Origin of the sequence: Pseudomonas sp. NBRC 111143 (assembly GCF_001320965.1) — a bacterium.
Classification (GTDB): domain Bacteria; phylum Pseudomonadota; class Gammaproteobacteria; order Pseudomonadales; family Pseudomonadaceae; genus Aquipseudomonas; species Aquipseudomonas machongensis.
This window is the reverse complement of record NZ_BCBT01000018.1, coordinates 1-104,350: the sequence shown is the minus strand read 5'-3', so window position 1 is coordinate 104,350 and position 104,350 is coordinate 1. Positions and strand designations below refer to the sequence as shown.

Sequence of the window (104,350 nt, the reverse complement as noted above, 5' to 3'; positions counted from 1 at the left end):
TTAAGGCGTTCTATAGCAAGGTTCGAGAAGTGATCGACTCTCACAAGACGGTGAGGCAGGGCGACTTGATCCGAATGCTAAACCCAATGCTGAGAGGGTGGGCTCTGTACCACCAGCCAGTAGTTGCTAAACAAGCGTACAGCCGTATGGACAACAGAGTGTTTATCAAACTCTGGCGGTGGGCAAAGAGGCGGCACCCAAACAAGTCCCTCGACTGGGTCAGGAAGAAGTATTTTCGGGCCTCAGGGGACAGGAAATGGGTGTTCGCGACCACAGTGTTGGAGGAAAATGGGACGAAACGGGAGTTCGAGTTGTACTCGCTTGCGAGTACTCCGATCGAGCGGCACAAAAAGGTGAGTGGGGAATACAATCCCTACGATCCAGCCATGGAGGCCATGGGCGAAAAACTCCGGATGGACCGGATGCTGAATAAGCTGAAATACCGGAAACAAATCGGAAATCTATTCGCCAGCCAGAACGGCCTGTGTCTGCTTTGCAAACAACCGATCACCAAGGAAACAGGGTGGCACGACCACCACATCATCCACCGGGCCGTTGACGGTGGTGACGCTTTGGCCAATCGGGTACTCTTGCATCCTAATTGTCACAACCAGCTCCACACGCGTGGTCTGCACGTGAGCAAACCGGCTTCCATTGGAAGCTTAGTGAAGGCTTGAGCCGTATGCGCTGAAAGGCGCACGTACGGTTCTTAGGGGGGAGCTGGCCAGCAATGGCCGGTTCCCACCCGACTTTTCAACCAAACGCACAGTGACTGCCTGACCCTATGGCCATCTTGAACATCCTCGAATTCCCCGACCCGCGCCTGCGCACCCTCGCCAAACCGGTAACGGAGTTCGACGACGCCCTGCAGCAGCTGATCGACGACATGTTTGAAACCATGTACGAAGCGCCCGGCATCGGCCTGGCCGCGACCCAGGTCAACGTGCACAAGCAGGTCGTGGTGATGGATCTTTCCGAAGATCGCAGCGAACCGCGAGTGTTCATCAACCCCAGCGTCGAAGAGCTGACCCACGACATGGGGCAGTACCAGGAAGGCTGCCTGTCGGTGCCAGGCTTCTATGAGAACGTCGACCGCCCGCTGCGCGTGCGGGTCAAGGCCCAGGATCGCGACGGCAAGCCCTACGAGCTCGAGGCCGAGGGCCTGCTGGCGGTGTGCGTGCAGCACGAGTTCGATCACCTCAACGGCAAGCTGTTCGTCGACTACCTGTCTCAGCTCAAACGCGACCGGATCAAGAAGAAGCTGGAAAAGCAGCACCGCCAGCAAGCCTGATCCCCACCTTCCAGAAGGCTTGCTCCGGCAAGCCTTTTTCTTTTTTGAAGCGAGAACTCCATGCGCATCGTCTTCGCAGGCACCCCAGAGTTTGCCGCCGAACACCTCAAGGCCCTGCTCGACAGCCCTTACGAAATCGTGGCTGTCTACACCCAGCCCGACCGTCCCGCCGGCCGGGGCCAGAAGCTCATGCCGAGCGCGGTCAAAGCCCTCGCATTGGCCCATGACATACCGGTGTACCAGCCACAGACCCTGCGCAATGCCGACGCGCAGGCTGAACTCGCCGCACTGAAACCGGACCTGATGGTGGTGGTCGCCTACGGCCTGATCCTGCCGCAGGCGGTGCTGGATATCCCGCGCCTTGGCTGCATCAACAGCCACGCCTCCCTGCTGCCACGCTGGCGCGGCGCGGCGCCGATCCAGCGCGCCGTCGAGGCCGGTGATGCCGAGAGCGGCGTAACCGTGATGCGCATGGAAGCGGGCCTGGACACCGGCCCCATGCTGCTCAAGGTCACCACGCCGATCAGCGACGACGACACCGGCGGCAGCCTGCACGACCGCCTCGCCCAGCTGGGCCCTGGCGCTGTGGTGCAAGCCATCGCCGGCCTTGCCGACGGCAGCCTGCAGGGCGAGGTGCAGGACGACGCCCTGGCCACCTATGCACACAAGCTGAACAAGGATGAGGCACGTCTGGACTGGAGCCGCCCGGCCGTGGAGCTGGAACGCCTGATCCGCGCCTTCAACCCGTGGCCGGTATGCCACAGCACCCTCGACGGCGAAACCTTGAAGGTGCTGGGCGCGAACTTGTCCACAGGCAAAGGTGAGCCAGGCGAGATCCTCAGTGCCAGCAAGGACGGCCTGGTGGTCGCCTGCGCTGACGGCGCCCTGAGCCTGACCCGCCTGCAACTGCCCGGTGGCAAGGCCCTGGCCTTCAGCGACCTGTTCAACAGCCGCCGCGAGAAGTTCGCAAGCGGCAAGGTGCTCGGCCAATGAACCCACGCCTGGCTGCCGCCCGCGCCCTGGCTGCCGTGCTCAGCGGCAAGGCCTCGCTCAACAGCTCGCTGCCCGCGCAACTGGACAAGGTCGAGGAGCGCGACCGCGGCCTGACTCAGGACCTGGCCTTTGGCACCGCCCGCTGGCAGCCGCGCCTGGACCTGCTTGCCGCACAACTGCTGCAAAAGCCGTTCAAGGCCGCTGACGCCGATGTACAGGCGCTGCTGCTGGTCGGCCTGTACCAGCTGTTCTACACACGTATTCCGGCACACGCCGCCATCGGCGAAACCGTCGGCTGCGCCGACAAGCTCAAGAAGCCCTGGGCCAAGGGCCTGCTCAACGCCGTGCTGCGCCGCGCCCAACGCGAGGGCGAGGAACTGCTCACCGGCATGGAGCGCGACCCCGTGGTCCGCACCGCCCACCCGCGCTGGCTGCAGAAGTCGCTCAAGGCGTTCTGGCCAGAGCAATGGGAAGCCATCTGCGCCGCCAACAACGCCCACCCGCCGATGATCCTGCGGGTCAACCGCCGTCATCACAGCCGTGATGCGTATCTGGCGCTGCTGGCCGAGGCTGGCATCGGCGCCAGCGCCTGCACGTTCAGCCGTGACGGCATCCTGCTGGCCGAGGCCTGCGACGTGCGCGGCCTGCCGGGCTTCGCCGACGGCTGGATCAGCGTGCAGGACGAAGCCGCACAACTGTCGGCCGACCTGCTGGAACTGGCCCCCGGCCAACGCGTGCTCGATGCCTGCTGCGCCCCTGGCGGCAAGACCTGCCATCTGCTCGAAGCCGAGCCGGGCCTGGCGCAGATGGTCGCCATCGACCTGGAGGCCAAGCGCCTGGCGCGGGTGCGCGAAAACCTCGACCGGCTGAAGCTCGATGCCGAGCTGATCGCCTGTGATGCGCGCGATACCGCCAGTTGGTGGGACGGCAAGCCGTTCCAGCGCATCCTGCTCGACGCCCCATGCTCGGCGACCGGCGTGATCCGCCGCCACCCGGACATCAAGCTGACCCGTCAGGCCGAGGACATCCCGGCCCTGGCCGCACTCCAGGGTGAGCTGCTCGATGCGCTGTGGCCGACACTCGAAGTCGGCGGCATGCTGCTCTACGCCACCTGCTCGAGCCTGCCGACCGAGAACACCGAAGTGATCGACGCCTTCCTCGCCCGCACCCCCGGTGCCCGTGAGCTCGACCTGGCAACCGAGGCCGGTCTGCGCCAGCCCCACGGCCGCCAGTTACTGGCCCAGGAAGGCGGCCACGACGGCTTCTACTATGCCAAGCTGATCAAGATCGCCGCCTCGCGCGGATAAGAACGAAAGGTAGGGAGTAGCGGATGAAGATCATCATCCTCGGCGCAGGCCAGGTAGGCGGTACGCTGGCAGAACACCTGGCGAGCGAAGCCAACGACATCACGGTGGTCGACACCGATGGCGAGCGCTTGCGTGACCTGGGCGACCGCCTCGACATCCGCACCGTGCAGGGCCGCGCCTCGCTGCCCACGGTACTGCGCCAGGCCGGCGCCGATGACGCCGACATGCTGGTGGCGGTGACCAACAGCGACGAGACCAACATGGTCGCCTGCCAGGTGGCCTATTCGCTGTTCCACACCCCGACCAAGATCGCCCGGGTGCGCGAGTCGTCCTACCTCAGCCGCGAGGAACTGTTCGACAACGACCACATTCCGGTGGACGTGCTGATCAGCCCCGAGCAGGTGGTGACCAACTACATCAAGCGCCTGATCGAACACCCCGGCGCCCTGCAGGTGATCGACTTCGCCGAGGGCAAAGCCCAATTGGTGGCGGTCAAGGCCTACTACGGCGGCCCGCTGGTGGGTCAGCAACTGCGCCAGATCCGCGCGCACATGCCCAATGTCGATACCCGCGTGGCCGCGATCTTCCGCCGCGACCGGCCGATCAAGCCCCATGGCGACACAGTGATCGAGGCTGACGACGAAGTGTTCTTCATCGCCGCGAAGAAGGATATCCGTGCGGTGATGGGCGAGCTGCGGCGTATCGACGAGACCAACAAGCGGGTGGTCATCGCCGGCGGCGGGCAGATCGGCGAGCGTCTGGCCGAAGCCATCGAAAGCCGCTATCAGGTGAAGATCATCGAGATGAGCCCGGCACGCTGCCGGCATCTTTCGGACAACCTCGAAAGCACCGTGGTGCTGCAGGGCAGCGCGTCGGACAAAGACCTGATGCTCGAAGAAAACATCGCCGAAGCCGATATCTTCCTGGCCCTGACCAACGACGACGAGGCCAACATCATGTCGTCGCTGCTGGCCAAGCGCCTGGGCGCACGCAAGGTGATGACGCTGATCAACAACCCGGCCTACGTCGACCTGGTGCAGGGTGGCGACATCGACATCGCCATCAGCCCGCAGCTGGCGACCATCGGCACGCTGCTGGCCCATGTGCGCCGTGGCGATATCGTCAGCGTGCATTCGCTGCGGCGCGGTGCAGCGGAAGCCATCGAGGCAGTCGCCCATGGCGATTCGAAATCGAGCAAGGTGATCGGCAAGGCCATCGAAGACATCGCCTTGCCACCTGGCACCACCATCGGGGCGATCATCCGCGACGAGGGGGTGCTGATCGCCCACGACGACACGGTGATCGAGGCGGGTGACCATGTGATCCTGTTCGTTGTGGATAAAAAGCACATTCGCGATGTGGAGAAGCTGTTCCACGTCGGCTTGAGTTTCTTCTAGGGAGAAGACGGCATGCGCGAATCGCTGGAAAAGATGCTGGCCAAGGGTGTGGATAACCCGCTGCTGAGGTTCGGCCTGGGCAAGGCATGGCTGGATGAAGGCAAGGGCGCCGAAGCGGCGGTGCACCTGGCGAGTTGCGTAGAGCAGGACCCGAAGTACTCGGCGGCGTGGAAGCTGCTGGGCAAGGCGTATCAGCTTGAAGGCGACATCGCTGCGGCGCGCAAGGCCTGGGAAGAGGGGATCGTCGCGGCGCAGACGCATGGCGACAAGCAGGCCGAGAAAGAAATGACCGTGTTCCTGAAGAAACTCAACAAGGCCTGACAGACGTCGCGGTCCTTGTAGGAGCGGCGGTTCGCCGCTGCGACTTGTCCCGCGATCGGGCGCGAAGCGGCCGTAAAACCAGACGCCGAGATCTATCAGGAAAATCTCGGTTGCCGAGTTTGCGGCCGCTTCGCGCCCGATCGCGGGACAAGCCCGCTCCTACAGAGCGTGGATAACTCAGTACCAGCGCGGCTCGCCGGCCGGGCGCTTCTTGAAGCGCTTCATGCTCCACATGTACTGGCTCGGGTACTCGCGCACATAGCGCTCGACCACACGGCTCATGGCCGCCGCAGCCACAGCCACATCCGCGCTGTACATCTCTTCGGGCGCCGCCTCAAGGAACACCTTGAAGCCGGAGCCATCCGGCAGACGCAGGGCATGCAGGAACACACCCACCGCCTTGCCGCCAGCGAGCATGTTGGGCACGAACTTGCTGGTCAGCGCCTGGGTGCCGAGGAAGGGCACGAACACTCCCGCCGACTCGGCCGGCTCAGGGTCGGCAGGAATGCCCACCTGCCCGCCGCGACGCACTTCCTTGATCACGCTGAGAATGCCTTCCTTGGTCGAAGGCGCCACGCGGTTGCCCATCTGCACGCGCTGCTCGCGCAGCAGGTCATCCACCGCCTTCAGCTTGGGCGGACGGTAGAAGATGATCGGCTTGCACTGGTTGCAATAGAAGTGGTTGAGCACCTCCCAGTTGCCCAGGTGGCTGGTGATGCCGACCACCCCTTTGCCAGTGGCCAGGGCTTGCTCGAGCACTTCCAGGCCGTGCACTTCCTTGACCAGCTCCAGCGACTGCTGAGGCGGGCGGATCCAGGCCCAGGCGCTTTCGACGAAAGACTTGCCGATATCCTTCAGCGCACGCCCCACCAACTGCTCACGCTCGGCAGGGTTCATCTCGGGGAAGCACTTGGCGAGGTTGATCCGCACTACGTTGCGCGAACCGTTGGGGATTTTCCACATCAGCCAGCCGATACCGGCACCGACGCGCTGCACCGCGCCCCAGGGCAGTTTGGCGAACAGGCGCAGCACCCCGACCATCAGGGCGCCCTTGAACTTTTCCACAGGCCAATTCCTTATTTCTGCAAGGCGCGCATTGTAACGCCTCAGCGCACCAGCGCGGCGTAGCGATCGCAATCGGTGGTGTGGTCCATGACCATGCCGGTGGCCTGCATGAAGGCGTAGCAAATGGTCGGGCCGACGAAGGTGAAGCCCTTTTTCTGCAGGGCCTTGCTCATCGCCTTGGCTTCGTCGGTGATCGCCGGGATGTCGGCGCGCCCCTGGTAATGGTTGATCTTCGGCTCGCCGCCGACGAACGACCACAGCCACTCGCCGGGGTTTTCCAGCGCCAGCCAGGCGCGCGCGTTGCGGCGCACGGCATTGAGCTTGAGGCGGTTGCGGATGATCCCGGGATCGAGCATCAGCTCTTCTATGCGCTCGTCGCTCATCTCGGCCAGTTGCACCGGGTCGAAGCCTTGCAACACCTGGCGATAGCGCTCGCGTTTCTTCAGCACGGTGATCCACGAAAGGCCCGCCTGGAACCCTTCGAGCAAAAGCATCTCGAAGAGCAACGCCGGGTCGCGCTGTGGGGTTCCCCATTCCTGGTCATGGTAGGCCTGATACAAGGGATCGTCGGTACACCAAAAGCAGCGTGGCATAAGGCTCCAATTACGTAGAGGGCGAGGCGAATCGGGTTATACTCCCGCTCTTTACATCCGCATCCCCAGATACAGGTGAATTTCGTGAGCCAGCCTACGCCAGCCGTGCGTACCTTCCAAGACCTGATCCTCGCCCTGCAGAACTACTGGGCCGAGCAAGGTTGTGTGGTACTTCAGCCCTACGATATGGAAGTAGGCGCCGGCACTTTCCACACCGCCACCTTCCTGCGCGCCGTCGGCCCGGAGACCTGGAACGCTGCCTACGTGCAGCCTAGCCGTCGCCCTGCCGACGGACGGTATGGCGAAAACCCCAACCGCCTGCAGCACTACTACCAGTTCCAGGTGGTGCTCAAGCCGAACCCGGCCAACTTCCAGGAGCTGTACCTGGGTTCGCTGAAAGCCATCGGCCTGGACCCGCTGGTCCATGACATCCGCTTCGTCGAAGACAACTGGGAATCGCCGACCCTGGGTGCCTGGGGCCTGGGTTGGGAAATCTGGCTGAACGGCATGGAAGTCACCCAGTTCACCTACTTCCAGCAGGTTGGCGGTATCGAGTGCTACCCGGTCACCGGCGAGATCACCTATGGCCTGGAGCGTCTGGCCATGTATATCCAGGGTGTCGATTCGGTGTACGACCTGGTCTGGGCCGACGGCCCGTTCGGCAAGGTCACCTATGGCGATGTGTTCCACCAGAACGAAGTGGAGCAGTCGACCTACAACTTCGAGCACGCCAACGTCGAGAAACTGTTCGAGCTGTTCGACTTCTACGAAAGCGAAGCCAACCGCCTGATCAAGCTGGACCTGCCGCTGCCGACCTACGAAATGGTCCTGAAGGCTTCGCACACCTTCAACCTGCTCGACGCCCGCCGCGCCATCTCGGTGACCGAGCGCCAGCGCTACATCCTGCGCGTGCGCACCCTGGCCCGCGACGTGGCGCAAAGCTATCTGCAAGCCCGCGCACGCCTGGGCTTCCCGATGGCCACCCCCGAACTGCGTGATGAAGTACTGGCCAAGCTGGAGGCTGCACAATGAGTGCGCAAGATTTCCTGGTTGAACTGGGCACCGAAGAGCTGCCCCCCAAAGCCCTGGCCTCGCTGGGCGATGCATTCCTGGCCGGCATCGAGAAAGGCCTGCAGGCCGCTGGCCTGAACTACACCGGCAAGTCGGTCTATGCCGCGCCGCGTCGCCTGGCCGTGCTGATCCGCCAACTGGACGTGCAACAGCCTGATCGCAGCATCAACATCGACGGCCCGCCCCGCCAGGCTGCCTTCGACGCCGATGGCAACCCGACCCAGGCTGCACTGGGCTTCGCCAAGAAGTGTGGCGTGGAGCTGTCGGACATCGACCAGAGCGGCGCCAAGCTGCGCTTCTCACAGCACATTCCGGGCAAGGCCACCATCAGCCTGCTGCCAACCATCGTCGAGGACTCGCTCAACGACCTGCCGATCCCCAAGCGCATGCGCTGGGCCGCCAGCCGTGAAGAGTTCGTGCGCCCCACCCAGTGGCTGGTGATGTTGCTGGGCGACCAGGTCGTCGACTGCACCATCCTCTCGCAGAAAGCCGGCCGCGAATCGCGCGGCCACCGCTTCCACCACCCGGAAAACGTGCTGATCACCACCCCGGCCAACTATGTCGAAGACCTGCGCAAGGCCCATGTACTGGCCGACTTCGCCGAGCGCCGCGAGCTGATCGCCAAGCGCACCGCAGAGCTGGCCCTGCAGCAGGAAGGCAGCGCCATCGTGCCGCCGGCGCTGCTGGATGAAGTGACCGCGCTGGTCGAATGGCCGGTGCCGCTGGTGTGCTCGTTCGAGGAGCGCTTCCTGGAAGTGCCGCAGGAAGCCCTGATCACCACCATGCAGGACAACCAGAAGTACTTCTGCCTGCTCGACAGCGAAGGCAAGTTGCTGCCGCGCTTCATCACTGTCGCCAACGTCGAGAGCCGCGATCCGAAGCAGATCGTCGAGGGTAACGAGAAGGTCGTGCGTCCGCGCCTGACCGACGCCGAGTTCTTCTTCAAGCAAGACAAGAAGCAGCCTCTGGAAACCTTCAACGAACGCCTGAAGAACGTGGTGTTCCAGGCCCAGCTGGGTACGGTGTTCGACAAGGCCGAGCGTGTCTCCAGGCTGGCCGCCTACATTGCCCCGTTCATCGGCGGCAGTGCAGCCAACGCCGGCCGCGCCGGCCTGCTGTCCAAATGCGACCTGGCCACCGAAATGGTCGGCGAATTCCCTGAAATGCAGGGCATCGCTGGCTACTACTACGCCGTCAACGATGGCGAGCCACAAGATGTCGCACTGGCACTGAACGAGCAGTACATGCCGCGCGGTGCTGGCGCTGAGTTGCCGGAAACCCTCACCGGCGCCGCCGTGGCCATCGCCGACAAGCTCGACACCCTGGTCGGCATCTTCGGCATCGGCATGCTGCCGACCGGTAGCAAGGACCCGTACGCACTGCGCCGCGCCGCTCTCGGCGTGTTGCGCATCCTGATCGAGAAGCAGCTGGACCTGGACCTGACCGCTGCGGTCGAGTTCGCGGTCAAGCAGTACGGCGCCAAGGTCAAGGCTGCTGGCCTGGCTGACCAGGTGCTGGAGTTCATCTTCGATCGCCTGCGTGCACGCTATGAAGACGAAGGCGTCGACGTGGCCACCTACCTGTCGGTACGTGCCCTGAAGCCGGCTTCGGCCCTGGACTTCGATCAGCGCGTGCAGGCCGTGCAGGCCTTCCGCAAGCTGCCGGAAGCCGAGGCCCTGGCGGCGGTGAACAAGCGTGTTTCGAACCTGCTGAGCAAGGCCGAAGGCGCCATCGCCGACCAGGTCGAGCCGAAGTACTTCGACAATGCCAACGAGTTCTCCCTGTACTCGGCGATCCAGCAGGCCGACCAGGCCGTGCAGCCAATGGCTGCCGCACGCCAGTACAGCGAATCGCTGGCACGCCTGGCTGCCCTGCGCGATCCGGTCGACGCCTTCTTCGAGGCAGTCATGGTGAACGCCGAAGACGCCAAGGTACGCGCCAACCGTTATGCCCTGCTCAGCCGCCTGCGCGGTCTGTTCCTGGGCGTGGCCGACATCTCGCTGCTGGGGTAAGTCTTGAAACTGCTGATTCTCGATCGAGACGGAGTGATCAATCACGACTCCGACGCCTACATCAAGTCGCTGGAAGAGTGGATCCCCATTCCCGGCTCGATCGAGGCCATTGCGCAGTTGAGCAAGGCGGGCTGGACGGTGGCCGTGGCCACCAACCAGTCCGGCATTGCCCGCGGCTACTACCCCCTGTCCACGCTCGAAGCCATGCACGCGCGTCTGCGCGAGCTGGTCGCCGAGCAGGGTGGCGAGGTCGGGCATATCGTCTATTGCCCGCATGGCCCGGACGAAGGCTGCGAGTGCCGCAAGCCCAAGCCCGGTATGCTGCGGGCAATCGCCGAGTATTACCAAGTCGACCTGCGCGGTGTATGGTTCGTCGGCGACAGCACAGGTGACCTGGAGGCCGCCCTGGCCGTCGGAGCACAACCCGTGCTGGTGAAAACCGGTAAGGGGGAGAAGACCCTTAAAAAGGGCATCCCTGAAAAAACCTTGATTTTCGACGATCTGGCAGCCATCGCCAGAGAACTTATTTAAAGAGTGCGCCTGTTTGGCGCACTTCCTCAGGCGGGCGCGCCCCGCAACGGTACATGCCACTATGTCGATCCTGCAGGCGATCAGAATCTTTCTTTTTTACCTGCTGTTGGGCACCAGTTCGCTGCTGTGGTGCTCACTGAGCTTCTTTGTCGCGCCTTTCCTGCCATTTCCCAAGCGCTACAAATTCATCAACGTGTACTGGTGCCGCTGCGCGGTGTTCCTGAGCCGCACCATCCTGGGCATCGACTACAAGATCACCGGTGCCGAGAACGTACCCAAAGAGCCCTGCGTGATCCTGTCCAACCACCAGAGCACCTGGGAGACTTTCTTCCTCTCGGCGTACTTCTCGCCACTGAGCCAGGTGCTCAAGCGTGAGCTGTTGTACGTGCCGTTCTTCGGCTGGGCAATGGCGATGCTTCGGCCGATTGCCATCGACCGCAACAACCCCAAGGAAGCCCTGCGCCACGTGGCGAGCAAGGGCGACGAATTGCTCAAGCAGGGCGTCTGGGTGCTGATTTTCCCCGAGGGTACCCGCGTGCCCTATGGTCAGGTCGGCAAGTTCTCCCGCGGCGGTACCGCCCTGGCGGTGAACGCCGGCCTGCCGGTGCTGCCGATCGCGCACAACGCTGGCAAGTTCTGGCCAAAGGCTGGCTGGGGCAAGCGTTCGGGCACCATCGAGGTGGTGATCGGCGAGCCGATGTACGCCAACGGCACCGGGCCACGTGCCATCGCCGAACTCAACGATCGCGCTCAGGCGTGGAACGAAGCGACGCAGCGGACCATGGGGTCGTTGCCACCAGCAGAAGAAAACGTCACCGAGCCAATCGCCTGACGATCTGTGGATAACGTGTTAGCAATTTTTGGATTAATGCTTTCAGATCGTAGATAAGCTATTGAATTAACTATTTATTTCTCTGTATGACGTTTTTTCGAAAATCGTGCATAAGTTTTTTCGAGGCATAAAAAAACCGGCTTTTACGCCGGTTTTTTCATGCCTGGGCAACGGAGGTGTCTGCGTCGCGGGTTAACCCGCTGCTACACCTTGTCGATATCCACATCCTTGGTCTCTTTAAGGCAGAAGATCCCCACCACCAGGCTGATGCCGGTGATCAATACCGGGTACCACAGCCCATAGAAGATATCCCCGGTGTACACCACCAGCGCGAACGATACCGTCGGCAGGAAGCCACCGAACCAGCCGTTGCCGATGTGATAGGGCAGCGACATCGAGGTGTAGCGGATGCGTGTGGGGAACAGCTCGACCATTACCGCTGCCAGTGGCCCGTAGGTCATGGTCGCGATCAGGATCATCGCCACGATCAGCACCACCACCATCACCTGGTTCACATGGGCAGGGTCGGCCTTGGCTGGATAGCCCGCCTGCTCGATAGCCGTGCGCATTGCGACTTCATCGAAACCGTTGATGGTCTTGTCGCCAATGCTCACCGAAACATCGCTGCCCGTTGTGGCAACCGAGCTGTAGGGCAGGCCCTGCTTGACCAGGAACGTCTTGACCTTGTCGCAGGGGCTGTCGAAACGTGCCTTGCCCACCGGATCGAACTGGAAGGTGCAGCCTTGCGGGTCGGCACTGACCACGATCGGCGACTGCCGGCTGGCGGCGTCGATCTGCGGATTGGCGTAGTGGCTGAGCGCCTTGAACATCGGGAAGTAGCACACGGTCGCCAGCAGCAGGCCGATCATCAGGATCGGCTTGCGTCCCACACGGTCCGACAGCCAACCAAAGAACACGAAGAACGGCGCACCGATCACCACGCTGATAATCAGCAGGGTATTGGCCTGAGCCGGGTCCATCTTGAGCATCTGGGTCATGAAGAACAGCACGTAGAACTGTGCGGTGTAGAAGGTCACGGCCTGGCCGGCGTTGATGCTGAACAGGGCGGTGAGCACCACCTTGAGGTTGGGCCAGGAGGTGAACGACTCGCGGATCGGCGACTTGCTGATCTTGCCCTGGGCCTTCATTTTCACGAAGGCTGGCGACTCGTGCATGCTCATGCGAATCCAGGTGGAGATACCCAGCAGCACGATCGACAGCAGGAACGGCAGGCGCCAGCCCCAGGTCTCGAACTGGTCGCCACTGATGTAACGGCTGCCCAGCACAACAATCAGTGACAGCAGCAAGCCGAGGGTGGCAGTGGACTGAATGAAGCCGGTGTGGAACCCGCGCTTGCCAGGCGGGGCATGCTCGGCCACGTAAGTGGCCGCACCGCCGTATTCGCCGCCCAGGGCCAGGCCTTGGAGCATGCGCAGGATCACCAGGATGATCGGTGCGGCGATGCCGATGCTGGCGTAGGTAGGCAACAGGCCGACCGCGAAGGTCGACAGGCCCATCAGCACGATGGTCACCAGGAAGGTGTACTTGCGCCCGATCATGTCGCCCAGGCGCCCGAATACCAAGGCACCGAAAGGCCGCACGAGGAAGCCTGCGGCAAAGGCCATCAAGGCAAAGATGAAAGCGGTGGTGTCGTTGACCCCGGCAAAGAACTGCTTGCTGATCACCGCCGCCAGCGCGCCATAGAGAAAGAAGTCATACCACTCGAACACCGTCCCGAGGGATGACGCGAAAATGATCTTGCGTTCCTCACGCCGGCTGCCGCTGGTGGCTGCCGCGCCCTGCTCTTGGATGTAATCCGACATCGTTGCTGTCCTCGGCCCGCAGGCCACAGTGATTATTTTTCTTGTTCCACTGTCGGCAGCCATCGACCGCAAGCTGCCGGTGTTGCACGCACCCGGTCAGGGCGTCGGTATCGCGCTGGTGTCGCTGAGGTTGCTGTGGCTTGGGGCCCCCTTGAGAATCAGTTGTGCCGCCTTCTCGGCGATCATCAATGTGGGTGAACAGGTATTGCCGGAGACGATCTGCGGCATGATCGAGGCATCGGCGATGCGCAGGCCAGGTATGCCATGGACGCGCAGCTGGTTATCCACAACGTCCAGCGGCCCATTGCCCATGCGGCAAGTGCCGACCGGGTGGAAGATGGTGGTGCCGATCTTGCCGGCGGCCTCGTGCAGTTGTTGCTCGGTCTGCAGCGAAGGGCCCGGCAGGTACTCCTTGGGATCGAACGCAGCCAGGGCAGGGGCCTGGACGATGCGCCGGGTGATGCGAATCGCATCGGCGGCGACCTGCAGGTCCTGAGGGTCGCTGAGGTAGTTGGGGTCGATCAGCGGCGCTGCATTCATGTCTGCCGAGCGGATGTCGATACGCCCGCGGCTGGCTGGGCGCAGGTTGCACACCGAAGCCGTGAAGGCAGGGAAGCGGTGCAACGGCTCGCCGAAACGCTCGAGCGACAACGGCTGCACGTGATACTGCAGGTTGGCGGTGGCCTGCTCCGGGCTCGAGCGCACGAATGCGCCCAACTGGCTCGGCGCCATGGCCAGCGGCCCGCTGCGGTCGTAGAGGTAGCGCAGCCCCATGCCCAGCTTGCCCCACAGACTGTTGGCCATCTGGTTGAGCGTACGGGTGTTCTGGATCTGGTAAATCAGGCGCAATTGCAGGTGGTCCTGCAAGTTTCCGCCCACGCCTGGCAATTCGTGACGCACCGTTATCCCCAGGTCTTCGAGCAGCTTGCGCGGGCCGATGCCCGAACGCTGCAGGATGCCAGGCGAACCGACGGAACCTGCGCACAGGACGATCTCGCGCCGGGCACGAAACTCATGCCAGGCCCCTTGCCAGCGCGCCTTCACAGCAGTGGCGCGGGCGTTGTCGAGCACGACCTGGTCAACCTGAACATCGGTGAGCACAGTGAGGTTCGGGCGAGACTGGATAGGCCGCAAGAAAGCCTTCGAGGCATTCCAGCGCACACCACTGCGCTGGTTGACCTGAAAGTATCCACAGCCCTGGTTGTCGCCGGTATTGAAGTCACCGACCTTGCCGATACCGCTCTGTTCGGCAGCATCGCGGAAGGCGTCGAGGATCGGCCAGCTGTAGCGCTGCTGCTCGACCCGCCATTCGCCGTCGGCACCATGGCTCTCGCTGGCGCCAGCGAAGTGGCTTTCACTGGCCTTGAACAACGGCAGCACATCGTTCCAGCTCCAGCCGTCGTTGCCCTGCTCGGCCCAGCGGTCATAGTCCGCAGCCTGGCCACGCATGTAGATCATGCCGTTGATGGAGGAACAACCGCCCAGCACCTTCCCTCGCGGATAGCCGAGGCTGCGACCGTCCAGCCCAGGCTGGGCTTCGGTCTTGAAGCACCAGTCGGTGCGGGGATTGCCGATGCAGTAGAGGTAACCGACGGGGACGTGAATCCAGGGGTAGTTGTCGCGCCCGCCCGCCTCGATCAGCAGGACGCGGCAGGCAGGGTCTGCAGACAATCGATTGGCCAGCAGGCACCCGGCGGGACCGGCCCCTACGACCACGTAGTCGAAGACAGAATCGGCAGATGGCATATGAAACCTCGCGCCTGATTATTATTCTTGTCCCTACCCATCTTATTGATTAATTTCGCGGTGGAAACACGAGATTTTGCGCAGCCGTTGTGCGTTTTTTCACAACGATAAGTCTTTATCCGCCGCCTGTGGGAACGGGCTTGCCCGCGAACAGGCCGCCAGAACAACCGAAAGGATCAGCATGTTCGACTGGAACGATCTGCGGTTTTTCCTCGAGTTGCAGCGCAGCGGCCGCCTGCTCACAGCGGCCAAGCGCCTCAATACCACCCACAGCACCGTTGCCCGCCATATCGAGAATATCGAGAAAAGCCTGGGCACCGCGCTGTTCGTCCAGCATGCCCAAGGGTACGAGCTCACACCCTCGGGCCAGGCACTGCTCAAGCACGCCGAGGCCATGGAAAACGTCGCCCTGCTGGCGCAGGAGGAAATCACCCAGGCCATCACGCCGCTGGGCAAGATACGCCTGGGCGTTACCGAAGGCATCGGCATCATGTTCTTCACCCCGCGCCTGGGGGCCCTGTTCGAGCGCTATCCGGGGCTTGAAGTCGAACTGGTGGCGGTGCCGCGCTTCGTCAGCATTCTCAACCGCGAAGCCGAAATCAGCATTCACCTGGAACGCCCCAATGCCGACCTGCTGATCACCCGCAAGCTCACCGACTACCGCCTGGCCCTCTACGCCAGCCAGGACTATCTCGACCGAGCACCGCCTCTGCGCAACCGTGACGACCTGGCCCGGCACAATTGGATCGGTTACGTGGACGACCTGATCTTCAGCCAGAAACTGTTGTTCCTCAACAGCTTCTGCCGGGCGCCGAACGTGATATTCCGCAGCACCAGCGTGATCGCCCAGCAGCAGGCCGCGCGCGCCGGCCTGGGCATCGCCGTGTTGCCCAACTATATGGGTCGCCACGACCCAGGCCTGGTGCGCGTGCTGCCCAGCGAGACCATCCAGCGCAGCTACTGGATCTGCACACGTCGCGAGCTGCACAAGTCGGTACGCCTGCGGGTGGTCTGGGATTACCTGCTCAAGCTCTGTGCCGAACAGCAGCACGAGTTGCTAGCCGAGTAGCGCCTTGGCCGCCAGCGAGAGCGCAGCCCCGATCCCCACTACCACGAACAGCTGCTGCAGACGCGGCCCTGCCAACTTGCCGGCCAGCGGGCGAGTTGCCAGCAACCCGAGCACCGCGCCGAAGGCGAACGGCGCACCAACCTGCCAGTGCATCACCCCGCCCAGGCTCGCACTCACCACACTGCCGGTGGAGACCAACGCGATCACCGCCAGCGAAGTGGCGACGATGCTTTTCATGTCCAGGTTGGTGTAGCGGTTCAAGGCCGGGATGATGACGAATCCGCCACCGACCCCCAATAGGCCGGACAGCAGCCCGGACAACATGCCGGTGAACGCCAGCGCGCGGGCGCAGGGGAGGGTCCAGCGCAGGCGGCCCTGCAAGGGGTTGAGCACGCAAGGCATGATCTGCCGCTCACCGCATGGCGATTCGCCGCGTAGCTCGCGGGCCGCCTTGCGCCAGATGCGCAGGCAGGCATACACCAGCACGCAGGCGAAGACCAACGCCAGCGGTGTATTCGGTAAACGGTGCGCCAGCATCAGACCGAAAGGTGCACAGACGATACCGATTGCCGCAATGAACAACGCTGCGCGATAACGCACCAGCCCTTGCCGCAGGCCCAACCCGGCACCCACGGCCGCCGCCAGGCCGACCGCCAGCAAACCGATCGGCGCCGCCTCGACCATCGACAGCCCCAGGCCGAAGACCAGAAGCGGCACCGCCAGGATCCCACCTCCAGCCCCGGTCAGCGCCAGCACCGCACCAATGATCGCGCCCAGCCCGGCGCCGAGAAACTGATGCTCGATCACTTCGACGTCTCAGCGGCTAGAGGCTGAGGCCGCGCCAGCCACTCCCGGCCCTTGAGCATCGCCTGCCAGTAAAGCGGCGGCAGCACCCGTGCCTTGAGCAGCCAGGCCAGCCGTGTAGGCTTGCGTCCATCAAGCAACCAACGTGGAAAACTCGGTGCCAGCTTGCCGCCATAGGTGAACTCGGCCAGCACGATCTTGCCGCGTTCCACGGTCAACGGGCAGGAGCCATAGCCGTCGTAGGCGACCGGTGTCGGCAAGCGCCCAAGTGCCACCAGCACATTATTGGCCACCACCGGTGCCTGCTTGCGTGCGGCCGCTGCGGTCTTGGCATTGCTGGTATTGATCACGTCACCCAGGGCATGAACGTTGGCGAACTGGCGGTGACGCAAGCTGTGCGGATCGACATCCACCCATCCGGAAGCATCAGCCAATGGGCTTTGCCGGATGAAATCCGGAGCGACCTGAGGCGGCACCACGTGCAGCATGTCGAACGCTTCGGTACAGGTTTCGCTGCCGCCGTCGGCGAGGGTTCGCACGAAGGTCGCCTGTTGATTCGAACCATCGACAGCCACCAGGCGCTGGCCATAGTTGAGGTCGACACCGTACTTGTCGATGTAGCTCATCAGTGCCGGCACGTAGTCGGCAACACCGAACAGCACGGCTCCGGCGTTGAAGAATGCGGGCTTGATGGCGCCCAGCCGGCCCGCGCGCAGCCAGTGATCACAGGACAGGTACAAGGCCTTCTGTGGGGCACCGGCACACTTGATCGGCATCGGCGGCTGGCTGAACAGCGCGCGGCCCTGCTTGAGCGTCTGCACCAGCTCCCAGGTGTAGGGGGCCAGGTCGTAGCGGTAGTTGGAGGTCACACCGTTGCGCCCAAGGGTCTCCTCCAGGCCGTCGATGGCCGCCCAGTCGAGTTTGAGGCCAGGGCAGACCACCAATTGTTCGTAACTGACGGCTCGCCCATCCTCCAGCATGACCGTTTGCGCCTGTGGATCGAAGCCCACCACTCGTGCCTTTATCCACTGCACACCCCGTGGCAGGGTTGCCGCCGTGGTTCGAGCGGTGGACGACGCAGCGAACACACCGGCTCCCACCATGGTCCAGCCAGGCTGGTAGTAATGAACCTCTGATGGATCGATCAGGACGATGTCCAGCGACGGATCGCGTTTGATCAGGCTCGACGCCGTTGCGATACCGGCGGCTCCGGCGCCCACGATCAACACCTTGTGGTGTTCGGTACCGGGCGCAACGGCAGGGGACAGCAAGGCAGACATGGTATTTCCTTTGAATATTGGCCAGAGAGCCGAATAGCTCAGAACAGGTTCAGCGGGATCTTCAGGTAACGCACGCCGTTGTCTTCCGGCTCGGGCAATTGGCCGCTGCGCATGTTGACCTGCACCGACGGCAGGATCAGCACCGGCATGTCGAGGGTCTTGTCTCGGGCTTCGCGCATCTCGACAAAGCTGTCTTCACTGATGCCCTGGTGAATGTGGATATTGCTGGCGCGCTGCTCGGCAACCGTGGTCACGTAACGCAGTTCGCGGCCACCGGGGAGGTAGTCATGGCACATGAACAAATGGGTCTGGTCAGGGAAGGCCAGCAAGCGACGGATCGAGCGATACAGTGTGCGGGCGCTGGCGCCGGGAAAATCGCAACGGGCAGTGCCGTAGTCAGGCATGAACAGCGTGTCGCCGACAAACACGGCAGTCTCGCCCGCATCCTCGATCATGTAGCTCATGCACGCGGGGGTGTGCCCGGGCGTGTGCAGGGCTCGGGCATGCAGGTTGCCGATGCGAAACCCTTCCTCATCCTCGAACAACACGTCGAACTGGCTACCGTCACGGGCAAAACCAGGCTCGGCGTTGAACAGCGAACCGAAGGTTTTCTGTACCTGGGTGATGTGGGCGCCAATGGCAATCTGGCCGCCCAGCCGTTGCTTGAGGTAGGCCGCTGCCGAAAGGTGGTCCGCATGCACGTGGGTTTCAAGAATCCACTGCACCTTGGCACCCAACGCCTCGACCTGTGAGATCAACCTGTCGGCAGATGCGTGGCTGGTACGGCCTGACTTCGGATCGTAATCCAGCACGCTGTCGATCAATGCGCAGTGCCGTGTTTCACGGTCCATGAGCAGGTAGCTGATGGTCGAAGTCGCCGGGTCGAACAGGGCTTCCACATGAAGGTTGTTGCCAATGATCATCACAGTCTCCATAACGCTGCCGCAGCTTGAACAGAGGCATCGGCAGGAACATACGCTTTATCAAGATGCATGCCAGGCCATTTCTGGCGGATAAGTCCCGCATTTGCGGGCGTTGTACCAACACAATAGTTAAAGACTGCCAGGAAGATTGGCAGTCATCTGACAGCTGCTGGCAGTGATTGGCAGTCCTTGTTAACCTCGCCGGGTAGTTTTTGCCGGTGCCCCCATGTCCGAGCTTCCCGCTGCAAACCATCCTGCCATCCTCGCGCTGGTGTCCTACCTCGAACACGATGTGCTGCCCGCCATCGTGCTCGATACCGACTACAACATTCTTGCCGCCAACGCGGCGTATCGACGCCAGTTCGCCACACAGGATCGCGCCCCCCTGGGGGAGAAGTGCCACAGGGTTTCGCACCATTACGCCGTGCCCTGCGATCAGGCAGGGGAGCATTGTCCGCTGCGCAAGGCATGGGACAGCAAGGTTCCGGAGCGCGTGCTGCACATTCATCACACCCCGCGCGGACCGGAGCATGTAGACGTCGAACTGCGCCCGATCCTCGACGAGCAGGGCAGGGTGGTGGCATTCGTCGAACGGCTGACCAGCATCACCCTGGCCTCCGCACAACCTCAGCAGCAGGGGCTGGTCGGGCAGTCTCCGGCTTTCAAGTCAGCACTCGCCAGCCTTCGACGGGCCGCTCCGGCTCAAATTCCGGTGCTGCTCCAAGGTGAGTCAGGAACGGGCAAGGAGCTGTTCGCCCGCGCCCTGCACCTGGGTAGCCCACGCGCCAACGGCCCGCTGGTGGTCGTCGATTGCACCGGTCTCACCGAGTCGCTGTTCGAGAGTGAGCTGTTTGGTTACGAGAAAGGCGCGTTCACCGGCGCGACCCAACGCAAGGTCGGTCTGGCCGAGGCGGCGCATGGCGGCACCCTGTTCCTGGACGAGATCGGTGAAGTGCCGCTGGCCATGCAGGTCAAACTGCTGCGCTTGATCGAGACCGGTAGTTTTCGCCCGGTGGGCAGCCTGCGCACCGTACACTCGGATTTCCGCCTGGTGTCGGCGACACACAAGCCGCTCAAGGCAATGGTCGCGCAGAGCGCCTTCCGTGAGGACCTGTATTACCGCATCAGCGGATTTCCGATTCGTCTGCCGGCACTGCGTGAGCGTGTCGAAGACTTGCCGCTGCTGGTTGAAAGTCTGTTGCAGCGCATCGCGGGCAACGGCGCACCTCGAATCAGCCATGAAGCACTCGAGCGCCTCAACCTGCATCCGTTTCCGGGAAATATCCGTGAGCTGCGTAACATGCTGGAGCGGGCCTGGTTGTTCGCCGATGATGGTTTGATTCGCAGTGAGCATCTGCTCGAAGACACTGGGGCTGATTCACCGGCGAAACATCAGTCACGCGAGTTGCATGAATTGAGGGCGCTGGCGCAAGCGTTGGACAGCTTTCAGGGGTCGCGCCGCGAGCTGGCCAAACAGCTGGGGATGAGTGAACGCACCTTGTACCGAAGGCTCAAGGACCTTGAAGCCTGACGCCATTCGAACAGTGTTTCACGTGGAACATTTGTGTTTCGCGCCTCTGAAAACGAAAAAGCCAAGGCGACAGGCCTTGGCTTTTTCGTAGCTGAAGCGCGTAATCAGAAGTCCAGATTGGACACCGACAACGCGTTGCTTTCGATGAAGTCACGACGAGGTTCCACCGCGTCACCCATCAAGGTATTGAACAGCTGGTCGGCCGCAATCGCATCCTCGATGGTGACCTTGAGCATGCGGCGCACGGTCGGGTCCATGGTGGTTTCCCACAGCTGATCCGGGTTCATCTCACCCAGCCCTTTGTATCGCTGGATGGTGTGGCGCTTGGTGGTTTCGTTCATCAGCCAATCGAGGGCTTCTTTGAACTCGGTGACTGCCTTGCGACGCTCACCACGCTGAACATAGGCACCCTCGCCAAGCAAGGTCGCCAACTTGGCGCCCAGCACGACTACCGAACGATAGTCGTTGCTGCCGAAGAACTCGCGGTTGAAGGTCACGTAGCTGGCCAGGCCGTGGGAGGTAACTTCGACTTCCGGCAGCCAGATGTTGCGTTCCTTGTCTTCACGCAGGCTGGCCTGGTAGGTGAGACCGGACTTCTGGCTGTTGTTCAGGCGCTCCTGGAATTTGCCCAACCACGCTTGCATGGTCGCGTGATCGGCCAACTGCGCCTGAGTGACTTCCGGCAGGTAGATGAAGTGCTCGGTCAGCTCCTCCGGGTACAGGCGTGACAGACGCTTGAGCGTCTTCATCACTCCGCGGAACTCGTTGACCAGTGACTCGAGTTGAACACCCGAAACGGCTGGCGCCGATTCGTCGAGGTGCAGGCTGGCATCTTCCAGGGCCGACTGGGTCATGTATTCTTCCATGGCCTCGTCGTCCTTGATGTACTGCTCCTGCTTGCCTTTCTTCACCTTGTACAGCGGTGGCTGGGCAATGTAGATGTAACCGCGCTCGACCAGCTCCGGCAACTGACGGAAGAAGAAGGTCAACAGCAGGGTACGGATGTGCGAACCGTCAACGTCAGCATCGGTCATGATGATGATGTTGTGATAGCGCAGCTTGTCGATGTTGTACTCTTCACGGCCAATGCCGCAGCCCAAGGCGGTAATCAGCGTGCCGACGTCCTGGGACGAGATCATCTTGTCGAAGCGGGCCTTCTCGACGTTGAGGATCTTGCCTTTCAACGGCAAGATTGCCTGGGTGCGGCGGTTACGACCTTGCTTGGCCGAACCACCTGCGGAGTCACCCTCTACCAGGTACAGTTCGGACAGGGCAGGGTCCTTTTCCTGGCAGTCGGCAAGCTTGCCCGGCAGACCAGCGATATCCAGCGCACCTTTGCGGCGGGTCATTTCCCGCGCCTTGCGCGCTGCTTCACGGGCACGCGCCGCGTCGATCATCTTGCCAACGACCGCCTTGGCTTCGTTGGGGTTTTCCAACAGGAAGTCGGCGAAGTACTTGTTCATCTCCTGTTCCACGGCGGTCTTCACCTCCGAGGAAACCAGCTTGTCCTTGGTCTGCGAGCTGAACTTTGGATCCGGCACCTTCACCGAGATGATCGCGGTCAGGCCTTCACGGGCATCGTCACCTGTGGTCGCGACCTTGTTCTTCTTGGCCAGGCCTTCCTGCTCGATATAGCTGTTCAGGCTGCGGGTCAGCGAGGAACGGAAGCCCACCAAGTGAGTCCCCCCGTCGCGCTGCGGAATGTTGTTGGTGAAGCACAGCAGATTTTCGTTGAAGCTGTCGTTCCATTGCAGGGCGACTTCGACACCCACGCCATCGTCACGTTGGACGTTGAAGTGGAAGACCTGGGAGTTCACCGGGGTCTTGTTGGTGTTCAGGTATTCAACGAAAGCGCGCAGGCCACCTTCGTATTTGAAGAACTCTTCCTTGCCGGAGCGCTCGTCCTTCAGCAGGATACCGACGCCCGAGTTGAGGAACGACAGCTCACGAATTCGCTTGGCCAGGATGTCCCAGCTGAAGTGAATATTCTTGAAGGTCTCCGCCGAAGGCTTGAAGTGGATGTGGGTACCGGTGGTTTCACTTTCGCCGACCACTGCCATCGGAGCTTGCGGCACACCGTGGACGTAGGTCTGTTCCCAGATCTTTCCGCTACGGCGAACGGTCAGGACCAGCTTCTCGGAGAGGGCGTTCACCACCGAAACACCTACACCGTGCAGACCGCCGGACACCTTGTAGGAGTTGTCATCGAACTTACCGCCGGCGTGCAGTACGGTCATGATGACCTCGGCGGCGGAAACGCCTTCCTCTTTATGCACGTCGACGGGAATGCCACGACCGTTGTCGCGAACACTGATGGATTCGTCCGGATGGATGATGACCGTAATGTCATCGCAATGACCGGCGAGCGCTTCGTCGATCGAGTTGTCGACCACTTCGAAGACCATGTGGTGCAGGCCGCTACCATCATCGGTGTCGCCAATGTACATGCCGGGACGCTTGCGCACGGCATCCAGCCCTTTCAGCACCTTGATGCTGGAGGAGTCGTACGTTTGATTTTCGCTCATGCCTTCACTCCCGATGGTCGTGGGTCTGGGTGATACGGCCTTGTTCCACGTGGAACAAAGCAACTGGCGTATCCGTCTGCCAGCCTTCCCTCAGTAATTCGTGATCTACACAGGTGATAAAAACCTGGCAGTGTAATTCTTCAAGCAAGCGACACAGCGCGCGGCGATGCTGATCGTCCAATTCGGACGGCAAGTCATCCACCAGATAAATACACTGACCGCGACGAACCTGGCTGACGAGGTGCCCTTGGGCAATCCGCAGGGCACAAACGACCAGCTTTTGCTGACCACGAGACAGGATATCGGCCGCGTTATTAGCGCCCAATCTCAGGCGTAGGTCAGCACGCTGCGGACCGGCCTGGGTATGGCCCATCTGCTGATCGCGAAGGAGAGAGGTTGCGAGGACTTCACTGAGGTCCCGATCCTTGTCCCAGCCCCGATAGTAGCTAAGGGTCAATCCGTCCAGCTCGACCAGTTCGCTCAGGGTCCGCTCGAAGACAGGCTTCAAGGCCTTGATATAGTTGCGACGGTATTCATCTATTTCCGCGCTGGCGAGACACAGTTCCCGGTCCCAGGCGGCTTGCGAAGCAGCGTCAAGTGTACCATGTCGCAGCCATGAGTTCCGCTGCCGCAGGGCCTTCTGCAAGCGCTGCCAGGTCGCCATGAATCGAGGTTCCACGTGGAACACTCCCCAATCCAGGAACTGTCGACGCACCTTGGGAGCACCTTCGAGCAGGCGGAAGCTGTCCGGGTTGATCAACTGCAACGGCAGCATTTCAGCCAGTTGTGCGGCACTGCGCGCATTCTGGCCGTCGATGCGAATGGTGAAATCCCCTTGTCGCTCGCGCGAAACGCCAAGATTGCTCGTCGCACCATCGGTGATTTCAACCTGGCCGAACACAGTACAGGTCGGCTGTTCGTACTGGATGACAGGGTTCAATCGGGTACTACGAAATGAGCGTGCCAGCCCCAAAAGGTGCACGGCCTCGAGCACACTGGTCTTTCCGCTGCCATTGGCGCCGTAGAGGATGTTGATGCGAGGAGAGGGGGAGAGGGTCACCGGGTGCAGATTGCGCACCGCGGTGACCGAAAGACGTCGAAGGGACATTTGGCCTGCTACAGGTTACAGACGCATCGGCATGACAACGTAGGAGGAGTCGTCATTACCGGCTTCCTGCAGCAGGGCGCTGCTGTTGGAGTCGGCGAGAATCAGACGAACCTGCTCAGTGGTCATGACTCCGAGGACGTCCAGCAGATAGCTGACGTTGAAGCCGATCTCCAACGAACCGCCTTCGTAGTCGACGCTGATCTCTTCTTCAGCCTCTTCCTGCTCGGGGTTGTTGGCCTGAATCTTCAGCTGGCCGGAGGCCAGTTGCAGGCGAATGCCGCGGTACTTCTCGTTGGACAGGATCGCGGTACGGCTGAAGGCTTCACGCAGCGCCTGGCGATCACCGATCACCAGCTTGTCACCGCCTTTGGGCAGTACACGCTCGTAATCAGGGAACTTGCCGTCCACCAGTTTCGAGGTAAAGGTGAACTCACCGGTGGTCGCACGAATGTGGTGCTGGCCCAGGACAATACTGACCATGCCCTCCGGATCGGTCAGCAGACGCGCCAGCTCCAGAATACCTTTGCGCGGCACGATGACCTGGTGACGCTCGGCCTGGCCGATGGGTGCCTGCATGGCGCACAGTGCCAGACGGTGACCGTCAGTGGCGACAGCGCGCAGCGTGTCGGTGGAAACCTCCAGCAGCATGCCATTGAGGTAGTAGCGAACGTCCTGCTGGGCCATGGCGAAGCTGGTGCGCTCGATCAGGCGACGCAGTTTGCTCTGCTCCAGGTTGCAGGTGAGCGAACCCGGGCCTTCTTCCACGGTGGGGAAGTCGTTGGCCGGCAGGGTCGACAGGGTGAAACGGCTGCGGCCAGCCTTGACCAGCAGCTTCTGCTCATCGACCTTGATATCGATCAGCGCATCGCTGGGCAGGCTCTTGCAGATATCCATCAGCTTACGCGCCGGGACGGTGATCTCGCCGGGCTCAGCCGGCTCTTCCAGCTGCACGCGGCCAACCAGTTCGACTTCCAGGTCGGTACCGGTCAACGACAACTGCTGGCCTTGCACGACCAGCAGCACGTTGGACAGGACCGGCAAGGTCTGGCGGCGCTCGACGACGCCTGCGACCAGTTGCAGGGGTTTCAACAGGGCTTCGCGTTGAATGGTGAAATGCATGGTCTAGTCCCTTGCCTTCAAAGAGCTGCGCCGACACCCATCAGGTGGTCAGCGTGCGCAGCAGGTTCTTGTAGTCCTCGCGGATGTCCGCGTCGGATTCCTTCAGTTCGTTGATCTTGCGGCATGCGTGCAGCACGGTGGTGTGATCCCGACCGCCGAACATGTCGCCGATCTCCGGCAGACTGTGGTTGGTCAGCTCCTTGGACAACGCCATGGCCACCTGTCGCGGGCGCGCGACAGAGCGCGAGCGGCGCTTGGACAACAGATCGGAGATCTTGATCTTGTAGTACTCGGCGACCGTGCGCTGGATGTTATCCACACTGACCAGCTTGTCTTGCAGTGCCAGCAGATCCTTGAGCGATTCGCGAATCAACTCGATGGTGATGTCTCGCCCCATGAAGTGCGAGTGAGCGATCACCCGCTTCAATGCGCCTTCCAATTCGCGCACGTTGGAGCGGATGCGCTGGGCGATGAAGAACGCAGCATCGTGCGGCAGTTCGACCTTGGCCTGGTCGGCCTTCTTCATCAGGATCGCTACACGGGTTTCCAGTTCCGGTGGCTCGACAGCCACGGTCAGGCCCCAACCAAAGCGCGACTTCAGGCGCTCTTCCAGGCCTTCGATCTCTTTAGGGTAGCGGTCACTGGTGAGAATGACCTGCTGTCCACCCTCGAGCAGGGCATTGAAGGTGTGGAAGAACTCTTCCTGGGAACGCTCCTTGCGCGCGAAGAACTGGATATCGTCGATCAACAGCGCGTCCACCGAACGGTAGAAGCGCTTGAATTCGTTGATGGCGTTCAGCTGCAACGCCTTGACCATGTCGGCGACGAAACGCTCCGAGTGCAAGTAGACGACCTTGGCATTCGGGTTCTTCTTCAGCAGGTGGTTACCCACAGCATGCATCAAGTGCGTCTTACCCAAGCCCACGCCTCCATAAAGGAAGAGTGGGTTGTAGCCGTGCTTGGGGTTGTCGGCAACCTGCCAGGCCGCAGCGCGTGCCAGCTGGTTGGACTTACCCTCCACGAAGGTCTCGAAGGTGAAGGTTCGGTTCAGGTAGCTGGTGTGCTTGAGCGCCCCTTCGACCTGAACTGTCCGTTGCTCGGTGCGCGCGGTCGCCGCAGGCGCAGGCGTCGAATCGCCCATCCCGTCGAAACCATCCTGGGAGGCTGCAGATTCCTCCACCTCACTGACCAACGCAGGTTCGGGCGCCGTGACCGGTGCGCTGGCAACCGCCGGCGGCTGGACGGCCGGCTTGGCCTGGCTCTGGGCCAGCGATGCAGCAACCGCGGCACTGACCGGCGCGTTAGGTGCCGCCCGTGGTGCGGAGCTGCGGCGACTGCCTATTAATAAGGAGAGGGCAGGTGCAAGGCCGTTGCCTTGTTCACCCAGCAGTTCGAGCAGGCGGCCGAGGTACTTTTCATTGACCCAATCGAGAACGAAACGGTTAGGCGCATAGACGCGCAACTCGTCGCCTTCGGCTTCGACCTGTAGCGGACGGATCCAGGTGTTGAATTGCTGGGCAGGCAGTTCGTCGCGCAGAAGCTCCACGCACTGCTGCCAAAGTTCCACTGACACGGATATCCCCTGAGTTGAAAGCCGGATGAGGCAAAAACAAACCGCCATTGTACCGGGCGAGCATTCACTTATCCACATGTCGTGGTGTGTTGAGCTGTGCCAAATCAGTCATTTAGCGGCAAAAACGACCCTGCAAGCAGAAAATAAGCCCTGTGGATAACGACACATGAGGCCTATGCACAACCCAGGGCTCAACCCTGTGGATAATTCATCTGTGGATAAACACCGCTTCCATCCACAGCTTTTCCGCGGTTCCGGCACAGCCAAAGCACCTGTTACCGACATACTTATGATTCTCTGTACAGTAGATTGCTTGTGGCCTGCAGCATGTTATCCACAGATACTTATCCACTTAAGATCTATAAGTTCTTCAGAAAAGCTTTCTATATGTCTCTCTTTTTTTTCATGTTGAGCATCTGTTCGGTGTGAATCAACTGCTCTCTCGACCAGCCAGAAGGAAAGGCCGCCTACAAGGAATGCTGGTTGGAAATTGACCTATCGCCTTGCTTTCTCTAGAATCGCCGGTCTCTTAAAAAGGGGGCCATCCCGGCCCGTTGTCGACAACCCAGGTAACACGCCATGAAACGTACTTTCCAACCAAGCACCATCAAGCGCGCGCGCACCCACGGTTTCCGTGCCCGTATGGCCACCAAGAACGGCCGCGCTGTTCTGTCGCGTCGTCGTGCCAAAGGCCGTAAGCGTCTGGCAATTTGATTTTTCGGCACAGGTGGTGAGTCAGGACTTCAGTCGGGATAAGCGACTGCTTACACCCCGGCATTTCAAAGCAGTCTTCGACTCCCCAACCGGCAAGGTTCCAGGGAAAAGCCTGCTCATCCTTGCCCGCGAGAACGGCCTCGATCATCCACGCCTCGGCCTGGTGATCGGCAAGAAGAGCGTCAAGCTCGCCGTTCAACGCAACCGCCTCAAACGCCTGATGCGCGACTCTTTCCGTCTTAACCAGCAAAGTCTGGCTGGACTGGATATCGTGATCGTCGCGCGCAAGGGGCTGGGTGAGATAGAAAACCCAGAATTGCACCAACACTTTGGCAAACTCTGGAAGCGCCTGGCCCGCAGTAGGCCCTCTCCAGCGGTACTTGCCGATTCCGCACGGGTAGACAGTCACGATGCGTAAACTGGCCCTCGTTCCGATCCAGTTCTACCGTTACGCCATTAGTCCTCTGATGGCCAGTCACTGTCGTTTCTACCCCAGTTGCTCCTGTTACGCGTACGAAGCCATAGAAAACCATGGCCTCTTGCGTGGCGGGTGGCTTGCCGTTCGTCGCCTGGGTCGTTGTCATCCGTGGAATGATGGCGGTTTCGATCCCGTCCCGCCTGCTCCTTCCTCCCGAACTTCTTCGATAGCCGAGTAATCATGGATATTAAACGCACGATCCTGATCGTCGCCCTGGCAATCGTGTCCTACGTTCTGGTCCTCAAGTGGAACCAGGACTATGGTCAGGCAGCCCTGCCGACTCAGCATACTGCTGCCAGCAACGCTGCACCGGCACTGCCGGACACCGTGCCGGCAAGCAATAACGGCGCCAGCGCCGATGTGCCGAGCGCCAATGCCGAAGCCAGCCCCGCTGAAATCGCGCCAGTCGCGCTCAGCAAGGACCTGATCCGGGTCAAGACCGATGTCCTGGACCTGGCTATCGACCCGGTCGGCGGTGACATCGTCCAGCTGACCCTGCCCAAGTACCCACGCCGTCAGGATCATCCGGACATCGCCTTCCAGTTGTTCGACAACGGTGGCGAGCGTGTCTATCTCGCACAAAGCGGCCTGACCGGCACGAATGGCCCGGATGCCCGTTCGAGCGGTCGCCCGCTGTACGCTGCCGAGCAGAAGAGCTTCCAGCTGACCGACGGTCAGGACCAACTGGTGGTCGACCTCAAGTTCAGCGAGAACGGCGTCAACTACATCAAGCGCTTCAGCTTCAAGCGCGGTGAGTACGACCTGACCGTCAGCTACCTGATCGACAACCAGAGCGGCGCGGCCTGGACCGGCAACATGTTTGCCCAGCTCAAGCGTGACGCAAGCTCCGATCCTTCCTCGAGCACCGCGACCGGTACCGCGACTTACCTGGGCGCCGCCCTGTGGACAAGTGCGGAGCCGTACAAGAAGGTGTCGATGAAGGACATCGACAAAGGAAGTTTGAAAGAAAATGTGTCTGGCGGCTGGGTAGCATGGCTGCAGCACTACTTCGTGACCGCGTGGATTCCGGCCAAGTCGGACAACAACGTGGTACAGACCCGCAAGGACAGCCAGGGCAACTACATCATCGGCTACACCGGCCCGGCGCTGAACGTGCCTGCCGGCGGCAAGGTCGAGACCAGCGCCATGTTGTATGCCGGTCCGAAGATCCAGTCCAAGCTCAAGGAATTGTCCCCAGGCCTGGAATTGACCGTCGACTACGGCTTCCTGTGGTTCATTGCCCAGCCGATCTTCTGGCTGCTGCAACATATCCACAGCCTGCTGGGCAACTGGGGCTGGTCGATCATCGTCCTGACCATGCTCATCAAGGGCCTGTTCTTCCCGCTGTCGGCTGCCAGCTACCGTTCGATGGCGCGCATGCGTGCCGTGGCGCCAAAACTGGCCCAGCTCAAGGAACGCTTCGGCGATGATCGCCAGAAGATGTCCCAGGCGATGATGGAGCTGTACAAGAAAGAGAAGATCAACCCGCTGGGTGGCTGCCTGCCGATCCTGGTGCAGATGCCAGTGTTCCTGGCCTTGTACTGGGTACTGCTGGAAAGCGTCGAGATGCGCCAGGCCCCTTGGATGCTGTGGATTACCGACCTGTCGATCAAGGATCCGTTCTTCATCCTGCCGATCATCATGGGCGCCACCATGTTCATCCAGCAGCGTCTGAACCCGACGCCACCGGATCCGATGCAGGCGAAGGTCATGAAAATGATGCCAATCATCTTCACCTTCTTCTTCCTGTGGTTCCCGGCTGGTCTGGTGCTGTACTGGGTTGTGAACAACTGCCTGTCGATCACCCAGCAGTGGTACATCACCCGTCGCATCGAAGCAGCAACCAAAAAAGCTGCTGCTTGACAGGCCGATCCATTAGCCTGTGAATAAAAACGCCCCCTCGTGGGGCGTTTTTGCTATCCGTCGTTTTGTCGTAGAGGCTTTCGAGCATGAATACCGTGCGTGAAACCATTGCCGCCATCGCCACTGCCCAGGGCCGTGGTGGGGTCGGTATCGTTCGTTTGTCCGGGCCATTGGCGAGCCAGGCCGGTCAGGCCATCACCGGCCGTACACTGACCCCGCGCCATGCCCACTACGGGCCCTTCCGTGGTGACGATGGCCTGGTCCTGGATGAAGGTATCGCGCTGTTCTTCCCTGGCCCCAACTCGTTCACCGGTGAAGACGTTCTGGAACTGCAGGGGCATGGAGGGCCGGTTGTGCTCGACATGCTGCTGCAGCGCTGTGTCGAATTGGGCTGCCGCCTTGCCCGTCCTGGCGAGTTCAGCGAGCGAGCGTTCCTCAACGACAAGCTCGACCTGGCCCAGGCTGAAGCGATCGCCGATCTGATCGAAGCCAGTTCCACCCAAGCCGCACGCAATGCCCTGCGTTCACTGCAAGGTGCCTTCTCCAAGCGTGTCCATGCATTGACCGAGGCGTTGATCGCACTGCGGATCTATGTCGAGGCAGCTATCGATTTTCCCGAAGAAGAAATCGACTTCCTGGCCGACGGGCACGTGCTGAAGATGCTTGAAGCAGTCAGGAACGACTTATCCACAGTGCAGCGCGAGGCTGGCCAAGGCGCGCTCCTGCGCGATGGCATGACCGTGGTGATCGCCGGCCGTCCGAATGCCGGCAAGTCCAGCCTGCTCAACCAGTTGGCTGGTCGCGAAGCGGCAATCGTCACAGACATCGCCGGCACCACCCGGGACATTCTGCGCGAACATATCCACATCGATGGCATGCCGCTGCACGTGGTCGATACCGCAGGACTGCGCGATACCGACGATCATGTGGAAAAGATCGGTGTGGAGCGTGCCCTCAAGGCCATTGGCGAAGCTGACCGGGTGCTGCTGGTGGTGGATTCCACTGCGCCTGAGGCCAACGATCCGTTCGCACTGTGGCCCGAGTTCCTCGATCAACGGCCGGACCCCGTCAAGGTCACGCTGATTCGCAACAAGGCCGACCTGAGTGGCGAGCGTGCAGGCATCGAGCAGAGTGACGATGGCCACGTGACGATCACCCTCAGCGCGAAGGGCGATGCCACGGGGCTGGATCTGCTGCGTGACCACCTCAAAGCCTGCATGGGTTATGAACAGACTGCGGAAAGCAGCTTCAGCGCACGCAGGCGGCATCTGGATGCGCTGCGCCAGGCCAGTGCACACCTTGATCATGGTCATGCCCAACTGACACTCGCTGGCGCCGGTGAGTTGCTGGCAGAGGACCTGCGCCAGGCTCAGCAAGCCTTGGGAGAGATCACCGGTGCGTTCAGCTCGGATGACCTGCTCGGAAGGATCTTCTCGAGCTTCTGCATCGGTAAGTAACGCACAGCCCGGCAATACCAAGGCCGCTCCAGTGAGGAGCGGCTTTTTTTTGCCTGCCGGAAACCCGGAAGCGGGCTTCTCTTGATTCGATCACCCGCATGTAAATCTCATCCACAGGTCTAAAACGATCATCAGGAGCCCTGTGGAAAACTGGCCTTCAGGTCCGTTGATAACCAGGCTTTTTTTCTGAGGACAAACCCACCTGTGGGTAACAAGAACTTTAATCCACAGGTTAAACGCTGTTATCCAGAACCCTCAGCCCACCTTCGACACAGGGTTATGATTCTCTACAGGCATCATGGATACTGGCCTCAAATCACTTATCCACATGTGGATAGCCGCCTAAGAATAAACATAAAAACAAAGCTTTTATAAATTTTTCCTTTTTGATTTCTATTGCCGCCATTCATCCACAGATTGGTCAAAATTTGCTCAGACGGTTTCACTAGAGCGAGTGATGTCCCTATACTTGTCGGCTTACCTTCTCTATTCGCAAAAACAGGCACGAGGTGCGTGGTGGATTTCCCTTCCCGTTTTGAAGTGATCGTCATCGGCGGCGGCCATGCCGGTACCGAGGCTGCGCTTACGTCCGCACGCATGGGTGTGAAAACCCTGCTGCTGACCCATAACGTGGAAACCCTCGGTCACATGAGTTGCAACCCGGCCATCGGTGGCATCGGCAAGAGCCACCTGGTCAAGGAAATCGATGCGCTCGGCGGCGCCATGGCGCTGGCTACCGACAAGAGCGGCATCCAGTTCCGCATCCTGAACAACCGCAAGGGGCCGGCGGTACGCGCCACCCGTGCACAGGCCGACCGCGCCATCTACAAGGCCGTAGTCCGCGAGATCCTGGAAAACCAGCCGAACCTGTGGATATTCCAGCAGTCCTGCGATGACCTGATCGTCGAGCAGGACCAGGTCAAGGGTGTGGTGACACAGATGGGCCTGCGCTTCTTCGCCGACTCTGTGGTGCTGACCACCGGCACCTTCCTTGGTGGACTTATCCACATCGGACTGCAGAATTACTCTGGTGGCCGCGCGGGTGATCCTCCCGCCATTGCCCTGGCTCATCGTCTGCGTGAGCTGCCGCTACGCGTCGGCCGTTTGAAAACCGGTACGCCGCCGCGTATCGATGGCCGCTCGGTAGATTTCTCGGTGATGGGCGAACAGCCAGGCGATACCCCGATCCCGGTGATGTCGTTCATGGGCAATGCCCAGATGCATCCGCGGCAGGTCAGTTGCTGGATCACCCACACCAACGCCCGTACCCACGAGATCATCGCCTCGAACCTCGACCGTTCACCGATGTATTCCGGTGTGATCGAAGGCATAGGCCCGCGCTACTGCCCGTCGATCGAGGACAAGATCCATCGCTTCGCCGACAAGGAAAGCCATCAGGTATTCATCGAGCCGGAAGGCTTGAACACCCATGAGCTGTATCCCAACGGCATCTCGACCTCGCTGCCGTTCGATGTGCAACTGCAGATCGTTCGTTCGATCCGTGGCATGGAGAACGCGCACATCGTGCGTCCGGGTTACGCCATCGAGTACGACTACTTCGATCCGCGTGATCTCAAGTACAGCCTCGAGACCAAGGTCATCGGCGGCCTGTTCTTCGCAGGTCAGATCAACGGCACCACCGGCTACGAAGAAGCCGGCGCCCAGGGCCTGCTGGCCGGTACCAACGCCGCGCTGCGCGCGCAGGGCCGTGAAAGCTGGTGCCCGCGCCGTGACGAGGCGTACATCGGCGTGCTGGTCGACGACCTGATTACCCTGGGGACCCAGGAGCCTTACCGCATGTTCACTTCGCGTGCCGAATACCGGCTGATCCTGCGCGAAGACAATGCTGACCTGCGTCTGACCGAGAAAGGCCGCGAACTGGGGTTGGTCGACGATGAGCGCTGGGCCGCCTTCACCGCCAAGCGCGAAGGCATCGAGCGTGAAGAACAGCGCATGAAGAGCACCTGGATCCGCCCGGGTACGCCGCAAGGCCAGGCCGTTGTGGATAAGTTCGGTACTCCGTTGGCCCACGAGTACAACCTGCTCAACCTGCTGGCCCGTCCCGAGATCGACTACGCCGGGCTGATCGAAGCCACAGGCGGCGATGTAATCGATCCACAGGTGGCCGAACAGGTCGAGATCAAGACCAAGTACGCTGGCTACATCGATCGCCAGCAGGACGAGATCGCCCGGCTGCGCGCCAGCGAAGACACTCGCCTGCCTGTGGATATCGACTACGCTGGCATTTCCGGGTTGTCCAAGGAAATCCAGAGCAAGCTCGGCCAAACCCGTCCGGAAACCCTCGGCCAGGCTTCGCGTATTCCCGGCGTTACCCCGGCGGCAATTTCTCTGTTGCTGATTCACCTGAAAAAACGCGGCGCTGGCCGCGAATTGGAGCAAAGCGCTTGAGTTCCCTGGTCACCCTGCAACATGCCGAAGAGTTGTCCACAGGTGCGCGTCAGCTCGGAGTCGAGCTGAGTGCGCAGCAGCACGAACTGTTGCTGGGGTACCTGGCCCTGTTGATCAAATGGAACAAGGCCTACAACCTGACCGCAGTGCGCGATCCGGACGAGATGGTGTCGCGCCATCTGCTCGACAGCCTCAGCGTCATGCCGCTTATCCACAATGACACCCAGCGCTGGCTGGATGTCGGCAGCGGCGGCGGCATGCCTGGTATCCCGCTGGCTATCCTGCATCCGCTCAAGCAAGTGACGGTGCTGGACAGCAACGGCAAGAAGACCCGCTTCCTGACGCAGGTGAAGATGGAGCTGAAACTCGACAACCTGACGGTTATCCACAGCCGCGTGGAAGAGGTCCAGCCCGAGCAGCCTTTCTGCGGCATCATCTCTCGCGCCTTCAGCAGCATGGAGAATTTCACCAACTGGACCCGCCACCTGGGTGACGCCCGAACGCAATGGCTTGCAATGAAGGGGCTGCATCCTGCCGATGAACTGGTAGCATTGCCCGCAGACTTCACAGTGGAAAGCGAGCAGGCCCTGACCGTTCCAGGTTGCCAGGGCCAGCGCCATCTGCTGATACTGCGCCGCAAGGCTTGACTGGGAACACACGCAACAATGGCTAAGGTATTCGCAATCGCGAACCAGAAAGGTGGTGTCGGCAAGACCACTACCTGCATCAATCTCGCCGCATCGCTGGCCGCGACCAAGCGTCGCGTGCTGCTGATCGACCTCGATCCACAGGGCAACGCCACCATGGGCAGCGGTGTCGACAAGCACGAGCTCGAGCACTCGGTGTACGACCTGTTGATCGGGGAATGCGACCTGGCCCAGGCCATGCAGTACTCCGAGTACGGCGGCTTCCAGCTGTTGCCCGCCAACCGTGACCTCACCGCGGCAGAGGTGGTGCTGCTGGAAATGCAGATGAAGGAGAGCCGCCTGCGTAACGCGCTGGCGCCTATCCGCGACAACTACGACTACATCCTCATCGACTGCCCACCGTCGTTGTCGATGCTGACGCTGAACGCCCTGGTCGCATCCGACGGCGTGATCATCCCCATGCAGTGCGAGTACTACGCGCTGGAAGGTCTGAGCGACCTTGTGGATAACATCAAGCGCATCGCTGCCCGGTTGAACCCGGAGCTGAAGATCGAAGGCCTGCTGAGGACCATGTACGACCCGCGCCTGAGCCTGAACAACGATGTTTCGGCCCAGCTCAAGGAGCATTTCGGCGATCAGCTCTACGACACCGTGATTCCGCGAAACATTCGCCTGGCTGAGGCTCCGAGCTTCGGTATGCCTGCGCTGGCCTACGACAAGCAGTCACGTGGTGCGCTCGCCTACCTGGCCCTGGCTGGGGAACTGGTGCGCCGTCAGCGCCGTCAATCCCGCACTGCACAAACAACTTAAGGAATCCGCATGGCCATCAAGAAACGCGGTCTCGGACGTGGGTTGGATGCACTGCTCAGTGGTCCTTCCGTCAGCGCGCTCGAAGAGCAGGCTGTCACGGTCGACCAGAAGGAACTGCAGCGCCTGCCGGTCGAATTGATCCAGCGTGGCAAGTACCAACCTCGCCGTGACATGGACCCGGAGGCGCTGGAAGAGCTGGCGCATTCGATCCGCAACCATGGTGTGATGCAGCCGATCGTGGTCCGCCCGATCGGCGAAGGCCGCTACGAGATCATCGCCGGTGAGCGTCGCTGGCGCGCCACCCAGCAGGCTGGTCTGGACACTATTCCGGCCATGGTCCGTGAAGTGCCTGACGAGGCAGCCATCGCGATGGCGCTGATCGAAAACATCCAGCGCGAGGATCTCAACCCGCTGGAAGAAGCCCTTGCCCTGCAGCGGCTGCAGCAGGAGTTCGAGCTGACCCAGCAACAAGTGGCCGATGCCGTGGGCAAGTCGCGCGTCACCGTGGCCAACCTGCTGCGCCTGATCAGCCTCCCTGAGGCGATCAAGACCATGCTCGCTCACGGCGACCTGGAAATGGGCCATGCGCGCGCATTGCTGGGGCTTGAGGAAAGCAGGCAGGAAGAAGGGGCGCGACATGTTGTCGCACGAGGCCTCACCGTGCGCCAAACCGAGGCACTGGTGCGTCAGTGGCTCAACGGCAAGCCTGAGCCGGTGGAATCGAGCAAACCTGATCCGGATATTGCCCGGCTGGAACAGCGGCTGGCAGAGCGCCTGGGCTCTTCGGTGCAGATTCGCCATGGCGACAAGGGCAAGGGCCAGTTGGTCATTCGCTACAACTCCCTCGACGAGCTTCAGGGTGTACTTGCTCACATCCGCTGAAACAATTCCCGTTGTAGCGCGCAGTCGGAAATCACTACCCAAGAGTTGAATAGGGGTTAATCCACCCCTATACTCTGCGCGCATTTTGTCGGCACAAATTATGCCAAGTCATAGCTGACTGGGCAGTCGACTTTCGAGGAGCAGTTTTGATGGAAATCCGCACGCCAAACCGCCTGCCTTTCCATCGCTGGGCGGTTTTCCCGGTACTGCTGGCTCAATTTGGGGTGTTATTGCTGGCAACGTTGGTGTTGTGGCAGTGGCAGGGCAAGGTCAGCGGTTATTCGGGCCTCTGTGGAGGTTTGATCGGCTGGCTGCCCAACGTGTATTTCGCCTGGAAGGCTTTTCGCTTCAGCGGAGCCCGGGCGGCGCAGGCCATCGTCAAGTCGTTCTACGCAGGCGAGGCAGGCAAATTGATTTTGACGGCAGTGCTGTTCGCACTGACCTTTGCAGGAGTGAAGCCACTGGCGCCGTTAGCAGTTTTCGGCGTCTTCCTGCTGACTCTCACGGTCAGCTGGTTCGCGCCACTGCTGATGAATAAAAGACTTTCGAGACCTTAGGGCGTTTGAGGCAACCATGGCAGCAGAAACCGCTTCGGGCTATATCCAGCACCACTTGCAGAACCTGACCTACGGTCAACTACCAGACGGCAGTTGGGGCCTGGCCCATTCGGCTGCCGAAGCCAAGGCAATGGGCTTCTGGGCATTCCACCTGGACACCCTGGGCTGGTCCGTTGCACTGGGTCTGATCTTCCTGTTCATCTTCCGCATGGCGGCCAAGAAGGCGACCTCCGGTCAGCCTGGTGCCCTGCAGAACTTCGTCGAAGTACTGGTCGACTTCGTTCACGGCAGCGTGAAGGACTCGTTCCACGGTCGTAGCCCGGTCATCGCACCGCTGGCCCTGACCATCTTCGTCTGGGTGTTCCTGATGAACGCCATCGACCTGGTACCGGTCGACTGGATTCCGCAGCTGGCGATCCTGATCTCGGGCGATCCGCACATTCCGTTCCGTGCCGTATCGACCACCGACCCGAACGCCACCCTGGGCATGGCCCTGAGCGTGTTCGCGCTGATCATCTTCTACAGCATCAAGGTCAAGGGCATCGGCGGCTTCATCGGCGAGCTCACGCTCCACCCGTTCGGTAGCAAGAACATCTTCGTGCAGATCCTGCTGATCCCGGTGAACTTCCTGCTGGAATTCGTCACCCTGATCGCCAAACCGATCTCCCTGGCACTGCGTCTGTTCGGCAACATGTATGCCGGCGAGCTGGTGTTCATCCTGATCGCCGTGATGTTCGGCACCGGCATCCTCTGGCTCAGCGGCCTGGGTGTGGTGCTGCAGTGGGCGTGGGCAGTGTTCCACATCCTGATCATCACGCTGCAAGCATTCATCTTCATGATGCTCACCATCGTCTACCTGTCGATGGCGCACGAAGATAACCATTAAGACCGCCTGGCGTGTCTGATAGTCTTCCCCGCCTGTTCGGGGGGAAGACTGAAAAAGTCCGCAAGGGCAGTTGTTTCAAACGATTTGTTTTACCGCTTCAATTAAAAAACCTAACCAATACGACGTAAAAGTCGGGAGGAAAGATGGAAACTGTAGTTGGTCTGACCGCTATCGCTGTTGCTCTGCTGATCGGCCTGGGTGCTCTGGGTACCGCCATTGGTTTCGGCCTGCTGGGCGGCAAGTTCCTGGAAGGCGCTGCTCGTCAGCCTGAGATGGTTCCGATGCTGCAGGTCAAAATGTTCATCGTTGCCGGTCTGCTCGACGCCGTAACCATGATCGGTGTTGGTATCGCTCTGTTCTTCACCTTCGCGAATCCCTTCGTTGGTCAGATCGCCGGCTAATCACTCGTTCCTACGAGTTGATTGGTGTGATGGACAAAGACCGAGCGAGGTGTTGGCGTGAACATTAATGCAACCCTGATTGGCCAATCCGTTGCTTTTCTGATTTTTGTGCTGTTCTGCATGAAGTATGTATGGCCTCCGGTCATCACTGCTCTGCACGAGCGCCAAAAGAAGATTGCCGACGGCTTGGACGCTGCCAACCGCGCAGCTCGCGACCTGGAGCTGGCCCAAGAGAAAGCGGGTCAGCAACTGCGTGAAGCAAAAGCACAGGCAGCCGAAATCATTGAGCAAAGCAAGAAACGCGCTGCTCAGCTTGTCGAGGAAGCCCGTGATCAGGCTCGCGTCGAAGCTGACCGTGTGAAGGCTCAGGCTCAAGCCGAGATCGAACAGGAACTGAACAGCATCAAAGACGCCCTGCGTGCCCAAGTGGGTGCCCTGGCCGTTGGCGGCGCTGAAAAGATCCTTGGCGCCACAATCGATCAAAACGCGCATGCGGAGCTGGTTAACAAACTGGCCGCTGAAATTTAAGCGAGGGCGATCATGGCAGAACTGACCACGTTGGCCCGACCTTACGCTAAGGCAGCTTTCGAGCACGCCCAGGCCCAGCAGCAACTGGCCAATTGGTCAGCCATGCTCGGCCTGGCTGCTGCGGTGTCGGAAGACGGCACCATGCAGCGCCTGCTCAAGGCCCCGCAACTGACTAGCGCAGAAAAGGCCGCCGCATTCATTGAAGTGTGCGGTGACAAGTTCGATGTACAGGCACAGAATTTCATTCATGTTGCCGCGGAAAACGACCGTCTCCTGCTTCTGCCGGAGATCGCCGCTCTGTTCGACCTGTACAAGGCCGAGCAAGAGAAATCCGTGGACGTGGAAGTCACCAGTGCTTTTGCGTTGAACCAAGAACAGCAAGACAAACTCGCCAAGGTTCTCAGTGCACGGCTCAGCCGGGAAGTGCGCCTGCACGCGTCGGAGGATGCCAGCCTGATCGGCGGCGTCGTCATCCGCGCCGGCGACCTGGTAATCGATGGCTCGGTTCGCGGCAAGATCGCGAAACTGGCCGAAGCATTGAAATCTTGAGTTTGAAGGGGCAGCAGAGCAATGCAGCAACTCAATCCTTCCGAAATTAGTGAAATCATCAAGGGTCGCATCGAGAAACTCGATGTCGGCTCCCAAGCCCGTAACGAAGGTACCGTTGTTTCGGTATCCGACGGTATCGTGCGGATCCACGGTCTGGCCGACGTCATGTACGGCGAAATGATCGAGTTCCCTGGCAGCGTGTTCGGCATGGCACTGAACCTGGAGCAAGACTCCGTAGGTGCAGTGATCCTGGGTGCCTATGACACGCTCGCCGAAGGCATGAGCGCCAAGTGCACCGGCCGCATCCTGGAAGTTCCGGTTGGTAAGGAACTGCTGGGTCGCGTCGTTGACGCACTGGGCAACCCGATCGACGGCAAAGGTCCTCTGGGCAACACCCAGACCGACGCGGTCGAGAAAGTGGCCCCAGGCGTGATCTGGCGTAAGTCGGTAGACCAGCCTGTACAGACTGGCTACAAGTCCGTCGACGCCATGATCCCAGTCGGCCGTGGCCAGCGCGAGCTGATCATCGGTGACCGCCAGATCGGCAAGACCGCCATGGCCATCGACGCCATCATCAACCAGAAAGACTCCGGTATTTTCTGTGTTTATGTAGCTGTCGGCCAAAAGCGTTCGACCGTTGCCAACATCGTTCGCAAGCTCGAAGAAGCCGGCGCCCTGGCCAACACCATCGTGGTCGTTGCCAGTGCTTCGGAATCCGCCGCACTGCAGTTCCTGGCGCCATACGCCGGCTGCACCATGGGCGAGTTCTTCCGTGACCGCGGTGAAGACGCCCTGATCGTCTACGATGACCTGTCCAAGCAGGCTGTTGCCTACCGTCAGATCTCCCTGCTGCTGCGCCGTCCACCAGGACGTGAAGCGTACCCAGGCGACGTGTTCTATCTCCACTCCCGTCTGCTGGAGCGTGCATCGCGCGTTTCGGAAGAGTACGTCGAGAAGTTCACCAACGGCGCAGTGACTGGCAAGACCGGTTCCCTAACCGCCCTGCCGATCATCGAAACCCAGGCTGGCGACGTTTCCGCGTTCGTTCCGACCAACGTGATCTCGATCACCGACGGTCAGATCTTCCTGGAATCGGCCATGTTCAACTCGGGCATCCGCCCAGCAGTGAACGCCGGTGTTTCGGTATCCCGTGTAGGTGGTGCCGCTCAGACCAAGATCATCAAGAAACTGTCCGGCGGTATCCGTACCGCACTGGCTCAGTACCGTGAACTGGCTGCATTCGCCCAGTTCGCTTCGGATCTGGACGAGGCTACCCGCAAGCAGCTGGAGCATGGTCAGCGCGTTACCGAGCTGATGAAGCAGAAGCAGTACGCGCCAATGTCGATCGCCGACATGGCCCTGTCGCTGTACGCCGCTGAGCGTGGTTTCCTGACTGACGTAGAAGTCTCCAAGGTCGGCAGCTTCGAGCAAGCGCTGATCGCCTACTTCCACCGCGATCACGCCGAGCTGTTGGCCAAGATCAACGTGAAAGGTGACTTCAACGACGAAATCGACGCTGGCATGAAAGCCGGTATCGAGAAGTTCAAGGCCACCCAGACCTGGTAAGCCGCAGCGGGGGCTCCGGCCCCCGCTTGCTAACCTGATAGGTGATACATGGCAGGCGCAAAAGAGATTCGCAGTAAGATTGCGAGCATCAAAAGCACGCAAAAAATTACCAGCGCCATGGAGAAAGTGGCGGTCAGCAAAATGCGCAAAGCACAAATGCGCATGGCTGCTAGCCGTCCTTACGCGGAGCGTATCCGCCAGGTGATCGGTCATCTGGCCAACGCCAACCCGGAATACCGCCACCCGTTCATGATCGAGCGCCCTGTAAAGCGCGCCGGTTATATCGTGGTGAGCAGTGACCGTGGTCTGTGCGGTGGCTTGAATACCAACCTGTTCAAGGCCCTGGTCAAGGACATGAGCGTAAACCGCGAACAGGGCGTGGAAATCGACCTGTGCGTGATCGGCAGCAAGGGTGCGACTTTCTTCCGCATCTTTGGCGGCAACGTCGTAGCCGCGATCAGCCACCTGGGCGAAGAGCCATCGATCAACGATCTGATCGGCTCCGTCAAAGTGATGCTGGACGCCTACCTCGATGGCCGTATCGATCGCCTCTCGGTGGTTTCGAACAAGTTCATCAACACCATGACCCAAAAACCGACGGTCGAGCAATTGGTACCGTTGGTGGCAACCCCGGATCAGGATCTCAAGCATCACTGGGATTACCTGTACGAACCCGACGCAAAAGAGCTGCTGGACGGCTTGATGGTGCGTTACGTGGAGTCGCAGGTATACCAGGCGGTGGTCGAGAACAACGCTGCTGAACAAGCGGCCCGGATGATCGCCATGAAGAACGCCACAGACAACGCCGGTGATTTGATCAAAGAGCTGCAATTGATCTACAACAAGGCGCGTCAGGCTGCGATCACCCAGGAGATCTCGGAAATCGTCGGCGGCGCTGCCGCGGTTTAACGGTTCAAAAATTCAGAGGATCCAGCTATGAGTAGCGGACGTATCGTTCAAATCATCGGCGCCGTCATCGACGTGGAATTCCCACGTGACGTCGTGCCGAGTGTTTACAACGCGCTGAAAGTACAAGGCGCGGAAACCACCCTGGAAGTTCAGCAGCAGCTGGGTGACGGCGTGGTTCGTACCATTGCGATGGGCTCGACCGAAGGCCTGAAGCGCGGTCTGGACGTCGTCGATACCGGCGCGGCCATCTCCGTTCCAGTGGGTAAGGCCACTCTGGGCCGTATCATGGACGTCCTCGGCAACCCGATCGACGAAGCCGGCCCGATCGGCGAAGAAGAGCGTCGTGGTATCCACCAGCCAGCGCCTTCGTTCGCTGACCAGGCAGGCGGCAACGACCTGCTGGAAACCGGCATCAAGGTTATCGACCTGGTTTGCCCGTTCGCCAAGGGTGGTAAGGTTGGTCTGTTCGGTGGTGCCGGTGTCGGCAAGACCGTAAACATGATGGAACTGATCCGTAACATCGCCATGGAACACAGCGGTTACTCCGTGTTCGCTGGTGTGGGTGAGCGTACTCGTGAGGGTAACGACTTCTACCACGAGATGAAGGACTCCAACGTTCTCGACAAGGTAGCGCTGGTCTACGGTCAGATGAACGAGCCACCAGGAAACCGTCTGCGCGTTGCGCTGACCGGCCTGACCATGGCTGAGAAGTTCCGTGACGAAGGTAACGACGTTCTGCTGTTCGTCGACAACATCTATCGTTACACCCTGGCCGGTACCGAAGTATCCGCACTGCTGGGCCGTATGCCTTCGGCAGTAGGTTACCAGCCGACCCTGGCTGAAGAGATGGGCGTTCTGCAAGAGCGCATCACTTCGACCAAAGAAGGTTCGATCACCTCCGTTCAGGCCGTATACGTACCTGCGGACGACCTGACCGACCCGTCGCCAGCGACCACCTTCGCCCACTTGGACGCCACCGTCGTTCTGTCCCGTGACATCGCCTCCCTGGGTATCTACCCAGCGGTCGACCCACTGGACTCGACTTCGCGCCAGCTGGACCCGAACGTGATCGGCACCGAGCACTACGAGACCGCTCGTGGCGTTCAGTATGTTCTGCAGCGCTACAAAGAGCTGAAGGACATCATCGCGATCCTGGGTATGGACGAACTGTCCGAAGCCGACAAGCAACTGGTTGCCCGCGCTCGTAAGATCCAGCGCTTCCTGTCGCAGCCGTTCTTCGTGGCCGAAGTCTTCACCGGCTCGCCAGGCAAGTACGTTTCGCTCAAGGACACTATCGCTGGCTTCAGCGGCATCCTCAAAGGTGACTACGACCACCTGCCAGAACAAGCGTTCTACATGGTCGGCAGCATCGACGAAGCGATCGAGAAAGCCAAGAAACTGTAATCCCGGCGCCCCGAAAGGGGCGCTAATCAGGTTGAGGCAAGCAGATGGCTATGACAGTCCATTGCGACATCGTCAGCGCAGAGGGAGAGATCTTCTCCGGCCTGGTCGAGATGGTAGTAGCGCACGGCAACCTGGGCGATCTGGGTATCGCTCCAGGCCACGCGCCGCTGATCACCAATCTCAAGCCGGGTCCGATCACGCTGACCAAGCAGGGTGGCACTCAAGAGGTGTTCTACATCTCCGGTGGCTTCCTCGAAGTGCAGCCGAACATGGTCAAGGTTCTTGCCGACACCGTGCAACGTGCTGCCGACCTGGACGAAGCTCAGGCTCAGGAAGCCCTCAAGGCTGCCGAGAACGCGCTGAACACTAAGGGCTCGGACTTCGACTACGGCGCTGCTGCCGCACGTCTGGCCGAGGCTGCAGCTCAGCTGCGTACTGTCCAGCAATTGCGCAAGGGCAAGTGATCCGGTCCTACCGGTAACCTGCGTTGCGATTGAGTTAAAGGGTAGCCTCGGCTACCCTTTTTCTTTCCCGAATTTTCCCCTTCGGTCACATCCCTGACCGCCCAGGATTGGTAGCCAGTCAATGTCACTCGATATCGTTATTCTCGCCGCAGGCCAAGGCACCCGCATGCGCTCTTCGCTGCCCAAGGTACTGCATCCGGTCGCCGGTAACTCCATGCTTGGCCATGTTATCCACAGCGCGCGACAGTTGCAGCCGAAGGGTATCCATGTGGTCATCGGCCATGGTGCAGAGCTGGTACGTGAACGCCTGGCGGCTGACGATCTGAATTTCGTCATGCAGGACAAGCAGCTTGGCACCGGCCATGCCGTCGCCCAGGCACTGCCGGCGATCACTGCCGATACTGTGCTGGTGCTCTATGGCGACGTGCCGTTGATCGAGGTGGGGACGCTCGAGCGGCTTCTGGCCAAGGTCAATGAACAGCAACTCGGCCTGCTGACCGTCACCCTGCAGGATCCAACCGGTTACGGCCGCATCGTGCGTGATGCCCAAGGCCGGGTAGCGGCCATCGTCGAGCACAAGGACGCCAGTGAAGCACAGCGGGCGATCAATGAAGGCAACACGGGCATCCTCGCGATGCCGGCCGCGCGGCTGGCAGACTGGATGGGGCGTCTGTCCAACAACAACGCCCAGGGCGAGTACTACCTCACCGACGTGATTGCCATGGCAGTGGCCGATGGCCTGGTGGTTGCCACCGAGCAGCCGCATGACGCCATGGAAGTGCAGGGCGCCAACGACCGCCTGCAATTGTCAGAGCTCGAGCGTCACTACCAGTTGCGCGAGGGACGCCGACTGATGGCCCAGGGCGTGACTCTGCGTGATCCCGCGCGTTTCGATGTGCGTGGCGAGGTGATCGTAGGGCGCGATGTGCTGATCGACATCAACGTCATCCTCGAAGGCAAGGTGATCATCGAAGACGATGTGCAGATCGGCCCTAACTGCGTGATCAAGAACAGCACCCTGCGCAAGGGCGCGGTGGTCAAGGCCAACAGCCATCTCGAAGGTGCGGTGATGGGCGAGGGCAGCGATGCCGGCCCGTTCGCTCGTCTGCGCCCAGGCAGCGTATTGGAGGCCAAGGCCCATGTGGGTAACTTCGTCGAGCTGAAGAACGCCCATCTGGGCGAGGGCGCCAAGGCCGGTCACCTGACGTATCTGGGCGACGCCGAGATCGGTGCGCGCACCAACATTGGCGCGGGTACCATCACCTGCAACTACGATGGCGCGAACAAGTTCAAGACCGTGCTGGGCGAAGATGTGTTCATCGGTTCGAACAACTCGCTGGTCGCACCTGTGGAAATCAAGGGCGGCGCTACCACGGCTGCTGGCTCGACCATCAATCAGTCTGTCGAAGCTGGCCAGCTGGCCGTTGCTCGCGCACGCCAACGCAATATCGATGGCTGGAAACGGCCGGAGAAGATCAAGAAGAGCTGAGTTATCCACAGATGTTTCGATCGAAAGCCGACTTATGTGAATAAGTCGGCTTTTTTATTGCCGGACAAGCCCGCTACACAGGGAACAGCGTTCTCAGTAAATCTATCCGCCGCTTGACGAATCCTTCATCTTAGGTTTTGATTGCAACCATTATCTTTCGAATCGAAACTTATCTGCACATGTCGAAACGAAACACCCCCCAACGTCGCCACAATATTCTGGCCTTGCTCGCCGAGCAGGGCGAGGTAAGCGTGGACGCCCTGGCCAAGCGTTTCGAAACCTCGGAAGTGACCATTCGCAAGGATCTCGCCGCGCTTGAAGCCAATGGCTTGTTATTGCGTCGTTACGGCGGTGCGGTACCGGTGCCGCAGGAGATGCTGGGTGAGGCCGCTCAGCCGGTTTCCAGCTACAAGAAAGCCATCGCCCGCGCAGCTGTCGGACGCATCCGCGAACATGCACGCATCATCATCGACAGCGGCAGTACCACAGCAGCGATGATCCCTGAGCTCGGGCGCCAGCCCGGCTTGGTCGTGATGACCAACTCCTTGAACGTAGCCCGAGCCATCAGCGAGCTCGAGCACGAGCCGGTGCTGCTGATGACCGGCGGTACCTGGGACCCGCACTCCGAGTCGTTCCAGGGTCAGGTCGCCGAGCAGGTACTACGCTCATACGATTTCGACCAGTTGTTCATTGGTGCCGACGGCATCGACCTGAATCGCGGCACCACCACCTTCAACGAACTGCTCGGCCTGAGCCGGGTGATGGCGGAAGTGGCCCGCGAAGTGATCGTGATGGTCGAGTCGGACAAGGTCGGGCGCAAGATCCCCAACCTCGAGCTGCCCTGGAGCAGCGTTACCACCCTTATTACAGATGATCGCCTGCCCAAAGCGGCACGCGAACAGATTCAAGCCCGCGGCATCAACCTGATCTGCGCCGCGATCAGCCAGGAGCAATGACCATGTGTGGAATCGTCGGTGCAGTCGCCGAGCGCAACATCACCTCCATCCTTATCGAAGGCCTCAAGCGCCTGGAGTACCGTGGCTACGACAGCGCGGGCCTGGCGGTAGTCACCCAGCAGGGCGAGCTCGATCGTCGTCGCCGCATCGGCAAGGTGAGCGAGCTGGAAGCCGCAGTGGCTGCCGAGCCGCTCAACGGTCACCTGGGCATCGCCCACACCCGTTGGGCCACCCACGGCGCGCCGACCGAGCACAATGCCCACCCGCACTTCTCCGGCCAGGAAGTGGCCGTGGTGCACAACGGCATCATCGAGAACCACGAAGAACTGCGTGAAGAGCTCAAGGGCCTGGGCTACGTATTCACCTCGCAGACCGACACCGAGGTGATCGTCCACCTGATCCACCACACCCTCAAGAGCATTCCCGACCTGACCGACGCGTTCAAGGCGGTGGTCAAGCGCCTGCATGGTGCCTACGGTCTGTCGGTGATCAGCGTCAAGCAGCCGGACCGTCTGGTTGCTGCGCGCAGCGGCAGCCCGCTGGTGATCGGTCTGGGTCATGGCGAGAACTTCCTGGCCTCCGACCAGCTCGCGCTGCGTCAGGTCACCGACCGCTTCATGTACCTTGAGGAAGGCGATATCGCCGAAATCCGCCGCGACCAGGTGAACATCTGGGATCAGGCCGGCAGCAAGGTCCAGCGCGAAACCGTGCAGTACCACGAAGGCGCCGAGGCTGCCGACAAGGGCACCTATCGCCACTTCATGCTCAAGGAAATCCACGAGCAGCCTTCCGTGGTACAGCGCACCCTCGAAGGTCGCCTGGCCGGCGACCACGTCATGGTCCAGGCCTTCGGCCCGCAAGCAGCGGATCTGTTCGCCAAGGTGCGCAATGTACAGATCGTCGCCTGCGGCACCAGCTATCACGCCGGCATGGTCGCGCGTTACTGGCTGGAAAGCCTGGCCGGCATCCCCTGCCAGGTCGAGGTCGCCAGCGAATTCCGCTACCGCAAGGTGGTGGTGCAGCCAGACACCCTGTTCGTATCCATCTCCCAGTCCGGTGAAACCGCCGACACCCTGGCCGCGCTGCGTAACGCCAAGGAGCTGGGCTTCCTGGGCAGCCTGGCGATCTGCAACGTTGGCATCAGCTCGCTGGTACGTGAATCCGACCTGACCCTGCTGACGCTGGCCGGCCCGGAAATCGGCGTTGCTTCGACCAAGGCCTTCACCACCCAGCTGGTCTCGCTGATGCTGCTGACCCTGGCCCTGGGCCAGGTACGCGGCAGCCTCGAAGCGGGCGTCGAAGCCGAGCTGGTCGAAGAACTGCGCCGTCTGCCCGCGCGTCTGGGCGAAGCCCTGGCGATGGACAGCGTGGTCGAGAAGACCGCCGAACTGTTCGCCGACAAACACCACACCCTGTTCCTCGGCCGTGGTGCCCAGTATCCGGTGGCGATGGAAGGCGCGCTCAAGCTCAAGGAGATTTCCTACATTCACGCCGAAGCCTATCCGGCAGGTGAGCTCAAGCACGGCCCGCTGGCGCTGGTCGATGCCGACATGCCGGTGGTTACCGTCGCGCCGAACAACGAGCTGCTGGAAAAGCTCAAGTCGAACCTGCAGGAGGTCCGTGCCCGTGGCGGCGAGCTGGTGGTGTTCGCCGACGAGAACGCCGGCATGAGCAATGGTGAAGGCACCCATGTGATCAAGGTGCCGCACATCATCGATGCCCTGGCGCCGATCCTGTACACCATTCCGCTGCAGCTGCTGTCGTACTACGTGGCCGTGCTCAAGGGCACTGACGTTGACCAACCGCGTAACCTGGCGAAGTCGGTGACGGTGGAGTAAACGGCTGCGCTGAGCAGACGGGTGGTTTCGCGACTTAAAACTGTCGCTGATGAAGGGAGCCTTAACCGGCTCCCTTTTTCGTTGCACTTTTCCTTTCAGCTGTGCGCCCACAGCAACCCTGTGTCGATACTCATCCATGCCTCCCCAAATCCAACCTGATGAGTCGCTCGCCTCGTACCTCAGGCATAACCTGAACCTCTAAAGGCTTGCGAGTAACATGGGGCCTTCGAGAGGCTTCAAATATTGTCACAGACGTCGCGAATTCAGGCTTTGCTGCTGCGTGCGGTAGATCGCGATGCAAGCCCGCTCCCACAACGGTGGATGATCGTACTTTTCGTACAAAACCTAAGGCAACTATGAATCGACTTCCTGATTTAGAAGCGTGGGCAATATTTGCAAAGGTCGCGGAAACTGGCTCGTTTGCCCGTGCGGCGCTTGACCTGTCGTTGTCGCAGGCAACGGTATCGAAAGCTGTTTCTCGGCTGGAAGCGCGCACCAAAACTACTCTGTTCCATCGCACCTCGCGACGCATCTCTCTGACGGAGAGCGGCTCATCCGCCCTGGAAACTGCCGCTCGCATTCTGGAGGAGGGGAAAGCGCTCGAAGCATTGGTGATGGAGAAGTCCACCACCCTGCAAGGGCGCATCCGAGTGGCGGCGCCGATGTCTTTCGGGATTCCGCGCTTGGCGCCGATGTTGCCTGAGTTTATGGCGGCTCACCCTGACGTCACGCTGGATGTGCAGTTCGATGATCAGAAGGTTGATTTGATTGAAGGGCGCTTTGACCTGGCGATCCGTATCTCGAGCATGGAGAGTTCAAGCCTGCTGGCGCGTCGCATCTGCCAGGTACGGGTCCTGCTCGTGGGGGCCCCGAGCTATTTTGAGCGTTATGGTCGCCCCCAGCATCCCCATGACCTGGCAAATCATCGAGCGTTGCAGTACAGCAATTCGAGAAACGGTGAGAGCTGGCGTTTCCGACACGATCAACAGGGTGAATACACCCAGCAGGTGCGTGCTCAACTCCACGCCAATAACGCAGAGGCATTGTCGCCCGCATTGTTGGCAGGCCAGGGCTTGGCATTGCAGGCGGAGTTTCTGGTGTGGAATGAGTTGCAGTCAGGTCAGCTTGAGGTGGCGATGCCGGAATGGCGGGTCGATCCCATTGAATTGCACATCGTGACACCCCCAGGGCGCAGGCGGCCGGCGCGCGTGCAGGCGCTGATCAGCTACTTCGCCGAGCGCATGGCAAGGGAACCCTGGGTGCATGGTGCCGGGGGGATGGAGCCGTCTTTCGACAGTTGATGGTTCGAGCAAAGGCGGGCAGTCGATGGCCTCCTGGCACACAGGAGGTGTTTGAGATATCAAAATCAGAAAGGATGAGATTCCATAATTTCTATTTTAAATCCAATAGAGCGATTTTAAACTTTCGGCATCAGAGTTCAGTGCCATCTTCTTGCGGCTTCGTGAACTTTTGATAGACCGTCTTTCGACGGCTCAAAATACGCGCGATGCGTGATTGATCTTTCTTATTGGAGATTAAAATGAAGTTACGGCAATTATTGGCTGCCCTGGTGATGGGGGCGGCTTCGGTTTCTGCGATGGCGTCTGGACCTGGTTCGAAACTGCTGACGCCGGAAAACTCGGCCATCATTCTGATCGACCATCAACCGCAGATGTATTTCGGCGTTGAGAGTGAAAGCCGAAATGAAGTAATGAATAGTGTCGCTGCTCTGGCTGAAACAGCCAGTGCTTTCAAGGTGCCCACTGTACTGACGTCGATCTCGGCCTCGACGTTTGCGGGGCCTCTTGATCCGAACATCACTGCTGTCTTCCCGGATACCCCTATCATTGACCGCACCATCATGAACGCATGGGAAGACCAGGACCTGGTGAATGCGGTGAAGAAAACGGGCCGTAAAAAGCTGGTAATGGCCGGCCTTTGGACTGAAGTATGCCTGACCCTGCCGGTGCTGAGTGCGCTGGAAGAAGGTTACGAAGTGTACATCGTGGTAGATGCTTCGGGGGGCTCGAGCAAGCAGGCACATGACGCCGCTGTTCAGCGTATGGTGCAGGCAGGGGCTCAGCCTGTGACGTGGATGCAAGTGTTGTATGAATACCAGCGCGATTGGTCGCGTCAGGGCACTTACGAAGCGGTGACCAACATTGCACAAAAACACGGTGGTGCACATGGCCTGGGTATCTTCTATGCCAAGTCCATGTTCAAAGCTCAGGAAGGCAAGAAGAAGTAACATCTTCTGAAATTTGAGCCTGATGTGAACTATAGAATGTCGGAGGCAAGTTTGGTTGCCTCCGATTTCTATTTATTTAAAAGTTAAGTGTTCGATTCAAGTCCGCGCCAGCTCCCGCACTTCGCCACCCCGGCGCTTGCGCACCATGAAGTACGCCGCCACGATCACCAGCAAGGTCACCAGCACCAGCCAGAATTGAAAACGCGTCGCGGGGTCGATCGCCTGTGTTGCCAGCACCGACACCAGCGCCAGCAGCGCAATGACGTTGGTCAGCGGGAAGCCCCAGGCCCTGAATGACGTTGGGTCCACCACCTCATGCCGGGTTTTCAGGCGCATGCCGACGTGGGCGAAAATGATGAAGATCCAGACGAAGATGATGAACGCGCCGGTACTCCTGGCCAGGGTCAGGAAGAGATCGCCGCCGCTGATGAAGTGCAAGGTCAGAATCGTCACGCAAATGCAGAACGCCAGCGCCAGTGCATTGATCGGAACGCCCTTGGCGTTAGTCCGGGCGAACAGCGCTGGTGCATGTCCGCGCTGGCTGAGCGAGAACAGCATGCGCGAGTTGGAGAACATGAACGAGTTCATCACCGACATGAACGACACGAACAACACCAGTTTCATTGCCACCGCCGCGCCCTTGAAACCGGCGAGGGTGAACAGCGCGACGTAGGGCGAGGCGAGGTTGGCCTTGTCGATCCAGGGCAGGCAGAGCACCAGGATCGACACGGAACCGACATAGAACAGCATCACCCGCACGATCACGCTCTTGATCGCGCGGATCACGTTCCGGCGCGGGTTCTCCGATTCACCGGCAGCTACAGCGGCAATTTCGCTGCCGCCCAGCGAGAAGATCGCCACGATCACCCCGGCCATCACTGGCGACAGGCCGTTGGGCATGAAGCCGCCATGGTCGGTGAGGTTGACCAGGCCGGGAGCGGGGATGTTTTCCTGCCAGCCCAGCAGGATGGAGGCGCCGAGCAGCATGAAGATAAGGATGGTGACCACCTTCAGCGCCGCCAGCCAGTACTCCACTTCGGCGAACGAACGCACCGAGTAGGCGTTGCTGGCGATCAGCGTCACCAGCATGATGAAGGCGCCGATCCAGATCGGCAGCCAGGGCATGAAATCGTTGAGGATCGCGCCCAGCAACACGGCTTCAAGGGTGATGGTCATCATCGACTTGAGCCAGTACAGCCAGCCCACGGTGAAGCCCGCCCAGTTGCCGAGGTAGGTGTTGGCGTAGGTCGAGAAGGAGCCGGCGTCAGGATTGCGCGAGGCCATCTCGCCGAGCATGAACATCACCAGGGTGACGATGATGCCGCCGATCACGTAGGACAGAATCGCGGCTGGGCCGGCCGAGGCGATCAGGCTGCCGGAGCCGACGAACAACCCGGCGCCGATCACACCGCCAAGCGCGATCATGGTGATATGCCGCTGCTTGAGGCTTTGCTTCAATCCGTTGTCTTGCATGTCCAGACTTCTCTTATTATTGGAAGAAACCGGCGCGTCCTGCGAGCGGCAAGTGCTCGCGGATCTACCTGCACGGGCGGCGCCATCAATCGAGGTCTTGCTTCAGGCAATGCCTATCCGAGCCGACACCTTGGGCAAAGCGGCGCGTCATCTCAAACGAATTCTGCGCACAACATCCTGCGGATTTTTCCTGAGGTCAGTTTCGACGCCGATGCGCTTGAGACGATCAATGAATAACTTGTGCTACCCGGAAGCGTCGTGGCGAAGGGGTTTGCATAGCATGTTCCTCAAAGGCATGGGTGGCTAACCTGGGCGATGCGCAGTATGGATTTCCCTACCTCGACGGGTACTGCATCAGAAAAAATCAGGTCATACGCTGACAAAATCCTAGGAAGCTTCCTTCAATTCCTACGGCTTAGGTCAATATCTCCTCACAGTGCTTTGGCGTACCGTCGAGTCCTCTTCAAACAAGGACGAAGCCCATGCAATCACTGGAGCGAGTGCTCGACATACAGCCTGTCGTGCAGGCTGACATCACCTTTCAGATCAATGGCCAGACGGTGCAGGCCGCACAAGGCGAGACGGTACTCAGCGTGCTCAATGCCGTTGGCCTGCGTCAGCTGGCGCGCAACGACCACGGTCAGCCAGCTGGCGCCTTCTGTGGTATGGGCGTTTGCCATTGCTGCCTGGTGGCGATAGACGGGCGGCCCAAGCGCCGAGCCTGCCAGACCGTGGTTCGGCAGGGGATGCGGGTGGAGACCGAGGTCAATCGCCTGGCCCTGGAGGTGCAGTCATGAGTCTGCGACCGGTGATAGTGGGAGGCGGCTCGGCGGGCATGGCGGCGGCGATCGAGTTGGCCGAGCATGGCGTCGACTGCCTGCTGTTCGACGAAGCCTCGCGGCCGGGTGGCGTGGTCTATCGCGGGCCGCTGCGTGCCGGTGTCGACCTCGGTTACCTCGGCGCACGCTACAGCAAGGCCCTGCACACGCTGCACGAAGACTTCGCCAGCAGCGCCGAACACATCGACTTGCGCCTGAACAGCCGTGTGGTTGGCGGCGATCATGAGCGCCTGATGGTGCTGGATGCCGACGAGCAACTGCATGAGATCGACTATTCCCATCTGCTGTTGTCGGCCGGCTGCCACGAGCGCAATGTGCCATTCCCCGGCTGGACACTGCCTGGCGTGATGCTGCTGGGCGGGCTGCAGTTGCAGGTCAAGAGCGGTGTGGTCAAGCCGCTGGGCAGCACCTTGATCGCAGGTACTGGCCCGCTGCTGCCACTGGTGGCCTGCCAACTGCATGCGGCTGGCGCCAAGGTTGCCGGCGTCTACGAGGCCTGCGCCTTCAACCGTATCGCCAAGGAAAGCCTGGCGCTGCTGAACAAACCGCAGCTGTTTCTCGACGGCCTCAGCATGCTGGCGTACATGAAGCTCAACGGTATTGCGATGCACTATGGCTGGGGTGTGGTCAGCGCCAGTGGTGAAGGTGAACTGCGCGAAGTCAGCCTTGCGCCCTATGGCCAGGATTGGAAAGCCGACATGAGTCGGGTGCGGCGCGAGCCGGTGGACACCTTGGCGGTCGGTTATGGATTTATCCCGCGCACCCAGCTCAGTCAACAGTTGGGGCTGGCGCACGGGTTCAGCGACGACGGCTACCTGCGCGCGACATGCAATGTCTGGCAGCAGAGCAGCCAGGCGCATATCCATCTGGCCGGCGACATGGGCGGTATCCGTGGTGGCGAGGCAGCTATGCTGACCGGGCGCATCGCTGCGGTGTCGATCCTGCAGCAACGTGGCGTGCTCGACGCCGCACAGGCCATCGAGCGGCGCGAGCAGTACTTGGGCAAGCTGGCCGCGATCACGCGGTTCAGGGCGGGTGTCGAGCGCTATACCCAACGTGGCGCAGCGCAAATCGAGCTGCCGCAGGCCGACACGGTGATCTGCCGCTGCGAGCACGTCACCCGTAGCGATATCGACCTGGCGCTTGAGCAAGGCGTGCAGGACATGGCCAGCCTGAAGATGCGCACCCGGGTGAGCATGGGCGACTGCCAGGGGCGCATGTGTGTGGGCTACTGCAGCGATCGCCTGCGCGCCAGCACCGGGCGAGCGGATGTCGGCTGGCTGCGACCGCGTTTCCCGATCGACCCCATCCCATTTTCCGCATTCCAGCACCTGGCCACGGAGGCCTGAGCATGAACAAGACCTATGACATCGTCATTGCCGGCGGTGGGGTGATCGGCGCCTCCTGTGCCTATCAGTTGTCCAAGCGCAAGGGGCTGAAAATCGCCCTGATCGACAGCAAGCGCCCGGGCAATGCGACACGTGCCTCGGCTGGCGGCCTGTGGGCCATCGGCGAGTCGGTAGGCCTGGGGTGTGGCGTGATCTTCTTTCGCATGATGTCCTCGCGCAACAAACGCGAGGCCCATGGCGCAGCGGTGGCGGTGGATTCGAGCACGCCGCATATCCTGCCGCAGTGCTTCTTCGATCTGGCACTGCAATCCAACGCGCTTTATCCACAGCTGCACCAGGAATTGATCGAGCGCCATGGCATGGACTTCAAGTTCGAGCGCACCGGATTGAAGTACATCATCCAGGACGATGAGGACCAGCTGTACGCCGAGCACATCGTCGCGCAGATCCCGCACCTGGCGGACCAGGTGCGCTGGCTGGATCGCCAGGCACTGCGCGAGCGCGAGCCCGCGGTGACCCTGCAGGCCAAGGGGGCGCTGGAGTTCCTCTGCGATCACCAGGTCAGCCCGTTCCGTCTGGGCGACGCCTACCTGGAAGCTGCGCGCCAGAACGGCGTCGATCTGTATCTGAACACCAACATCACCGATGTGCTGCAGGTGAACTCGCAGATCAAGGGTGTGCGCACTGCCGAGGCTGGGGTTTTCCATTGTCACACCTTGCTCAATGCCGCTGGGGCTTGGGCGGGCGAGCTCAGTGAGTGGGCCACCGGTACTTCGATTCCGGTCAAGCCGGTGAAGGGCCAGATCGTTCTCACCGAACGTTTGCCCAAGCTGCTCGAGGGCTGCCTGACCACCAGTGATTGCTACATGGCGCAAAAGGATAATGGCGAGGTACTGATTGGCAGCACGACGGAAGACAAGGGGTTCGATGTCAGCACTACCTTCCCCGAAATTGCCGGGTTGGTTCAGGGGGCGGTGCGTTGTGTGCCGGAGCTGGCGCAGGTGAGCCTGAAGCGTACCTGGGCGGGGCTACGTCCCGGGTCGCCGGACGAACTGCCTATTCTTGGCCCTGTGGATGAGGTGACTGGCTACTTCAACGCCTGTGGACATTTCCGCACAGGGATTCTCACCTCGGCAATCACCGGCGTGCTGCTGGACAAGGTTATCCACAATGAGCCGCTGCCGCTGGATATCACACCGTTCCTGGCGAGACGTTTCGGGCGGGCTGTGGATAAGAACTGGGCGGTGGGGTAGGGCATGGGGGGCCGCTCCTGCAGGCTTGGTAGCCGCTGCAGGAGCAACTGTCTTGTCCAAAATCTAGGGTCAGCCCAATCCCCTGTGGGAGCGGGTTTACCCGCGAACACGGGCCTAGCCCGTGCCAGGCAGCGCGGTGTCCTTTTCGCGGGTAAACCCGCTCCCACAGGGGCCTGCGCTGGTTTTGTTGGACTTAGATCTGCATCGCCATCCCTTCCACGTTCATCGCTGCCTGGCGTAAGGCTTCGGAGCGAGTCGGGTGTGGGTGGCAGGTCAGGGCGATATCCTCGGCCGACGCGCTGAACTCCATGGCCACGCAAAACTCGCCGATCATCTCGCTGACGCTCGGCCCGACCAGATGCACACCTAGCACCTCGTCGGTCTCGGCATCGGCCAGCACCTTGGCGAAGCCTTCGGTCTCATGGTTGATCTTGGCGCGGCTGTTGGCGGTGAAGGGGAACTTGCCGACCTTGTAGGCACGGCCCTCTGCCTTGAGCTGCTCTTCGGTCTTGCCAACGCTGGCCAGTTCCGGTCGTGTATAGATGACGCCGGGGATCAGGTTGTAGTTGACCTCATGGGCCTTACCGGCAATACGCTCGATGCACGACACCGCTTCGTCTTCGGCCTTGTGCGCGAGCATCGGGCCGGAGGTGACGTCGCCGATCACCCAGATGCCGGGCACTTGGGAGCGGTGGTGGTCATTGGCGAGCATGCCGCGTTTGTCGGTCTGCAGGCCGACGCTCTCCAGGTTCAGGCCCTGGGTGTACGGGCGGCGGCCGATGGCGACCAGCACATAGTCGGCCTCCAGGGTTTGCGCATCGCCGCCGGCGGCAGGCTCAAGCGTCAGGCTGACGCTGCTCGCCGAAGGCGTGGCCTGGGTCACCTTGCTGCCGAGCTTGAAGCTCATGCCCTGCTTGGCCAGGGCTTTTTGCAGGGTCCTGGCGGTTTCCTCGTCGGTGCCGGGGCAGATGCGGTCGAGGTATTCGATCACGGTCACCTCGGCCCCCAGGCGACGCCAGACCGAACCCAGTTCAAGGCCGATCACGCCTGCGCCGATGACCACCAGGTGCTTGGGGACCTGCGGCAGCGCCAAGGCGCCAGTGGAGTCGATGATACGTTGGTTATCGATATTCACCCCTGGCAGCGGGGTTGGCTCGGAGCCGGTGGCGATCACGATATCTTTGGCCTGAAGAGTGGTTTCGCTGCCATCCTCGGCCTTGACGATGACCTTGCCGACACCGTCGAGGCGGCCCCAGCCCTTGACCCAGTCGACCTTGTTCTTGCGGAACAGGTACTCGATACCCTTGGTCAAGCCGCTCACGCTTTCGTCTTTCTGCTTCATCATCTGCGCCAGGTTCAGCGTCGGCTTGACCTCGATGCCCAGGTGCGCGAACTCGCTGCCGCTGGCCGCTTCGTACAGCTCGGAGGCGTGCAGCAGCGCCTTGGAGGGCATGCAGCCGACGTTCAGGCAGGTGCCGCCGAGAGTCGAACGTCCTTCGACGCAGGCCACGCTCAGGCCCAACTGACCGGCACGGATGGCCGCGTTATAGCCGCCAGGGCCGCCACCGATGATCACCACATCATAGGATTTCATGGGATTCAGTCCAGGGAAGAAGAATGCGCGAGAGGGGCACAAGGTTAGTCGCTGAATGGAGGATTGTATACAATCTGTTGATCGCGGCATGGCCGATAGCGTTGGACTATGGTCGCTATAAAAGGAAACTTCCAATGAATGAACTACCCTGATCCGGTGACGCTCGAATTCTTGTACGGCGTCCGTAATTGAAAGGGGGTCTTTCATGCTTGCGCAACTTCCACCTGCGTTGCAGAGCCTGCACTTGCCTTTACGTCTTAAGCTGTGGGACGGCAACCAGTTCGATCTAGGGCCTAGCCCGCAGGTCACCCTCCTGGTCAAGGAGCCTCAGTTGATCAGTCAGCTGACGCACCCGAGCATGGATGAACTGGGCACAGCCTTTGTCGAGGGCAAGCTTGAACTCGAGGGGAACATTGGCGAAGTCATCCGCGTTTGCGACGAGCTCAGCGAGGCTTTGCTCAAAGACGATGAAGATGTAGTCCCGGTGCGCACCTCGCACGACAAGAAAACCGACGCCGAAGCCATTTCCTACCATTACGACCTGTCCAACGAGTTCTACCAACTGTGGCTCGATCCGGACATGGCTTATTCCTGCGCCTACTTCAAGGAGCCGGACAACACCCTAGCCCAGGCCCAGCAAGACAAGTTCGACCATCTGTGTCGCAAGCTGCGGCTGCAGGCCGGCGATTACTTGCTGGACGTCGGCTGCGGTTGGGGCGGCCTGGCGCGTTTTGCCGCACGCGAATATGGCGCCAAGGTGTTCGGCATCACCCTGAGCAAGGAGCAATTGACGCTGGGGCGCCAGCGGGTCAAGGATGAGGGGCTGGCCGACAAGGTCGACCTGCAGATTCTCGACTACCGCGACCTGCCCCAGGATGGCCGTTTCGACAAGGCGGTCAGCGTCGGCATGTTCGAGCACGTCGGCCATGCCAACCTCGAACTGTACTGCCAGCGACTGTTCGGCGCCGTGCGTGAGGGCGGTCTGGTGATGAACCATGGCATCACCGCCAAGCATGTGGATGGTCGGCCGGTTGGGCGAGGTGCTGGGGATTTCATCGATCGTTATGTATTCCCGCACGGCGAGCTGCCGCACATCTCGATGATTACCGCGCGTATCTGCGAGGCAGGGCTGGAGGTGGTAGACGTGGAAAGCCTGCGTCTGCACTACGCCAAGACCCTCAATCACTGGAGCGAAAACCTCGAGAACCAGCTGCATCGCGCTGCGGCGCTGGTGCCGGAGAAGACGCTGCGGATCTGGCGGCTGTACCTGGCCGGATGCGCCTATGCCTTCACCAAGGGCTGGATCAATCTGCATCAGATTCTTGCAGTGAAGCCGTATGCGGATGGCCACCACGACCTGCCGTGGACGCGAGAGGATCTCTATCGTTGATCAAGACGGGGCCGTCTTTGCGGCCCCGCTTCTTTTCCGGCTACAGAATCGGTGAAATCAAGCGCGCGATGCGCATCCCCAGCTGCTGCAGCCGATGAGTGTCACGGCTGTCTTCGGCGGTTATCTCCCGCGATTGCTCGAAGTCGCACAGCAGCATGGCCTCGACCTGATCGGCAAAGGCGCGGTCGATGGTCAGCAAGGTGATCTCGAAATTCAGCCGGAACGAGCGATTGTCCATGTTGGCGCTGCCGATAGCGCTGACATCATCGTCCACCAGGATCACCTTCTGATGCACGAAGCCCGGCTGATAACGGAATATGCGCACCCCGGCCCGCACAGCTTCGAAGGCGAACAGGCTGGAGGCGGCATAGACGATCTTGTGGTCGGGCCGTGACGGAATCAGTATCCGCACATCGACGCCGCGCAGCACTGCCAGGCGCAGTGCCGCGAAGACGGCTTCGTCTGGAATGAAGTAGGGGCTGGTGATCCAGATACGCCGTGTTGCCGACTGAATCGCTTCGACGAAGAACAGTTGGCAGGTCTCCTGTGGATCCGCCGGGCCGCTGGCAAGCACCTGACACAGTACGCCATCTTCTGGATAGGCATCGGGCAGGATCAGCGGTGGCAGCTCACGGGTGGCCCAATACCAGTCTTCGGCGAACGACTCCTGCAGACAGGCCAGCACCGGTCCGCTGACTTGCACGTGGGTATCGCGCCAGGGTGACAGGCGTGGATTGCCGCCCAGGTACTCATCACCGACGTTGTGCCCACCGACGAAACCCTGGAGCCCGTCAACCACGACAATCTTGCGGTGGTTGCGGAAGTTGACCTGGAAGCGGTTGAACCACCCACGGCGCGAGGAGAAGGCCTGGATCTGTACACCGCCCTCGCGCAGCACCTGGCTGTAGCGCGCCGGCAGGGCATGGCTGCCGACCTGATCGAACAATACGTAAACCCTTACACCTTCGGCGGCCTTACGCAGGAGCAGTTGTTGCAGCTCCTGGCCGATGGCGTCGTCGTGGATGATGAAGAACTGCACCAGCACCGTGTCCCGCGCCTCGCCGATGGCCGCGAAGATCGCGTCAAAGGTCGCAGTGCCATCGATCAGCAATTTCACCTGGTTGTTGGCCAGGCAGGGCATGCGACCAAGCTTGGGCATGGCACGCAGTGCCGCGTAGCTTTCCGACTCCCGGGCGGTCAGGGCTTCCTCCACCCAGGGGCGCCAGTTGAGGTCGGCCATCGCCACGTGCATCTCCTGGTTGGCTTGGCGCCGCGCCTGGATGTAGGCGTAAAAGGAGCGGGCGCCAAAGATCAGATAGGGCACCAGGGTCAGGTAGGGAATGAAGAACAGTGACATTGCCCAGGCGATTGCGCCCTGTGCGGTACGCACGGTGAACACCGCATGCAGCGCAGCGATGATGCCCAGGAAGTGAATCAGTCCGAGCAGGTAACCGAAGAAGTAGGGGCTGTGGTAATCCATACGCATCCTGCATTCCAAGAGCACTGCCGCCTAACAGAGCATGTTCCCGGGGCCACTTGCAACCCGCGGGCGAAAAAGACGTCTAAGGCTCTGTCCGGCCTGTAGCCGGTATTTCGAGGAGCACTGATCCATGAAGATTCGTCTGCCACTGATTGCCCTGGCACTGGGCCTGGGCAGCCCGCTGCTGGCGCAAGCGCAGATGCTGCAACCCGGTCTTTGGGAGTTGACCACCAGCAACATGCAGGTCGACGGCAAGCCATTGCCCGACATGGCATTCATGCTCGGCCAACTGAAGAACCTGCCGCCGGAGCAGCGCGCCATGATGGAGGGTGCCTTGGCCAAGCAAGGCATTACCGTGGGGGGCAATGGAGTGCGCTCGTGCCTGACGCCAGAGCAGGTGGCTACCAATGATATTCCGCTGCAGGATCCGCAGTCGGGTTGCACGCAGAAGATCACCGACCGTCAAGGCAACGTCTGGAAGTTCCAGTTCAGTTGCCCCAAAGCCCAAGGCACCGGTCAGGCAACCTTCCTCAGTGATCGCGAATTCACCACCCAGGTCAGCGGCACCTTCAATGCCTCGGGCGTTCAGCAGCAGGGCAGCATGAACACCCGGGCGGTGTGGCTGGGTAATGATTGCGGGAACGTACGTCCACGCAGCTAGCGCCTCACCATTGCCACTGGCTGGCAGCCACTGCGTCGTGGGCATGCAGGCTTTCTGCATGTTCCACGCGCAGATCGAAGCCGGTGGCCCATTCCAATTCGCGCAGCGCCAGGTGCAGGCGACGCGCAGCATCTTCACAGAACATCAGGTTCTGACCATTGGCCAGGGCGAACGCCTGTTCGTCGGCTCTTTTCACGGCCGTCTGCACGGCGGTACCCAATGCGTTTTCCACGGTATCGATCAGCGCGTTGAGCGGAAGCGTTTGCAGGTTGTCCCGCAGACGCACCTTGATGAAGGCCTGGCTGCGCTGGCTGTGGGGCGTCGCAACGATACCTGCACTGCTGCCCAGCCATTGCAGGATGGCCTGTGGATCGAGCGTCTGGTTGGCGAAGTCCGTGAGAAACTGCTGTTGGATGAGCTGGCGCGCCAGCGCAGCGGAGCATGGGCAGGTGGATGAATAGGGGATTTCCACGTGTTGTTCCACGTGGAACATTTCGTTTTCGATGCGTGCATCAAGGGTGATCGGGTAGCGCTTCCAGCCCTCCAATGGGCTGACAAGCGCTGGACGCTTGAGCAGATAGTCGAATTTCAGGCGCAGGTAGGCGCTGGACGAAAGCCCTTCATGGCTGTCGAGAAAGCGGGCCAGGAGCTGGCGTAAGGCCAAGGGCGTCAGCTCGGTGTGCTCCAGTACCTCCAGCGCGAGGTACAAGCGCGACATATGAATGCCGCGCGATTCGCCGTCATCCAGGCTCACGCCGGCATCAGCCCAGGCGCTCAGGCGGTGCCCGTTCAGTTGCACAGGCAGGGCGATACCGCGCATACCGACCCAATCCAGGGATTGGAGCTTGTGGCTTGTTTGCGCGGCGATGTCGGGAAGCATCAGGCTGGTCATCGATAGAGTCCATGAAGAAGGGGCTTCAGCGGCAACCTCCGATCAAGCTGCAGTGCAGGTTGAAACGTTGGCCGCTTGAGCTGGATACGCGGTTCAGGGTGGTCCAGCCGACGCGCCGGCTGTAGCCCACCCAGGCTTCGCCGTCGCTGGCCAGGCCGGTGAAAAAGGTCATCTGTCCATAGCGGCTGTTGGTCTGCGCCCAGAGTCGTCGACTGTTGCTGTCATACCCGCGCAGATGAAAGTCTCGGCCCTCAGTTCGCACACTGTAGTAGCTGCCTTTGCCGTCTCCGCAGGCCAACAGCGTGGCGCTGCGGGTGCACAACGCCAGGCCGGGCTGTGGGATCGCAGCGTAGAGCGGGATGGGCACGGCGAGTGCCAGCAGCAATAGGGCGAGGTTCGAGTGCTTCATGTCCATCCTCTCGAGCAGCCGTTCGACAGACGCGGCTTGGCGAAATTGTATTGTTATATTATAACGTTGTGCAATGCATCGTTTCGAATGCGCTTTGCCCGATGAGGTTCACCATGACCAACCGTCTTCCCGTTACCGTGCTGTCCGGCTTCCTCGGGGCCGGCAAGAGCACGCTGCTCAACCATGTCCTGCGCAACCGTGAAAACCTGCGGGTTGCGGTGATCGTCAACGACATGAGCGAAATCAATATCGATGCCAGCGAGGTACAGCGTAATGTGAGCCTCAATCGCGCCGAAGAAAAGCTCGTCGAGATGAGCAATGGCTGCATCTGCTGCACCCTGCGCGAAGACCTGCTCGAGGAAGTGGCCCGGCTCGCCGACGAAGGCCGCTTCGATTACCTGCTGATCGAATCCACCGGTATTTCCGAACCACTGCCGGTGGCCGAAACCTTCACCTTCCGCGACGAACAGGGCCGCAGCCTCTCCGACATGGCGCGCCTGGATACCATGGTCACGGTGGTCGACGGCCTCAACTTCCTGCGGGATTACCAGGCGGCGGACAGCCTGGCCAGTCGTGGCGAAACCCTGGGTGAGCAGGACGAACGCTCCATCAGCGACTTGCTGATCGAGCAGATCGAATTCGCCGACGTGTTGCTGCTGAGCAAGATCGACCTCATCAGTCAGCACGAACGCGAGGAACTGACCGCGATCCTGCGCAGCCTCAACGCCCGTGCCCAGATCGTGCCAATGGTGATGGGCCAGGTGCCGCTGGAGCGTATTCTCGATACCGGGCTGTTCGACTTCGAGCAAGCGTCCCAGGCGCCGGGATGGTTGCAGGAACTGCGCGGCGAGCATGTGCCGGAAACCGAGGAGTACGGCATCGCCTCGACCACCTGGCAGGCACGCAGGCCGTTTCATCCACAGCGCTTTTTCGACTTTATCCACAACAGCTGGAGCAATGGTCGGCTGCTGCGTTCGAAAGGATTTTTCTGGTTGGCCAGCAAGTACCAGGAAGCGGGCAGTTGGTCGCAGGCAGGCGGCATGATGCGTCATGGGCTGGCGGGTCGCTGGTGGCGTTTCGTGCCGCGTGAGCAGTGGCCGCAAGATGAAGAGAACCTCGAAGCGATCCTCAAGCAGTGGACGGTCGATTCGGGCGACTGTCGCCAGGAGCTGGTGTTTATCGGTCAGAACATCGACTTCGCACAGTTATCCACAGAGCTTGAAGCGTGTCTGCTGACGGACGAGGAGATGGAACTCGGACCGATGGCCTGGTTGCGCCTGAATGATCCGTTCGGCCCTTGGTATGAAGAGGCGGCAGCATGAAGGCGGCACCTCGGCTTGTGGATATCCGCCAGGCGTTCGGCGAGTCGCCGCAGGTGATGACAGAAATCCTGCAGGATGGCGTCAACCTGGCCGTGTGGCAGCGACGCTTACCGGCGCAGGTCGAGGACTTCGCGGCCCTGCTGCTCAATCTTGGCCAGCCGATGTCAGATGAGCGTGTGATGGAGGTGGATGAGCGTGAACCACCGGTGTTGCATCGCTTGCTGCCCGAGGCGGCGGATCTGCACGGTTACGAAGGTTTTGTGGCTGACGTGTCGTGGTTGGTGGCGGCCTATACCTGCCTGCTGGGCGCGCGCCGTGTGGGCTTGCGGCTGAGGCTGCTCGACGGGGCGATGTGCCCGCGCTTTCATGTGGATCATGTCCCACTGCGTCTGCTGACCACCTATGCGGGCGCCGGCAGTGAGTGGTTGGAAGAAGGCGACATCGACCGCAGCCGCTTGCAGCTGGCCGAAGCACCTGTGGATAACATTCGGCGCTTGCAGGCAGGGGACGTGGCCTTGCTCAAGGGCGAGAAGTGGTTGGGTAACGAGGGGGCGGGGCTGGTGCACCGCTCGCCGCCGACGCCGCCGGGAGAGAAGCGGCTGTTGTTGAGTCTTGATTGGTTGGGGTGAGGGCTTTTCCTCCGTAAAGGCAACGAACCTGCATCCACGATAGACTGGCATCACGTCCACCTAGATTCCGAGCCATGTTGCAGCACATTCCCACCTACGTCATCGCCGGCCCACTGGGCGCAGGCAAGACCAGCCTGATTCGTCACCTGCTCGGTCAGCGCCCGGAAAACGAGCGCTGGGCGGTGCTGGTCAATGAGTTCGGCCAGATCGGCCTCGACGCTGCGCTGCTCAGCACCGATGCGGCCGGCGTTGCCATTGGCGAGGTGGCAGGCGGTTGCTTGTGTTGTGTCAACGGGGCGCCATTCCAGGTCGGCCTGGGGCGTCTGCTGCGCAAGGCCAAGCCCGACAGGCTGTTCATCGAGCCTTCCGGCCTCGGTCATCCCGTGCAATTGCTGGAGCAGTTGAGGCGCGCGCCCTGGATTGGTGTGCTGGATGTCCAGCCCCTGCTGATGGTGCTGGATGCTGCTGCCCTGGCGCGGGGTGAACCGCTGCCCGATGCACAACAGCACGCAGTGGCGCAGGCGGGGTTGTTGATTTTCAACAAGTCAGAAGATGTGGATGATGCACAGCGTCTGTTGATAACTGCGTCGTTTGGCGAAATCAGGGCGGTGTGGACGAATCATGCTGCGCTTGCCCTGGATAACCTGCCCATTCTGTCCACAGAGCCTTTACCCTCAGCGGTTCTTTCCAGCCTGCCTGTGGACAGCGCACCCGTCAGCTTGGCTGCCCTGTGGACAGATCCGCGCCAACCCATCTGCCAGGCGCAGCAAGGTGAGGGGTGGAGTGTTGGCTGGCGCTGGCATCCGAGCCAGCGCTTCGATGAGGCTGCATTGCGTGGCGTGCTCGCGCAATGGGCGTGGCGGCGAGCCAAAGGGGTTATCCACAGCATTCAGGGTTGGCAATCATTCAATGGCCTGGAGCGCGGTGTGCCTGAGTGGCGTTCAAGCGAATGGCGCAGGGACTCGCGTATCGAGCTGATCTTCGATCAGCCCCAGCCGTTGCAGCCCCTTCAAGCAGCCATCGAGCACTGCCGCGTAAACGGCTGATCAGTTGCGCCAGCGGTTGTGCTCCTGGCGCCATTGCTGCATTTCGATGACGTTATCGGTGCGCGGCGGGGTCTTGATCTCGAACGGGTAGGGTGCCAGTTCGATCTGTACGGTATGGGCGCCGAACTGGGTCACGGTGCCGGGGTGACGCTGTTCGCCGGTAACGGTGAACTCGAAGGCATAGACCCGTGCCAGACGCTTGCGGCCATTGGCATCGCGTACGAAGGCGATGCGCTTGAGGGCCACGGCGTCGTCTAGCAGCTCCAGGTCGAGCTTCGCACAATGCTGCTTGACCCGTTCCAGCGCCTTCTCTCGCAAGCCATGGTTGTGCCACAGCCAGGCGCCAGCCGTCGCCAACAGCATCAGGACGAACAGGTTCTCCAGGGTCAACATTTGCATATGCTCCAGACAGGTGGCTTCAGCTTAACTGCGTGCCTGGCCTGTCGTACAGGTGGCTTTCGGGTTCATACTGATCGACTTTCACTTATCCACACAGCTTCGGAAGTCTCCTGCATGAAACGTACACCGCACTTGCTCGCGATCCAGTCCCATGTGGTCTTTGGCCATGCCGGAAACAGCGCCGCGGTGTTTCCCATGCAGCGCATCGGCGTCAATGTCTGGCCGCTCAACACTGTGCAGTTCTCCAACCACACTCAGTATGGCCAGTGGGCTGGCGAAGTGCTTGCTCCGGAGCAAATTCCTGCGTTGGTGGAAGGTATTTCCAATATCGGCGAGCTGGGCCATTGCGATGCAGTGCTGTCGGGTTACCTCGGCAGTGCCGAGCAGGGGCGGGCGATCCTGGCCGGCGTCGAACGGATCAAGGCGGTCAACCCGCGTGCGCTGTACCTGTGCGACCCGGTGATGGGGCACGCCGAGAAGGGCTGCATCGTGCCCCAGGAGGTCAGCGACTTCCTGCTTGAGCAGGCGGCGTCGGTCGCTGACATCCTCTGCCCGAACCAGCTCGAGCTCGACAGTTTCTGTGGTCGGCATGCGCAGTCGCTGGAAGATTGCGTGGCCATGGCGCGCAGCCTGCTGGCACGTGGGCCGCAGGCGGTACTGGTCAAGCACCTGGCCTACCCGGGGCGCGGCGAGGATGCTTTCGAGATGTTGCTGGTGACACGCGAGCAGAGCTGGCACCTGCGCCGCCCGCTTCTGGCGTTTCCGCGCCAGCCGGTTGGAGTCGGTGACCTGACCTCGGCGCTGTTCCTGGCGCGGGTACTGCTGGGCGATTCGTGGCTGCAGGCCTTCGAGTTCACCGCGGCGGCGGTGCACGAAGTGCTGCTGGAAACCCAGGCCTGCGCCAGCTACGAGTTGCAGCTGGTGCGGGCGCAGGACCGTATCGCCCATCCGCGGGTGCGGTTCGAGGCGCAGGTGCTGACGTTCTAGATCACTCGGTCTTCAGGTCCTGGTAGCGCTTCTCCAGCTCCTGGCGGATCTGGCGGCGCTGCTGGCCCTGCAGGAAGCGGCGCTTCTCTTCGCTGTTCTGTGGCTGACGTGGCGGCACCGCGACCGGGCGGCGATTGTCGTCGACCGCGACCATGGTGAAGAAGCAGCTGTTGGAGTGGCGAACGGAGCGCTCGCGGATGTTCTCGGTCACCACCTTGATGCCCACTTCCATGGACGTGTTGCCGGTGTAGTTGACCGAGGCGAGGAAGGTCACCAGTTCGCCGACGTGCACCGGCTCGCGGAAGATCACCTGGTCCACCGACAGGGTCACGACATAAGTACCGGCATAGCGGCTGGCGCAGGCATAGGCCACTTCGTCGAGGTATTTCAGCAGGGTGCCGCCATGTACGTTGCCCGAGAAGTTGGCCATGTCCGGCGTCATCAGGACGGTCATGCTCAGCTGGGCGTTTCCAGGTTCCATAGTGTGCTCACGGTGAGGTTGCGCTGAAACGGGGCGGGTATCTGCAGACACTTCTGTTCCCCTCTGTTGAGGTTTCCCATCCTGGAAACGGACGTCGCTCGACGGTCCGTCGTCACGCCGATCATGCCATTACCTCGCGCGCTTTTGCCGATCTGTTTCTACATATTGCACGGGCGTTTGACGAGCGGACGCGATGTTACCCTGAGTACGCCCATGCAACATGGGTGTTCCACCTTTCAACACAATTTGTACTAGCTGCTCGATCGGGGATGGCCTGGCAGAGGAGCGGTCTGCCCCCGTGCGTAGAGAAAAGGAGTGCCACGCCATGCATGCCATAAGCTTCATCCAGGATCTGGCCGTGATCATGCTGGTCGCAGGGGTGGTAACCATTCTTTTCCACAGGCTGCGCCAACCGGTGGTGCTCGGCTACATCGTCGCCGGTTTCATCATCGGCCCTCACACGCCGCCGTTCGGCCTCATCCACGACGAAGACACGATCAAGACCCTGGCCGAGCTCGGGGTGATCTTCCTGATGTTCTGCCTGGGCCTGGAGTTCAGCCTGCGCAAGCTGTTCAAGGTGGGGGCGACCGCCTTCATCGCTGCCTTCCTCGAAATTGTGCTGATGATCTGGATCGGCTTCGAGATCGGCCGCTGGTTCGGCTGGAGCACCATGGACTCGTTGTTCCTCGGCGCCATCCTGGCGATCTCCTCGACGACGATTATCGTCAAGGCGCTCAACGACCTGAAGATGAAGAACGAGCGGTTCGCGCAGCTGATCTTCGGCGTGCTGATCGTCGAGGACATCCTCGGCATCGGCATCATCGCCCTGCTTTCAGGCATTGCGGTCAGCGGTACGGTCAGTTCCGGCGAGGTGTTCTCCACCGTCGGCAAGCTGTCGCTGTTCATGATCGTGGCGTTGGTTATCGGCATCCTGCTGGTGCCACGGCTGCTGGCCTACGTGGCGAAGTTCGAGAGCAACGAGATGTTGCTGATTACCGTACTGGGGCTGTGCTTCGGCTTCTGCCTGCTGGTGGTCAAGCTGGAGTACAGCATGGTGCTGGGCGCCTTCCTGATCGGTGCGATCATGGCCGAATCGCGCCAGTTGCTGAAGATCGAGCGCCTGATCGAGCCGGTACGCGACCTGTTCAGCGCCATCTTCTTCGTCGCCATTGGCCTGATGATCGATCCGCAGGTGTTGATCGACTACGCTTGGCCGATCGTGGTGATCACCCTGGCTGTGGTGCTGGGCAAGATGCTCTCCTGCGGCATGGGCGCCTTCATTGCGGGTAACGATGGACGTACCTCATTGCGTGTGGGGATGGGGCTTTCACAGATTGGCGAATTCTCCTTCATCATCGCTGCCCTGGGCATGACCTTGCAGGTCACCAGCGACTTCCTCTATCCAGTCGCAGTGGCCGTCTCGGCCATCACCACCTTGCTCACGCCTTACCTGATCCGTGCGGCGGATCCCCTGTCGATTCGCCTGGGCAAGGTGGTGCCGCAGCGCTTGTCGCGGGTGCTGTCGCTGTATGGCGAGTGGTTGCGCAACATTCAGCCTCAAGGCGAGGGCGCCATGCTGGCGGCGATGATCCGGCGCATCCTGCTGCAAGTGGGGGTGAACCTGGCACTGGTGATCGCGATCTTCTTCAGCGGTGGTTACTTCGCGGTACGCATCGGCACCTGGGTGAGCGAATGGATCGGTGATGTAGGGCAGCAGAAGGCGGTGATCTGGGGGGCGGCATTGTTGTTGTCACTGCCATTCCTGATCGCCGCTTATCGCAAGCTCAAGGCGCTGTCGATGCTGTTGGCGGAGATGGGGGTCAAGCCGGAGATGGCCGGGCGACACACTCAGCGCGTGCGCCGCGTGATTGCCGAAGTGATTCCGCTGTTGTCGCTGCTGGTGATCTTCCTGCTGCTGTCGGCACTGTCGGCGAGCATCCTGCCGACCAACGAGCTTTTGCTGGTCATCGCCGTAGTCGCGGCCGTGGTGGTCGCGCTGCTGTGGCGTTGGTTCGTGCGCGTGCATACGCGCATGCAGATCGCCCTGCTGGAAACGTTGGAGAACAGCCGCGATCACTCGCATTGAGGGGTGATCGCTCCCTGCGCAAGACTTCATGGTAGTCCGAGGGGATCAGGCGGTAACGATGTCGCCAGGCGCAGAAAGCCTGGCGATTCTACGAGTAGTTAATGGCGGTATGCCATTATTTTGCGTGTTCGGGTTCAGCTTTCCAGCCAGACATCCCGCGCCCAGTGCCACACCGACTCCCAGCTTTCCTCGCCAACGATTTCTTCGTCGCCATCCCATAGCACCACCGTGCCGTCTTCCTCGACGCAGTAGTAATTGTCGCCGTCCTGGCAAAGGGGGATCAGGTCGCGTGGTACGCCGGCATCCCAGGCATTGGCGGCAACATCAGGCAGGTAGGTGTGCGACTGCGGGTCGGTGACAGTGACCGGCTCGAGGGAGCCGTAGACCACGTCGCTGACGGTCAGCAGGAATTCCTTGAAGACGAAGGGAATGTTGATGAACAGCTGTTCTTCGATTTCGACCAGTTGGTCTTCGTCGGGAAGCTCCAGGGGCACGGGTACTGGCTCATTGGCTTCACGGAGTTGTTCGATCACTTCTTCCACAGTTCACTTCCTCTTACCTTGATGACAACGCTGCGCGTTATACCCTAGTAGCCCAGTGTGGCAAAAGCAAAAACCCCGGGACAGGCCCGGGGTTTTTCTGTGAAGCGCGTCAGAATCAGCCGTTCTGGCGGATACCGGCGAGCATCCAGGGCTGGTTCTCGCCCTGTGCACGCTCCATGTGCCAGCTTTCGCTGAAGGCCTCGCCCTGATCGAAGCGCGAGTTCTTCGATACGCCACGGAAGGTCAGGGTAGCGATGGTCTTGTCGGCGCGGTCGTCGACGCCTTCCAGTTGCACATCGAGGTCGTCGATGTAGGTGGACTGGAAGCCATCACCTTGCTCGGCACGCTCACGCTTGAGGAACTCGAGCATTTGCGGGGTAACGAACTCGGCGATCTTGTCCATCTCGTTCGCATCCCAGTGCTGCTGAAGCGTCTGGAAGTGGTTGCGGGCAGCGGCCAGGAAGCTCTGCTCGTTGAACCAGGCCGGGGCGTTGATGACCGGCGCGGCGGCGACAGGGGCGGCCGAACCACCGAAGATCGATTGCGCAGGCTGTTGTTGCACTTCACGCTGGTAAGGAGCGTGGCCGGCGGCTGCGGCAGCTTGCGGCTGCTGCTGGCGACGGCGCGCAGCGATGAAGCGGAAGACCAGGAAGGCGATCAGGCCCATGATCAGGAAGTCGAGGATCTGCATGCCCTGGAAGCCGTCTCCCATGAACATGGAGGCGAGCAGGCCACCGGCGGCGAGGCCGGCCAGAGGGCCCAGCCAGCGCGAAGCACCGCTGGCAGCGGCCGGTGCACGGCCTGGAGCGGTCGGCGCGGCGGCAGGCGTGGTTGGGGAGGCCTGGCGGGTCTGGTGCATAGGCGCAGCGCCCGAGCTCTTGCCACCGCCGAAGCGCTTGGCGTTGGCGTCGAGGCTCAGCGTCAGGCCGACGCAGAGCGCCAGTGCGATGCTAAGAAAACGTTGCATAAGATGGGATTTCCCGTTTTGTGGATTGCACGCGCGTCATGGTGCACATGATCTAGGAGACATGGCTAGCGCAAGAATGTTTCGAGCTTTTGCCTGATCCTGTAATCCGCGTCTGAATCTGGCGTCTGAAAGAGCGTTGCAGGACGAGTCAGCGCGACTCGTCCTCAGATCGCTTCCAGCTTGGCATACCCAAGCATCAGCCACTTGCTGCCTTCGTCGAAGTTCACTTGCACGCGCGCCTGTGCCCCGGACCCTTCAAAGTTGAGGATGACGCCTTCACCAAACACCGAGTGCTGCACGCGCTGGCCAAGGCTGAACGCCGTCTGCGGGATGTTGGCGTTGGCGAACAGGCTGCTGGCCTGGGTCTGCGCACCGCCGAAAGGACGGCTGACCGAATTGGACAAGCGTACTTCCTGAACCAGACCTGCCGGAATTTCCCGTACGAAACGCGACACCTTGTTGTATGTCTCGCTGCCATACAGGCGCCGGGTCTCGGCGTAGGTCATGATCAACTGGCGCATCGCGCGGGTGATCCCGACGTAGGCCAGGCGGCGCTCCTCCTCAAGGCGGCCAGGTTCTTCCAGGCTCATCTTGTGCGGGAACAGGCCTTCTTCCAGGCCGACCAGGAACACGTAGGGGAACTCCAGGCCCTTGGCGCTGTGCAGGGTCATCAACTGCACACTGTCTTCGTGCTCGTCTGCCTGGGCGTCGCCAGCCTCCAACGAGGCGTGACCGAGGAATGCCGACAGCGGCGAAAGGTCGGCATCTTCTTCAGTGGATTCGAAGTTGCGCGCAGCGCTGACCAGCTCCTCAAGGTTTTCCACCCGAGCCTGGCCCTTTTCACCCTTTTCTTCCTGGTGGTAGATGATCAGCCCGGACTGCTCGATGACGGTCTGGGTCATGGTGTGCAGTGGCATCTCCATGACCTTGGTCGCAAGGTTTTCCATCAACTCGATGAAGCCGCCCAGGGCACTGGCCGCACGGCCTTTGAGTGCTTTGGCAGCGAGCAGCTGACACATGGCATCCCACATTGACAGCTGGCTGTGGCGGGCATGTTCGCGGATGGCCTCGACCGTCTTCTCGCCGATGCCGCGTGGCGGAACGTTGATCACCCGCTCGAGTGCTGCATCGTTGCCGCGGCCTTCGAGCAGACGAAGGTAGGCCATGGCGTTCTTGATCTCGGCGCGCTCGAAGAAGCGCTGGCCACCATAGATGCGGTAGGGGATGCGCTCACGCAGCAGGGCTTCTTCGAGCACCCGCGACTGGGCGTTGGAGCGATAGAGGATGGCGATGTCGCTGCGCGAGTTGCCGTCCTTGATGACGCGCTCGATGCTTTCGACCACGTAGCGTGCTTCGTCGTGCTCGTTGTATGCCGCGTACAGGGTGAGGGGTTCGCCTTCGCCCAGATCGGTCCACAGCTCCTTGCCCAGGCGCCCACTGTTATTGGCGATCAGGGCGTTGGCGGCCTTGAGGATGCCACTTGTGGAGCGGTAGTTCTGCTCCAGGCGGATCAGTTCGGCGTCGGGGAAGTCTGCGGTGTATTGATGGATGTTCTCGATCTTCGCACCGCGCCAGCCATAGATCGACTGGTCGTCGTCGCCCACAGCCATCAGGCTTTCGCCACCGCCGGCCAGCAGGCGCAGCCAGGCATACTGCACGGCGTTGGTGTCCTGGAATTCGTCCACCAGCAGGTGGCGGAAACGGCGCTGGTAGTGCTCGAGCAGGCCAGGATTGTCGCGCCACAGGTCGAGGGCGCGCAGCAGCAGCTCGGAGAAGTCGATGACGCCGGCGCGCTCGCAGGCCTGCTCATAGGCTTCGTAGATGCCGCGCATGGTCGCCAGGAACAGGTCGCCGCTGGCCTGGATGTGCTGCGGGCGCAGGCCTTCGTCCTTCTGGCCGTTGATGAACCACTGGGCCTGGCGTGCCGGCCAGCGCTGCTCATCCAGGCCCATCTCGCGGATCACTCGCTTGATCAGCCGCTGCTGATCGTCGCCGTCGAGGATCTGGAAATTCTGCGCCAGGCGTGCTTCCTGCCAATGGGCACGCAGCAGGCGGTGCGCCAGGCCGTGGAAGGTGCCGACCCACATGCCAGCCGGGTTGATGCCCAGCAACTGCTCGATACGATGACGCATCTCCGCGGCGGCCTTGTTGGTGAAGGTCACCGACAGAATCGAATGCGGCGAGGCCTGTTCGACCTGGATCAGCCAGGCGATGCGGTGCACCAGCACGCGGGTCTTGCCGGAGCCGGCGCCAGCGAGCACCAGTTGACGCCCACGCGGGGCTGCTACGGCCTGGCGTTGGGCATCGTTGAGGGAGTTGAGCAGTAGGGAGAGGTCATCAGTGTGCATCCGGCCATTCTAGGTTGGCGCGGGGGCTGCGGGCAAATGGTCGGGCATTTGTGAAATCATGACATACAGCAGTTTGGCCCGGCCTCGCGCTTGTGTATGCTCCGTGCACGTTCGCGGCTGACCATTATAAGAACACTGCCATATGACCCAGAATTGCGTGGTGATCGACGCATCACCCGAATCGACAAGGAGCGTTCGCAGGCAATTCGCAACCCAGCTCTCCATCGAGCGGACCCGCCTGCTTTACCAGGGCTCCTTGCTGCCCACCCTGTTCATGTTGCTCAACGGCCTGCTTTGCGCCTGGCTGCTGTGGAGCCCTGCCCGCTACCTGCTGGTCGGCGTGTGGATGGTCTGGTTACTGGCGCTGGTGGCCTTGCGGGTGATCCAGGTGGCGGCCTTCGATGCGGCCTCGCCGGAGCGTCAGGCCAAGCCGACCTGGTGGCGGATGTTTCTGGGTGGTTCGGCCTTCAGTGGCCTGACGCTTGGATGTGCCGCCCTCGCGCTGGTACCCGTGGACAGTTTCGTCCAGCAGGCCTGGGTATTCGGCCTGCTGGGCGCAGCGGCGCTGTCGGCGAGCGTCGCCTACGCGGTCAGCCTGCCGGCCTTTCTCAGCTTCGTGTTACCCGGCCTGTTGCCGCCGATCGGATTTCTGTTCTTTTATCAGGACGGGTTGCAGCGCGGCTGGGGCTGGCTTGGCCTGATCCTGCTCGGCGCCCTGGTGGTGGTGGCCTGGCAGGTCAATCGTCTGATCGAGCGCGGTCTGCTTCGGCGCTTCCAGAACCAGGCATTGATCGAGCATCTGCAGGGGGCGCAACGCCATGGCGAGCAGTTGAACCAGGCCTTGAGTGCAGAGATCCGCCATCGTCGTCACGCCGAAGAGCAATTGCGCCAGGCGCAGGTCGGCCTCGAGCTGCGGGTGAGCGAGCGAGGCCGTGAGCTGGCGCTTGCCACCCACGCCCTGAGTGCCAGCGAGCAGCGCCTGGCCCTGGCGCTGGAGGCAAGCGAACTGGGGCTGTGGGACTGGGACCTGCAGACCGACGAAGTCCATCACACCCAGTTGCATGCCTTGTTCGGCCTGGAGCCTGGGCAGGTGCGCTCGGTGCGTGCCGACCTCAAGCCGCGCTTGCATCCCGACGATCTGCCGCTACTGCGTCGCACGCTGGTCGAGCACCTCAAGGGCCGCAGCGACGACTATCGCGTCGAATACCGGGTGCGCCACACGCAAGGTCGCTGGTGCTGGATCGAGGACCGGGGACGGGCGGTCGAGCGTGATGCCGACGGCAAGGTCCTGCGCATGCTGGGTACCCGTCGTGACATCACCGCACAGAAGGAACAGGAAGAACAGCAGCGGCTGGCTGCCACCGTGTTCGAAGCGGCGAGTGAAGGCATCGCCATCCTCGATGCGCACTACCAGTTGCTGGCGGTCAACCAGCGATTCTGCGATCTCACCGGCTACGGGCGCGAAGACCTGATCCTGCGTGACCTGCTGGAGCTGCCCTGCAGCCGCGACGCCCGTCGGCACAGCCAATCGATCCACCAGGCCCTCGAGCAGCAAGGGCGCTGGGAGGGCGAGCTGGTCGAGGCGCGCAGCAATGGCGAGCTCTACCCGCAATGGTTGCAGCTCAATGGCGTGAGCGATGGACGAGGCAACATCAGCAATATCGTGGCGTTCTTCACGGACCTGTCGGCGCGCCGTGAGTCGGAGGAGCGCCTGCGCTATCTGGCCCACTACGATGACCTCACAGGCCTTGCCAACCGAGCGCTGTTCCGCCTGCGTCTGCATGAGGCGGTGCAGCGTGTGCGCCTGAACGGCCGCAGCCTGGCGCTGCTGCATGTCGATCTGGACCGCTTCAAGCTGCTCAATGAAAGCCTGGGGCACGAACTCGCCGACCAGTTGCTGAAGAAAATGGCCCAGCGCCTGGCCAATGCGGTGCCGGAGGCCGACACCGTGGCGCGTATCTCCGGCGACGAGTTCGCCGTGCTGTTCGATGGCTACAGCAATCTTTCCAGCCTGGTGCGGGTCACCACACGCCTGCTCGACAAGCTGCGGGTGCCGCAGCGAGTGGGCGGTCATGAGGTGGTGATCAGTGCATCGGTGGGCATCAGTGTGTTGTCGGAGGCCACTTTCGACCTCAACGCTTTGGTCAGTCAGGCCGACATGGCCAAGCAACACGCCAAGCACCTGGGGGGCGACAGCTTCCAGTTCTATACCGAAAGCTTGCGTGCCAGCACCCTGGAACGCCTGCAACTGGAAAACGATCTGCGCAAGGCTCTCGACGAAAACCAGCTGCGGGTCTACTTCCAGCCCAAGCTGTGCCTGCGTTCCGGCCGTCTGCATGCCGCCGAGGCGCTGGTGCGCTGGCAGCATCCGCAGTGGGGCATGGTGCCGCCGGGCGAGTTCATCGGGCTGGCCGAAGAAACCGGGTTGATTGCGCCGATGGGGGAGTTCGTCCTGCGTCAGGCGTGTTGGCAGGCATGTGAATGGTTGCGCCAGGGTTGGGAGATCCGTGTGTCGGTCAACCTGTCGGTCTACCAGTTGCGCCAGGGCAAGGTGGTCAGCCTGGTGCGTCAGGTACTGCAGGAGACTGGGCTGGCGCCGCACCTGCTGGAGCTGGAGCTGACCGAAAGCCAGTTGCTCGACAATGTCGAGCACATCATCGCCACCTTCCAGCAACTGCACGCATTGGGCGTGAAGCTGGCGATCGACGATTTCGGTACCGGCTATTCATCGCTGAGTTACCTCAAGCGCTTTCCGGTGGACTACGTGAAGATCGACCAGGCGTTCATTCGGGGCCTGCAGGAGGGCAGCCAGGATGCCGCGATCATCCGGGCGATCATCGCCATGGCCAAGAGCCTCGGGCTGGAAGTGGTGGCCGAGGGGGTGGAAACCCAGGAGCAGCTGGCATTCCTGCGTGAGCAGGGGTGCGACGAGGCGCAGGGTTACCTGATCAGTCGACCGATCGATGCCTCAGCGTTCAAGGCATTGCTGGAGCGCTCGCGAAGATGACCTGCGCCCCGGCGGCAAGTGCCGGGGCGGGAAATGGTCAGAGGTGCCAGTGTCGGCCCTGATGCGCCAGGAGGCTGTTGGCCTGCTCCGGCCCATTGCTGCCTGCCGGGTAGGTCCGCGGTGCCTGGAAGTGGTCCTCCCAGCCTTTGAGGATCGGGTCGATCCAGGCCCAGGCAGCCTCCACTTCATCGCGGCGCATGAACAGCGTCGAGTCACCATCCAGTACATCCAGCAGCAGTCGCTCGTAAGCTTCCCAGCGGCGTGTCTGGGCGAAGGCCTGGGCCAGGTTCAGGTCCAGCTCGACCGGCGCCAGGCGCATGCCGCGGCCGGGGCTCTTGGTCATCATGCGCAGGCTGATGTGCTCGTCGGGTTGCAACTGGATCAGCAACTGGTTGACCTGGCCGCCGGCGAACAGCTCATGGGGCACCGGTTTGAACTGGATGACGATCTGCGACGAGCGCCGTGCCATGCGCTTGCCGGTGCGCAGGTAGAAAGGCACGCCGGCCCAGCGCCAGTTCTCGATATGAGCCTGCACGGCGACGAAGGTTTCGGTATCGCTGTCGTTGTCGACATCTTTCTCGAAGTAGTAGGCCGGGACCTCCTGGCCGCCGATCTTGCCGGCGCTGTACTGGCCGCGCACGGTCTTGTCCTGCACGTCCTGGCCGGCGATGGGGCGCAGCGCACGAAGGATCTTCACCTTCTCGTCGCGCACCGCCTCGGCCTCGAATTGTGCCGGTGGCTCCATCGCCACCAGGCAGAGCAGTTGCAGCAGATGATTCTGCAGCATGTCGCGGGTAGCGCCGGCGCGATCATAGTAGGCGCCGCGGTTCTCGACCCCGAGGGTTTCGCAGACGCTGATCTGCACATGATCAACCTGGCTGTTGCGCCACACAGGCTCCAGCAGGGCATTGGCGAAGCGCAGGGCCATGAGGTTCTGCACCGTCTCCTTGCCCAGGTAGTGATCGATGCGAAAGACCTGGGATTCGTCGAATACCGCGCCGATGGCTTCGTTGATCGCCGTGGCCGACTCCAGTGAATGGCCGATGGGTTTCTCCAGCACGATGCGCGCTTCGCTGTCGGCGAGCCCGGCCAGGCGCAGGTTGTTGGCGATGGGCACGAACAGGTTGGGGGCGGTGGCGAGATAGAAGATCCGGGTCAGGCCACCGGGCTCGCCGAGGTAACGGGCCAGGCGCCCGAAATCGGCGCCTTGGGCGGCGTCCATGGCGAAGTAGTCAAGGCGTGCCGAGAAGCGCTGCCAGACCTCCTCGTCGAAGTCGTTGCGGGCGATCTGTGCCCGGCAATGACGCTCGGTGAGCTTGAGGTAGTCGTTGCGCGGCAGGGGGCGGCGGGCCAGGGCGATGATCCGCACGGCGTTGTGCAGGCGACCCTCGCGGTAGAGCTGATAAAGCGCCGGCAGCAGCTTGTGCAGGGCCAGGTCGCCCGTGCCGCCGAAAACCAGAATGTCGCAAGGGATACTCAAGCCACCACTCTCCCACGTTCGTTTAGCTGGGCGGTCAGCCGGTCATGTAGTATAACTACAAGATAGCTACATCCCGGCCAGCCGATCATAACCGAGTCCAGCCTGTGAATCTGTTGCAACATATCGCTCAATCGCGCCACCTGCTGCGCAAATCGGAACTGAAAGTGGCCGACCACGTGCTGCTTGATCCGGCTGCCGTCATGCACAGCTCGATGGCCGATCTTGCCCACAGTGTTGGTATCAGCGAGCCGACCATCGTGCGTTTCTGCCGCGCCATCGGCTGTTCGGGCTTCCAGGACCTCAAGCTCAAGCTGGCGCAAAGCCTGGCGGCAGGCGCCAGCTTCGGCCAGTTCGCCATACATGAAGACGATTCGGTCGCCGACTACAGCCTGAAGATTTTCGACACCACCTTGCACACGCTGATGGAAGTGCGCGAGCACCTCGACCCGCAGGCGCTGCAGCAGGCAGTAAGTGCCATGGCCCAGGCGCAGCGCGTGGAGTTCTATGGCTTCGGGGCTTCCGGCGCGGTCGCGGCCGATGCCCAGCACAAATTCTTCCGCCTGCTGCTCAGCGCCGCAGCCTATTCCGACCCGCACATGCAGGCGATGTCGGCGGTGACCCTCAAGCCGGGTGATGTCGCCGTGTGCATCTCGCAGTCGGGGCGTTCGAAGGACTTGCTGATCACCGCCAACCTGGTGCGTGAAAGCGGCGCCAATCTCATCACCCTGTGCCCGAGCCAGACGCCGCTGGCGGAGCTGTCGACCGTCAACCTGGCGATTGATGTGCACGAGGACACCGAGATCTACACCCCGCTGACTTCGCGCATTGCCCACCTGGTGGTGATCGATGTGCTGGCGATGGGCGTGGCCATGGCCCGTGGCCCGAGCCTGGTCAACCACCTCAAGAGCGTCAAGCGCAGCTTGCGCAGCCTGCGCTTGTCGCCCAAGTCGATCAAGGCTACCGACGACTGATCGCGCTGCCACCGCACCGGCCGCTGTGGGAGCGGGTTTACCCGCGAAAGGGCCGGTACGGGCAATTAAAATTCACGATTCTGTCACCATTTCTCAGCCAAACCGTAAACCCTCGGGGCCACCCTGAAACTCCCGCACCCGATCTGGGAGACAGGCAATGGCAAACGATCATTTCGGTTCGTACCAACCCAACGCCAAGGCTCGCAAGCAGGCTGAGAAGGATCAACGTCGCATGGAATATCGACGTGCGATCGAAAGCTACTGCGACCAGCGTCAACTGATGCGTGATATCGCCGACTACCCTGAGCTGCAAGACATCACGGTATGGCAGGTGGCGTCGGCAGCTTCCCAGAAAATCGCTCCACAAGCCCGCTGATCTTCGCGCGTTCGCTACGAATGAACGCAAGAAATGCCAAGGCCACCGGCGATTGCCGCTTGGCCTTGGACTGCACCACGCACCAGCTGCGGTACAGCGGCAGTTCCTCGACGGGCAATTCCCTGAGCATCCCGGTGGCCAGCTCCATGTTCACTGCATGGCGAGTCAGCAGGGCGATGCCCAAACCGGCGATCACGCATTCGCGCTGGGCGTCGGCCGAGGCCACTTCCAGGGTCTGGGTGAAGTGCACGCGCTTGTCCTTGAAGTACTCCTCGCAGGCTTTGCGCGTGCCCGAGCCTTGTTCGCGGATGAGCAGGGTATGAGGCTCCAGGTCTTGCAGGCGCAAGCGGTCGAGCTTGCACAACGGGTGTTCCGGTGGCGCCACCGCGATGATCGGGTTGTTGAGAAACGGCAGGAACTCCAGACCCATGTCCTGCGGCACCATCGACATGATGATCAGGTCGTCGCGGTTGTCGGACAGGCGTCGGATGGCCTGGGCGCGATTGACCACCGTGAGGGTGAGATTGACCTCCGGGTGTCGTTGCTTGAAGGCGGCGAACAGGTGTGGCACGAAGTACTTCGCACTGGATTCGATCGCCAGTTTCAATTGCCCCTGCAGTGAGCCCTGCATGTCCGACAGCTGCATATCGAGGTTTTCCAGACGCCCGAAGATGTCGCGGCTGGCACGTTGCAGTGCCTCGGCGGCTTCGGTCAGGTAGAGCTTTTTGCCGACGTACTCGAACAGCGGCTGGCCGACCAGCTCTTCGAGCTGGCGGATCTGTAGACTTACGGCGGGTTGCGTAAGCGCCATCTCTTCTGCCGCGCGGCTGTACGAGCGCAAATCACACACTTCGTTAAAGATCTGCAGCTGACGCAAAGTCATACGCATCAAGGACTTACGCATTTATGCCCAGGCTCCGGCAAAACCTTGTTACCCCACTATAAGCTTTTGCTAATACAGCCCCTAACAAATATTGATTTTTGTTTATTCACCAGTGGCGCTAGTTTGAAGGTGCGACTGGCCAGCGACGTCTGGTCACGCGCCGACCGGTGTAACCGGATCGTCTGTTCCTACGGCTTTGGGAAGACTCCAGTGATAAAAAAAATCCTGATCGCCAACCGGGGTGAAATCGCAGTTCGGATCGTGCGTGCCTGCGCCGAGATGGGCATTCGCTCTGTCGCGATCTTTTCCGACGCCGACCGTCACGCGTTGCACGTCAAGCGCGCCGACGAGGCCTACAGCATCGGTGCCGAGCCTCTGGCCGGTTACCTGAACCCGCGCAAGCTGGTGAACCTTGCTGTGGAAACCGGCTGTGACGCCCTGCATCCGGGCTACGGTTTTCTATCGGAAAACGCCGAACTTGCGGAAATCTGCGCCGAGCGTGGCATCAAGTTCATCGGCCCTGCTGCCGAGGTCATCCGTCGCATGGGCGACAAGACCGAGGCGCGCCGCACGATGATCCAGGCCGGTGTCCCGGTGACCCCAGGTACCGAAGGCAACGTGGCCGACATCCACGAAGCCCTGAGCGAAGGCGAGCGCATCGGTTATCCGGTGATGCTCAAGGCCACCTCCGGTGGCGGCGGGCGTGGTATTCGCCGCTGCAACAGCCGCGAAGAGCTGGAACAGAACTTCCCGCGGGTGATTTCCGAAGCCACCAAGGCGTTCGGTTCCGCCGAGGTGTTTCTCGAGAAATGCATCGTCAATCCCAAACACATCGAGGCGCAGATTCTCGGTGACAGCTTCGGCAACGTGGTGCATCTGTTCGAGCGCGACTGCTCGATCCAGCGCCGCAACCAGAAGCTCATCGAAATCGCCCCGAGCCCGCAGTTGACGCCGGAACAGCGCGCCTACATCGGCGACCTGGCCGTACGCGCCGCCAAGGCGGTCAACTACGAGAACGCCGGTACCGTGGAGTTCCTGCTCGCCGATGGCGAGGTGTACTTCATGGAGATGAACACCCGAGTGCAGGTGGAACACACCATCACCGAGGAAATCACCGGCATCGATATCGTGCGTGAGCAGATCCGCATCGCCTCGGGCCTGCCACTGTCGGTCAAACAGGAAGACATCCAGCATCGCGGCTACGCGTTGCAGTTCCGGATCAACGCCGAAGACCCGAAGAACAATTTCCTGCCCAGCTTCGGCAAGATCACCCGTTACTACGCCCCCGGCGGCCCGGGCGTACGTACCGACACGGCAATCTATACCGGCTACACCATTCCACCGTTCTACGACTCCATGTGCCTGAAACTGGTGGTCTGGGCGCTGACCTGGGAAGAAGCCATGGACCGTGGCCTGCGAGCCCTGGATGACATGCGCCTGCAGGGGGTCAAGACCACCGCTGCGTATTACCAGGAAATCCTGCGCAACCCGGAATTCCGTAGCGGTCAGTTCAATACCAGCTTCGTGGAAAGCCATCCGGAACTGACCAACTACTCGATCAAGCGCAAACCCGAAGAGCTGGCCCTGGCCATCGCCGCCGCCATCGCCGCCCACGCAGGCCTGTGAGGAATTCAACAATGTCCAAGAAAATCCATGTAACCGACACAATCCTGCGCGACGCCCACCAGTCCTTGCTGGCCACCCGCATGCGCACCGAAGACATGCTGCCGATCTGCGAAAAGCTCGACAAAGTCGGCTACTGGTCGCTCGAAGTCTGGGGCGGCGCGACCTTCGATGCCTGTGTGCGTTTCCTCAAGGAAGATCCGTGGGAGCGCCTGCGCCAACTGCGCGCCGCGCTGCCCAACACGCGCCTGCAAATGCTGCTGCGCGGTCAGAACCTGCTGGGCTACCGTCATTACAGCGATGATGTGGTCAAGGCGTTCGTGGCCAAGGCTGCAGTCAATGGTATCGACGTGTTCCGTATCTTCGACGCCATGAACGATGTGCGTAACCTGCGCGTGGCCATCGAAGCGGTGAAGGCCGCCGGCAAGCACGCCCAAGGCACCATCGCCTACACCACCAGCCCCGTGCACACCATCGAGGCCTTCGTGAACCAGGCCAAGCAGATGGAAGCCATGGGTTGCGACTCGGTAGCGATCAAGGACATGGCCGGCCTGTTGACGCCGTACGCCACCGGCGAGCTGGTCAAGGCGCTGAAAGCCGAGCAGTCGCTGCCGGTGTTCATCCACTCCCATGACACCGCCGGCCTGGCCGCCATGTGCCAGCTCAAGGCTGTGGAGAACGGCGCCGACCATATCGACACCGCCATCTCCAGCTTCGCCTGGGGCACCAGCCACCCGGGCACCGAGTCGATGGTCGCCGCGCTCAAGGGCAGCGAGTTCGACACCGGGCTGGACCTGGAGCTGCTGCAGGAAATCGGCCTGTACTTCTACGCCGTGCGCAAGAAGTACCACCAGTTCGAGAGCGAGTTCACCGCCGTGGATACCCGCGTGCAGGTCAACCAGGTACCCGGCGGGATGATTTCCAACCTGGCCAACCAGCTCAAGGAGCAGGGCGCCCTCAACCGTATGAACGAAGTGCTGGCGGAGATCCCGCGCGTGCGCGAAGACCTCGGCTTCCCGCCGCTGGTCACCCCGACCTCGCAGATCGTCGGCACCCAGGCGTTCTTCAACGTGCTGGCCGGTGAGCGCTACAAGACCATCACCAACGAAGTGAAGCTGTACCTGCAAGGCGGCTACGGCAAGGCGCCAGGTGTGGTTGACGAGAAGCTGCGCCGCCAGGCGATCGGCAGCGAAGACGTCATCGATGTGCGCCCGGCCGACCTGCTCAAGCCGGAAATGGCCAAGCTGCGCGCCGAAATCGGCAGCCTGGCGCACAGCGAGGAAGACGTGCTGACCTTCGCCATGTTCCCGGACATCGGGCGCAAGTTCCTCGAAGAGCGTGAAGCCGGAACCCTCAAGCCCGAAGCCCTGCTGCCGATCCCGGAAGCCGGTGCTGCAGCCTCCGTGGGCGGTGAGGGTGTACCGACCGAGTTCGTCATCGACGTGCACGGCGAGACCTACCGCGTCGACATCACCGGCGTGGGCGTCAAGGCCGAAGGCAAGCGTCACTTCTACCTGTCCATCGACGGCATGCCGGAAGAAGTGGTGTTCGAGCCGCTCAACGATTTCGTCGGCGGCGGCAGCAGCAAGCGCAAGCAGGCCAGCGCGCCGGGTCACGTCAGCACCACGATGCCGGGCAACATCGTCGATGTACTGGTCAAGGAGGGCGATGTGGTCAAGGCCGGGCAGGCAGTGCTGATTACCGAAGCCATGAAGATGGAGACCGAAGTGCAGGCGGCCATCGCCGGCAAGGTCGTTGCTATCCACGTGGCCAAGGGCGACCGGGTGACCCCGGGCGAGATCCTGATCGAGATCGAAGGCTGAGCGACAGCCTTCGACTGACAAGCGGTTTACCTCATGGGGAGCGGTTGCTCCCCTTTTTTTATGTTGCGTTCAAGGCCCGATCGCGGGGCACCCCGCTGGTTCTGAAATTGGCGGGGTACCTGTGGGAGCGGGCTTGCCCCGCGATTGCGTCAGGCCAGGCGACACGCTTCCAGGGTTTTCACCTGACCGTCAGGCCGCTGGTTCTCCATGCTCAACCAGCGCTCGAACCCCGCCGCCACCGCTGGCCACTCCCCGTCGGTGATTGAATACCAGGCGGTGTCGCGGTTCTGGTCCTTCACCACCATGTGCTGGCGGAACACGCCTTCGAAGACAAAGCCGAAGCGCAGCGCCGCGCGCTTGGAGCGGGCGTTGGCATCGTTGCATTTCCACTCCAGGCGCCGATTGCCCAGCTCGAAGCCGAGCTTGCTCAACAGGTAGACCGCCTCGGTGCCTTTGGGCGTGCGCTGCATGGCCGCGCCAAAGGCGATGTGGCCGATCTCGAAGCGTCCCTGCTCGGGGACGATCGACATGTAGCTGAGGATGCCCTGCACCTGCCCGTTGTGTTTGTCGATGACGCTATAGAACAGCGGATCGCGGCCCGCTGCGTTGCCTTGCAGCCAGCGGTCGAAGTCGGCGCGTTCGGCGAACGGGCCGTAGGGCAGGTAGTTCCACAGCACCGGGTCCGATCCCGGGCCTTGCAGGACTTCCCACAGGTCGTCGCCATGGCGCGCCGGGTCGAGTTTCTCCAGGCGGATGAAGCGGCCATCGAGGGGGGAGGCGTCCGGTGTCGCAGCGGGTTTCCAGTTCAGGGTCATGATCGGCCTACAGTGCTTTGCGAAATTGAATGAAGCCCGGGCGCTCGGCGACCCGCTCGTACAGACTGATGGCCGTGGCGTTGGTCTCGTGGGTCAGCCAGTGCACCTTGATGCAGCCAGCAGTCTTGGCGGTGGCGTAGACGTGTTCGATCAGCTGGCGGCCGATACCCAGGCCGCGCTGCTCGCCTTCGACGTAGAGGTCTTGCAGGTAGCAGGAGTTCTCGATGCTCCAGTTGGAACGATGATAGATGTAGTTGACCATCCCCACCGCCTTGCCATCGACCCAAGCGAGGGCCGAGTGGGTGGGCTCGCTTGGGTCGAGCAGGCGCTGCCAGGTATTGGCCGTGACCTCGTCGGCGAGGGTGGTCTGGTAGAAGCGCAGGTAGGCCTGCCACAGGGGCAGCCAGGCGGCGTGGTCTTCGAGAGTGACCGGGCGCAAGGTGACGTTGGACATGGTGGTTTCCTTCAAAGCGAACGCATCTGCGTCGCGAGTTGGTTGTCGAGTGGATCGGGGCTGTTGGCCAGGCCTTCGCGCACGCCTTGGACATCTTCGGCGCTACGGTTCTGGCTGAGCTTGCGGGCGCCCTGGATGCGGGTGATGGGCAGGCGGATGCCGACGATGGCGCGGAGCATGCCATCGATGTAGTCGGCGGGGGCGTCGGCGACCTTCCAGGGGGTGGCGCGGCCTTGTTCATGCAGGTCGGTCAGGCGGCTGACGATCTCCAGCAGGGGCGCCGGGTCATGAATGACCTCGACCGGGCCGTGGGCATGCACCGCGACGTAGTTCCACGTGGGCACCACCTTTGGATTCTCCAGCTTGCTCGGGTAGTAGCCGGGGCTCACGTAGGCATCGGCGCCCTGGAAAACCAGCAGGGCTTCACCGCCTCGCTCCAGGTCCTGCCACTGGTGGTTGGCGCGGGCCAGGTGGCCGTATACCGTACCGAACTCGCCTTCGCGGGTGTCCACCAGCACTGGCAGGTGGGTCGCCAGCAGGCCGTGCTCTCCGTGGCTGACCAGCGTGGCCAGGCGCGTCTGCAGCATCTGCTGGTGCAGGCGTTGGAGATCGTGTTCCTGATGAGGCTTGGCGTTGTACATGGCGAAGTCCTTGTTTGATGACATCATCCTAGGCAGGCTATTGGTTCTGTGTAAGAGCCATTTACCGCTGTTTTGACAGGTCCAATGTCATGAGTGAGCGTCCTCTCGTTTTGCCTTTCGACCCCGCCGGCATTATGCTGGACCGCCGCCGTGGCCTCAGCCAGCAGCTCTACCAGGCACTGCGCGCGCGGGTGCTGGACGGCCGGCTGAGCAGTGGCACGCGGCTGCCGGCCACTCGTGACCTGGCTTCGGTGCTGGCGCTGTCGCGCAACAGCGTGGTGCGTGCCTATGACCAGTTGTACGCTGAAGGCTTCATCGAAAGCCGAGTCGGGGATGGCACCTATGTGAGTCGGCTGCCAAAACTGTCCACACAGTTATCAACAAGGTTATCCCAGGGGTTATCAACAGGGTTATCCACATTTCCGCACGATGACACTGAGGATTTATCCAGTTCAACGCGCTCCAGCGCACCCTTGGAGCGCTTGAAATCACACCATCTTTCACCGCCTAGAACCGGCGCTCCGAGGGCTTTTCGGGTCGGTATTCCGGCGTTCGATCTGTTCCCGTTCGACGTCTGGGCCAAGCTGCAAGCGGGTTTCTGGCGTGATCCCGATCCTGCGCTGCTCGGTTATGGCGACCCGGCCGGGGAGCCTGTGCTGCGCGAACTGATTGCGGCCTACATGCGTCGCTCGCGAGGGCTTTCGTGCACCGCTGAACAAATTGTGATCACCAGTGGTGCACAGCAGGCCATCAGCCTTTGTGCACAGCTGCTGCTGCAACCGGGCGAGGAGGTGGCTGTGGAAAACCCGGGCTATCGCGCCGCCGGGCATGCCTTTGCCTTGGCCGGAGCGAAGGTGCGCGGTGTGGCGATAGACGAGGAAGGGCTGGTGTGCGAGCGGCTCGCCCAGTTGCGCGACTGTCGCCTGGCCTACGTGACGCCTGCGCACCAATACCCGACCGGCGTCACCATGAGCCTGGCGCGACGCTTGTCGTTGCTGGCCTGGGCCGAACGCCAGGATGGCTGGATCATCGAGGACGACTACGACGGCGAATACCGCTACAGCGGCGCACCGCTGGCGCCCCTTGCAGCGCTGGATCGCCAGCAGCGGGTGATCTACGTCGGCACCTTCGGCAAGATCGCCTTCCCCGCGTTGCGCCTGGGTTACCTGGTACTGCCGCCGCGACTGGTGCAGGCCTTCAGCCAGGCGCGTGCACTGGCGGTGCGGCATTCCGAAGTCGGGACGCAGTGCGTGATGGCGCAATTCATGGCTCAGGGGCACTTCCAGCGGCATATACGCCGCATGCGTCGGGCGGCGCTGGCGCGGCGCAATGTGCTCAAGGCAGGCTGGCCGCTGGATGTGCCGGGGCTGGGCGCAATGCCGGAAGTGGCGGCGGGGCTGCATGTGAAAGTGGATGTGGATAACTTCGCGCGGGAGCAAGCGCTGGTGGCCAAGGCAGAGGCGGTGGGAGTGGAAGTGCACCCGCTGAGTGCTTACTGGCTGGAAGACAGCGAGTTGCCTGTGGATAAGCGGGCAGGGCTGGTGCTGGGGTTTGCGGCGGTGCCCGAGGAGGAGATTGCCGAGGCGTTGATGCGATTGCGCAGGGCTTGGCGGTAAGGCGTTGGACCGCGCTGTCTGTTTCGCGGGCAAGCCCGCTCCTACAGGCTCTCTGTAGGAGCTGGCTTTGCGCGCGAAGCAGGCGGCTCAGGTACCGGACTTGATCCGCGTCCAGGCCCGGGTCCTTGCCCGTTCGGCTTCTTTGCTCAGCGGCTTGAGGGTATACAGCGTGGTCATCGCCTCAGCCGTCGGGTACAGGTTCGGGTTGTTGCGAATCTGTGGGCTGACCTTTTCGGTCGCGTCCTTGTTCGGGTTGGGGTAGCCGACGAAGTCGCTGATCGGCGCGATCACCTCGGGGCGCAGCAGGTAGTTGATGAAGGTGTGGGCGTCGTCCGGGTTCGCTGCATTTTTCGGAATGGCCAGCATGTCGAACCAGATCGGCGCGCCTTCCTTGGGCAGGCGCATGTCCACCACCACGCCATTCTTGGCTTCGCGCGCACGGTTGGCGGCCTGCGAGAAGCTGCCGGAGTAGCCCACTGCCACGCAGATATCGCCGTTGGCGATATCGGCCATGTACTTCGAGGAATGGAAGTAGGTGACGTGCGGGCGAATCTTCATCAGCAGCGCCTCGGCCTTCTTGTAGTCCTCAGGCTTGTCGCTGTTGGGTGACAGACCCAGGTACTGCAGGGCCAGCGGCAGGATTTCCGACGGTGAATCAAGCAGCGCCACGCCGCACTGCTTGAGTTTGGCGATGTTCTCTTCCTTGAAGATCAGGTCCCAGCTGTCCACCGGTGCGTTGTCACCCAGCGCGGCCTTCACCTTGGCCGGGTTGAAGCCGATCAGGATGGTGCCGTACATGTAGGGCACGGCGAACTTGTTGCCCGGATCGTTGGCCTCGATCAGCTTCATCAGCGTTGGGTCCAGGTGCTGCCAGTTCGGCAGCTTGCTGCGGTCCAGAGGTTGGAAGACCCCAGCCTCGATCTGCTTGGCGAGGAACACGTTGGAGGGCACTACCACGTCATAGCCAGAGTTGCCGGTCAGCAGCTTGGCTTCCAGTGCTTCGTTGGTGTCGAAGATGTCATAGATCAGTTTGACCTGGGCATCCTTCTGGAAGTCGACCAGGGTCTGTGGAGTGATGTAGTCGAACCAGTTGTACACCCGCAGGGTGCGTTGTTCGGCATGGGCCTGAAGGCCACCAACCAGCAGGCCGGCAGCAACGAGCGGGGCTAACAGACGCTTGATTGGACGCATGATCAGGCTCCTGGCTGAGCGCGCTGGAACCCTTCCAGCACATTGACCGCATTGATGCCGATTTCCTCGACGGCATAGCCACCTTCCATCACGAACAGGGTCGGCTTGCCGAGTTGGGCGATGCGCTTGCCCATCTCCAGATAGTCCGGACTGTCGAGCTTGAACTGGGAGATCGGATCGTCCTTGAAGGTGTCCACGCCGAGCGAGACCACCAGCACATCGGCGTCGAAGTTGGCAATGCGTTGGCAGGCGTCTTCGAGGGCGGCACTCCAGGTGACCCAGTCGCTACCTGCCGGCAGAGGGTAGTTGACGTTGCAGCCCTCGCCTGCGCCCTCGCCGGTTTCGTCGGCATAGCCGAGGAAGAACGGGAACTCGTCGGTCGGGTCGCCGTGGATCGAGGCGAAGAACACGTCGTTACGGTCGTAGAAGATGTCCTGGGTGCCGTTGCCGTGGTGGTAGTCGACATCGAGGATCGCGACCTTGCGCCGGCCCTGGTCGAGGAAGGCCTGGGCAGCGATGGCGGCGTTGTTCAGGTAGCAGTAGCCGCCCATCACTTCGGCGGCAGCGTGGTGCCCTGGCGGACGGCACAGGGCAAAGGCGGCATGGGCGCCGTTCTGGATCGCGGCCTGCCCGGTCAGTGCGACTTGCGCTGCGCTGTAGGCGGCCTGCCAGGTGCCGGCGGTGATCGGCGCGCCGCCGTCGAAGCTGTAGTAGCCCAGTTCGCCGTGCAGGCCGGTGGGTTTGATCTGGCGCAGGGTGCGTGCTGGCCAGGTGAAGGGCAGCAGGTCGCCCTCCTGGTTCATGGCCGCCCAGCGCGCCCAGGCGCCTTCGAAGAAGTCCAGGTAGGCGGCGCTGTGGATGCGCAGCAGCGGCGCGCGGCCGAAGTCGGTCGGGCCCTGGATCGGGCCGATGTCGCGGTGCTGGACGCGGGCGAGCACATGGTCAGCGCGCGAGGGCATCTCGAAACACGGCATCAGCTTGCCGTCGATCAGCTCGCAGCGGCCGTGGTGCAGGCGATGGTCATCGGAATAGATCGTCAGCATTTGTTGTTCTCCGAAGGTGACTGGCGTGGGTCCATTGTGGTGGGCGGGCCAGGTGGAGAGAACGTTGCAAACGGCCAAAAGGGGATCGATATGGCCACTGGCGATGGCCGGATCGGGTGGTTTGGGGATATTTCCGGCCTATTGCCCCGCGGCTGGACGGGTGCCGACTACCCCCGAAAATGGCTGGGCGCCACGCCACTCCAGCGCTGGAACGCGTGCCGGAAGCTTGCCGTCTCGCTGAATCCCAGGGTTTCGGCGATCCGGTAGATCGGCATCTGGTCTTCGGCGAGCAACTGTTTGGCCCGTTCGAAGCGCAGCTCATCGAGCAGCTGTTGATAACTGCTGCCCAACGCCTGCAAGTGTCGCCGCAAGGTGCGCGACGAGCAGTTCATCTGCCGCGCCAGGCCCTCGAGCCCAGGTGCCGCATCGAGCTGCTGCATCAGCAGCTGGCGAATGCGCCCCAGCCAGGCTTGGCGGCCAGTGAACTCCAGGTTCAGGCGCCTGCAGCGTTCGGCCATGGCTTTGTGGGTGATGGGGTCGGCCAGGGGCAGTGGCATATCGAGCCAGCGCCGTTCGAAGGCAAAGGCGTTGTCTCGCGATTCGAAGCCTGTCGGGCAGGGGAATGCACCGGCGTAGAGCAGATGGTAGGCAGGGCGTGCGTGTTCGAAGCGTGCCGCCAGCAAGGGTAGCGGCCGGCCGAGCAGGTCATCGCAGATGACTTTCAGCGAGACCAGGCAGAATTCGGCATTGAACGCTGCCAGTGCTGGCCCCTCGCGATAATCGCTGGCGCTCAGCCAGACACGCTGGCCATCGTCGACCAGGCGCAACTGGAAGATTGTTCCCAGCAGTGCCGGATAACGCAGCGCCAGACGCAGGGCGTCACCCAAAGTGGCACTCGAGAGCAAGGCGTAACCGAGCATGCCGTAGCACGACACATGCATCCGCCGCCCCAGCTCCAGGCCGATTTCCTCGCGTCGGGCGACCGCATTGGCACACACCTGCAGCTCCTGCTGGGTGGTGATGCGCGCATCGGGATGGCCCAGGTCCGCCGGGCCTATGCCGCTGCCGGCGAGCAGTTGCGAGGCGGTACAGCCCTCTTCCTGGAAGACGTTGAGAATCAACGAAACTGCGTTGAGGGTGGTGAGGTGGCTGTGCAGCATGCTCGGCATCCCGTGGGGGTGAGGGGCATTATCGAGCAAGGAGTGTGCCGGGAACCGTTTGCCGGTGCTGGGTATAAAAAAAGGGCCCGGAGCGTGCGCTCGGGCCCTTGAAAGGTTGAGAGGTGTCTAGTCCCTCGACCTGGTGAGACAGGTTGCAGCGTTCGGGTTACGCCTTCAGCGGAACCAGACGTGGAGCGATCATGTTTTCCGGACGCAGGATGTCGTTGAGCATCGCTTCGTCCAGCAGCTTCTCTTCGCGCACCAGTTCCAGCACGCCGCGGCCGGTTTCCAGGGCGACGCGGGCGATACGGGTGGCGTTTTCGTAGCCGATGTACGGGTTCAGGGCGGTGACCAGGCCGATCGAGTGCTCGACCAGTTCACGGCAGCGCTGTTCGTTGGCAGTGATACCGACGATGCAGTGTTCACGCAGCATGTCCATGGCGCGTTGCAGCAGGCGGATCGAGTCGAAGATCTTGTACGCGATCAGCGGTTCCATCACGTTCAGCTGCAGCTGGCCACCTTCGGCGGCGACGGTCAGGGCCAGGTCGTTGCCCATGATGGCGAAGGCAACTTGGTTGACCGCTTCCGGGATCACCGGGTTGACCTTGCCTGGCATGATCGAGCTGCCTGGCTGGCGCGCCGGCAGGTTGATCTCGTTGATGCCGGTGCGCGGGCCGCTGGACAGCAGGCGCAGGTCGTTGCAGATCTTCGACAGCTTGACCGCGGTGCGCTTGAGCATGCCGGAGAACAGCACGAAGGCGCCCATGTCGGAGGTGGCTTCGATCAGGTCGGCCGCCGGAACCAGCGGCTGGCCGCTGATGGCTGCCAGGCGTTGTACCGCCAGAGCTTGGTAGCCCGGGTCGGCGTTGATGCCGGTGCCGATGGCGGTGCCGCCCAGGTTGATTTCGGTGAGCAGTTCCGGCGCCAGCGAACGCAGACGGTTGAGGTCTTCGGTCATGGTGGTGGCGAAGGCACGGAATTCCTGGCCCAGGGTCATCGGCACGGCGTCCTGAAGCTGGGTACGGCCCATCTTCAGTACGTGGCTGAACTCTTCACCTTTGGCAGCGAAAGCCTGGATCAGGCTGTCGAGGCTGGCCAGCAGGGCGTCGTGGCCCAGCAGCAGGCCGAGGCGGATGGCGGTCGGGTAGGCGTCGTTGGTCGACTGCGCCATGTTCACATCGTTGTTCGGGTGCAGGTACTGGTACTCACCCTTCTGGTGACCCATGGCCTCCAGTGCGATGTTGGCGATGACCTCGTTGGCGTTCATGTTGGTGGAAGTACCAGCACCGCCCTGGATCATGTCCACCACGAACTGCTCGTGGAAGTCGCCACGGATCAGGCGGGCACAGGCCTCGCTGATGGCGGCGTGCTTGGCATCGCTCAGGTGCCCCAGCTCACGGTTGGCGTCAGCAGCGGCCTGCTTGACCATCGCCAGGCCGACTACCAGTTTCGGGTAGTGCGACAGCGGAACGCCGGAGAGGTGGAAGTTGTTGGCAGCGCGCAGAGTCTGGATGCCGTAGTAGGCATCGGCAGGGACTTCAAGGGTACCAAGCAGGTCTTTTTCGACGCGGAACGATGCAGCGGAGGACATGACGGATATCATCTCGATTTAAACCCGGCACCTGCCGGAATGCCGCCAATCCTAGGCCTCGGCAGATTTTGCGGCCAATGCTGTTAGACGCTAACCTATGCACAAACGGCATACGGTTTGATGTGACGCCGATTGACAATCGAGCGTGTTCCATTTTGGTGCACGCCTGCGGAGCTTCTCGATGAACCTTGAAAGCAAGTGGCTGGAAGACTTCAGTGCTCTGGCCTCCACACGCAGTTTTTCCCAGGCGGCGGAGCGCCGCTTCGTGACGCAGCCGGCCTTCAGTCGACGCATCCGCAGCCTGGAAGCGGCATTGGGGCTGACCTTGGTGAATCGTTCCCGTACGCCCATCGAGCTGACTGAGGCAGGTCAGCTTTTTCTGGTCACGGCACGGACCGTTGTCGACCAGTTGAGCGAAGTTCTCCGTCATTTACATCACCTGGAAGGCGGGCAGGGTGAGGTGGTCCAAGTGGCGGCGGCGCACTCGCTGGCGTCCGGCTTTTTCCCGCGCTGGGTGGCCCAGTTGCGCAACGACGGCATGAACATCGCCACCCGTCTGGTGGCCACCAACGTGGGCGATGCAGTGCATGCCTTGAGGGAAGGTGGCTGTGACCTGATGCTGGCCTTTTACGACCCTGACGCCGCCTTGCAAATGGATGCCGAGATCTTCCCATCGTTGCACATGGGCACCACCGAAATGCTGCCAGTCTGTGCCGTCGGGGCCGATGGCAAGCCGCTGTTCGACCTGGAAGGCGAGGGCAGCGTGCCGCTTCTGGCCTACAGCGCCGGGGCATTCCTCGGGCGATCCGTCAGCCTGCTGCTGCGCCAGCGCAACCTGCGCTACACCACGGTGTACGAAACGGCGATGGCCGACAGTCTCAAGAGCATGGCGCTCGAAGGCATGGGTATCGCCTGGGTGCCGCGCCTGTCGATGCGCGGCGAGCTGGAGCGTGGCGAATTGGCGATCTGCGGCTCCAGCCAGTGGCACGTGCCGCTGGAGATTCGCCTCTACCGCTGCGCCCTGGTGCGCAAGGCGAACGTGCGCCTGCTGTGGCGCAAGCTCGAAGGTGGAGCGCTGGCGGGCGCAGTTGACTCGAAAGTCAGTCAAAGCCCCGAAAAATAAGGCCGACAGTTGGTCGCCAGGGGTGCCTCGAATGCCTAACGTTACGGTATACTGCGCGGCCCCTCGACTGGATCGATCCGGTCATGATCAGCAAACAAGCCACGCCGGTCGTCCCGCGTGGCTTGTTGTTTTTTGACGGCGCCCAAGGGCGCACAAGCGAAGAGGCTCGACGATGAGTGCACTGGTTGGCGTGATCATGGGCTCCAAGTCCGATTGGTCCACCCTTAGCCACACCGCCGATATGCTGGAAAAACTCGGCATTCCCTACGAGGTGAAGGTGGTGTCCGCCCACCGGACCCCGGACCTGCTGTTCCAGTACGCCGAAGAGGCCGAAGGCCGCGGCATCGAGGTGATCATCGCCGGCGCCGGTGGCGCTGCGCACCTGCCGGGCATGTGCGCCGCCAAGACGCACCTGCCGGTGCTGGGCGTACCTGTGCAGTCGTCGATGCTGTCGGGTGTCGATTCACTGCTGTCGATCGTGCAGATGCCAGCCGGCATCCCGGTTGCCACCCTGGCCATCGGCAAGGCTGGCGCGATCAACGCCGCGCTGCTGTCGGCAAGCATCCTGGGCGCCAAGCACCCGCAGTACCACGCGGCGCTCAAGCAGTTCCGCGCGGAGCAGACCGAAACCGTCCTGGACAACCCGGACCCCCGCCAGGCTTGAGGCTGACGACATGAAGATCGGTGTAATCGGTGGCGGCCAACTGGGTCGCATGCTGGCCCTGGCGGGCACTCCGCTGGGCATGAACTTCGCCTTCCTCGACCCGGCACCGGACGCCTGCGCCGCTCCTCTGGGCGAGCACCTGCGTGCCGACTACGGCGACCAGGACCACCTGCGCCAACTGGCCGACGAAGTCGACCTGGTGACCTTCGAGTTCGAGAGCGTCCCGGCGGAAACCGTGGCCTTCCTGTCGCAGTTCGTGCCGGTCTACCCAAGCGCCGAAGCCCTGCGCATCGCACGCGATCGCCTGTTCGAGAAGAGCATGTTCCGCGACCTGGGCATTCCGACCCCAGCCTTCGCCGACATCCTTTCGCAGGATGACCTCGACGCGGCAGTGGCCAGCATCGGCCTGCCGGCCGTGCTCAAGACCCGCACCCTGGGTTATGACGGCAAGGGCCAGAAGGTCCTGCGCAAGCCAGAGGACGTGGTCGGCACCTTCGCCGAGCTGGGCAGCGTCCCTTGTCTGCTGGAAGGCTTCGTGCCGTTCACCGGCGAAGTCTCGCTGGTTGCCGTGCGAGCCCGCGATGGCGAGACGCGCTTCTATCCGCTGGTGCACAACACCCATGACAGCGGCATCCTGCGCCTGTCGGTGGCAAGCGATGCGCATCCACTGCAGGCGCTGGCTGAGGATTACGTCGGCCGTGTGCTGCACAAGCTCGACTATGTTGGCGTGATGGCGTTCGAGTTCTTCGAGGTCGACGGTGGCCTCAAGGCCAACGAGATCGCCCCACGCGTGCACAACTCCGGGCACTGGACCATCGAAGGCGCCGAGTGCAGCCAGTTCGAGAACCATCTGCGGGCCGTCGCTGGCCTGCCGCTGGGCTCGACGGCCAAGGTCGGCGAGAGCGCCATGCTCAACTTCATCGGCGAAGTGCCTGCGGCCGACCAGGTCGTGGCCATCGACGACTGCCACCTGCATCACTATGGCAAGGCGTTCAAGGTGGGGCGCAAGGTCGGTCACGCCACCCTGCGCTGCAAGGACATGGTCACGCTCAAGGCCAAGATCGCCGAAGTAGAGGCGTTGATCGTCGGCTGATCGAACTTCTGCCTGCTGCAGGCCCTCTGAGATGGCAACACGCCAAAGCGCTGTCTAGGCTTTGGCGTGTTCCATCTTCACTGTAGAGGGATTGCCATGGGCATCATCGGAACCATCTTCATCGGCCTGATCGTCGGCTTGCTGGCGCGTTTCCTGAAACCCGGGGACGACAGCATGGGCTGGATCATGACCATTCTGCTCGGCATCGCCGGCTCCCTGGTGGCCACCTATGGCGGGCAGGCCCTGGGTATCTACCAGGCCGGACAGGCGGCGGGCTTCTTCGGTGCCCTGGTTGGCGCCATCGTGCTGCTGGTGATCTACGGATTCATCAAGAAGCGCTGAACACAGGCTAGAATGCGCGGCAATTCACTTGAGTTGCCGAGCATTGCCATGCGTGCGTTATTCCTTCTTCCCTTGTTGCTGGCCAGCACCCTGGCCCATGCCGAGCTGCCCGAAACCGACTGGCTGGAGCTGATGCCAAAGTCGGACCAGAAGGCCCTCGAGCAGATGCCCGAGATCGATCACAACTCCCCCGAAGCCATGGGCACCTTCACCGCCAAGGGCGGCCTGAAGCAAAGCCAGGGCCTGCCGGCGGTGATGTATTCGACCAAGACCGTGGCGGCCATGAACGGCAAGCAGATCCGCTTGGGCGGCTATCCTGTGCCGCTGGAGAGCGATGCCAAGGGCAACAGCACCTTGTTCTTCCTCGTGCCTTATCCGGGGGCCTGCATCCATGTGCCGCCACCTCCGCCGAATCAGCTGGTGCTGGTGCGCTACCCGAAAGGGCTGAAGATCGCCGATATCTACACGCCGCTGTGGGTGACCGGTACGCTGAAGATCGAGAAAGTCAGCAATGACCTGGCCGATGCGGCCTATGCGCTGGACGCGGGGAAGGTAAGGGTGGTCGAGGACGCCGATCTTTGAGCCTGAACAGGTTTTTTAGGAGCGGCGGTTCGGCGCCCCGACTTGCCCGCGAAAAAGACACCGCGCTGCCTGGCACGGGCTACGCCCGTGTTCGCGGGACAAGTCCGCTCCCACAGGGGATTGGGCTGACCTTTAGATTTTGAGCAAGACAGTTGATCCCACGGACAGCGCGGTGTCCTGTCGAATCAGAGCGCTTCGCGGCCAATCACCACCCCCAGCACATGGCTGGCTCCAGGCTTGAGTTCCACCACGTCATCCCACACATTCGCCGTCTCCACGCACAGCATCCGCTGCCAGCCGTCGTCGGCCATGTCGGGCAGCTCGCGGGCGCGGTCGGTCCAGGGGTTCCAGATCACTGCACTGCGTGAGCCGGTGGCGTGCAAGGTGATGCGCCGCTTCCATTGTGGGTCGACGATCGCCAGGCGCTCGGGAGCGTTCAGGTAGATGCGGTCGGTCTCGCCGGCAAAGCCCAGCTTGCCTTGCTGGGTGCGCTGCTCCCAGCCCTCCAGGGTCTCGATATAGGGCAGCCCCTCGACGCCTTCCACGTGCACCTGGCGTACATCGCTGACGGCAAAGTAGCTGTGCAGTGCCTGGCTGAGCGTGACGCTGGCATCGCCAAGGTTGCGGCTGCAAAGCGAAACGTGCAGTTGTTCGCCGAGCTCGATCAGCAGGCGCAGCTCGACCTTGTGTGGCCAGTCTGGCAGTTGGCCCTGAGCCTCGGGCAGGTCGAACTCGATACGCAGGTTTTCACCGACTTCCTCGACGCCAAGCAACTGCCAGTCGCGTCCGCGCGCCAGGCCGTGGGCCGGTGCCTCGCTGCCGTGGTACATGGCCTTGACCGAATCGGGATTGCGCTGGAAGTTGCTGAACCATGGCCAGCATACCGGCACACCGGCGCGTACCGACTTGCCCTGGCGGAAGATCGCCTGGTCACTGAGCCACAGCAGGGGTTCGTCACCGATGGGCTGGTAGCTGAGAATCTGCGCGCCCTGCTGGGCGATGAGGAGTTCGGCATGCCGGCTGGTGATGCGCCAGCAGTTGAGTTCGCCGTGTTGCTCGGTGTCGACCTTGAAGGTTGCCATGCGCTCGTCTCGTTGATTGCAGGTGAGGCCGTTGGACCTCGAAGCCTGCAACGAGTTTACCGCGCGCCGGGCTCAGCGACGAGGTACGGAGCGGGTGCGGCCGCTGCCGTCGATGGCCACGAAAACGAACACCGCCTCGGTGACTTTGCGCCATTCGCTGGACAGCGGGTCGTCGCTCCAGACCTCGACCATCATCTGGATCGAGCTGCGGCCGATCTCCAGGGTCTGCGTATAGAAGGACAGTTGCGCGCCCACGGCCACCGGCACTAGGAATGCCATGCGATCGATCGCCACGGTGGCCACACGGCCGCCAGCCACGCGGCTGGCCATGGCAGTACCGGCCAGGTCCATCTGGGCGACCAGCCAGCCGCCGAAGATATCGCCGAAGCCATTGGTTTCGCGCGGTAGCGCGGTAATCTGAAGGGCCAGGTCGCCCTGCGGGATAGGATCTTCTTGTTCGAGCTCAATCATGCCGTGGGGCCTCTGACCCGTGACGCTTCGTTGGTTGGCGCGGTGACGGACGCCCTGAAAAACGATTCAGCCAGAAACATACTACGCTGATTTCGCTCCGGTTGGCGGCCAAAGGGAAACTCTGCGAAACCGCCTGAACATAATGACCGGCGTTTTCGCACAACATCCCACATCGTAAACAACCTTTTCCTACGAAGAGCGCAGTATATAGACGGTATCGGCCAGCGACGACCGCACATTGGTGAATATCTGTAGAGTTTTTCTACCTCTATGAGCCATGCGCGGCAATTTGTTATCTTGCCCACTCCCGCGCCACAAGCCGCAGCACAAGCGGCCTGCCTTATAAGAGAACATCCATGACCTCCGTGCCGAGCAGTATCGAGCAGCCCTCGCGGCCGCTGACCCGCAGTGACTACAAGACCCTCTCACTGTCCGCCTTGGGCGGAGCTCTGGAGTTCTACGACTTCATCATCTTCGTGTTCTTCGCCACCGTGGTGGGCAAGCTGTTCTTCCCCGCCGACATGCCCGAATGGCTGCGCCTGATGCAGACCTTCGGCATCTTTGCCGCAGGTTATCTGGCGCGCCCGCTGGGTGGCATCATCATGGCGCACTTTGGTGACCTGCTCGGGCGCAAGAAGATGTTCACCCTGAGCATCTTCATGATGGCCTTGCCCACCCTGATCATGGGCCTGCTGCCGACTTATGCACAGGTCGGCCTGTGGGCGCCGATCCTGCTGCTGTTGATGCGGGTGGTGCAGGGCGCCGCCATCGGTGGCGAGGTGCCGGGCGCTTGGGTGTTCGTCTCCGAGCACGTACCGGAGCGCAATACCGGCTATGCCTGCGGCACCCTGACTGCCGGCCTGACTGCCGGCATCCTGCTGGGGTCGCTGGTGGCAACCCTGATCAACACCGTCTACAGCCCTGAAGAGGTGGCCGACTACGCCTGGCGGATCCCCTTCCTGCTCGGCGGTGTGTTTGGCCTGTTCGCCGTGTATCTGCGTCGTTGGCTGCACGAGACCCCGGTGTTCGCCGAGATGCAGCAGCGCAAGGCGCTGGCCGAAGAGCTGCCGCTGCGCGCGGTACTGCGCGACCACCGTGGCGCGATCATCCTGTCGATGCTGCTGACCTGGTTGCTGTCGGCGGGCATCGTGGTGGTGATCCTGATGACCCCGGCGCTGCTGCAGAGCCTCTACCACGTCAGCCCCACCGATTCGCTCAAGGCCAACAGCCTGGCCATCGTCCTGCTCAGCCTGGGGTGCATCGGCGCCGGCAGCCTGGCCGACCGCTTCGGCGCGGGCCGCGTGTTCGTGATCGGCAGCCTGGCGCTGCTGGCTTCGTCCTGGGCGTTCTACCACAGCTTGCCGACCCGGCCTGACCTGCTGTTCCCGCTGTATGCCCTTACCGGACTGTTCGTCGGTCTGGTCGGCGCGGTGCCTTATGTGATGGTCAAGGCTTTCCCGGCGGTGGTGCGCTTCAGCGGGCTGTCGTTCTCCTACAATGTCGCCTACGCCATTTTCGGCGGCCTGACCCCGATGGTGGTGACCGCCCTGCTCAAATTCAGCCCGATGGCACCGGCCTACTATGTGGCAGGCCTGTGCGCTGTGGGGCTGCTGGTCGGGGTGTACCTGCTGATCAACAAGCGCTGACTCGGTTTCCTGCGGCACCCGAAAGGCCATCCTCGGCAGCGATGATGGCCTTTCATCCATTTGTCACAATTAGGTCATATCGTGTTCATGCGGCCTGCCGATACTGGGCCCCGTTCCATCCAACACACCCAATATTCCTGCTAGGAGCAAGGCATGAAACTGAAGCGTTTGATGGCGGCCCTGACCTTTGCCGCCGCTGGCGTCGCTGCCGCCAACGCGGTCGCCGCTGTCGACCCTGCTATCCCGACCTACACCAAGACCACTGGCGTATCGGGCAACCTCTCCAGCGTCGGTTCCGACACCCTCGCGAACCTGATGACTCTGTGGGCCGAGGCCTACAAGAAGGAATATCCGAACGTAAACATCCAGATCCAGGCTGCCGGCTCCTCCACCGCGCCACCCGCGCTGACCGAAGGCACCGCCAACCTGGGCCCGATGAGCCGCAAGATGAAGGACGTGGAGCTGCAGGCCTTCGAGCAGAAGTACGGCTACAAGCCGACCGCCATCCCGGTCGCTGTCGACGCCCTGGCCGTGTTCGTGCACAAGGACAACCCGATCAAGGGCCTGACCATGGCTCAGGTCGACGCGATCTTCTCCTCCACCCGCCTGTGCGGTGGCAAGGCCGAGATCAAGACCTGGGGTGATGTCGGTGTGACCGGTGACCTGGCCAACAAGCCAATCCAGCTGTTCGGCCGCAACTCGGTATCGGGCACCTACGGCTACTTCAAGGAAGAAGCCCTGTGCAAAGGCGACTTCAAGCCTAACGTCAACGAACAACCTGGCTCGGCTTCGGTCGTGCAGTCGATCAGCTCCTCGCTGAACGGCATCGGCTACTCGGGTATCGGTTACAAGACCGCCAGCGTCAAGACCGTAGCCCTGGCCAAGAAGGAAGGCGGCGAGTTCATCGAAGATAACGAAGCCAACGCCCTGAACGGTACCTACCCGCTGTCGCGCTTCCTGTACGTGTACGTCAACAAGGCACCGAACAAGCCTCTGGCACCGCTGGAAGCCGAGTTCGTGAAGCTGGTCCTGTCGCAGGCAGGCCAGCAGGTCGTGGTGAAGGATGGCTACATCCCGCTGCCAGCCAAAGTGGTCGAGAAGACCCTGGGTGACCTGGGTCTGTCCCACAAGTAAGACGTGTTGCCCGGAAGGGGCGGGCCAGTGGGTCGGCCCCTTCCACGACTTTCCCCAGTCCGAAGCCAGGTCTCCTGAGCGGCGGGCTTTTTTGCGTCACTACACTGTCATGTTTCTGTCATACGGGACCGCTAGGGTGTGCGCATGAATGATCTGGCCAATTCCACAATGACCCCAAATTCCCCTCCCGTGCGCATTGATTTCAATACGCCCGAGCTGCAACGCAAGCGCCGCATGCGCGCGTTGAAGGACCGCCTGAACCGCTGGTATGTCCTGGTGGGCGGGCTTGCCGTATTGGCAGCCATTACCTTGATCTTCTTCTATCTGGCCTACGTGGTACTGCCGCTGTTCCAGGGCGCGGAGCTGACCAGCAAGAAAGCCCTTGAGCCAACCTGGTTGCAGCAGGATGCCGGCAAGCCGCTGATGATCGCCCTCGAGGAGCAGAACCTCGTGGGCATGCGTGTTTCCGACAAGGGCCAGGCGCTGTTCTTCGACACCAAGACCGGTGCCGAGATCAAGCGCGTCGACCTGCCGCTGCCGACGGGCACCACGGTCAGTTCGATCGGTACCGACCAGCCGGGCAGTCCGCTGGTGGTGCTGGGGCTGTCCAATGGCCAGGCGCTGGTGTTCCACCACACCTACAAGATCACCTATCCGGACAACAAGAAGACCATCAATGCGGGTATCGACTACCCCTATGGTCAGGATCCTTTCGCCCTCGACGAACAGGGTCGTGCGCTGGAGCACGTGAGCGTCAACCTCAATGGCGACACCCTGCTGCTGGCCGGCTCCACCGGTGCGCAACTGCAGGTGATCGAGCTGTCGCGTACCGAAAACATGATGACGGGTGAGACCACCACCGAACAGAACCGCATCGCGCTGCCGCAGATGACCGAAACAGTGAAGAACATCTTCATCGACCCGCGCCAGCAGTGGTTGTACGTGGTCAACGGTCGCGCCACCGCCGATGTCTTCAGCCTGCGGGACAAGAGCCTCAACGGTCGCTACAAGCTGCTCGAAGACGGCAACGCCGAAATCACCGCCAGTGGCCAGCTGGTCGGTGGTATCTCGCTGATCTTCGGCGACTCCAAGGGTGGCCTGAGCCAGTGGTTCATGGCCCGCGACTCGGATGGCGAGTCGCGCTTCAAGCTGATCCGCAGCTTCCAGTTGGGCAAGGCACCGATCGCCCAGATCGATGCCGAGGAGCGGCGCAAGGGCTTCATCGCCCTGGACAACGACGGCAAGCTTGGTGTGTTCCACAGCACCGCGCACCGTACCCTGCTGGTCGAGCGGGTCGCCGATGGCGCCGGTGTGCTGGCGCTGTCGCCGCGCGCCAACCGCATCATGATCGAAGAAGGCGGCAAGCTGCTGCCACTGAGCCTGCGCAACCCGCACCCTGAAGTGTCCTTCAGCGCGTTGTGGGGCAAGGTTTGGTACGAGAACTACGACGAGCCGAAGTACGTCTGGCAGTCGACCGCCTCCAACACCGATTTCGAACCCAAGCTGAGCCTGTCGCCGCTGACCTTCGGTACGCTCAAGGCCGCGTTCTACGCGATGATCCTGGCGGCACCCCTGGCCATTGCCGCGGCCATCTACACCGCCTATTTCATGGCCCCTGGCATGCGTCGCAAGGTCAAGCCGGTGATCGAGCTGATGGAAGCGATGCCGACGGTGATCCTCGGCTTCTTCGCCGGCCTGTTCCTGGCGCCGTATCTCGAAGGCCACCTGCCGGGCGTGTTCAGCCTGTTGCTGATCTTGCCGATCGGCATCCTGGTGGCGGGCTTCTCCTGGAGCCGCCTGCCAGAGTCGATCCGTCAGCGCGTCCCGGATGGCTGGGAGGCGGCGATCCTGATCCCGGTGATCCTGGCGATCGGCTGGTTCGCGCTGTCCATGAGCCCGTTCCTGGAGAGCTGGTTCTTCGGCGGCGACATGCGCCTGTGGATCAGCCACGACATGGGCATTACCTACGACCAGCGCAACGCCCTGGTGGTCGGTATCGCCATGGGCTTCGCAGTGATCCCCAACATCTACTCGATTGCCGAAGACGCCGTGTTCAGTGTGCCGCGCAGCCTCACCCTCGGCTCGCTGGCGCTGGGCGCGACGCCTTGGCAGACCCTGACCCGCGTGGTCATCCTCACCGCAAGCCCGGGCATCTTCTCGGCGCTGATGATCGGCATGGGCCGGGCGGTGGGCGAGACCATGATCGTGCTCATGGCCACCGGCAACACCCCGGTGATGGAGCTGAACCTGTTCGAGGGCATGCGCACCCTGGCCGCCAACGTGGCCGTGGAAATGCCCGAGTCGGAAGTCGGCGGCAGCCACTATCGTGTGCTGTTCCTCGCCGCCCTCGTGCTGCTGATGTTCACCTTCATCATGAACACCTTGGCCGAGCTGATTCGCCAGCGTCTGCGCAAGAAATACTCGTCGCTTTGATAGAAAGGTAGAGATCCGTGAAAAAGGATTCCCTCAAAGGCTGGTTCAAGAGCGGTGCGCCGGGCGTGTGGATCAGCGGTGGCGCGGTCGCCATGGCGGTGATCATGACCGTCGGCCTGCTCGCCGTGATCGCTGTTCGCGGCCTGGGCCACTTCTGGCCGGCCGACCTGGTCCAGGCCACCTACAAGGTGCCCGGCCAGGCCGATCATGTAATCGTCGGCGAAGTGGTGCAGAAGGAAGAAGTCCCGCGCGAGCGCCTCAAGAGCGCTGGCCTGCCGGTACCTGACCAGGGGCCGGAGTTCATGACCCGCGAGCTGGTCAAGGTCGGAAACCGCGACCTCAACGGCAGCGATTTCACCTGGCTGGTCGGCGAATGGCTGGTGGACCAGAGCAAGCCTGCCGACCTGATTGCCCTGGAGCGCCGCGAGTGGGGCAACTTCTATGGTTACCTGGTCAGCGTCAAGGAAGAAGGCCGTGTGGTCGCCGAAGGCCCGAGCGCCTGGAACGAACTGCAGAGCCGCCTCAAGCGCGCCAGCGACCTGAACGACCAACTGGTGTCGCTCGAGAAGAAAGACATCGGCTCTATCAACCACGGCCTCGAACGCCTGCGCCTGCACAGCCGCAAGCTAGAACTGCAGGGCAAGCTGGATGCGGCCGCCCAGGCCGATATCGAGTCTGAACGCGCAGAGCTGAACAGCCGCTACAAGACCATCGAGGAGCGCCTGACCGGCCTGCACCAGGCCTTCGCCCGCGACAGCCTGGTGGCCCGCGACGCCAACGGCCGCCAGGTGGAGATCAACCTGAGCAAGGTGGTGCATGCCATCCAGCCGAACGGCATGTCGGCGATGACCAAGATGGGCGCCTACTTCAGCAAGGTCTGGGAGTTCCTCAGCGACGACCCGCGTGAAGCCAACACCGAAGGCGGGATCTTCCCGGCCATCTTCGGCACGGTGATGATGACTCTGATCATGGCCGTGATCGTCACCCCCTTTGGCGTGCTGGCCGCGGTCTACCTGCGCGAATACGCCAGGCAAGGCCCGGTTACGCGGCTGATCCGCATCGCGGTGAACAACCTGGCCGGCGTGCCGGCGATCGTCTATGGCGTATTCGGCCTGGGCTTCTTCGTGTACGTGCTGGGTGGCTCGATCGACCGGCTGTTCTTCCCCGAATCGCTACCGGCGCCTACGCTGGGCACGCCAGGCTTGTTGTGGGCCTCGCTGACCCTGGCGCTGCTGGCGGTTCCTGTGGTGATCGTCGCCACTGAAGAAGGCCTGGCGCGGATTCCGCGTACCGTGCGCGAGGGCTCGTTGGCCCTGGGTGCGACCAAGGCCGAGACGCTGTGGAAAATCGTACTGCCGATGGCCAGCCCGGCGATGATGACCGGCATGATTCTCGCCGTGGCGCGCGCCGCAGGCGAGGTGGCGCCGCTGATGCTGGTGGGTGTAGTGAAACTGGCGCCATCGCTGCCGGTGGACGGCAACTACCCTTACCTGCACCTCGACCAGAAGATCATGCACCTAGGCTTCCACATCTACGACGTCGGCTTCCAGAGCCCCAACGTCGAGGCCGCGCGTCCGCTGGTCTACGCCACGGCGCTGCTGCTGGTACTGGTGATCGCGACCCTCAACCTCTCGGCGGTGTGGATCCGTAACCACCTGCGCGAGAAGTACAAGGCGCTCGACAGCTGATCCTGATTGCAAGTGAGCCGCCCACGGTATGGGCGGCCCTTTGAAACGAATTGATAGCGTATGGAGTTGACCATGCAGCAAGAATCCCACTCCCACGGCATCGACATGTCGGCCCTGGGCCGCGACAAGCAGAGCCTGCGCCTGGCCGAAGAGACCGTGGCCATCGAAGTCCCGGGCCTGTCGCTGTTCTACGGCGACAAGCAGGCGCTGTTCGATGTACAGATGAACATCCCCAAACAGCGCGTGACCGCCTTCATTGGCCCGTCCGGCTGCGGCAAGTCCACGCTGCTGCGCACCTTCAACCGCATGAACGACCTGGTCGATGGTTGCCGCGTGGAAGGCGCCATCAACCTGTACGGCAACAACATCTACCGCAAGGGCGAAGATGTGGCCGAGTTGCGTCGCCGGGTGGGCATGGTGTTCCAGAAGCCCAACCCGTTCCCCAAGACCATCTACGAGAACGTGGTCTACGGCCTGCGTATCCAGGGTATCAACAAGAAGCGCGTGCTCGACGAAGCGGTCGAGTGGGCGCTCAAGGGCGCAGCGCTGTGGGATGAGGTCAAGGACCGCCTGCACGACTCGGCGCTGGGACTGTCCGGTGGTCAGCAGCAGCGTCTGGTGATCGCCCGTACCATCGCCGTGGAGCCTGAGGTCCTGCTGCTCGACGAGCCTTGCTCGGCACTGGACCCGATTTCCACGCTGAAGGTCGAAGAGCTGATCTACGAGCTGAAATCCAAGTACACCATCGTCATCGTGACCCACAACATGCAGCAGGCGGCGCGCGTCTCCGACTACACCGCCTTCATGTACATGGGCAAGCTGATCGAATTCGGTGATACCGACACGCTCTTCACCAATCCGGCGAAGAAGCAGACCGAAGACTACATTACCGGGCGTTACGGCTAGCAGCGCGGCGATTCGGCGCCCCGACAAGCCCGCTCCTACAGGATTCAGGGACTAGAGAACGATGATCAACAAAGAAAGCCTTACCCATCACATCTCCCAGCAGTTCAACGCCGAGCTCGAGGAAGTGCGCAGCCACCTGCTGGCGATGGGGGGCCTGGTCGAGAAGCAGGTCAACGATGCCGTGACTGCGCTGATCGAAGCCGATTCGGGCCTGGCCCAGCAGGTGCGTGAGGTCGATGAACAGATCAACCAGATGGAGCGCAACATCGACGAGGAATGCGTGCGCATCCTCGCCCGTCGCCAGCCTGCGGCGTCCGACCTGCGTCTGATCATCAGCATCTCCAAGTCGGTGATCGACCTGGAGCGCATCGGTGACGAGTCGACCAAGATCGCCCG

At 61.7% G+C, this 104,350-nt stretch carries 94 protein-coding genes; 62 read left to right on the top strand and 32 right to left on the bottom strand.

The features are described 5' to 3' along the window. The 6 genes from APH44_RS12660 to APH44_RS12635 all read left to right on the top strand — a co-directional run. Positions 1 to 677: group II intron maturase-specific domain-containing protein (locus APH44_RS12660; protein ID WP_177342474.1), on the top strand; the 677-nt coding region annotated here is incomplete at its 5' end. Between the two features lie 107 nt (positions 678 to 784). Next, positions 785 to 1,291 (top strand): peptide deformylase, encoded by a 507-nt coding sequence (def, locus tag APH44_RS12655; protein WP_054893037.1) that lies wholly within the window; start codon positions 785 to 787, stop codon positions 1,289 to 1,291. A gap of 60 nt (positions 1,292 to 1,351) precedes the next feature. After that, positions 1,352 to 2,284 (top strand): methionyl-tRNA formyltransferase, encoded by a 933-nt coding sequence (gene fmt, locus APH44_RS12650; protein ID WP_054893036.1) that lies wholly within the window; start codon positions 1,352 to 1,354, stop codon positions 2,282 to 2,284. Further along, positions 2,281 to 3,591: a 16S rRNA (cytosine(967)-C(5))-methyltransferase RsmB gene (rsmB, locus tag APH44_RS12645; RefSeq protein WP_054893035.1), complete on the top strand. Its 1,311-nt coding sequence runs from the start codon at positions 2,281 to 2,283 to the stop codon at positions 3,589 to 3,591. The genes fmt and rsmB overlap by 4 nt, the downstream gene beginning before the upstream one ends. A 23-nt stretch (positions 3,592 to 3,614) precedes the next feature. Then, positions 3,615 to 4,988, top strand: a complete 1,374-nt coding sequence (gene trkA, locus APH44_RS12640; protein ID WP_054893034.1) for a Trk system potassium transporter TrkA — start codon at positions 3,615 to 3,617, stop codon at positions 4,986 to 4,988. A gap of 12 nt (positions 4,989 to 5,000) precedes the next feature. After that, the gene (locus tag APH44_RS12635; protein WP_054893033.1) at positions 5,001 to 5,309 is read left to right on the top strand and encodes a tetratricopeptide repeat protein; all 309 of its coding nucleotides are present in this window, start codon (positions 5,001 to 5,003) and stop codon (positions 5,307 to 5,309) included. A 177-nt stretch (positions 5,310 to 5,486) separates the two neighbouring features. Here the strand turns inward: APH44_RS12635 and APH44_RS12630 are convergent, their stop codons facing one another. Next, the gene (locus tag APH44_RS12630; RefSeq protein ID WP_054893032.1) at positions 5,487 to 6,374 is read right to left on the bottom strand and encodes a lysophospholipid acyltransferase; all 888 of its coding nucleotides are present in this window, start codon (positions 6,372 to 6,374) and stop codon (positions 5,487 to 5,489) included. 41 nt (positions 6,375 to 6,415) lie between these two features. Then, complete coding sequence (locus tag APH44_RS12625; RefSeq protein ID WP_054893031.1) at positions 6,416 to 6,967, bottom strand: DNA-3-methyladenine glycosylase I; 552 nt, start codon at positions 6,965 to 6,967, stop codon at positions 6,416 to 6,418. Between the two features lie 84 nt (positions 6,968 to 7,051). On the opposite strand from APH44_RS12625, the gene glyQ reads away from it, so the two are divergent. The 4 genes from glyQ (at position 7,052) to APH44_RS12605 (ending at position 11,413) form a co-directional block, all read left to right on the top strand. Continuing rightward, positions 7,052 to 7,999, top strand: a complete 948-nt coding sequence (gene glyQ, locus APH44_RS12620; RefSeq protein ID WP_025337182.1) for a glycine--tRNA ligase subunit alpha — start codon at positions 7,052 to 7,054, stop codon at positions 7,997 to 7,999. Further along, positions 7,996 to 10,050, top strand: coding sequence for a glycine--tRNA ligase subunit beta (glyS, locus tag APH44_RS12615; RefSeq protein ID WP_054893030.1), 2,055 nt, complete (start codon positions 7,996 to 7,998; stop codon positions 10,048 to 10,050). The genes glyQ and glyS overlap by 4 nt, the downstream gene beginning before the upstream one ends. Positions 10,051 to 10,053: 3 nt before the next feature. Beyond that, complete coding sequence (gmhB, locus tag APH44_RS12610; protein WP_054893029.1) at positions 10,054 to 10,581, top strand: D-glycero-beta-D-manno-heptose 1,7-bisphosphate 7-phosphatase; 528 nt, start codon at positions 10,054 to 10,056, stop codon at positions 10,579 to 10,581. 61 nt (positions 10,582 to 10,642) lie between these two features. Next, positions 10,643 to 11,413: a 1-acyl-sn-glycerol-3-phosphate acyltransferase gene (locus APH44_RS12605; RefSeq protein ID WP_054893028.1), complete on the top strand. Its 771-nt coding sequence runs from the start codon at positions 10,643 to 10,645 to the stop codon at positions 11,411 to 11,413. A gap of 203 nt (positions 11,414 to 11,616) precedes the next feature. Here the strand turns inward: APH44_RS12605 and APH44_RS12600 are convergent, their stop codons facing one another. Further along, on the bottom strand, positions 11,617 to 13,236 hold the full coding sequence (locus APH44_RS12600; protein ID WP_054893027.1) for an MFS transporter: 1,620 nt from the start codon (positions 13,234 to 13,236) through the stop codon (positions 11,617 to 11,619). Positions 13,237 to 13,332: 96 nt separating this feature from the next. Continuing rightward, on the bottom strand, positions 13,333 to 14,982 hold the full coding sequence (locus APH44_RS12595) for a GMC family oxidoreductase (RefSeq protein ID WP_054893026.1): 1,650 nt from the start codon (positions 14,980 to 14,982) through the stop codon (positions 13,333 to 13,335). A gap of 181 nt (positions 14,983 to 15,163) precedes the next feature. Here APH44_RS12595 and APH44_RS12590 point away from each other — a divergent pair, with 181 nt between their 5' ends. Next, complete coding sequence (locus APH44_RS12590; protein WP_054893025.1) at positions 15,164 to 16,051, top strand: LysR family transcriptional regulator; 888 nt, start codon at positions 15,164 to 15,166, stop codon at positions 16,049 to 16,051. Here APH44_RS12590 and APH44_RS12585 read toward each other — a convergent pair. From APH44_RS12585 to APH44_RS12575, 3 genes are read right to left on the bottom strand one after another with little or no spacing between them, the layout of a single operon-like run. Then, positions 16,040 to 16,858 carry a sulfite exporter TauE/SafE family protein gene (locus APH44_RS12585; RefSeq protein WP_054893024.1) on the bottom strand — a complete coding sequence of 273 codons (819 nt, stop codon included), beginning with the start codon at positions 16,856 to 16,858 and terminating at the stop codon, positions 16,040 to 16,042. The two genes, APH44_RS12590 and APH44_RS12585, sit on opposite strands and share 12 nt — an antisense overlap. Further along, a complete protein-coding gene (locus APH44_RS12580) occupies positions 16,855 to 18,135 on the bottom strand; it encodes an FAD/NAD(P)-binding oxidoreductase (protein WP_054893023.1) in 1,281 nt (426 codons plus the stop codon). The genes APH44_RS12585 and APH44_RS12580 overlap by 4 nt, the downstream gene beginning before the upstream one ends. A 38-nt stretch (positions 18,136 to 18,173) precedes the next feature. Further along, on the bottom strand, positions 18,174 to 19,058 hold the full coding sequence (locus APH44_RS12575) for an MBL fold metallo-hydrolase (protein ID WP_054893022.1): 885 nt from the start codon (positions 19,056 to 19,058) through the stop codon (positions 18,174 to 18,176). Positions 19,059 to 19,284: 226 nt separating this feature from the next. On the opposite strand from APH44_RS12575, the gene APH44_RS12570 reads away from it, so the two are divergent. Beyond that, complete coding sequence (locus APH44_RS12570; protein WP_054893021.1) at positions 19,285 to 20,589, top strand: sigma-54-dependent Fis family transcriptional regulator; 1,305 nt, start codon at positions 19,285 to 19,287, stop codon at positions 20,587 to 20,589. 104 nt (positions 20,590 to 20,693) lie between these two features. Here APH44_RS12570 and gyrB read toward each other — a convergent pair whose 3' ends face one another. The 4 genes from gyrB to dnaA are packed head-to-tail and all read right to left on the bottom strand — an operon-like array spanning position 20,694 to position 26,914. Continuing rightward, complete coding sequence (gene gyrB / locus APH44_RS12565) at positions 20,694 to 23,114, bottom strand: DNA topoisomerase (ATP-hydrolyzing) subunit B (RefSeq protein ID WP_054893020.1); 2,421 nt, start codon at positions 23,112 to 23,114, stop codon at positions 20,694 to 20,696. 4 nt (positions 23,115 to 23,118) lie between these two features. Continuing rightward, positions 23,119 to 24,222, bottom strand: coding sequence for a DNA replication/repair protein RecF (gene recF, locus APH44_RS12560; RefSeq protein ID WP_054893019.1), 1,104 nt, complete (start codon positions 24,220 to 24,222; stop codon positions 23,119 to 23,121). Positions 24,223 to 24,237: 15 nt separating this feature from the next. Next, complete coding sequence (gene dnaN, locus APH44_RS12555; RefSeq protein ID WP_054893018.1) at positions 24,238 to 25,341, bottom strand: DNA polymerase III subunit beta; 1,104 nt, start codon at positions 25,339 to 25,341, stop codon at positions 24,238 to 24,240. A 40-nt stretch (positions 25,342 to 25,381) separates the two neighbouring features. After that, positions 25,382 to 26,914, bottom strand: a complete 1,533-nt coding sequence (gene dnaA / locus APH44_RS12550) for a chromosomal replication initiator protein DnaA (protein WP_054893017.1) — start codon at positions 26,912 to 26,914, stop codon at positions 25,382 to 25,384. Positions 26,915 to 27,493: 579 nt separating this feature from the next. On the opposite strand from dnaA, the gene rpmH reads away from it, so the two are divergent. The 23 genes from rpmH to APH44_RS12445 all read left to right on the top strand — a co-directional run bounded on the left by rpmH (position 27,494) and on the right by APH44_RS12445 (position 49,969). Then, positions 27,494 to 27,628, top strand: coding sequence for a 50S ribosomal protein L34 (gene rpmH, locus APH44_RS29100; RefSeq protein ID WP_003253163.1), 135 nt, complete (start codon positions 27,494 to 27,496; stop codon positions 27,626 to 27,628). Between the two features lie 13 nt (positions 27,629 to 27,641). Continuing rightward, positions 27,642 to 28,046 carry a ribonuclease P protein component gene (gene rnpA, locus APH44_RS29095; RefSeq protein WP_082420920.1) on the top strand — a complete coding sequence of 135 codons (405 nt, stop codon included), beginning with the start codon at positions 27,642 to 27,644 and terminating at the stop codon, positions 28,044 to 28,046. Then, complete coding sequence (gene yidD, locus APH44_RS29090) at positions 28,039 to 28,284, top strand: membrane protein insertion efficiency factor YidD (RefSeq protein WP_011536514.1); 246 nt, start codon at positions 28,039 to 28,041, stop codon at positions 28,282 to 28,284. The genes rnpA and yidD overlap by 8 nt, the downstream gene beginning before the upstream one ends. A gap of 2 nt (positions 28,285 to 28,286) precedes the next feature. Further along, positions 28,287 to 29,969 carry a membrane protein insertase YidC gene (gene yidC, locus APH44_RS12540; RefSeq protein ID WP_054893016.1) on the top strand — a complete coding sequence of 561 codons (1,683 nt, stop codon included), beginning with the start codon at positions 28,287 to 28,289 and terminating at the stop codon, positions 29,967 to 29,969. Between the two features lie 86 nt (positions 29,970 to 30,055). Further along, complete coding sequence (gene mnmE, locus APH44_RS12535) at positions 30,056 to 31,426, top strand: tRNA uridine-5-carboxymethylaminomethyl(34) synthesis GTPase MnmE (RefSeq protein ID WP_054893015.1); 1,371 nt, start codon at positions 30,056 to 30,058, stop codon at positions 31,424 to 31,426. A gap of 516 nt (positions 31,427 to 31,942) precedes the next feature. Next, on the top strand, positions 31,943 to 33,835 hold the full coding sequence (gene mnmG / locus APH44_RS12530; protein WP_054893014.1) for a tRNA uridine-5-carboxymethylaminomethyl(34) synthesis enzyme MnmG: 1,893 nt from the start codon (positions 31,943 to 31,945) through the stop codon (positions 33,833 to 33,835). Continuing rightward, positions 33,832 to 34,482 (top strand): 16S rRNA (guanine(527)-N(7))-methyltransferase RsmG, encoded by a 651-nt coding sequence (gene rsmG / locus APH44_RS12525; RefSeq protein ID WP_054893013.1) that lies wholly within the window; start codon positions 33,832 to 33,834, stop codon positions 34,480 to 34,482. Before mnmG ends, rsmG begins: the two co-directional genes overlap by 4 nt. A gap of 18 nt (positions 34,483 to 34,500) precedes the next feature. Beyond that, the gene (locus APH44_RS12520; RefSeq protein WP_054893012.1) at positions 34,501 to 35,292 is read left to right on the top strand and encodes a ParA family protein; all 792 of its coding nucleotides are present in this window, start codon (positions 34,501 to 34,503) and stop codon (positions 35,290 to 35,292) included. A gap of 9 nt (positions 35,293 to 35,301) precedes the next feature. Next, positions 35,302 to 36,174, top strand: a complete 873-nt coding sequence (locus tag APH44_RS12515; RefSeq protein WP_054893011.1) for a ParB/RepB/Spo0J family partition protein — start codon at positions 35,302 to 35,304, stop codon at positions 36,172 to 36,174. 149 nt (positions 36,175 to 36,323) lie between these two features. Beyond that, on the top strand, positions 36,324 to 36,731 hold the full coding sequence (locus APH44_RS12510; protein WP_054893010.1) for a F0F1 ATP synthase subunit I: 408 nt from the start codon (positions 36,324 to 36,326) through the stop codon (positions 36,729 to 36,731). Positions 36,732 to 36,747: 16 nt separating this feature from the next. Then, a complete protein-coding gene (gene atpB / locus APH44_RS12505) occupies positions 36,748 to 37,617 on the top strand; it encodes a F0F1 ATP synthase subunit A (RefSeq protein ID WP_054893009.1) in 870 nt (289 codons plus the stop codon). A gap of 143 nt (positions 37,618 to 37,760) precedes the next feature. After that, complete coding sequence (atpE, locus tag APH44_RS12500; protein ID WP_003097235.1) at positions 37,761 to 38,018, top strand: F0F1 ATP synthase subunit C; 258 nt, start codon at positions 37,761 to 37,763, stop codon at positions 38,016 to 38,018. Positions 38,019 to 38,075: 57 nt separating this feature from the next. Further along, positions 38,076 to 38,546, top strand: coding sequence for a F0F1 ATP synthase subunit B (locus APH44_RS12495; RefSeq protein WP_054893008.1), 471 nt, complete (start codon positions 38,076 to 38,078; stop codon positions 38,544 to 38,546). Positions 38,547 to 38,558: 12 nt separating this feature from the next. Further along, entirely contained in the window at positions 38,559 to 39,095 is a 537-nt protein-coding gene (locus tag APH44_RS12490; protein ID WP_054893007.1) for a F0F1 ATP synthase subunit delta, read from the top strand. A gap of 21 nt (positions 39,096 to 39,116) precedes the next feature. Further along, complete coding sequence (gene atpA, locus APH44_RS12485; RefSeq protein WP_054893006.1) at positions 39,117 to 40,661, top strand: F0F1 ATP synthase subunit alpha; 1,545 nt, start codon at positions 39,117 to 39,119, stop codon at positions 40,659 to 40,661. Positions 40,662 to 40,709: 48 nt separating this feature from the next. Next, the gene (gene atpG / locus APH44_RS12480) at positions 40,710 to 41,570 is read left to right on the top strand and encodes a F0F1 ATP synthase subunit gamma (protein WP_054893005.1); all 861 of its coding nucleotides are present in this window, start codon (positions 40,710 to 40,712) and stop codon (positions 41,568 to 41,570) included. A 27-nt stretch (positions 41,571 to 41,597) separates the two neighbouring features. Beyond that, positions 41,598 to 42,974, top strand: coding sequence for a F0F1 ATP synthase subunit beta (gene atpD, locus APH44_RS12475; protein WP_054893004.1), 1,377 nt, complete (start codon positions 41,598 to 41,600; stop codon positions 42,972 to 42,974). 44 nt (positions 42,975 to 43,018) lie between these two features. Next, positions 43,019 to 43,438, top strand: coding sequence for a F0F1 ATP synthase subunit epsilon (locus APH44_RS12470; RefSeq protein ID WP_054893003.1), 420 nt, complete (start codon positions 43,019 to 43,021; stop codon positions 43,436 to 43,438). Between the two features lie 121 nt (positions 43,439 to 43,559). After that, entirely contained in the window at positions 43,560 to 44,927 is a 1,368-nt protein-coding gene (glmU, locus tag APH44_RS12465; protein ID WP_054893002.1) for a bifunctional UDP-N-acetylglucosamine diphosphorylase/glucosamine-1-phosphate N-acetyltransferase GlmU, read from the top strand. 179 nt (positions 44,928 to 45,106) lie between these two features. Continuing rightward, positions 45,107 to 45,883, top strand: a complete 777-nt coding sequence (locus tag APH44_RS12460; protein ID WP_054893001.1) for a DeoR/GlpR family DNA-binding transcription regulator — start codon at positions 45,107 to 45,109, stop codon at positions 45,881 to 45,883. Positions 45,884 to 45,885: 2 nt separating this feature from the next. Then, on the top strand, positions 45,886 to 47,721 hold the full coding sequence (glmS, locus tag APH44_RS12455) for a glutamine--fructose-6-phosphate transaminase (isomerizing) (protein ID WP_054893000.1): 1,836 nt from the start codon (positions 45,886 to 45,888) through the stop codon (positions 47,719 to 47,721). Positions 47,722 to 48,077: 356 nt separating this feature from the next. Continuing rightward, the gene (locus APH44_RS12450) at positions 48,078 to 49,022 is read left to right on the top strand and encodes a LysR family transcriptional regulator (protein WP_054892999.1); all 945 of its coding nucleotides are present in this window, start codon (positions 48,078 to 48,080) and stop codon (positions 49,020 to 49,022) included. 296 nt (positions 49,023 to 49,318) lie between these two features. Then, positions 49,319 to 49,969: a hydrolase gene (locus APH44_RS12445; RefSeq protein ID WP_054893038.1), complete on the top strand. Its 651-nt coding sequence runs from the start codon at positions 49,319 to 49,321 to the stop codon at positions 49,967 to 49,969. A gap of 96 nt (positions 49,970 to 50,065) precedes the next feature. On the opposite strand, the gene APH44_RS12440 is transcribed toward APH44_RS12445, so the two are convergent. Beyond that, the gene (locus APH44_RS12440) at positions 50,066 to 51,442 is read right to left on the bottom strand and encodes an amino acid permease (RefSeq protein WP_054892998.1); all 1,377 of its coding nucleotides are present in this window, start codon (positions 51,440 to 51,442) and stop codon (positions 50,066 to 50,068) included. A 482-nt stretch (positions 51,443 to 51,924) separates the two neighbouring features. Between APH44_RS12440 and hcnA the strand changes: the two genes are divergently transcribed. Genes hcnA through hcnC form a run of 3 tightly spaced genes read left to right on the top strand, consistent with a single transcriptional unit; the run spans position 51,925 to position 54,883 of the window. Beyond that, positions 51,925 to 52,239, top strand: coding sequence for a cyanide-forming glycine dehydrogenase subunit HcnA (gene hcnA, locus APH44_RS12435; RefSeq protein WP_054892997.1), 315 nt, complete (start codon positions 51,925 to 51,927; stop codon positions 52,237 to 52,239). After that, positions 52,236 to 53,630, top strand: a complete 1,395-nt coding sequence (gene hcnB / locus APH44_RS12430) for a cyanide-forming glycine dehydrogenase subunit HcnB (RefSeq protein WP_054892996.1) — start codon at positions 52,236 to 52,238, stop codon at positions 53,628 to 53,630. The genes hcnA and hcnB overlap by 4 nt, the downstream gene beginning before the upstream one ends. 2 nt (positions 53,631 to 53,632) lie before the next feature. Then, positions 53,633 to 54,883, top strand: a complete 1,251-nt coding sequence (hcnC, locus tag APH44_RS12425; protein ID WP_054892995.1) for a cyanide-forming glycine dehydrogenase subunit HcnC — start codon at positions 53,633 to 53,635, stop codon at positions 54,881 to 54,883. Positions 54,884 to 55,076: 193 nt separating this feature from the next. Here hcnC and lpdA read toward each other — a convergent pair whose 3' ends face one another. Further along, complete coding sequence (gene lpdA, locus APH44_RS12420) at positions 55,077 to 56,477, bottom strand: dihydrolipoyl dehydrogenase (RefSeq protein WP_054892994.1); 1,401 nt, start codon at positions 56,475 to 56,477, stop codon at positions 55,077 to 55,079. Between the two features lie 205 nt (positions 56,478 to 56,682). On the opposite strand from lpdA, the gene cfaB reads away from it, so the two are divergent. Next, positions 56,683 to 57,867, top strand: a complete 1,185-nt coding sequence (gene cfaB / locus APH44_RS12415) for a C17 cyclopropane fatty acid synthase CfaB (RefSeq protein ID WP_054892993.1) — start codon at positions 56,683 to 56,685, stop codon at positions 57,865 to 57,867. 40 nt (positions 57,868 to 57,907) lie between these two features. Here cfaB and cls read toward each other — a convergent pair whose 3' ends face one another. Then, the gene (gene cls / locus APH44_RS12410) at positions 57,908 to 59,347 is read right to left on the bottom strand and encodes a cardiolipin synthase (RefSeq protein ID WP_054892992.1); all 1,440 of its coding nucleotides are present in this window, start codon (positions 59,345 to 59,347) and stop codon (positions 57,908 to 57,910) included. A gap of 130 nt (positions 59,348 to 59,477) precedes the next feature. On the opposite strand from cls, the gene APH44_RS12405 reads away from it, so the two are divergent. Next, positions 59,478 to 60,008 carry a DUF3617 domain-containing protein gene (locus APH44_RS12405; RefSeq protein ID WP_054892991.1) on the top strand — a complete coding sequence of 177 codons (531 nt, stop codon included), beginning with the start codon at positions 59,478 to 59,480 and terminating at the stop codon, positions 60,006 to 60,008. Between the two features lie 4 nt (positions 60,009 to 60,012). On the opposite strand, the gene folE2 is transcribed toward APH44_RS12405, so the two are convergent. Together folE2 and APH44_RS12395 are read right to left on the bottom strand one after the other, a co-directional pair. Beyond that, positions 60,013 to 60,900, bottom strand: coding sequence for a GTP cyclohydrolase FolE2 (gene folE2 / locus APH44_RS12400; RefSeq protein ID WP_054892990.1), 888 nt, complete (start codon positions 60,898 to 60,900; stop codon positions 60,013 to 60,015). A gap of 25 nt (positions 60,901 to 60,925) precedes the next feature. Then, positions 60,926 to 61,309: a hypothetical protein gene (locus APH44_RS12395; protein ID WP_054892989.1), complete on the bottom strand. Its 384-nt coding sequence runs from the start codon at positions 61,307 to 61,309 to the stop codon at positions 60,926 to 60,928. Positions 61,310 to 61,422: 113 nt separating this feature from the next. On the opposite strand from APH44_RS12395, the gene zigA reads away from it, so the two are divergent. From zigA to APH44_RS12380, 3 genes are all read left to right on the top strand, one after another. Further along, positions 61,423 to 62,631: a zinc metallochaperone GTPase ZigA gene (gene zigA / locus APH44_RS12390; RefSeq protein ID WP_054892988.1), complete on the top strand. Its 1,209-nt coding sequence runs from the start codon at positions 61,423 to 61,425 to the stop codon at positions 62,629 to 62,631. Continuing rightward, positions 62,628 to 63,260, top strand: coding sequence for a DUF1826 domain-containing protein (locus tag APH44_RS12385; protein WP_054892987.1), 633 nt, complete (start codon positions 62,628 to 62,630; stop codon positions 63,258 to 63,260). Before zigA ends, APH44_RS12385 begins: the two co-directional genes overlap by 4 nt. Before the next feature lie 74 nt (positions 63,261 to 63,334). Continuing rightward, on the top strand, positions 63,335 to 64,306 hold the full coding sequence (locus tag APH44_RS12380) for a CobW-like GTP-binding protein (protein WP_054892986.1): 972 nt from the start codon (positions 63,335 to 63,337) through the stop codon (positions 64,304 to 64,306). On the opposite strand, the gene APH44_RS12375 is transcribed toward APH44_RS12380, so the two are convergent. Beyond that, complete coding sequence (locus APH44_RS12375; RefSeq protein ID WP_054892985.1) at positions 64,307 to 64,699, bottom strand: DUF3301 domain-containing protein; 393 nt, start codon at positions 64,697 to 64,699, stop codon at positions 64,307 to 64,309. A 120-nt stretch (positions 64,700 to 64,819) separates the two neighbouring features. Here APH44_RS12375 and pdxY point away from each other — a divergent pair, with 120 nt between their 5' ends. Then, the gene (gene pdxY / locus APH44_RS12370; protein ID WP_054892984.1) at positions 64,820 to 65,692 is read left to right on the top strand and encodes a pyridoxal kinase PdxY; all 873 of its coding nucleotides are present in this window, start codon (positions 64,820 to 64,822) and stop codon (positions 65,690 to 65,692) included. Position 65,693: 1 nt separating this feature from the next. Here pdxY and APH44_RS12365 read toward each other — a convergent pair whose 3' ends face one another. Then, entirely contained in the window at positions 65,694 to 66,173 is a 480-nt protein-coding gene (locus APH44_RS12365) for an acyl-CoA thioesterase (protein WP_054892983.1), read from the bottom strand. Positions 66,174 to 66,498: 325 nt separating this feature from the next. On the opposite strand from APH44_RS12365, the gene APH44_RS12360 reads away from it, so the two are divergent. Next, a complete protein-coding gene (locus APH44_RS12360; protein WP_054892982.1) occupies positions 66,499 to 68,259 on the top strand; it encodes a cation:proton antiporter in 1,761 nt (586 codons plus the stop codon). Positions 68,260 to 68,393: 134 nt separating this feature from the next. On the opposite strand, the gene APH44_RS12355 is transcribed toward APH44_RS12360, so the two are convergent. From APH44_RS12355 to uvrD, 3 genes are all read right to left on the bottom strand, one after another. Next, positions 68,394 to 68,801 carry an SMI1/KNR4 family protein gene (locus APH44_RS12355; RefSeq protein ID WP_054892981.1) on the bottom strand — a complete coding sequence of 136 codons (408 nt, stop codon included), beginning with the start codon at positions 68,799 to 68,801 and terminating at the stop codon, positions 68,394 to 68,396. A gap of 115 nt (positions 68,802 to 68,916) precedes the next feature. Further along, positions 68,917 to 69,768, bottom strand: coding sequence for a Tim44 domain-containing protein (locus APH44_RS12350; RefSeq protein ID WP_054892980.1), 852 nt, complete (start codon positions 69,766 to 69,768; stop codon positions 68,917 to 68,919). Between the two features lie 164 nt (positions 69,769 to 69,932). Beyond that, positions 69,933 to 72,116 (bottom strand): DNA helicase II, encoded by a 2,184-nt coding sequence (gene uvrD, locus APH44_RS12345; RefSeq protein WP_054892979.1) that lies wholly within the window; start codon positions 72,114 to 72,116, stop codon positions 69,933 to 69,935. Positions 72,117 to 72,258: 142 nt separating this feature from the next. On the opposite strand from uvrD, the gene APH44_RS12340 reads away from it, so the two are divergent. Continuing rightward, positions 72,259 to 75,123 carry an EAL domain-containing protein gene (locus APH44_RS12340; protein ID WP_054892978.1) on the top strand — a complete coding sequence of 955 codons (2,865 nt, stop codon included), beginning with the start codon at positions 72,259 to 72,261 and terminating at the stop codon, positions 75,121 to 75,123. 37 nt (positions 75,124 to 75,160) lie between these two features. Here APH44_RS12340 and zwf read toward each other — a convergent pair whose 3' ends face one another. Next, positions 75,161 to 76,603 (bottom strand): glucose-6-phosphate dehydrogenase, encoded by a 1,443-nt coding sequence (gene zwf, locus APH44_RS12335; protein WP_054892977.1) that lies wholly within the window; start codon positions 76,601 to 76,603, stop codon positions 75,161 to 75,163. A gap of 104 nt (positions 76,604 to 76,707) precedes the next feature. Here zwf and hexR point away from each other — a divergent pair, with 104 nt between their 5' ends. Together hexR and APH44_RS29080 are read left to right on the top strand one after the other, a co-directional pair. After that, positions 76,708 to 77,574: a transcriptional regulator HexR gene (gene hexR / locus APH44_RS12330; RefSeq protein ID WP_003253273.1), complete on the top strand. Its 867-nt coding sequence runs from the start codon at positions 76,708 to 76,710 to the stop codon at positions 77,572 to 77,574. A gap of 157 nt (positions 77,575 to 77,731) precedes the next feature. Then, the gene (locus APH44_RS29080) at positions 77,732 to 77,950 is read left to right on the top strand and encodes a PA3496 family putative envelope integrity protein (protein WP_054925535.1); all 219 of its coding nucleotides are present in this window, start codon (positions 77,732 to 77,734) and stop codon (positions 77,948 to 77,950) included. Here the strand turns inward: APH44_RS29080 and APH44_RS12325 are convergent. Next, complete coding sequence (locus APH44_RS12325; RefSeq protein ID WP_054892976.1) at positions 77,892 to 78,854, bottom strand: LysR family transcriptional regulator; 963 nt, start codon at positions 78,852 to 78,854, stop codon at positions 77,892 to 77,894. The genes APH44_RS29080 and APH44_RS12325 overlap by 59 nt on opposite strands. 189 nt (positions 78,855 to 79,043) lie before the next feature. On the opposite strand from APH44_RS12325, the gene APH44_RS12320 reads away from it, so the two are divergent. Then, positions 79,044 to 80,459 (top strand): acetyl-CoA carboxylase biotin carboxylase subunit, encoded by a 1,416-nt coding sequence (locus APH44_RS12320; protein ID WP_054892975.1) that lies wholly within the window; start codon positions 79,044 to 79,046, stop codon positions 80,457 to 80,459. Between the two features lie 11 nt (positions 80,460 to 80,470). Then, positions 80,471 to 82,279, top strand: a complete 1,809-nt coding sequence (gene oadA, locus APH44_RS12315; RefSeq protein ID WP_054892974.1) for a sodium-extruding oxaloacetate decarboxylase subunit alpha — start codon at positions 80,471 to 80,473, stop codon at positions 82,277 to 82,279. 149 nt (positions 82,280 to 82,428) lie between these two features. Here the strand turns inward: oadA and APH44_RS12310 are convergent, their stop codons facing one another. The 3 genes from APH44_RS12310 to APH44_RS12300 are packed head-to-tail and all read right to left on the bottom strand — an operon-like array spanning position 82,429 to position 84,189. Continuing rightward, positions 82,429 to 83,094 (bottom strand): GNAT family N-acetyltransferase, encoded by a 666-nt coding sequence (locus APH44_RS12310; protein WP_054892973.1) that lies wholly within the window; start codon positions 83,092 to 83,094, stop codon positions 82,429 to 82,431. A gap of 7 nt (positions 83,095 to 83,101) precedes the next feature. Further along, positions 83,102 to 83,548, bottom strand: coding sequence for a GNAT family N-acetyltransferase (locus APH44_RS12305; protein WP_054892972.1), 447 nt, complete (start codon positions 83,546 to 83,548; stop codon positions 83,102 to 83,104). Between the two features lie 11 nt (positions 83,549 to 83,559). Then, positions 83,560 to 84,189: an FMN-binding negative transcriptional regulator gene (locus tag APH44_RS12300; RefSeq protein ID WP_054892971.1), complete on the bottom strand. Its 630-nt coding sequence runs from the start codon at positions 84,187 to 84,189 to the stop codon at positions 83,560 to 83,562. 89 nt (positions 84,190 to 84,278) lie between these two features. On the opposite strand from APH44_RS12300, the gene APH44_RS12295 reads away from it, so the two are divergent. Further along, a complete protein-coding gene (locus tag APH44_RS12295) occupies positions 84,279 to 85,805 on the top strand; it encodes a PLP-dependent aminotransferase family protein (protein ID WP_054892970.1) in 1,527 nt (508 codons plus the stop codon). An 87-nt stretch (positions 85,806 to 85,892) separates the two neighbouring features. Here the strand turns inward: APH44_RS12295 and APH44_RS12290 are convergent, their stop codons facing one another. The 4 genes from APH44_RS12290 to aspA form a co-directional block, all read right to left on the bottom strand. Then, positions 85,893 to 86,996 carry a polyamine ABC transporter substrate-binding protein gene (locus APH44_RS12290; RefSeq protein WP_054892969.1) on the bottom strand — a complete coding sequence of 368 codons (1,104 nt, stop codon included), beginning with the start codon at positions 86,994 to 86,996 and terminating at the stop codon, positions 85,893 to 85,895. A gap of 2 nt (positions 86,997 to 86,998) precedes the next feature. Then, complete coding sequence (locus tag APH44_RS12285) at positions 86,999 to 88,039, bottom strand: histone deacetylase family protein (RefSeq protein WP_054892968.1); 1,041 nt, start codon at positions 88,037 to 88,039, stop codon at positions 86,999 to 87,001. A gap of 167 nt (positions 88,040 to 88,206) precedes the next feature. Next, complete coding sequence (locus tag APH44_RS12280; protein WP_054892967.1) at positions 88,207 to 89,199, bottom strand: AraC family transcriptional regulator; 993 nt, start codon at positions 89,197 to 89,199, stop codon at positions 88,207 to 88,209. A 166-nt stretch (positions 89,200 to 89,365) separates the two neighbouring features. Continuing rightward, complete coding sequence (gene aspA / locus APH44_RS12275) at positions 89,366 to 90,790, bottom strand: aspartate ammonia-lyase (RefSeq protein WP_054892966.1); 1,425 nt, start codon at positions 90,788 to 90,790, stop codon at positions 89,366 to 89,368. Between the two features lie 181 nt (positions 90,791 to 90,971). Here aspA and APH44_RS12270 point away from each other — a divergent pair, with 181 nt between their 5' ends. The 5 genes from APH44_RS12270 to APH44_RS12250 all read left to right on the top strand — a co-directional run bounded on the left by APH44_RS12270 (position 90,972) and on the right by APH44_RS12250 (position 94,594). Continuing rightward, a complete protein-coding gene (locus tag APH44_RS12270; RefSeq protein WP_054892965.1) occupies positions 90,972 to 91,913 on the top strand; it encodes a LysR substrate-binding domain-containing protein in 942 nt (313 codons plus the stop codon). A gap of 172 nt (positions 91,914 to 92,085) precedes the next feature. Beyond that, positions 92,086 to 92,577 (top strand): 5-(carboxyamino)imidazole ribonucleotide mutase, encoded by a 492-nt coding sequence (gene purE, locus APH44_RS12265; RefSeq protein ID WP_054892964.1) that lies wholly within the window; start codon positions 92,086 to 92,088, stop codon positions 92,575 to 92,577. A 10-nt stretch (positions 92,578 to 92,587) separates the two neighbouring features. Next, on the top strand, positions 92,588 to 93,670 hold the full coding sequence (locus APH44_RS12260) for a 5-(carboxyamino)imidazole ribonucleotide synthase (protein WP_054892963.1): 1,083 nt from the start codon (positions 92,588 to 92,590) through the stop codon (positions 93,668 to 93,670). A gap of 96 nt (positions 93,671 to 93,766) precedes the next feature. Then, complete coding sequence (locus APH44_RS12255) at positions 93,767 to 94,012, top strand: GlsB/YeaQ/YmgE family stress response membrane protein (protein WP_054892962.1); 246 nt, start codon at positions 93,767 to 93,769, stop codon at positions 94,010 to 94,012. Positions 94,013 to 94,024: 12 nt separating this feature from the next. Then, positions 94,025 to 94,594, top strand: coding sequence for a DUF3299 domain-containing protein (locus tag APH44_RS12250; RefSeq protein ID WP_054892961.1), 570 nt, complete (start codon positions 94,025 to 94,027; stop codon positions 94,592 to 94,594). Positions 94,595 to 94,779: 185 nt separating this feature from the next. On the opposite strand, the gene APH44_RS12245 is transcribed toward APH44_RS12250, so the two are convergent. Beyond that, positions 94,780 to 95,676, bottom strand: coding sequence for a D-hexose-6-phosphate mutarotase (locus APH44_RS12245; RefSeq protein WP_054892960.1), 897 nt, complete (start codon positions 95,674 to 95,676; stop codon positions 94,780 to 94,782). 72 nt (positions 95,677 to 95,748) lie between these two features. After that, on the bottom strand, positions 95,749 to 96,147 hold the full coding sequence (locus APH44_RS12240) for an acyl-CoA thioesterase (protein ID WP_003253317.1): 399 nt from the start codon (positions 96,145 to 96,147) through the stop codon (positions 95,749 to 95,751). A gap of 356 nt (positions 96,148 to 96,503) precedes the next feature. Here APH44_RS12240 and APH44_RS12235 point away from each other — a divergent pair, with 356 nt between their 5' ends. The 6 genes from APH44_RS12235 to phoU form a co-directional block, all read left to right on the top strand. After that, a complete protein-coding gene (locus tag APH44_RS12235) occupies positions 96,504 to 97,793 on the top strand; it encodes an MFS transporter (protein WP_054892959.1) in 1,290 nt (429 codons plus the stop codon). A gap of 153 nt (positions 97,794 to 97,946) precedes the next feature. Continuing rightward, a complete protein-coding gene (locus APH44_RS12230) occupies positions 97,947 to 98,927 on the top strand; it encodes a phosphate ABC transporter substrate-binding protein PstS (protein ID WP_054892958.1) in 981 nt (326 codons plus the stop codon). Positions 98,928 to 99,071: 144 nt separating this feature from the next. Then, on the top strand, positions 99,072 to 101,360 hold the full coding sequence (locus APH44_RS12225) for an ABC transporter permease subunit (RefSeq protein ID WP_054892957.1): 2,289 nt from the start codon (positions 99,072 to 99,074) through the stop codon (positions 101,358 to 101,360). A 17-nt stretch (positions 101,361 to 101,377) separates the two neighbouring features. Beyond that, on the top strand, positions 101,378 to 103,048 hold the full coding sequence (pstA, locus tag APH44_RS12220) for a phosphate ABC transporter permease PstA (protein ID WP_054892956.1): 1,671 nt from the start codon (positions 101,378 to 101,380) through the stop codon (positions 103,046 to 103,048). A gap of 72 nt (positions 103,049 to 103,120) precedes the next feature. Further along, a complete protein-coding gene (gene pstB, locus APH44_RS12215) occupies positions 103,121 to 103,954 on the top strand; it encodes a phosphate ABC transporter ATP-binding protein PstB (protein WP_054892955.1) in 834 nt (277 codons plus the stop codon). 61 nt (positions 103,955 to 104,015) lie between these two features. After that, positions 104,016 to 104,350, top strand: a 335-nt coding sequence (phoU, locus tag APH44_RS12210; protein WP_082430644.1) for a phosphate signaling complex protein PhoU, incomplete at its 3' end; no start/stop codon positions are given.

Bases quoted from the DNA above. Each gene is read 5' to 3' on its own strand.
- APH44_RS12580 (WP_054893023.1), bottom strand. From the start codon at position 18,135: ATGTCTGCCTTGCTGTCCCCTGCCGTTGCGCCCGGTACCGAACACCAC.
- recF (WP_054893019.1), bottom strand. From the start codon at position 24,222: ATGTCCCTTCGACGTCTTTCGGTCACCGCGGTGCGCAATCTGCACCCG.
- APH44_RS12340 (WP_054892978.1), top strand. From the start codon at position 72,259: ATGACCCAGAATTGCGTGGTGATCGACGCATCACCCGAATCGACAAGG.
- dnaN (WP_054893018.1), bottom strand. From the start codon at position 25,341: ATGCATTTCACCATTCAACGCGAAGCCCTGTTGAAACCCCTGCAACTG.
- APH44_RS12250 (WP_054892961.1), top strand. From the start codon at position 94,025: ATGCGCGGCAATTCACTTGAGTTGCCGAGCATTGCCATGCGTGCGTTA.
- APH44_RS12575 (WP_054893022.1), bottom strand. From the start codon at position 19,058: ATGATCATTGGCAACAACCTTCATGTGGAAGCCCTGTTCGACCCGGCG.
- APH44_RS12380 (WP_054892986.1), top strand. From the start codon at position 63,335: ATGTTGCAGCACATTCCCACCTACGTCATCGCCGGCCCACTGGGCGCA.
- hcnC (WP_054892995.1), top strand. From the start codon at position 53,633: ATGAACAAGACCTATGACATCGTCATTGCCGGCGGTGGGGTGATCGGC.
- aspA (WP_054892966.1), bottom strand. From the start codon at position 90,790: ATGTCCTCCGCTGCATCGTTCCGCGTCGAAAAAGACCTGCTTGGTACC.
- def (WP_054893037.1), top strand. From the start codon at position 785: ATGGCCATCTTGAACATCCTCGAATTCCCCGACCCGCGCCTGCGCACC.
- APH44_RS12350 (WP_054892980.1), bottom strand. From the start codon at position 69,768: ATGCAACGTTTTCTTAGCATCGCACTGGCGCTCTGCGTCGGCCTGACG.
- APH44_RS12445 (WP_054893038.1), top strand. From the start codon at position 49,319: ATGGCGTCTGGACCTGGTTCGAAACTGCTGACGCCGGAAAACTCGGCC.
- purE (WP_054892964.1), top strand. From the start codon at position 92,086: ATGAGTGCACTGGTTGGCGTGATCATGGGCTCCAAGTCCGATTGGTCC.
- atpG (WP_054893005.1), top strand. From the start codon at position 40,710: ATGGCAGGCGCAAAAGAGATTCGCAGTAAGATTGCGAGCATCAAAAGC.
- APH44_RS12590 (WP_054893025.1), top strand. From the start codon at position 15,164: ATGTTCGACTGGAACGATCTGCGGTTTTTCCTCGAGTTGCAGCGCAGC.
- APH44_RS12270 (WP_054892965.1), top strand. From the start codon at position 90,972: ATGAACCTTGAAAGCAAGTGGCTGGAAGACTTCAGTGCTCTGGCCTCC.
- APH44_RS12625 (WP_054893031.1), bottom strand. From the start codon at position 6,967: ATGCCACGCTGCTTTTGGTGTACCGACGATCCCTTGTATCAGGCCTAC.
- APH44_RS12230 (WP_054892958.1), top strand. From the start codon at position 97,947: ATGAAACTGAAGCGTTTGATGGCGGCCCTGACCTTTGCCGCCGCTGGC.
- glyS (WP_054893030.1), top strand. From the start codon at position 7,996: ATGAGTGCGCAAGATTTCCTGGTTGAACTGGGCACCGAAGAGCTGCCC.
- APH44_RS12520 (WP_054893012.1), top strand. From the start codon at position 34,501: ATGGCTAAGGTATTCGCAATCGCGAACCAGAAAGGTGGTGTCGGCAAG.
- fmt (WP_054893036.1), top strand. From the start codon at position 1,352: ATGCGCATCGTCTTCGCAGGCACCCCAGAGTTTGCCGCCGAACACCTC.
- APH44_RS12375 (WP_054892985.1), bottom strand. From the start codon at position 64,699: ATGTTGACCCTGGAGAACCTGTTCGTCCTGATGCTGTTGGCGACGGCT.
- APH44_RS12240 (WP_003253317.1), bottom strand. From the start codon at position 96,147: ATGATTGAGCTCGAACAAGAAGATCCTATCCCGCAGGGCGACCTGGCC.
- atpA (WP_054893006.1), top strand. From the start codon at position 39,117: ATGCAGCAACTCAATCCTTCCGAAATTAGTGAAATCATCAAGGGTCGC.
- hcnA (WP_054892997.1), top strand. From the start codon at position 51,925: ATGCAATCACTGGAGCGAGTGCTCGACATACAGCCTGTCGTGCAGGCT.
- APH44_RS12440 (WP_054892998.1), bottom strand. From the start codon at position 51,442: ATGCAAGACAACGGATTGAAGCAAAGCCTCAAGCAGCGGCATATCACC.
- APH44_RS12635 (WP_054893033.1), top strand. From the start codon at position 5,001: ATGCGCGAATCGCTGGAAAAGATGCTGGCCAAGGGTGTGGATAACCCG.
- folE2 (WP_054892990.1), bottom strand. From the start codon at position 60,900: ATGACCAGCCTGATGCTTCCCGACATCGCCGCGCAAACAAGCCACAAG.
- atpE (WP_003097235.1), top strand. From the start codon at position 37,761: ATGGAAACTGTAGTTGGTCTGACCGCTATCGCTGTTGCTCTGCTGATC.
- glmS (WP_054893000.1), top strand. From the start codon at position 45,886: ATGTGTGGAATCGTCGGTGCAGTCGCCGAGCGCAACATCACCTCCATC.
- APH44_RS12600 (WP_054893027.1), bottom strand. From the start codon at position 13,236: ATGTCGGATTACATCCAAGAGCAGGGCGCGGCAGCCACCAGCGGCAGC.
- pstB (WP_054892955.1), top strand. From the start codon at position 103,121: ATGCAGCAAGAATCCCACTCCCACGGCATCGACATGTCGGCCCTGGGC.
- trkA (WP_054893034.1), top strand. From the start codon at position 3,615: ATGAAGATCATCATCCTCGGCGCAGGCCAGGTAGGCGGTACGCTGGCA.
- APH44_RS12385 (WP_054892987.1), top strand. From the start codon at position 62,628: ATGAAGGCGGCACCTCGGCTTGTGGATATCCGCCAGGCGTTCGGCGAG.
- APH44_RS12280 (WP_054892967.1), bottom strand. From the start codon at position 89,199: ATGCTGCACAGCCACCTCACCACCCTCAACGCAGTTTCGTTGATTCTC.
- APH44_RS29080 (WP_054925535.1), top strand. From the start codon at position 77,732: ATGGCAAACGATCATTTCGGTTCGTACCAACCCAACGCCAAGGCTCGC.
- APH44_RS12245 (WP_054892960.1), bottom strand. From the start codon at position 95,676: ATGGCAACCTTCAAGGTCGACACCGAGCAACACGGCGAACTCAACTGC.
- cls (WP_054892992.1), bottom strand. From the start codon at position 59,347: ATGGATTACCACAGCCCCTACTTCTTCGGTTACCTGCTCGGACTGATT.
- lpdA (WP_054892994.1), bottom strand. From the start codon at position 56,477: ATGAAATCCTATGATGTGGTGATCATCGGTGGCGGCCCTGGCGGCTAT.
- APH44_RS12605 (WP_054893028.1), top strand. From the start codon at position 10,643: ATGTCGATCCTGCAGGCGATCAGAATCTTTCTTTTTTACCTGCTGTTG.
- APH44_RS12395 (WP_054892989.1), bottom strand. From the start codon at position 61,309: ATGAAGCACTCGAACCTCGCCCTATTGCTGCTGGCACTCGCCGTGCCC.
- pdxY (WP_054892984.1), top strand. From the start codon at position 64,820: ATGAAACGTACACCGCACTTGCTCGCGATCCAGTCCCATGTGGTCTTT.
- APH44_RS12260 (WP_054892963.1), top strand. From the start codon at position 92,588: ATGAAGATCGGTGTAATCGGTGGCGGCCAACTGGGTCGCATGCTGGCC.
- rpmH (WP_003253163.1), top strand. From the start codon at position 27,494: ATGAAACGTACTTTCCAACCAAGCACCATCAAGCGCGCGCGCACCCAC.
- APH44_RS12305 (WP_054892972.1), bottom strand. From the start codon at position 83,548: ATGTCCAACGTCACCTTGCGCCCGGTCACTCTCGAAGACCACGCCGCC.
- APH44_RS12325 (WP_054892976.1), bottom strand. From the start codon at position 78,854: ATGCGTAAGTCCTTGATGCGTATGACTTTGCGTCAGCTGCAGATCTTT.
- APH44_RS12235 (WP_054892959.1), top strand. From the start codon at position 96,504: ATGACCTCCGTGCCGAGCAGTATCGAGCAGCCCTCGCGGCCGCTGACC.
- atpB (WP_054893009.1), top strand. From the start codon at position 36,748: ATGGCAGCAGAAACCGCTTCGGGCTATATCCAGCACCACTTGCAGAAC.
- APH44_RS12490 (WP_054893007.1), top strand. From the start codon at position 38,559: ATGGCAGAACTGACCACGTTGGCCCGACCTTACGCTAAGGCAGCTTTC.
- APH44_RS12470 (WP_054893003.1), top strand. From the start codon at position 43,019: ATGGCTATGACAGTCCATTGCGACATCGTCAGCGCAGAGGGAGAGATC.
- APH44_RS12515 (WP_054893011.1), top strand. From the start codon at position 35,302: ATGGCCATCAAGAAACGCGGTCTCGGACGTGGGTTGGATGCACTGCTC.
- APH44_RS12290 (WP_054892969.1), bottom strand. From the start codon at position 86,996: ATGCGTCCAATCAAGCGTCTGTTAGCCCCGCTCGTTGCTGCCGGCCTG.
- APH44_RS12405 (WP_054892991.1), top strand. From the start codon at position 59,478: ATGAAGATTCGTCTGCCACTGATTGCCCTGGCACTGGGCCTGGGCAGC.
- oadA (WP_054892974.1), top strand. From the start codon at position 80,471: ATGTCCAAGAAAATCCATGTAACCGACACAATCCTGCGCGACGCCCAC.
- glmU (WP_054893002.1), top strand. From the start codon at position 43,560: ATGTCACTCGATATCGTTATTCTCGCCGCAGGCCAAGGCACCCGCATG.
- APH44_RS12510 (WP_054893010.1), top strand. From the start codon at position 36,324: ATGGAAATCCGCACGCCAAACCGCCTGCCTTTCCATCGCTGGGCGGTT.
- yidC (WP_054893016.1), top strand. From the start codon at position 28,287: ATGGATATTAAACGCACGATCCTGATCGTCGCCCTGGCAATCGTGTCC.
- gyrB (WP_054893020.1), bottom strand. From the start codon at position 23,114: ATGAGCGAAAATCAAACGTACGACTCCTCCAGCATCAAGGTGCTGAAA.
- APH44_RS12595 (WP_054893026.1), bottom strand. From the start codon at position 14,982: ATGCCATCTGCCGATTCTGTCTTCGACTACGTGGTCGTAGGGGCCGGT.
- cfaB (WP_054892993.1), top strand. From the start codon at position 56,683: ATGCTTGCGCAACTTCCACCTGCGTTGCAGAGCCTGCACTTGCCTTTA.
- APH44_RS12360 (WP_054892982.1), top strand. From the start codon at position 66,499: ATGCATGCCATAAGCTTCATCCAGGATCTGGCCGTGATCATGCTGGTC.
- APH44_RS12450 (WP_054892999.1), top strand. From the start codon at position 48,078: ATGAATCGACTTCCTGATTTAGAAGCGTGGGCAATATTTGCAAAGGTC.
- APH44_RS12285 (WP_054892968.1), bottom strand. From the start codon at position 88,039: ATGCTGACGATCTATTCCGATGACCATCGCCTGCACCACGGCCGCTGC.
- APH44_RS12460 (WP_054893001.1), top strand. From the start codon at position 45,107: ATGTCGAAACGAAACACCCCCCAACGTCGCCACAATATTCTGGCCTTG.
- uvrD (WP_054892979.1), bottom strand. From the start codon at position 72,116: ATGCACACTGATGACCTCTCCCTACTGCTCAACTCCCTCAACGATGCC.
- APH44_RS12570 (WP_054893021.1), top strand. From the start codon at position 19,285: ATGTCCGAGCTTCCCGCTGCAAACCATCCTGCCATCCTCGCGCTGGTG.
- APH44_RS12295 (WP_054892970.1), top strand. From the start codon at position 84,279: ATGAGTGAGCGTCCTCTCGTTTTGCCTTTCGACCCCGCCGGCATTATG.
- atpD (WP_054893004.1), top strand. From the start codon at position 41,598: ATGAGTAGCGGACGTATCGTTCAAATCATCGGCGCCGTCATCGACGTG.
- APH44_RS12255 (WP_054892962.1), top strand. From the start codon at position 93,767: ATGGGCATCATCGGAACCATCTTCATCGGCCTGATCGTCGGCTTGCTG.
- APH44_RS12310 (WP_054892973.1), bottom strand. From the start codon at position 83,094: ATGACCCTGAACTGGAAACCCGCTGCGACACCGGACGCCTCCCCCCTC.
- APH44_RS12300 (WP_054892971.1), bottom strand. From the start codon at position 84,189: ATGTACAACGCCAAGCCTCATCAGGAACACGATCTCCAACGCCTGCAC.
- APH44_RS12365 (WP_054892983.1), bottom strand. From the start codon at position 66,173: ATGGAACCTGGAAACGCCCAGCTGAGCATGACCGTCCTGATGACGCCG.
- APH44_RS12225 (WP_054892957.1), top strand. From the start codon at position 99,072: ATGAATGATCTGGCCAATTCCACAATGACCCCAAATTCCCCTCCCGTG.
- rsmB (WP_054893035.1), top strand. From the start codon at position 2,281: ATGAACCCACGCCTGGCTGCCGCCCGCGCCCTGGCTGCCGTGCTCAGC.
- mnmE (WP_054893015.1), top strand. From the start codon at position 30,056: ATGAATACCGTGCGTGAAACCATTGCCGCCATCGCCACTGCCCAGGGC.
- zigA (WP_054892988.1), top strand. From the start codon at position 61,423: ATGACCAACCGTCTTCCCGTTACCGTGCTGTCCGGCTTCCTCGGGGCC.
- yidD (WP_011536514.1), top strand. From the start codon at position 28,039: ATGCGTAAACTGGCCCTCGTTCCGATCCAGTTCTACCGTTACGCCATT.
- hcnB (WP_054892996.1), top strand. From the start codon at position 52,236: ATGAGTCTGCGACCGGTGATAGTGGGAGGCGGCTCGGCGGGCATGGCG.